We start from the raw sequence: 112,691 nt of genomic DNA, 5'->3' as shown, positions 1-112,691 counted from the left end.
GAGCCGCCGGGGGCGCGTCGCGATGGTGGGCCGCACAGAGCGCCAGCGCCGACGACCAGGCCAGCACGGCGGCCGCGACGGCATACGCGGAGTCCGAGGGGGCGAAGTCGAGGGCCCAGAGGTCGACCAGCGGCAGCAGTGTCGGAACGGCCGCCACGAGCGCTGAGGCCTGGGCGAGACGGCGGTGGTCACGCAGGAGCGCGAAGTAGGCGACCGTCCACAGCAGCGGCAGGAACCACTGGGCGACCCCGACGGCACCGGCCCACACCCCGTGACCGGTGAAGCCGTCCACGAAGTTGTCCCACTGACGCCCGCCACGGGTCGAGGCCCAGGTCAGCCCGAGCACCCGGTCGACCACGGCGGACGCCGCCTGCAACAGGACGGCGAAGAGTGCGAAGAGGCGGACGGCCGAGCCCAGCACGGCGTACCGGCGGGGTGCGGCGGGCGCGCCGAGCCTGCTGCGCACCGCCAGGGCGACGATGCTCGCCACCTCGCCGAGGGTGGGCCGGCTCTGGTCCTGGGTCTCCTGGTCGACGTCCCAGAGGTAGGTCTCGACCATCTCCTCCTCGCGCTCGCGCCGGTAGTAGGTCGGCAGCAGGCGCAGGACGGCGCGGTAGCGGGTCTCCAGCAGGGTCGTCATGCCAGCCCTCCGGCGAGTCCACGGCCCGTGGCGGGCGCGTCGGTCGCTCCGGGGACGGTCCCGGGAGCGCGTCCGGGGGTACGCCGCCCCTCGGCGATCCGCTTCTTCGCGGCGCTCGCCCCGGCGGCCAGCCGCTCCGCCTCGGCGTCCAGAGCCGCGGCCCCCTCGTCGGTGAGGCGGTAGTAGCGCCGCAGCCGGCCCTGCTGCACCTCCTCGCGGTCCAGCACGATCAGGGCGTCGGCGGTGAGCCGGTCCAGTACGCCGTAGAGGGTGCCGACGCGCATCTGCACGGCGCCCTCGGACAGTTCCTCGACCTCGCGCAGGATGCCGTAGCCGTGCCGCGGCTGATCGGCGAGAGCGGTCAGTACGAAGAACGCCGCCTGTGTCATGTTCCTCGGTGCCATGAACACGAATATATCGGCTCCCGATATATTCAGCGAGCCGAAACGCGGAATCGGGCAGGGACGGTGAACAGGGCCCGCCCCAAGCGGATGGTGGGCGGGCCCTGTTCGAGGGGTCATTTTGGCGTGCCGGGCACCGAACCGGGCATGGGTGAAACGCGGTTGCTCGGTGCGGAGCGTGTGCGCCCCGTGTGCGCGGGGCAGATCACGAGGAGCGTCCCGTTCCGGCGTCCCCGCCCGCCGGACGTGTCCGCGTGACGGACCCCGCCTGGTCCGTACGGGGCGGCGGCGACGATACTTGGCCCTGGCACGCACCACCCCCTCTCACAGATGGACTCATGTCAAGCACTTCCACGGCAGACCCCACCGCACCTCCCACCGTCTGGCTGGCCCGCGGCCGCCATCTCGGATCCGACGCGGCCGACGTCCTGCGCCGGAATCTGGAGCGACTGAAGGAGAGCGCGACCCTCGACGACTTCCAGGAGCCGTCCGAGACCGGGGACGCTCAGGAGCGCGTCTTCGAGGCCCGCTGGCGGGTCGCCGACGAGGTGACCGTCCGGGCCCGGCTCTCGCTCGCCCCCGTGTCGAGCGGCGGTCAGGAGTGGGTGCTGGCGGCCGAGGCGGAGCAGCCGTGGGATCTGCGGTGGCCCTCGCCCGCGACCATGTTCTGGCCCGACGGCGACGACGTCTTCTGGGACCGTGACGCCGCGACGGGACTGCGCCTGCGCGACCTGAGCGTGCTGCCCGAGGAGGACAAGGACGTACGACGGGTGCTCCGGCAGGCGGTGCGCGGCAGCTGGGCGGTGCATGTCGTCGTCCACGAGGCCATGACCACCGACCAGCGCGGCCGCCGCCCGCTGGCCGACATGCTGCCGCCCGGTCTGCGCCACCGGATCGTGGAGCACCGGGCGCAGCCGCACCAGCTGCGGGTCCTGAACTGGGCCGTGAAGGAGTTCGGCGTGGAGGTACCGCGCGGCGGAGCCGTGGTGCTGCCCGGGACACCGGTGCCGCCCGGCTACGACGGCCAGGACTTCTCCGTACGCAGTGTGTTCCTCGACGGCTCGGAGCCCACCGAGCTGATCGCGACGGTGACGCGCTACGCCGCGATGCCCAAGCCGCTTCCGGACGGCGGCGAGGCGGCCGTGACCGCGCTGCGGGAGCAGTGGCAGCTGCTGACGCTGGAGGAGGAACTCGAGCGCGAGCGCGCGCTGGTGACGATGTACGCCGAGGCGCTGGAGGCCATGACGAAGTCCCGGGACCTGTACCGGGAGGCCGCCGAGCGGGCGAACGAAGCGCTGGCGGTCTACCGCGAGAACGCCCCGGCGCCGCAGCCCCCGGCGGACGCGGAGGCCACGTCGCCGTTGCAGCAGCTCTCTCGGACCTTCGGCCGGTGGAAGGGCACCCGGCGGCCCGCGACCCACCCCGAGGACCCGGACCGGCAGATCAGCTGAACAGCGGGAAGCGGTCCGCGTCCGCGCCGAGGGCGAGGCGTTCGGCGTCCGTGAGCGGCGTGCGTCCGGTGGCGGCGCGGGCGTAGTGCTCGTCGCTCCATTCGATCGGGACGGGCCACCCCAGGAGGCCGTCCAGAGTGGCGCGCACCGCGGCCAGTCCGGCGGGTGACGGGCCGGGCGCGTCCGGCAGGTCGGTGACGAGGTCGAGGTGGTGGACGGTGGCCTCGACGGCGAGAGTGAGCACGAGGTCCTCGGCCGTCAGCACATGGCCCTGGGTACGGACCCGCAGATCCGGCGGGGCGTCCGCGGCGGCGTTCACGGTGGCCGCGGTGGTCTCCAGGTAAAGGTCGCGCAGCTGGTGGAAGTCGAGGAACATGCTGGCGCTCACCCGGTTCCAGCGCCGGCCCTGCGCCGCGCCGACAGGGTCGGGCGCCCAGTCCCGCCAGTAGGTCACCGCGTCCCGGTCGGGCGGCCCGGCCGCGGGCGTGTGCAGGGCGACCAGGGCCCGCTGGGCGTCACCGGCGCAGTGGAAGACCAGGTCGCGCACCGCCCACCCCGCGCAGCCGGTGGGCCGCCAGGACTCCTCGTCCCCGAGCGGGCGGACGACGTTCGCGAAGGCTCCGTAGGCGGCGCGCAGCACGTCGGCATTCATGGCGCCAGCCTAGGCGGGGGCGTCCGTCCTGCTGCCCCCGGTCGGTGCCGTACCGAGCCCCAGGGTCATACCGCCGACGAACCGGGGGCGCGGTACGGGAGTTGAGGACGTACTCGGCATCGTGGGGACAGCGGCCGCGATCGACAACGCCCTCATCCACCCCACCGGCGTGCGCCCGCGCAAGCTGCCCCTCACCCCGGACCGCTTGCTGAACGGCATCCGGGAGAGGGGCGGCTTCTGAAGTCCCCGGTTTCCCGAGGGGTGCGTCGGCTAGGGGGCCAACGGAGCGTCGGCCGGTTCGCGGACCGCCTCCGCCGTCCGCCGCTCGGTCAGGACGCGGTCCGGAGCCGGCGGCGAGGCGAGGTGCACCACGAGGGCGGTCAGCGCGGCCAGCGACGCGCACACGGCCGCCGTCCCCGCCACCCAGGCAGGCGCGAGCGGCAGTTCCAGCGCCCGGGCGAGCCCCGCCGAGCGGAACCGCCCGTCGAGCAACTGGCCGGCGGCCACCCCGGCCGGCACGACGACCGCGAGGGCCAGCACCGGAAGGAAGGGCCGGACCATCAGCAGGCCCAGCACGACGCACAGGATCGACACGCCGAGCGCGAAGCCGTACACCCGCGGGGACGCTCCGTCGCGGTGCGCGGGGAAGCACAGGGCACCGCAGACCAGCAGCGCCAGGGCGGCGACCATGCTCGGCCAGGCCGGTGCCCTTCGGGGCCGCCTCTGCGCGGGGGGACGCGACGGAGGGGCCGGGAAGGCGCCCGTCCCCGGCCCGGCCGACGTCTCCGGTTCGCTCCGCCGCTCCTCGCCGAGGTCCTCGTACGACGGCAGTGGGGACTGCGGGGACTTCTCCGTCGCCAGCCGCCCGATGAGCTCGACGAGTTCCTCCACGGGCCGGCCGGTCGCCGCCGCGCGCACCGCCTCCTGGCCGCAGTGGGGCTGGAGTTCGGACCGGTTCAGCAGGGCCACCAGTCGGGTCACGTCGGCCACGGGACGGCACTCGGCGGCGGCCCGGATCGCCTCGTCGGCGCTGTCCGCGTCCCGTGGCGGGCGGGTCAGCAGGGCGACGAGCCGGGTGACGTCCTCCACGGAACGGTCCACACCGACCGCGCGCAGGGCCGCGCCGGTGGCCCGCGCGTACTCGGGCGACTGTTCCAGCAGGGTGATGAGGTGGACGACGTCCTCCAGGGGACGGTCGGCCACGGCGGCACGCACCAGGTCGCCGACGGGATCGCCGTACGACCGGTCCATCGGTATGCCGGGTTCGTTCGGGTGAGCTGCTGTCGGGCCGGTGGTCATGCTGTGCTCCAGACAAAGAGTGCGGTCGCGGCCTCGCGCCCCCCGTCGTGCGACCGCGACATTGAGGTCTCCATTGGTAAGCGGGTGCATGACGGCGTGCCACTCGGATGCGCCACGCGTGTGAGTGGCACGGGCCCGTGAGCCATAGCGGGGCCGGATGCGGGAATCCGTCAGACAGTGCGCCGTTCGGCGCCCGGAGGAGGAGGTCGGCCCGTGGATTCGACCACAGCACTGATCGTCGTCGTCGCGGTGCTCGCGGCGCTGGCGCTGGCGGTGGCCGTGGGACTGCTGGTACGGCTGGTGAGAACCCGGCGCGGTCTGCGCCGGGCGGGCCTTCCCACCGGGCCCCGCTGGGTGTTCTGGGGCGCCCTGTTGTACTTCGTGCTGCCCACCGATCTGGTGCCCGATCCGGTGTATCTCGACGACATCGGCGTCCTGTTGCTCGCGCTGCGTACGCTGCGCGGTTCCGCCGCCGACCGGGCCGCGCTGCGGCTCGACGGGCCGGAGCGGGAGACGTCCCGCCGACGGTGATTACGCAGTGTAAGGAAACCAATCACTCGTTCGATTCGTATAAGTCTCTGGAAGCCGAAGCAACTCGGCTGACCTGACGGCGTCGTGGGGAGACGGCCGTCTGCGAGAGGCAGTACCGGCGAGGGAGAGACGATGCAACCGTTCGCGCTCAACTACGCACGTCCGGCAGCGACGTTGGAGGCGACCACTCCGTACGTCTACGACTCCGGGCTGCAGTTGAACGTGCTCATGGACGGCCGGGTCGCGGCCCGCGACCACGCGCTGATGAGGGAGCTGGGGACCACCACGAGCACGGCGGGCTCCAAGACACACTTCGACGACTGAACACGGACGGGCAACCGATGACCGTGTTGATTCTGACCTGCGAAGAGGACGTGACGGCCGACATGGTCGTCCTGCACCTCAACGCCACGGGGGTGCCGGTGGTCCGGCTCGACCCGGCCGACCTGACCGACGGCGTCGCGCTGTCCGCGGAGTACGTGCACGGCGCCTTCCGCGGTCACCTGTCGGTCGGCGGCCGTCTGGTGGGCATCTCGGGGCTGCGCTCGATCTGGGTCCGCCGCCCCGGCACCCCCGCGGCGCGGGCGGGGGCGCCGTCCGAGTGGCTGACCGAGGAGTCCGCTCAGGCGCTGTACGGCATGCTCCGGGGCAGTGACGCCCGCTGGATGAACCATCCCGACGCGGCTCGCCGGGCCCGTCACAAGCCCTGGCAGCTACGGCTCGCCCAGCGCTGCGGCCTGCCCGTCCCGGCGACCATCGTGACAACGTTTCCGCAGGCGGCCCGTGAGTTCGCCGAGCGCTATCCCGACCTGGTGGTCAAGCCGGTCTCCGGCGCGCATCCGCAGGACCCGCCGCGGGCGGTGCCGACCAGCCGGGTCGCGCCGGACACCGATTTCGCGGCCGTCGCGTTCGGCCCGACCCTGCTGCAGCGGCGGGTCGCCAAACGGGCCGACATACGCCTGACCGTCGTGGGCGAGACGATGCTGGCCGCCCGGAAGGTCTGCGGCGCCGACGACGAGGTGGACGTCCGGTTCGCCCCGCCGACCTCCTCCTGGCAGCCCACCGAGGTTCCGCCGCGGGTGGCCGCGGCCGTCCTGGCCTATCTCCGCGCGGCCGAACTGGCGTACGGAGCGTTCGACTTCGCCGAGGACGGGGACGGGACCTGGTGGTTCCTGGAGTGCAACCAGTCGGGGCAGTTCGGCTTCGTCGAGGTGGACACGGGCCAGCCGATCGCACGCAGCATCGCCGAGTGGCTGGCCCGGCCCGGTCCGGATCCCCGCTCCCGCGCCAACGGCGCGAACACCGCGGTCTCCTGAGGCCGGTTCAGTAGGGCCGCGGGGCGGCCGGCGGAAGGGCGGGCACCCATCCCTGTCCGGGCGAGGCCGGACGCTCGGGGGCGGGCGGGGGCATGAGGGACTGCAGGGGCCGCATGACGTACTCCAGCTCCCTGCGTACGCGCTCGGCCTCCCTGCGGGTCAGAGCGGGGACGTCGCCGCGCTCGGCGACGAGTCGGTCGTAGATGGGGGAATCCTGGAACACCCGTCAACGCGCCTTTCGTTTTCGCGGGCCCACGCGCATGGGCACGGCTGACGAGTCTAGGCGCCTCCACGCACCGACGTGCGAATTCCACTGTCGGGCTTGACGGCTCACGGGCGGTCATGCGCCGGTCGTGGACCCCGGGCGGACGATCATCAGGACGGTCACGGTCGCCCACAGCAGGTTGAAGATGCCGGTGAACATGGCCAGTTGGGCGGTGGCCCGACGGTCGACGCCGCCCTGTCCGGTGAGCTCCTCGACGAGTTCGCCCTGCCGGGGCAGGACGAAGGCGGCGAGGACTCCGGCGGCCGCGGCGGTCAGGGCCATGGACGTGGTAAGCCACGCGTCGCCCAGGACGCCCATCGCGGCTCCGGTGGCGATGCCGAGGACGGGGACCGCGATGCCGACGGCCGCGTAGACCCGGCAGATGCGGTGCAGCAGCCGTACCGTGCCGACGCCGGTCTGCTCCGCGTGGGCCCGGCGGGCGGCGGGCGGGAACATGCTGGCCGCGACGGTCACCGGCCCCACGGCGACGATGGCGGCGAGGACGTGCAGGGTCAGCAGGAACTTGCTCATGGGGTGGCGTTTCCTTCTCCGGTGCGGTCGGCGGTGCCCGCCCACCCTAGGAACCCGCCTCGTGATCACACAGAGGCTGAAACGACAGCTTCCAACGGGTTCCCGCCAACCCGCCCGGCGCCGGTTCCAGGCCCGATGCCCTGGTCGTGGCCCTGGCGGGAATCCGCCTATCGTGGTGTGCATGCACTCCGTGGCGATCCTGGTTCTCGACGATGTGGTGCCGTTCGACATGGCGGCGCCGATGCAGGTGTTCGACTGGACACGGCTGCCCGACGGCCGACCCGCCTACCGGGTCCGGCTGTGCGCCGAATCACCGGAGGTCCGCGCGGACGGCGGTTTCACCCTGCGGGTCGAGCACGGCCTCGAAGCCCTCACGGAGGCGGACACGATCATCGTGCCGGGGTGCTCCCCGGCGGCCGGACCGCCCTCCCTGCGCGTCCTGGCGGCGCTGCGGGAGGCCGCGGCGGCGGGCACCCGGATCGCGTCCGTGTGCGTGGGCGCGTTCGTGCTGGCGGAGGCCGGGCTCCTGGACGGGCTGCGCGCCACCACGCACTGGGTGGCCGCGGACGACCTGGCGCGCCGCTTCCCCGCCGTCGGGGTCCAGCCGGACGTGCTGTACGTCGACAACGGTCAGATCCTGACCTCCGCGGGTGCGGCCGCGGCCCTCGACATGTGTCTGCACATGATCCGCCGGGACCTGGGCTCGGCGGTCGCCGCGCATGCCGCCCGGATGTCGGTGATGCCGCTCGAACGGGAGGGCGGCCAGGCCCAGTTCATCGTGCACGACCACCCGCCGGTGCCCCGGGGTTCGACGCTGGAGCCGCTCCTGGAGTGGGTCGAGGACAACCTGTCCCAGGAGATCACCCTCGGAGCGATGGCGGCCCGTTCGGGGATGAGCGAGCGCACCTTCAGCCGCCGTTTCCGCGAGCAGACGGGCAGCACGCCGCTGCAGTGGCTGCTGCGGGCCCGGGTGCGGCGCGCCCAGTACCTGCTGGAGAACACCGGTCACCCGGTCGAACGGATCGCGCGGCAGGCGGGGTTCGGCTCCCCCACGGCCTTCAGGGAACGCTTCCGGCGGGTCGTCGGCACCACTCCGCAGGCGTACCGGGCGGCCTTCCACGCGAAGGACGCCGTCCCGGCGGCGGCGAACTCCTGACCGCCCGCCGGGTCCGGCGTGATGTCACCCGGCCAGCGGCAGGCTGCTCTCACCGTCCGGGTCCGCGCACTCGGCGGCCGGCAGCAGGGCGTCGGCCCTGGCGACCGCTTCACGGACGTCGGTGGTGCCCATCATCACGCACAGTGCGTGACTGACGTCCGCCAGCTCACGAGCCGCCGCCGGCCTCTCCCTCTCCGCCTGGGCGATCCTCAGTGACGCATAGCGGGTCAGCAGGGTTCTGACGGCCTTCGGGTCCGGAACGAGCACGAAGCGCCCCTCTCTCGAATTTTTCGCTGCGTATGCCCCATGTGCACCGGCTCAATCCCATCCGCCGCTCTCCGACATGCGATTGGCGCAATACCGTGCGACCGGACCCGCTTCCCCAAGGGCGGCAAAACCGTTGAACAAGGGGCATCCCTCGCACCATGAACGGTATACGCCCATGAACCGCTCCGCAGGTCTCCTCAGCGCCCTCTATCTCGCGACGAGCACCGGACTCGCCTGGACCGCGGTCCTCGCGCTGCGTGACGGCCCCCCGTGGGCCGTGTGCCTGTTCGCCGCCGCGAGCCTGGTCCCGGTCATCGCGGTCGTGCGCGAGAGCGTGCTGTGGGACCAGCGGCGCGCGCTGGCCGAAATGCGCAGGCGGGCCGTCGGGGCCGGCGCGGGAGCCGCCGACGACATCGTCCGCGCCGAGCTCGACACGGCGTGCTGTGAACGCTGGTGGACGAGCTGCGGCACCGACCACGACTCGACGTGCCCCCGCCGGGTGCCACGGAGCAGCGCGGCGTGACGCCCGGGAGGGCGCCCGGGGCTCAGGCGAGCTGTCCGGCGTGCAGTGCCGTGTAGGCCCCGCCGCGGCGCAGGAGTTCGTCGTGGGTGCCGGTCTCCAGAATCCGGCCCTCGCCCAGCACCACGATGCGGTCGGCGCCCCGGACGGTGGACAGCCGGTGCGCGACCACGAAGGTGGTCCGTCCGCGCAGCAGCCGGGCGAGTGCCTGCTGGACGAGTGCCTCGGAGCGGGTGTCCAGGGCCGAGGTCGCCTCGTCGAGGACCAGCACCCGCGGGTCGCGGATCAGGGCCCGGGCGATGGCCAGGCGCTGGCGCTGCCCGCCGGACAGCCGGGCGCCGCGTTCGCCGACCAGGGTGTCCAGGCCCTGCGGCAGCCGGTCGACGAACTCCAGCGCGTTCGCGTCGCGCAGCGCCGCCCGTACCGTCTGTTCGTCGGCGTCGTCCATGCCGTAGGCGACGTTGTCCCGGATCGTGCCGTCGAACAGGATGGACTCCTGGGGTACGACGGACAGGAAGCGCCGGTAGGTGCGCAGGTCGAGGGTGTTCATGTCGGCCCCGTCGAGCAGGAGCCGTCCGGAGGTGGGCCGGATGAAGCCGATGACGAGGTTGAGGACGGTGGACTTGCCGGCGCCGGACGCGCCGACGAGGGCGACGGTCTCGCCGGGGGTGACGGACAGGGTGAAGTCCCGTACGGCGGGCCGCCCGTTGTCGTACGCGTGGCCGACGCCCTGGAACTCGACGGCCCCGCGCACCGACTCGACGCGGATCCTGCCCTCGTTGTCCTCCAGTTCGGGCGCCTGGAGGACCTCGCCGACCGAACGCACCGATTCCAGGCCCTTGGTGATGACCGGAGCGAGCCCTGCCAGTGTGGTCGTGGAGTTGGTGAGTGTCGTCAGGAACGCGCTGAGCATCACGACGTCGCCGGGGGTGACGCCCCAGGTGCCGTAGTACGACACCAGTGCGGCGCCGGTGAGGACCAGCACGCCGACCACGTTGAGCACGACCCAGGCCAGGGAGCCGAAACGGCCGTTGACGAGGTCGAGGCGCATCCCGGAGGTCAGCAGCCGGCGCAGGGTGCCGTCCATGCGGCGCAGTGCCTTGCCCTCCAGGCCGTGGGCGCGGGTGACCGGAATGAGGCGGGTCATCTCCGTGACCCGGGACGAGAGGGTCTCGACCTCGTGCCGGAAGTGCTCGTTGTGGGTGCGCAGCCGGGCCCTGAGGCGGGCCACGACGAGAGCGGCGGCGGGCACGACGACGAGGAACACGGGCACGAACTCGGGTGTCCGTACGGCAATGATGACCAGTCCGCCGATCAGCACCGTGGTGGCGCCGAGGCCGGTCTCCGCGGTCTGCTGCACCATCTGCTCGACCGTCTCGACGTCCCGCACGACCTTGGCCTGGAGCACTCCGGCGCTGACCCGGGAGTGGTAGCCGATGGACAGCTGCTGCATGCGGGTGCACAGGGCGGAGCGCAGGGCGGTGCCCATGCGGCGGACGCTGCCGTACAGGAGGCGGACGTAGAGGAGGTGCAGGGGGTAGTTGATCAGCAGGATGAACAGGATGACGCCGGTGCTCGTCCAGATCCGGCTGACCGGCTGGTGCTGGACGACGGTGTCGATGATGGACGCGGTGATCAGCGGCAGCAGCCAGATCGGGCTGTGCTTGACGGTGAACACCGCGACGGCCGCGCCCAGTCGGCGGTGGTCGGCACGGAACAGGTAGGCGAGCGTGCGGATCGGGTGTTCGCCCCGGTAGCGATGGTCGAGTGGTCTTTCCAGCGACGAGGCCATCGTCGGTGGTCCTTCCGGTTGCCGAGTCGGGAGCAAGCGCTTTCTGCCCCTCGTCGACAAGGACTACACCAGCCGACGGCACGTACTCCTACTCGTCCAGAGTGCGGGCGAGTTCCGTGGTGGCGTGGGCGATCTCGGTGTCGTCGTCGGCCATCAGTCGCTCGAGGGCGCCGCTCCCGCTCCTGGCGCGGACGGCCTGACGGGCCTGGCGCTCCCACAGCACCGGGTTCTCACGGTGGTTGAGCAGCTTGGGGTAGACGGCCGCCGTGCTCTCCCACTGGCGGGCACCGGCGATGCTCCTGAGCAACTGGATGATCTCGGCCCGGCAGCTCACCTGGGGCAGCTGGGCGAGCTCCCAGAGGAAGGGGACCGTGGCGGCGGTGGCCTGTTCCACGACGAAGCCGTACTGGCAGATGCGCCTGCGCAGGTCGGCGAGCGCGGCGCCGGCGGTGTCGGGATCCCCCCAGGCCACGCTGTTGAGAAGCAGGGGGATGGCCGCGGCGCAGCCGGTGGAGTCCTGGATCTCGCCCCAGGGCACCCGGCTCAGCGCCGTCAGGGGCGTGGTCCGCGCCACCCCGGTCGCGGGCTCGGAGTGGCTGGTGCGCTCGTGGCTCGGTTGGTCCGGAGCGGTGCGCATGGCGTGAGACCTTTCCGCGTCAGTCATGTCAGGGAGGAGGAGTGGTCGACAGCTTGGCCCAGACGGTCTTGCCGGCCGGGGGCCGTGAGGTCCAGCCCCACTCCTGAGCCAGCGCGTCGACGATGTACAGGCCCCGGCCGTGCTCCCGCAGGGCGGTGACGTCGGCGGGCGTGTACGCGGGCGGCTCGTCTCCGGGGTCGGAGACGGTCACCAGCAGATGGGCGGGGTCGAAGGACAACCCCAGCCACACCTCGTCCGCACCGCCCGCCGCGAGCCGGGGCACCGCGTGGGCCACGGCGTTGGCGGCGAGTTCGGTGATCACGAGGGTGGCGTCGTCGCTGCAGTGGCCGAGGGACCAGCAGCTCAGCGTCTCGCGGGTGAAGGCGCGGGCCCGGGCGAACCCTTCCCCGCTGCAGCTGATGAGCAGCGCGGCGGAGTCCAGGGGGCCGGGCCCCGGCGGTTGCCGATGTGCGCCGACGGGCCGCGGACGCCGCACGGTCTCACCGGCCGGGCCCACATCACCCGCTTCCGGCACAGCCTGGCTCGGCGGCCGGAGCGCGTGGTTCGCAGGTGACGACACGGCATCTCCTTGATGCGACGTCAAGACGGGGCGCAACCGCAGGGGTTGACGCCGGAGCTATTATCCACGCTGAAGGCGCCCGCGTGCAATTGCACGAGAAATTGCGCGAACGACGGGTGGGGCCACTGAGGATGTGCGGGTGCGCCCCCGTCCGCCACGCACGGCCGGGCACCGCGCCCGGCACAGAACGTGAACAGCAAGGAGACTGCAGTGCCACCAGTGCAGAACGGAGTGCGGGCGAGTTCGCTCGACGCCCGCTGGGTCAAGAGCCGACACAGCAACGCCGAGGGCAACTGCGTCGAAGTGGCCTCGCTGATCGACGGCGCCGTCGCGCTGCGCAACTCCCGTGACCCCGACGGCCCCGCGCTGGTCTACACGCCGGCCGAGGTCGCCGCGTTCCTCGCCGGCGCGAAGGACGGGGAGTTCGACCACCTTCTGTGAGGTGTCGCGGGCCCGGGGGCGACGGCGTCGAACTCCCGGGCCGCCACCGGCATCTAACGGAATGGTGCGTCACGGCCACGCTGCGTGCGATAGTGTGAGTCGTCTCTGTGCCGGTTTACTGGGAGTCAGGATGTCTGCCGCGTCCCATCGCACCTCCCGCCTGGAACCGTACCTGGACCGCACCGAGCCGGCTCCCACGCTGCTGAAGATGCTGGTCGGCGTGCAGTTGACGGGCTTCCGCGAGGATGCCGGACTCGCCCAGGACCAGGCGGCGCGGGCCCTCGGGTTCAGCCCGGCAAAGCTGTCCCGCATCGAGTCGGGCAAGGGCCGCAAGCCTCCGTCGGAGAGCGACGTGCGCGCCCTCCTCGAGCTGTACGGCACCGAGGACTACGAGGCCTCGGTGCTCCTCAAGCTGCTCCAGCGCGCCGGTGACCCGGGCTGGTGGCAGCGGTACGACAAGCGGCTGATGCCCGAGTGGTTCGACCGGCTGGTCGGACTCCAGGAGGCGGCAGCGGCCATCCGTACCTTCGAGATCCAGTACGTCCCCGGCCTGCTGCAGACCCCGGACTACACGCGTGCGGTCGTGGAGCGCGGACTGCCGACCGCGGCCGCGAGCGAGGTGGCGCGACGCGTCGAACTGCGGATGCGGCGCGCGCAGTTGCTGCTGCGCGAGGACGCCCCGCAGCTGTGGGCGGTGATCGACGAGTCGGTGCTGCTGCGGGTGCTGGGCAGCCGGGAGGTCATGCGGGCGCAGCTCGCGCACCTGGTCGCGATGGCCCAGCGCCCGAATGTGACGCTGCAGATCATCCCGCTGGACGTGACGAACGCCTCCGCACCGTCCATCCCGATCACCTACCTGCGCTTCGGCGGGCTCGATCTGCCCGACGTCGTCTACCTGGAGCACATCAAGAGCGCGAACTTCCTGGAGGACCGGGACGAGACGGAGGAGTACCGCCTCGCCCTGGACCGGCTGGCGGACGACGCGCTCGAACCCCGGGACTCGCTGCGGCTGCTGGAACGCACGATGGAGCAGCGCTACACCGACTGAGAGTCCCTTTCGGGCGCAGGGTGTCGCGTGAGACCGGGCCGGGCAGGCCGACCCGGCGCGAGGTGCCGTTCGAGGAGCGACCGCGAAGGCGGCGAGGTGCGGCGCGTCGTGGCGCGGACCGTGCCCGGGTCCAAGGCGCGTCCCCCGAGTGCGGCGGTGGCTTCCTCCACCGTGCCTGGGGTGCGGCCCGTCCGCACCAGGCCGTTGCCGGCAGACACGTGCACGCCCCCGACGCGGAACCTTCGTGGTCGCGTCAGGGGCGTTTCGGGGTCGGGTCAGGCGATGCGGGCGACGCCGCCGAACTCGATCCACTCGTGGGTGAGCTGGCGGGGGGCCACCTCGGAGTCGGGGCGCCAGGTGGAGACCTCGACGAGACCGGGGTCGAGGATCTCCAGGCCCTCGAACCACTCGGCGACGTCCTTCTCCTCGCGCACCCGGCCCCAGTGGCCCTGGGTCGCCTGGTCCATGAAGTTCGTGACGAAGTCGCGGACCTCGGGGTCCTCGCTGACCAGCTGGCACATCACCATGAAGCTGCCGGGCGCGAGCCGCTCACGGACCCGGCGGGCCACGGCGGCCGGCCCGTCCGTCTCGCTGTCGGGGATGCAGTGCATGACCGAGTTGAACAGCACGGCGACGGGCTGCGAGAAGTCGATCAGCCGCCGGGTGTCCTCGTGGTCGAGGATCGCCTCGGTCTCCCGCATGTCGGCGTGGATGACGGCGGTCCGCTCGTCCTGCTCCAGCAGCGCCCGGCCGTGGACGAGGACCATCGGGTCGTTGTCGACGTAGACCACGTGCGTGGTGGGGTCGATGCGCTGGGCGACCTGGTGGACGTTGTCCTGGGTGGGCAGGCCCGATCCGTGGTCGAGGTACTGCCGGATGCCGTGCTCCGCCGACAGGGTCCGCACCACCCGCTGGAGGAAGCGCCGGTTGTTGACCGCGAGCCTGCGGGTGCTGGGGACGACCTTGTCGAGCTCCTCGCAGGCGGCCCGGTCGGCCGCGTAGTTGTCCTTGCCGCCCAGATAGTGGTCGTACATACGCGCGGCCGTGGGTACCGAGGCGTCGATCGACGTGGACAGGTTCTTGCCGGTGCTCATCATTCCCCCAGCTCGTGCCGCCAACTGGCCTGGCAGGACAGGGAGTCCATCCTAGGGACATCCCGATGGCCGAGGCCAGTGCGCACCCGGGTTCAGACGGCGTCCAGCTCCGCGAGTTCGGCCGCGTCGAGCACGAGATCGGCGGCGGCGAGCGAGTCGCGGATCGTCTCGGGACGGCTCGCCCCCGGGATCGGCACGACCACCGGCGACTTGGCGAGCATCCAGGCCAGGCAGACGCGCTGCGGGCTCACCCCGTGCTTCTCGGCGATCCGCGCGAACGGCGCGTGTGCCGAGCCCAGTTCGCCCGCCCGCGAGATGCCGCCGAGAGGGCTCCAGGGCAGGAAGGCGATGCCGAGTTCGTCGCACAGCCGCAGCTCGGGCTCGCTGGACCGGAAGGCCGGGGAGAACTGGTTCTGCACGGAGACCAGCCGGCCGTCGAGGATCTCGTGAGCGAGCCTGATCTGCTCTGGGTTCGCGTTGGAGATGCCCGCCCTGAGGATCTTGCCCTCGTCGAGGAGGTCGCGCACGGCGCCGACGGACTCGGCGTAGGGGACGCGGGGATCGGGGCGGTGGAACTGGTAGAGGCCGATGGCCTCCACACCCAGCCGGCTCAGGGACGCCTCGCAGGCCTCCTTCAGGTGCCGGGGGCTGCCGTCGAGGGTCCAACTGCCGTCCCCGGGACGCAGATGCCCGCCCTTGGTGGCGACGAGGACGTCACCGCCCCGGTCGTGGGAGGCGAGGGCCTTGGCTATCAGGGTCTCGTTGTGACCGACCTCGTCGGCGTCCCGGTGGTAGGCGTCGGCGGTGTCGATCAGGGTGACGCCGGCGTCGAGCGCGGCGTGGACGGTGGCGATGGAGCGTTCCTCGTCCGGCCGCCCCTCGATGGACATGGGCATGGCGCCCAGACCGATCGAGCTCACTTCGACATCACCGATACGGCGGGTGTGCATGGCCTAGGACCTCTTTCGCCTGTCACGCGGAGCTGGGCTCTCATCAGCCTGGCCGCCGCACACACCGAAGGTCCAATAGAAGAATGAGAACGCATTCAGTGACGGGAGTGCTGAATCCCGGACCCTGGCGTACCCCTCGTCGACCGGCGGGCGAGACGGGGTTGCGTGTCCGCGGTCCCCGTGTGGCACCCTCGCCTCGACCGGTGGACGATCCAGCCTGGTCATCATGAGGTACGGCGAGAGAGGCGGCACCATGCGCATCGGACTGCTCGGCACCGGTCCCTGGGCCAGGATGGCCCACGCCCCCGCGCTCGCCGCACATCCGGAGCTGGACTTCGCCGGGGTGTGGGGCCGTCGTACGGAGGCCGCCAAGGAGCTGGCCGACGAGCACGGCACGCGGGCGTACGACGATGTCGACGCGTTGCTCGCGGACGTGGACGCCGTCGCGATCGCCCTGCCGCCGGCCGTGCAGGCCGAGCTCGCGGCGCGGGCCGCGCGGGCCGGTTGCCATCTGCTGCTGGACAAGCCCCTCGCGACCACGGTCGAGCAGGGGCGGGCGGTGCTCGACGCCGTCCGGGAGACCGGCGTCGCCTCGGTGGTGTTCTTCACCTCGCGCTTCCTCACCGAGACCGAGGCGTGGATCGGCGAACAGGCGGGCGTGGCGGGCTGGTTCACGGCGCGGGCCGAATGGCTGGGGTCGGTGTTCACCAGCGAGAGCGCCTTCGCCGACTCGCCGTGGCGGCGGGAGAAGGGCGCCCTGTGGGACGTGGGTCCGCATGCCCTGTCGGTGCTGCTGCCGGTACTGGGCGAGGTCCGTGAGGTGGCGGCGGCCGCGCACGGCCCCGGGGACACCGTCCATCTGGTCCTCAGGCACACCGGCGGCGCGTCGAGCACTCTGACGCTGAGTCTCACGGCACCTCCAGCGGCCGCGGGAGCCGGCGTCGAACTGCGGGGCACGGGCGGAGTCGCCCTGCTCCCGGAGTCGTCGGAGGGGGTCGTGCCCGCCGTGCTCCGGGCCGCCGACGGACTGCTCGCCGCCGCCCGCACCGGGCAGGCACATCCCTGCGACGCCGCGTTCGCCCTGCGGGTCACCGAGATCCTCGTCGAGGCGGAGACCCTGCTGGACGGCGCGACCGGCGTGCCCACGGCGTAGATCCGCGCCTCGGACTCCCGGCACACCCACGGCACGGACCTGCACCACAGACCCCCGGCGTACGCATGGCACGGACCTGCGCCTCGGACCCCCGGCGTACCCACGGCACACACCCGCACCTCAGACCGCCGGCGCGTCCTCGTCGAACGGCTCGTCGCTCCACCGGAACCAGGCCCGCTCCCCCTCGATGTGCAGCAGGAACTCGGGTGCGGGACCGGCCGGAGCGACGAGCGACACCTGCCGCCGGAGCTCGTCGTATGCCTCCTCCCACTCCTGCCACCGCTCCTCGTCGTCCTCCTCCGTCAGGGCGAGCTCGCGCGCGAACAGCTCGCGCACAGCGGCGAATCCGGGTCCTGCCGTGAACCGGCCCGACAGCCAAGGGAAGTCGGCCTCGTCGATAAGGATGTCCCCGACCGGTTCGGCACCGCCGCGCACCTGCCAGACCTCGCCCTCGAACCCCACCACACCTCCCGCGCCGTGCCGACGGTCAACCCGGTGACCAGCATGGCACCCGGCACTGACAGTCGGACGCGACCGGCCGTCAGTGCCGGAGAGGGCTCAGCCGCTGTGCGCAGGCCGGTAGTTCAGGCGTTCGCGCACGACGGGGTAGCCCGCCTTGGCGAAGTTCGCGGCCATGGGGAAGTTCCCCCTGTCCGTCGCAGCGGAGACGAACTCGGCGCCCTGCTCGACCAGACAGTGGGTGCACTCGGCGAGCAGATCGTAGGCGTAGCCGTGGCCGCGCTGTTCGGGCACGACTCCGATGAACCCGACGCAGGGCCCCGACGGGTTGTGGGCCGGAATGTGGATCCCGGCGACGTCTCCCTGCGGGGTGCGGGCGATCTGCCACCACTCGCGGGGCGAGGGGCACCAGTGGAAGAAGTCGAGCTCTTCCTGGGCGGCCCGGTCGAGTCCGCCCTCCTCGATGGCTTTGAGGGCGTGCGCGTCGAGGGTGGCGGAGTGGATGCGGCGCAGCAGGTCGAAGAAGACCGCGTCGTCCGGTTCGGGCCGGAACTCGAGGCGTCCGGGCCGCTCGGGCAGCCCCTGCTCCGGTGTCCAGCGGTAGAGGAACCGCTCGACCAGGAGCTCGTACCCCGCCTCCCGTACGGCGGTGAAGCGGGCCTCGGCGGCGGCCCGCTGTGCCGGGTCCTCGCGCCAGCCCGCGGGCAGGTTCATCTCGAGCTCGACCTGCCAGGGCGCGGTGCGCAGGAGTTCGGCGCCGGCCTCCTCCTCCCCTTCGGCCACGTCGAACCAGTTGACGTTGAGGGGGGCGGTGTCGTCGGGGCCGCCCCACCAGGCGCCGCGTGCCACGACCTTGCCGTCGCGCAGGGCGACCCGCTTCCAGTCGGGGCGGTGCCGGGTGAGCCGGTGGGACTCGCGGGCGCCGAGGGGGTCGGGAAGAGCGTCGAAGAGAGGGGCTTCGCGCTCGTCGAGCGCGCGGATGACCAGATCGGTCATGGGTGGATTCCTCCGGGATGCGTACTGCGTGAGGCGCTCCCGGTCAGACGAGGCACGCCGGGACGACGGAGAGGGAGCGCTGGACGGTCGTGAACTGCATGGCACTCGCCTCCTTCCGCTGGTCTCGAGGCGTGGCAGCTCACGGTACGGGATCCCCGGGGTGGCGTCCACCGGCTTTTCGCGGCCAACTCCGCCCGCTCCGGCGCCACTTAACCGGCACTTAAGACCGGATTAAGCGCTGTCCGACGTATAGGCCGCGGCGCGCCTGGTCCGTACCATCGGGTCTCACCCCCCACATGAGAGCGCTCTCAGGAATTCGAGGAGACCCCCCACATGACCCCTCGTCACCAGCGTCGGCTCGGCCGCCGCAAGCTCCTTGTCGCCCTCGGCGGGGCGATGGCGGCCGCGCCCGCCGTCGCCGCACTGGCTCCCCACGCCCTCGCCGAGGGCAATCGCACCGCGGCGGCCGGCGCCCTGCCGCTGACCGTCGTCAACAACACCGGCGCCTTCGACGACGCGAACGTCCACGTCTACATCGTGGGCAACCAGGACGGCAGGCAGGTCCGGGTCACCCCGGACGGCACCCTCGCCCCGGTGGCCCTGTCCGACAACGGCGCCGACGGCTACACCGACTACGCGATAGGCCTGACCGGAGGCGGCGGGACCACCCTGTCCCTGCCCTACCTGTCCGGCCGGATCTACGTGTCCCTGGGCGCCAAGCTGAAGTTCAAGGTGGTCACCGACGGCAACGGCAACCCCGCCCTCCAGTACCCGGCCGGCTGGGTGACCTCGGACCCCAACTACCCGGTGCTGCACGACTGCGCCGAGTTCACCCACAACGCGGCGGGCATGTTCTGCAACACCACCATGGTGGACATGTTCAGCGTGCCGTTGAGCATCCGGCTGACCGGGGCGCGGGACCAGACGACGGGCACCCTGCGCGCCTCAGGGCGGGCCGGTGCCTTCGCCGCCGTGCACCAGGTCGAGGAGTTCGCGCCGCTGGTGGTGGGCGACACGCGTGTCATCGCCCCGGGCCACGGTCTGGACGCCGGCCTGTTCCCGGCGGACTACTTCGCGCCGTACATCGACGAGGTGTGGAGCACGTACACCGGCAGGGACCTGACCGTCACCACGAACGCGGGCACCTTCACCGGCCGGGTGCGCGGCGGGCAACTCGTGTTCACCGGTCCCGCGCAGGTCTCCTTCGCCCGCCCTTCGACACGGGACGTGCTCTTCTGCCACGGCGCCCTCGCCGCTCCCAACGACGGCACGACCGGGCCGGTCGCCGCCGTGCTCGGTGCCGGGTTCAACCGCTCGACGCTGGTGAGCACCGCCGCCCAGCCGACCACCGACCCCGCCTCCTTCTACCGGACCGCGCTCACCAACCACTACGCCAAGGCCATGCACGCGGCCACGGAGGACGGCAAGGCGTACGGCTTCGCCTTCGACGACGTGGCCGACCTCGCCTCCTACATCCAGGACACGGCGCCGACGGGCATCAGGCTCACGCTCACCCCGTTCTAGAACCGTCTCGGCGTGCGGGGCCGGGCCGGTCGTAGCAGCGTGGTGGTGTGAGCGGACTGCGCGACCGGGACCGGCGGAGCTGGCTGCGGGGTGCGCCGCCGCCGGGCTGGGTGCGGGCGATGCCCGCCGCGCTGCTGGCGGCGGTGTGCGCGGCGACCCTCGCGAGCCCCGACCCGCTCGACATCGGCTTCGTGCTGGGCGCCATCCCGCCGCTGGCCGTGCTGTCGTACGGACCGGCGGCGACGGCGGTGCTCGGTGGGCTCGTCCTGGTCGTGCTGAACGTGCCGGCGTTCCGGCTCAACGATCCGGGCAGCACGGATGTGCTGACGGTCGGCTTCGTCGCGGCGCTGAGTGTCGTCGTGTCGTTCGTCCGGAGCCGGCGCGACGCCCAGCTGATGACCGAGCGCGCGGTCGCGGAGGCCGCGCAGCGGGCCGTCGTGCCGCCGCTGCCCGAGCGGGCGGGAGACGTACAGTGCGCGGGGCTGTACCGGGCCGCGCAGCGGGGAACGCTGGTCGGGGGTGACTTCTTCGACGTGCGGGAAGGTCCCTGCGGGGTGCGGGTGGTGATGGGCGATGTGCAGGGGCACGGGCTGTCGGCCGTCGCCACCGTCGCCTCCCTGCTGGGCGCCTTCCGGGAGGCGGTGCTGGACCGGCCGGATCCCGAGTCGGTGGCCGCTCGGCTGGACCGCAGGCTGGTGGTGGACTCGGCGGCGGTGCGGCACTCCGAGCTGTTCGCGACGGCGGTGGTGATGGAGTTCGGCGTGGGCACGGGGACCGTGCGGATCGTGGCGTGCGGGCAGCCGGGCCCGGTCCTGCTGCGCGACGGGCACGCCGTGGAACTCGACGTCCCGGTGGGCACCCCGCTCGGCCTGGGCCTGTCCGACGTCGCGCCGCCGGCCGGGATCACGGTCCCGCTGCGGCCCGGCGACCGGCTCTTCCTGGCCTCGGACGGCGTCTGGGAGGCACGGAACTCCGCCGGCGCCTTCTACCCGCTGCTCGACCGGATCACCGCTTTCACGGGCGATCTGCCGGATCTCGTGGAGCGGGTCTGGACCGACCTCGTGCGCTACGCCCCGGCGCTCCAGGACGACGTCACGATGCTCGTTCTCGCGCCCGGTGCCCCGGAGTCCCGCTGACCGCCGTGTCCGCCTCCGGCTCCCCCTCGGCGTCGATGTGCGGGAGGATCCGGTCCAGCCAGCGGGGCGTCCACCAGGCGTGCCGTCCCAGCAGGGTCATCACCGCCGGGACCATGAGCAGCCGCACCACGGTCGCGTCGATCAGCACGCTCACCGCCAGGCCCAGTCCGAGCATCTTGACCACGATGTTGTCGCTCACGATGAAGGCGGCGAAGACGCTCACCATGATCAGTGCCGCGCAGGTGATGACCCGCGCGGTGATCTCCAGCGCGTGCGCGACGGAGGCCTTGGCGTCCCCGGTGCGCAGCCAGGCCTCGTGGACCCGGGAGAGCAGGAAGATCTCGTAGTCCATGCTCAGCCCGAAGATGATCGCGAACATCATCATCGGCACATAGCTCTCGATGGGCACCTTGCCGGAGACGCCGAGCGCGGGACCGCCCCAGCCCCACTGGAAGACGGCGACGACCACGCCGTAGGAGGCGGCGATGGACAGGACGTTGAGGACGGCCGCCTTCACGGCGACGAGCAGCCCGCGGAAGACCGCGAGGATGATCAGGAAGGCGAGGGCGACGACCACGCCGATGATCAGCGGCAGCCGGCTGGCGACGATGTCGCGGAAGTCGACCTGGGCGGCGGTCGTGCCGGTGACGTATCCCTTGGCGTCGGTGCCCTTGACCGCGGTCGGCAGGGTGGTGTCGACCAGGCGGTTGGTGAGGTCCGTGGTGGTGGCGCTCTGCGGGGACTGCTCGGAGTAGACGGTGGCGAGCAGGACGTCCCCGTCCTTGGTGGGGGTCAGCTGGGTGACCGCGGCCGCGCCGGACACGCCGGAGAGGGTCTTCTGCGCCTGCGAGGACAGGCCCGAGCGCTGGGACGACGGCACGGACGTCTGGTCGATGACGACGGTGAGCGGGCCGTTGGAGCCGGGCCCGAAGGCGTCGGTCATCAGGTCGTAGGCCCGCCGGTCGGTGAAGGACGTGGGATCGGCGCCGTCGCCGATGTGGCCCAGTTGGATGGAGAAGACCGGGATGGCGAGGACGACGACGGCGGTCACGCCCGCGGCCAGGTAGCGCCACGGCCGCCGCTCGACGCGCTGGGCGTAGCGGTGCCAGGTCCCCGTGGGCGTCTCGCCCTCGGCGGCGTCGGTCTCGGCGACGGGCCGGCGCACCCGGTAGCGGTCGATTCGTTTGCCGATCAGGCCGAGCAGGGCCGGGACCAGGGTGAGGGCGCCCAGGACCGCGGAGACGACCGTGACGGCGGCGGCGAGCCCGAGTTTCCCGATGAACGACACCCCGGACGCGGACAGCCCGGCCAGCGCGATGATCACCGTGCAGCCGGAGACGAGCACGGCACGTCCGCTGGTGGCGGTGGCCCGGCCGGCCGCGTGGACCGGATCCTTGCCGTCCATGAGGCTCTGCCGGTGGCGGGTGAGCTGGAAGAGCGCGTAGTCGATCCCGACGCCGAGTCCGATCATCGTGGCCAGGGTCGGTGAGACGGTCGCGAAGGTGAACGCCGAGGCCAACAGGCCGAGGCAGGCGAGCCCGCCGATCACGCTGATCAAGGCCGTCACCAGGGGGACACCGGCGGCGATCACGCTGCCGAAGCCGACGAGCAGCACGATGATCGCCACGGCGAACCCGATCAGCTCGCTCACCCGGTCGTCGGCGTCGGGCCGCGCGAGTTCGCCGAGCGGACCGCCGTACTCGACGTCGGTCCCGGCCGCGCGCAGCGGCTGTACGGACTGGTCGACGCCGTGGAGGTAGCCGTCACCCAGAGTCGAGGGCTGGACGTCGAAGCGGACCGTGATGTAGGCCGTCTTCCCGTCCGAGGACAGCGGCCCGACCTTGGAGGCGGGTGTCGACAACGGGTTCTGGGCCGACAGGACATGCGGCAGCTTCTGCAGATCGGTGACCGTCGTGGAGATCTGCGAGGAGAGCGAGGAGAGCGCCTTGTCACCGTCGTGCAGCACGATCTGGCTGCCGTAGCCCCCGGCCGCCGGGTCGTGCTTCTTCAGCACGTCGAGGCCCTCCTGGGACTGGACGCCCGGCAGGGAGAAGTTGTCGGAGTAGTCCCCGCCGAAGGACCGGTTCAGGGTCTGCAGGGCTACCAGGGCCACGAGCCAGGCCACCATGACGATCACGAAGTGCCGGGCGCACCATTCCCCCAGCCTGCGCAGGACGCCCTTGGAGCTGTTCCGGGTACTGGACATGGCGCGTCTTCCCTGCCGATCCCGAGATCAGTACTCCCATTACACGCCTGCCGGATCATCCAGGCATCCCGGGCAGACGTCCCGCCGACGGGCCCGGACGGGGTCCGCGGCGGGCGCCTCCGGATGCAGGGTCGGCCCGGGCGTTGAATGGTGATATCGGACCCGTTGACACCACCGGGACCGCACAGCGATCCGGATCCGAGGAGCAGAGATCATGACGACGTCACAGCCCGACGTGTCCGGGCCGTCCGAGGAGCGCGCCACTCCGGACGACCTGCTCCACGCCCGTACCGGCACCGAGGTGTCGCCGGAGGACCTCGTCCTCGCCTCGGGCAAGGACATCACCCCGCACAGTCTCGAGTGGGCCCGGCGCAAGCTGGAGGCGGAGGGCCCGGCAGCGCTCGACAAGCTGCTGCCCTAGCCACGACCGGGTGCGGCCCGGCTGTCCTGGGCAGTCGGGCACGCACGGGCTCACGCCGCCCTACGGCGATGAGGGCGTCGTGCGGCCCCTCAGCGGCCCGGCTCCTCGAACTCCTCGTCCAGGCACACCACTTCGACCCGCTGCACGAGGTTGTTGGCGAAGCCGCCCCGGTTCCAGGGCTGTTCCAGCGGTTGGGTGTGGCCCTGCGCGTCGGTGGCCCGTGCGCTGAGCACGAACTCCCCCGGCTCCACCTGCCAGTCGAAGCGCCAGCGCCGCCACGCCCAGCGGTGTCCCGTGTCCGGCTCGAGTTCCGCCTCGTGCCAGGACCCTCCCCCGTCCGTGCTCACCTCGGCGCTGGTCACCGGCGCCCGTCCCGACCAGGCGCGTCCCTCCAGCGTCACCGTGCCGGGCCGGACCACGCGGACCCGGGACATGAAGTCCGGGAATCCGGGCGGGACGAGCAGGGCGCGCGGCGCGATCCGGGTGACCGGCTCCCCCTCGTCCCCCGGGTGCTGCCGCAGCCGGTAGGCGACGGCCTGCTGGAACCCGGTGAACGGGGTGTCGGTGACGGTGATCTCGCGCAGCCACTTCACCTGGGCCATGCCGTACCAGCCGGGCACGACGAGCCGGAGCGGGTGGCCGTGCTGCGGGGGCAGCGGGGCGCCGTTCATCTCGTGGGCCACGAGCACCTCGGGCTCGGTGCCGGTGGCCACCGCGACCGGCAGGGCCCGCTGGTAGTCCTGTTCGACACCGCGCTCCACCCCGTGGTCGGCGCCGGTGCACACCACGTCGACGGCGCCGGCCTCCACTCCGGCCTCGGCGAGCAGCAGCCGCAGCGGTACGCCGGTCCACTCGGCGGTGCCGACGGCCTCGACCAGCCAGGGCTGGCTGACCGGGCGCGGGGTGAGCAGCGCTCGGCCGTTGCCCGCGCACTCCAGCGTGACCCGGGTGGTGACCTGCGGGAGGGACCGCAGGTCGGCCGGGGTCAGGGTGAGCGGGCGGCGGACCCGGCCCCCGACGCCGAGCTGCCAGGGGGTGCCCTCGGGGACGTACGGGATGTCGTAGTGCGTGAGGACGTAGTGCAGGCCCGGCGGGGTGAGGTCGTGGCGCATGGCCTCGAGGGGGAGGCCGTGATTGCGGGTGGCGAGCGCCAGTTCGTCCCGGCCGATGCCCTCCTCGGGGGCGGCCAGCCGGGCCGGAGTGCTGGTGTCGGCGAGTCGGTGGCCCATGGCCGTATTGTCCCGCGGTCCGCCCGGGCTGTCGCGGTCCGCGCGGCATCCGCGGCGGCCCGCGGGCAACTTCCCCGCAACCTGCGCCGATCCGGGAGCGACCGGTTCACGGCTCGCCCTTTCGGAAGGGGCCCCGCGACTGCCAGACTTCCGAGGGTGCCCGACTTCGACATGCTCGTCATCGGATCCGGACCCGGGGGCCAGAAGGCCGCCATCGCCGCGGCCAAGCTGGGCCGCCGGGTCGCCGTCGTCGACCGCCCCGACATGGTCGGCGGGGTCTCCATCCACACCGGCACCATCCCCTCCAAGACCCTGCGCGAGGCGGTGCTGTACCTGACCGGCCTCACCCAGCGCGACCTGTACGGCCAGAGCTACCGGCTCAAGGAGGACATCACCGTCGCCGACCTGACCGCGCGCACCCAGCACGTGGTCGGCCGTGAGGTCGACGTGATCCGCAGCCAGCTCTCCCGCAACCACATCTCCCTGTTCGGAGGCACCGGCCGCTTCGTCGACCCGCACACCGTGGCCCTGCGCGAGATCACCGGTCACGAACGGCTGCTGAGCGCGGAGAACATCGTCATCGCCACCGGCACCCGTCCGGCGCGGCCGGACAGCGTCGAGTTCGACGGCCGTACGATCATGGACTCCGACAACGTGCTCGCTCTCGAACGCGTCCCGCGCTCCATGGTGATCGTCGGCGCCGGGGTCATCGGGATGGAGTACGCCTCCATGTTCGCCGCGCTCGGCAGCAAGGTGACGGTCGTGGAGAAGCGGGCCGGGATGCTCGACATCTGCGACATCGAGGTCATCGAGGCGCTGAAGTACCACCTGCGGGACCTCGCCGTGACGTTCCGCTTCGGTGAGACCGTCGCCGCGGTCGAGCGCCACCCGCGCGGCACGCTGACCATCCTGGAGAGCGGCAAGAAGATCCCTGCCGACGCCGTGATGTACTCGGCCGGGCGGCAGGGCCTGACCGACGAACTCGACCTGGACAAGGCAGGTTTGAGCGCCGACAGGCGGGGCCGGATCACCGTGGACGAGCACTACCGCACGGAGGTGCCGCACATCTACGCCGTGGGTGATGTGATCGGCTTCCCGGCGCTGGCCGCCACGTCCATGGAACAGGGCAGGTCGGCCGCCTACCACGCGTTCGGCGAGCCGGTCGGGCAGATGCACCACCTGCAGCCCATCGGCATCTACACCATCCCGGAGATCAGCTTCGTCGGCCGCACCGAGGACCAACTCACCGAGGAGAGCGTGCCGTTCGAGGTCGGCATCTCCCGTTACCGGGAACTCGCCCGCGGCCAGATCATCGGGGACTCCCACGGCATGCTGAAACTGCTGGTGTCCCCGCACGACCGCACCCTGCTGGGTGTGCACTGCTTCGGCACGGGCGCCACCGAACTGATCCACATCGGGCAGACCGTGATGGGCTGCGGCGGCACGGTCGACTACCTGGTCGACGCGGTGTTCAACTACCCGACGCTGGCCGAGTCCTACAAGGTCGCGGCCCTGGACGCCACGAACAAGCTCCGCCAGATCGACCGGATCGGGGACTGACCGACGTCAGGGCCCCTCGGGGTCCTCGACCACGTGCACGGCGGCCTCCTCCGCGCCGGCCGCGCCCGCGTCGATGCCCACGTCGGTGGCGACCTCGTCCTTCGTGGTGGTGGCGTGGGCGCCCTCGTCGGGGGCGACCAGACGTCCGGCACGCTCGGTCCCGGCCTGCGGATCGACGGGCTCGCCCTCGCCGCCCTGCAGGTCGCCCACCTCGTCGCCGACGGGCGCGGCCGGCTCCGGAACCTCCTGGGCGAGGCGCTCGTCGAGGCTCTCGCCCTCGTGCTGTTCGGCGGCGGTGGTGCCGTGCCGGGTGACGCCGAGCGGCTTCTCCGGTGGCGAGTAGCCCTCGTCCAGGATGTCGTCGTAGGTCCGTTCGTCGACGGCGTCCTGAAGGTCGAGCGGGGCCGCGTCCTCCTGCTCCTCGTTGGTTCCGGTGGGCTGGTAGGCGTCGTCGGCCATCGGCTCGGCGGGTGTCGGTTCGGTCCCCATGGGCTGCCTCCCTCGCGCGTCGCGTACGGTTCGGTGCGATGTCCTGATCCGCGTTTCCCCGTATGCGCTCCCCAACCTCAAAAGGCTGCCGGAGTAAGGCATTCCACAGCCGGAAGGTTACCCCCCAGTTAATCTTGAAGGGTCAAGGAATAGGGCTATCATCACTCGCACACACGGAGTGACCGGTCGTCGACGCAGCGGCCGTACGGTCTTCCGCGCCCCCTTGGTTCCTCTCTTCACCGCCCCTGTCCGAGGCGACCCCTCTCATGGTCCGGGGCCGAGTCACCCCCCACCCCCTTTGCGCCGTACGGTCCCCTCCGCCGTGCGTCGTGCCCTACGGAAAGCAGCGCAACCATGAGCATCAGCAGGGGCAGAGGGCTGCAGGCCAACGCCCTCGGTACCTTCGACACCGTGGTGATGGCCGTCGCGGGCAGCGCGCCGGCGTACTCGATCGCCGCGACCACCGCGGTCCTGGTCGGCTCGGTGGGCCTGGCCAGTCCGGCGGCTCTGCTGTACTGCGCGATACCCATGCTGGGCATCGCGCTCGCGTTCAGTTATCTGAGCCGCATCGACGTGAACGCGGGCGCCAGTTACTCATGGGTCGGCCGTACCCTCCATCCCTTTCTGGGATTCGTCAGCGGCTGGGCGCTGGTGATCTCGGCGACCATCTTCATGGTGGCGGGATCGCTGCCCGCCGGTTCGATGACGCTGGCCCTGTTCGACCAGGACCTCGCGGACAACACCGCGCTGTCGACCGTCGTGGGCGCGGCGTGGTTCGTGCTGATGCTGCTGGTGGTGCTCGGCGGCGCCCGGCTCACCGTCCGCGCCCAGCTCGTCATGTCGGGCGTGGAGCTCGCGATACTGGCCCTGTTCGCGGTGCTCGCCCTCTTCCACACCGGCAACGCCCGCACCTTCGAGTGGTCCTGGCTGGGCTTCGGCCACTTCGACGGCATGGCCGGTTTCGCGTCGGGCGCGCTCATCGCCGCGTTCTACTACTGGGGCTGGGACGTCACCAGCAACCTCAGCGAGGAGACCCGCAACAGCCGCCGCACGACGGGGCTCGCCGGCCTCATCGGCGTCGGGATCGTCTTCCTCCTCTTCGAGGTGTTCACCATCGCGGTGAACGTCATCCTCACCTCGAAGCAGATCGAGGAGAACGACGCCAACGTGCTGGCCGTGCTCGGGGAGGAGATCTGGCCGGGCTGGGGCGGCAAGCTGCTGATCGTCGCGGTGATGCTGTCGACCATCGCCACCCTGGAAACCACGCTCATCCAGGTCACGCGCTCGCTGTTCGCGATGGGCCGGGACCGTACGATGCCGTCCGCGCTGGGCCGGGTGCACCGCCGCTGGAACACGCCGTGGGTGGCGATCGTGGTGGTCGGCGGGGTGGCCCTGCTGATGTTCATCGCCTCCAACGCCCTGGGCTCGGTGGGCGACATCCTCTCCGACGCGATCTCGGCGATCGGTCTGCAGATCGCCGTCTACTACGGCCTCAGCGGCCTGGCGGTCGTCGTCGCGTACCGCAAGATGCTGCTGAAGTCCCCGGCCGACTTCCTGCTCGGCGGGCTGTGGCCGCTGCTGGGCGCCCTGTTCATGTTCTGGATCTTCGTGGAGTCGCTGGGCGAGCTGAGCAGGGCCGCGATCACGATCGGCGTGGGCGGGCTGGCCGTGGGGCTGATCCCGATGCTCTGGTACTGGAAGCAGGGCAGTGACTACTACCGGCCCGCCCGGCTTGACGCGAGCCGTACTGTCGAGGCTGACTACGTTCCCGACGGCGGGGAGTCCGGTCCCTCGCTCGTCCACGAGGGTCTCCCCACCGACTTCTGAGGGGTTGTGCGATGGCGAGAGACCGTTTCGCCCCCGAGTTCGACCCCGACTGCGGGGACATCCCGCTGACCACCGCCCGCCAGGACATCGTCATCGGCCGCTGGCAGGGCCTGCGCGAACTGCTGCGGGCCACCGGGCCCGACTGGCTCTCGCGCGGTCACCGGGTGCGGATGCTCGCCCAGGCGTGCGCGGGCAGTTCGACCGTGGAGTCGTGGCTGGCGGCCGAGCCGCACAACGGGGACGCGCTGGTGCTGCGGGCGGCCACCGAGACGGCCAGGGCGTTCAATCTGGCCATCGCCGCGGGCCGGGGCGTGCCGATCGACCAGCGCCGGGTCGACGCGGCGGTGATGGCGTGTCTGCAGGCGGCGGAGGCGTTCGTCGACGACCCGACGCCGTGGATCTCCCTGATCTCGGTGGCCAGGCTGTACCCGGCCGGGGTGCGGCGGCAGGAACTGGGGCGCTGGTGGGACGAGTTGCACAGCCGGGACCCGTACAGCGTCGAGGGGCACCTCCAGGTGCTGCACTACTACTCGGCCCGCTGGCACGGGTCGAACGGCCTGATGTACGACTTCGCCCGCGACGCGGCCGGTGTGGCACCGCCGGGTTCCGCGCTGCCGGTGCTGGTGCAGTACGCACGCGTCGAGGAGTACCGGACCGCGAAGGACGCCGCCGAGGACCGGCGGACGTCCGTGGGCCTCGGGCAGCACTGGAAGAACGACGGCGCCGTCAGTGACGTACGGCGGACCTGGCAGCGCTGGATCGTGGGCCGCACCGACCAGTCGGTGGCCCCCGGTGAGCTGCGCGACCTCAACTACCTGGCCCACGCGGCCTGCCACGCCGGCCTCGCGGAGATCGCGGTCCCCCTCCTGCGACTGCTGGACCGGCGCGGCACCCGCACCCCGTGGTCGTACACCGGCGACCCGGAACAGCAGTTCACCAAGTGGCGCAAGGAGTTCAGGGTGCGGGCCTGAGCGGCGCAGGACCTCAGCCGCCGGACCGCTCCCCGGCCGTCCCCGCCGTGCCCGCCGTCCCCTCCGTCCCCTCCGTCCACTTCTCCTCGATCCGGCCGACCTTCCAGACCACCAGGGCGACGATCCACGTGGCGAGGAACAGGCCCACGATGACGAAGCCGAGGAGGTTGAGGTCGAGGCCGCCGATCCAGGTCCAGAAGGCGCCGTGGAGTCGCAGCCTGTCGGCCAGCAGGCCCAGGAGTTCGACGGTGCCGATGAGGAGGGCCACCGCAACGGACAGGCCGGTGATCGTGAGGTTGTAGTAGACCTTGCGGACCGGCCTGGAGAAGGCCCAGCCGTAGGCGAAGTTCATGAAGCAGCCGTCGATCGTGTCGAGGAGGGACATGCCGGCGGCGAAGAGGACGGGCAGGGTGAGGATCGCGTACCAGGGCAGTCCGGAGGCCGCGCCCGACCCGGCCAGGACCAGCAGCGCGATCTCCGTCGCCGTGTCGAAGCCCAGGCCGAAGAGCAGGCCGAGCGGGTACATCTGCCACGACTTGGTGATCGACTTCATGACCCGGCCGAGCAGGCGGTTCATGAAGCCGCGGTTGTTCAGCTGCTCCTCCAGCGCCGCCTCGTCGTAGCCTCCGGAGCGCATCCGCCGGAACACCTTCCAGATGCCCACCAGGACGACCAGGTTGACCACGGCGATCAGATAGAGGAAAGCACCCGAGACGGTCGTACCGATCAACGCGGTCACGTCATGGAGGCGGGAGTCGTCGTCGCGCACGGGTCCCGCGAGGGCCTTCACGCCGAGCGAGAGCAGCAGTGCCAGGACGAAGACGACGCTGGAGTGGCCGAGCGAGAACCAGAAGCCCACCGACAGCGGGCGCTTCCCCTCGCCCATCAGCTTGCGGGTGGTGTTGTCGATCGCCGCGATGTGGTCGGCGTCGAACGCGTGCCGCATGCCGAGCGTGTAGGCGGTCACGCCGATGCCGATGCCGAAGGACTTCTCGCCGACGCTGTAGTGGTGCGGGGCGACGATCGCGACGAGGGTGACCCAGCCGATCACGTGCAGCGCCACCACGACCGCGGCCATGCCGCCCGCCCTGACCCACTCCTGCCGCGTCATGGAGCCACGGACGCGGTGCCAGGCCGAGCCCCTCGCGGGGGCGGTGGCGGGGAGGAGGGGCGGAGCGGAGTCAGGGGCGGCCGTCATCGGGCGGTGGATCCTTCTTCAGGGGATGCGTACGGCCGCGATCAGCAGCCTTGTGCCATCCTCCGGTACCTGCAAGTCATGTGCAGTAAAGGCCGCGGCAGGTCTTCCCCACGACTGGGGAAAGTGCCCTGTCAGGCGAAGGACGACCCGGAAACGCCGGTCGTGCTCACAACGCCTTGCGGCGGACGAGGAGGGCGAGCACCAGCAGTCCGGGGAACAGGGGAAGCCACACGGTCAGCAGCCGGTAGCCGAGCACCACGGAGGCGGCCGCCGCCGCGGGCGCCCCACCGGCGGCGGTGAGCGCGAAGGCGAGCGCGGCGTCCAGGGACCCGAGACCGGCCGGAGTGGGCAGCAGGGCCGCCGCGCAGCTCGCCGCGAGATAGAGCAGGGCCACCAGGGGCGGGGCCAGCGGCAGCGCGACGGCCCGGGTGACGGCGATCAGCACGAGCGCGTGCAGCAGGGCGAAGCCCAACGAGCCGCCCCACAGGGCCACGGCCCGGTGCGGTCGCGTGTGCAGGGCCCGGATGTCGTCCCTCACCAGGACCAGGGCCCGTCGGCAGCGCGGCCACAGCACGGTGCCGAGCAGTGCGGTGACCGCGAGGACGGCGACCGCGAGGGCCACCCACCACACCGCCGACGGCCGCGGCAGCCCGAGGACACCGGGGCAGGCCGTCGCGAGCACGGCGATGAGGGCGGCCCGCACGAGCCCGCCCACCGTGGCCTTCACCGCCAGGGCGGTCGCCGCGCGCCCCGCCGACAGCCCGCAGCGCATGAGGAAGCGCAGGTTGACCGCTCCTGTGCCGAGCCCCGCGGGCAGCAGCTGGCCCGCGGCGGAGGCGGCGAACTGCGCGGCCACCAGGCGCCTCGACGGCAGGGCCCGCAGCACCGCGCCCTGCTGGGCGAGCGCCGAGCACACCCAGGTCGCGGCGGCGGCCGTGGCGGCGACGAGCAGCCAGCCCTGGTCGGCGACGGCGAGCCGCAGGGCGCCGGTCTCCAGCACGGGCCAGTTCCGCCGGGCCAGCCAGCCGACGGCGGTCAGGACGGCGAGCGTGAGGGCGAGTTGACCGTAGACGCGTCTGCGGGCGGGGGCGACGGCCATCCGCTCGGACGTCATGTCGGCCCGCGTCCGCTCACGTTCGGCGCGACGTGGATGTCCAGTCCGGCGGCGGACAGGGTGGGCCAGTCGCGGGCGTAGGCGGGCGGCGCGCCGCCGGGCCGGGTCAGGACGGCGACCGGCATGTGGCGGGACGCCCCGACGATCCCGGACTCGGTGCTGTTGGTGTTGTGGCCGAACGCCGCCGCCGACGTGCACCCGGCGTAGTAAGCGACGGGGACCGACAGGCGGCCGGTGAGCAGACACGGCGGGCGCACCCCGAGCCGGTTGAGCTCGGTGGCGGTGCGGGCCCAGTCGCGGTGGTCGCGCGTGGTGCGGTGCACCGCGCGCTCCAGCACGGCGTACTGCACCGCCAGATGGCCCGTCAGACCGATCCCGAGCAGCACCGCGGCGACCGGGCGCCACCGGCCCGCCGGGGTGGTCGCCAGATGGAACAGCGCGTCGGCGACCGGGATCGCGAGCAGGGCGTAGGCGGGCAGCAGGAAGCGGGGCGCCGCGTAGCCGATGAGGAACAGGTAGGGCAGGGCGGCCGTCGCGGCGCAGGCCAGTGGGACGAGGGTGCGGCGCGGGCGCCTGGCCCGGACGGCGACCACCAGGCCCACGGCGGCCAGCAGCGGGAGAACGGCCCACCAGGCCATGACGGCGGGGTCCGGCAGCGGTCCCGTGCACGGACGGCACAGGGCCCGGCCGCCCAGGCTGCGCAGTTGGTCGTCGACGGCGAACTGCGGGCCGAGGCCGCCCTGGATGCGGGAGCCCTCGTGCAGTCGCTCGGCCAGGCCGCCGTAACTCGTGTACGCCTCGATCACCCACTGGGCACCGCCCGCGGCCAGTCCTGCCACGAGCGCGACGGCGGGCCGAAGGCGGCGGGTGACGGCGGCGGCGACGAGCAGCGGGAGGGTGACCCACACGGCGTCGGTGGGGCGCATCCACGCCATGAGCGCGACCCCCGCCACGACTCCCCACAGCGCCCTCGGATGCTCACGGGCCCGCAGGAAGCAGCCCACCGCGCCCAGCCCGCCGACCGCGACCCAGTAGTTGGGCATGGCCTGAGGGCCGTAGAACACCGTGATCCACAGGGAGGCGAACAGGGCGCCGCCGACGGCGAGGACACGGTCCGGGAAGAGGCCGCGCCAGGCGTGCAGGGCCAGGTAGAGGCCGAGGCCCGACAGCACGGCGAGGTAGACGCGCAGGAGTTCGGTGGAGGTCGACCAGCTCGCGATCGGCGCGACCAGCAGCGAGACCCCGCGGGCGCGCGGGGCGCTGAAGAAGGCGGCCGGGGCCTGGGTTCCGACCTGGCTGACGTAGACGGTCTCGTCCCAGCCGAGGCCCATGCCGGGGCGGACCAGGAGGAGCTGGGTCAGGGTGAAGGCGGCGGCCACCGCGGCGATCAGCCGGTTTCCCCGGGCCCGCACCAGGCCGTCGGGGCCGGGCGGCGGGTTGCGTCGTCGCGCACCGACGAGCAGGGCGCTGTCCCCGTGAGCCATCGTCCTCGTCCACCCCTCACCCCGTATGCCGCGGGGACCTGATCCATTCGAAAAAACATGGACAAAGTAACCCGCGGCAGCAGGGGGTGCAGGGTGGTGTTCGGCCAAGCGGCGCCTGTCCGGATAGCGCCGTAGGGGTCAGCGGGCGCGGGGACCGCGGTGCGCCGGCTGGCTCGGGACCGGACGGTCCTCGGGGGGTGGGACCGGGCGGACGACCGGGCCGTCGCCGTTGACGGTCAGGGTGTCGTCGTGGTGGCGGATCGTCAGTGGATCACCCGACATCAGGGTGTACGTCGCCTTGTCCGGGCCGATCTCCACCCGCAGACAGCGGCCCAGGAGCCGGAGGTTGAAGGCGAGGCGGCTGAACCGCTCGGGCAGCCGGGGCGCGAAGCGCAGCGAGCCGCCGTCGCGGCGCAGCCCGCCGAACCCGGCGACGAGGGCGGTCCAGGTGCCGGCCAGGGAGGCGATGTGGAGTCCGTCGCGGGTGTTGTTCGCCAGGTCGGCCAGGTCCATCAGGGCCGCCTCGGCCGTGTAGGCGTAGGCCAGCGAGAGATGTCCGGAGCGGGCGGCGACGACCGCCTGGACGCAGGCCGACAGGGAGGAGTCCCGGACGGTCAGCGGTTCGTAGTAGGCGAAGTTGCGGGCGATCTGCTCCTCGTCGTGGAACTCCTCGAACCAACCGCTGCACATGTACATGGCCAGCACCAGGTCCGCCTGTTTGACGACCTGTTTGCGGTAGAGGTCGAAGTAGGGGAAGTGCAGCATCAGCGGGTACTGGTCGGCGCGGGTGCCGTCGAAGTCCCACTGCTGGTACCGGGTGAAGCCCGCGTGCTGTTCGTGCACGCCGAGTTCGTCGTTGTACGGGACGTGGACGGCCTCGGCGGCGTCCCGCCAGGCGGCGCTCTCCTCGTCGTCGACGCCGAACGCGGCGGCCCGCTCGGGGTGGCGGCCGCAGGCCTCGGCGGCCGCGAGGAGGTTCGCGCGGGCCATGAGGTTGGTGTACGTGTTGTCGTCGGCGACCGCGCTGTACTCGTCGGGGCCGGTGACACCGTCGATGTGGAAGACGCCGTGGTGGTCGTGGTGGCCGAGCGAACGCCACAGCCGGGCCGTTTCCACGAGGAGTTCCACGCCGGTGTCGCGTTCGAAGTCGGTGTCGCCGGTGGCCTCGGTGTAGCGCACCACGGCGTCGGCGACGGCCGCGTTGATGTGGAAGGCGGCGGTGCCCGCGGGCCAGTACGCCGAGCCCTCCGAGCCGTCGATGGTCCGCCAGGGGAACGCGGCGCCGTCCAGTCCGAGCTGCACGGCGCGCTCGCGGGCGGCGGGCAGGGTCTTCTGACGCCAGCGCAGGGCCTCGCCGACCGCGGCGGGTTCGGTGTAGGTGAGCAGCGGCAGCACGAAGGTCTCGGTGTCCCAGAAGGCGTGCCCGTCGTAGCCGGAGCCGGTCAGTCCCTTGGCGGGGATGGCGCGTTGTTCCGCGCGGGCGCCTGCCTGGAGCACGTGGAAGAGGGCGAAGCGGACGGCCTGCTGGATCTCCTCGTCGCCGTCGACCTCGACGTCGGCGCGGGCCCAGAAGTCGTCGAGGTAGCTTCGCTGTTCGTCCAGGAGTCCGTCCCAGCCGCTGTGGGCCGCGGCCGCCAGCGCCGCGTCGACCTGGTCGCTCATCGCGGGCCGGGAGCGGGCGCCGGACCAGCCGTGGGCGACCAGCTTCTCCACCCGCAGCCGCTGTCCCGGCTCCAGGACGGAGGTGACGGTCAGCCGGGCCAGGTCCACCGTGTCCTCGCTGTCGGTGGTGGTGCGCTCGGGTCCCTCGATCACATGGTCGGCGGCCACGGCGACCCGCAGTCCGCTGTGCCGGGTGCGGTGCACCAGCCGCAGCCGGGTGCCGTCGGCGAAGCCCTCCTCGTGCTCCAGGGGCGACTTGAGGACCTTCGAGGCGCGCGGGTCGCCGTTGGCCGCGGGCAGGCTCTCGTTGGTGACGAGTTCGGACTGGATCACCACACGGGTGCGGCTGTCGACGGGCTCCACCTCGTAGGCCACGGCGGCGATCGCCCGCTGGGTGAGCGAGACGAGCCGGGTCGAGCGCACCCGTATCCGCGATCCGGCCGGTGAGATCCATTCGCAGGACCGCTCCAGTACGCCCCGGCGCAGGTCGAGGGTGCGTTCGTGCGCGACGAGCCGGCCGTAGCGCAGGTCGAAGGGCTCGTCGTCGACGAGGAGCCGCACGATCTTGCCGTTGGTGACGTCGATGACGGTCTGGCCGGACTCCGGGTAGCCGTAACCGGCCTCCGCGTACGGCAGCGGGTGCAGTTCGTGGACGCCGTTGAGGTAGGAGCCGGGCAGGCCGTGGGGTTCGCCCTCGTCGAGGTTGCCGCGCCAGCCGACATGGCCGTTGGACAGCGCGAACACGGACTCGCTCTGGGCGAGGACGTCGAGGTTCAGGTCGGTCTCGCGGACGGCCCAGGGCTCGACGGTGTAGGAGCGTTGGCTGATCACGCGTGTCCTTCCAGTTCGGCGAGACCCTTCACCACGATGTCGGCGCCGTGCTCGTAGAGCGCGTCGCTCTGTCCCACCCGGTCGAGGCCGACGACGTAGCCGAAGCCTCCGGCGCGGCCCGCGTCCATGCCGGCGAGGGCGTCCTCGAAGACGGCGGACCGGGGGGCGTCCAGGCCCAGGTCGTGGGCGGCGGCGAGGAAGGTGTCGGGGTGCGGCTTCCCGGGCAGCCCGCGCTCGGCCGCGACCACGCCGTCGATGCGTACGTCGAAGAGGTCCTCGGCGTCGATCGCGCGCAGTACGTCACGGCAGTTGGCGCTGGAGGAGACGATCGCGGTGCGCAGCCCCCGGGCGCGGGCCGCGCGGATGTAGGTCAGGGTGTCGTCGTAGGCCTCGACGCCGTCGGTGCGGATCTTCTCCAGGACGAGGGCGTTCTTGCGGTTGCCCAGGCCGTGGACCGTCTCGGCGCCCGGCGGGTCGTCCGGGTTCCCGTCCGGCAGTTCGATGCCGCGGGAGGCGAGGAAGGTGCGCACCCCGTCGGCGCGCGGCAGGCCGTCGACGTACTTGTCGTAGTCGTCGCCGTCGAAGGGCCGGAAACGATCCCCCTCGCGGTCGCGCAGGAACGCGTCGAACATCTCCTTCCAGGCGGCCGCGTGCACGACGGCCGTCCTGGTGACGACCCCGTCGAGGTCGAACAGGCAGGCCTTGATCTCTTCGGGCAGACCGAGCTCCTTCATACAGGACACGGTTCCCCGCCTTTCGCTTCGTCAACAGGTGGATTCAGTCGTGCGGGAAGGAGTGGTGCTCGTGGGCGACCAGCCAGCGGCCGCGCTCCTTGCGCAGACCGAAGGTCAGCCGGAGCCGGAAGCCGGGGTGGGCGGCGAGTTCCTCCGGGGTGGCGCAGCGCACCAGGGCGTGGGCGTACGCGACGTCCCTGCCGGCGGTGATGTCCAGGGACTCGATGTCGAAGCGTGCGCCCTGGGCCTGCCAGGCGAAGAAGGGCGGCCAGTGGGCGCGGTAGGCGGCGAGGCCCCGGATGCCGTGGTGGGGCGGAGGCACGTCGAACATCACGATGTCCTGGGCGTGGTCGGCGATCACCCCGGCGAGGTCGCCGCGGTGGACCGCTTGGGCCCATCCGGTGATCAGGGTGCGGATCTGTGTCTCGTCGTCGGGGGCACGGGGGTCGTGAAAGTCGTGGGGCACGGTCGGCGCTCCTTCCGTACTCCAGGGTGCCTGGCCGACCCGGAGTCATCGTCCCGGCGCCGGATGACACACTCTGCGGTGTGCCGCTGACCTTCGACGACCTCCTCGTCCGCGCCCGCGCCCTCTGCCGTCCCGGGGGCCGGGCCGTCCTCGGTGTCGCCGGCGCCCCCGGCGCGGGCAAGACGACGCTCGCCGAGCATCTGGTGCGCGCGCTCAACGGCTCCGGCAAGCCGTGGGTGGCGCATGTCCCCATGGACGGCTTCCACCTCGCCGACGTGGAGCTGGACCGGCTCGGGCTGCGCGACCGCAAGGGGGCGCCCGAGACCTTCGACGCGGCGGGGTACGCGGCCCTGCTGCGGCGGCTGCGCGAGGAGACGGACGGCGACATCGTGTACGCGCCCGGCTTCGAGCGGGTACTGGAGCAGCCCGTCGCCGGGGTGATCCCGGTGCCGCCGACGGCCCGTCTGGTCGTGACCGAGGGGAACTACCTGCTGCTCGACACCGGCGCGTGGGCGCGGGTCCGGCCCGCCCTGGACGAGGTGTGGTTCTGCGAGCTCGACGAGGACGAGCGGGTGCGCCGACTGGTCGCCCGGCACGAGGAGTTCGGCAAGACCCACGAGCAGGCGGTCGCCTGGGTACGGCGCTCCGACCAGGCCAACGCCGAGCTGGTGGCGGCCACGCGGGACCGCGCCGACCTCGTGGTGCCCGTGTCGGCGCTGCCCCGCGTGGACGTGTGACCGCCTCCGCGGCGCCTCAGCGGACGGACAGCGTCAGTTCCGGCTCGCCGTGGGCGTCGCCCGCCGGATCGCCGAGCCGTGCCGTGAACGCCTCGGTGCGGACCGTCAGTCCGGCGCCGTCGCGCGTGAAGGTCGCCGTGAGGGGGGCGGCCGCGGGGCCGTAGCGGACGGCGAAGGCGTGCAGGTCGGCCGGTGCGTCCGGGACGGGGTCGGCTTCCAGGGCGGTCGAGGAGACCAGGTGGCCCCAGCCCTCGTCGGGGTTGCCGTAGCCGCGCGGGTCGGCGGCCAGTGCGAAGGCGGCCTGCTCCTGGGTCGTCTCCGAGCGGGCGTCGAAGTGGTCGATGCCCTCCGTCCCGGGGTGCGTCAGCCGCAGGGTGCCCACGGAGGCGACCTCGCCCTCGGCCGTCCGGCGCACCCTGTCGCCGTCGTCCTCGGCGTACGGCAGCCCGGCCAGCAGGTAGGGCGTGCCGGGAAGGCGTTCCACGGTCACCGTGGTCCACAGGTTCGTGCCGTCGGTGACGTACAGGGACTGCAGGTGGCGCAGGACGTGGTCGCGGCCGACGACCGGCTTGGTGACCAGCTTGGCGGTGAGGCCGTCGGTGCGTACGTCACGGACCCGGACCTCGCCCATGGGGCGGCACAGCAGGAAGCCGTCGACGACCGGACCGAAGCCGTGCTGGCGGTTGACGGCCGCGGGCAGGTAGTAGGTGCCGCCCGCCTCGACGACCGCCGGAGTCAGCCGGGAGTCGAAGGCCACCGAGACGGTGCCCGCGCGCAGCTGGTGGCGGGCGGTCCTCGTGGACGGCTCCCGGTGCCAGCGCGTGGTGTCCTGGATCTGCCAGACCAGCATCCAGGCGAAGTGGCCGTCCACTCCCCCGTCCGCCTTGACCGCGTGCCGGCCCCAGTTGGTGTCACCCCGGTAGCGGCCCAGGTCGGCGCCGACACGGGCGCCGAAGTAGCGCAGCCCGAGCACCGACTCGAAGGCGGAGTGCTGTTCGCTGTAGCGGGGGCCGCCGTTGTCGAAGCCGCCGTTGGTCAGGCGGGCGTCGATGTAGCGGGCCAGGGTCTCGCCGTCCTCGGCGAAGATCTCCTCGCCGCTGACCCGGTGGGCCTGGGCGAGGAAGGACAGGGAGATCGGGCCGTAGTTGTTGTCGTAGGCGCCGCCGTGCTCGGGGGGCAGGGCCGCGCCCCGGTCCACGACCCGGTGTGCGTGGATCTCGTCCCGGTACAGCCGCAGGGCCAGCGCGCGGACCGGTTCCGCCTCCGGGCCCGGCAGGTGGGCCGCCAGCATCAGGCCGCCGACGACACAGCCGATCGCCTGGTTGCCCGCCTCCTGCGGGTTGAAGAAGGTCGCCTCGGTCAGCCAGCGCCAGTATCCGCGGGCCACGTCGAGGAGTTCGGCGCGCTGCCCGTCCTCGACCAGGCCGTCCGCCGCGTCGAGGACGTTCACCGCCTGGAGCAGGGCCCACACCGTGCTCGGCCAGTCGCCGATGGGGTGGGCGCCGGCCGCCAGGGTGTAACGGGCGTACGGCAGACCGGAATCGCGCAGCCTCAGGTTCGGGTAGCCCGGGTTGTCGTCGGTGTACACCCGCTCGCGCAGATGGAAGGCGAGGCTGCGTGCGACGGCCTCCGGCAGCCGCGGGTCCTTGGTCCGTTGCCAGGCGAACGCGAGCAGGGAGGTGATGCCGAGGGAGGTGTCGCCGATGTCGTCGTCGCAGTCGGGGTGTTCGAGGTTGCCCTCGGGGGTCAGCCGGGCGAGGGCCTGCTCGGTGACGTCGGCGAGTACGGCGTCGTAGGCCTCCGGGGTGTCCGGGAGGTCGTGCAGCGGGCCGAGCTGGCGAGGGAGGTGCACGGGGATCAGCCCTTCGTGGCTGTGACGGCGGTGGCGTGCAGTGCGACGGTCAGTGTGTGCGGGCCCATCCCGCCGAGGTAGACGCGGTGTCCGGCCGTCGCGTCGGTGCCGCCCACCACGGTGTGGTCCTGACCCGGGTCGTACCGCAGCAGGTCGCTCCGGTCCGGCCCGGCGAGCGGTTCGCCCGCCTCGACCGCGGCCTCGACCCTGATCTCGTCGTCGCCGACCCGGTAGGTCATCGGATCGGTCGCAAGGCACCAGCGTCCCTCGTCGATCGGCACGGCGCCCTCCAGGTCACCGCCCGGCCGGAAGGTGAGTTCGAGCGCCCAGGGCACCCGTGGTCCGCTGATGTCGATGCGCAGGTCGGCGCCGTCGTCCCGCAGGTCCACCTCGACACGGGTGGTGTGCGAGACCTCGTCCCGGGGCCGGTCCGGGAAGGCCATCGAGGCCGAGAAGCGGCCGTCGTCCACCAGCCGGTAGGCGCCGTCGGCCCGTCGCCGGTCCGGCGGGAGCGGCTGGTAGTAGGCGGCCGTGAGGGTCTCGGTGAGCAGGTACCGGCCCTCGCCGAGGCGTCGGGTGTCGGCGGCGCGGAACGGGCCGAGGTCGAAGAAGCCCCGCGAGAGGCGGACCGCGTCGAGGACGGCGTCGCCGGCGAACAGCCGCAGGAAGGTGGGGTTGCAGGCGAGGCCCGAGCGGATGCGCCGGTGCTCGGGCACGTCGGATCCGCCGTACACCACCGTCTGCGCGGTGGCCGAGGCGCGGGCGGCGAGGCGGGCCGTGGTGAGGTACCGCTCGCGGGGCAGGGTCCTGGCGGCAGGCGTGGGCAAGGGGCAGCACAGGTCCGGGGTCAGGAGGGTCTCGGCGAGCAGGTCGGGGTCGTCGATGCCGGCGGCCGCCGCCAGCCGTGCCGCCCGGCTGAAGTCGCCGCGGCCGGTGCGGACCGCGAGCAGCCGGTAGTGCGGCAGGTAGGGCGCCAGCGGGAACGGGTGGTTCTGGTCCTGGCGGCGCGAGTGGACGGTCTCCACCGTGCCGTCCGGCCTGATGAGGTCCAGGGTGGTGGCGAGGTTGCGTTCGACGGCGGCCAGCAGGTCCGCGCGGCCGAGGACCTCGGCGAGCAGGAGCAGCGAGGGGTTGGACACGTGGGACGCGTAGACGGCGCTCCGTTCCGAGTACAGGCCCTCCGCGTCGATGTCGACGCCCTCGGAGAGCCACTGCTCGACACGGTCGAGGAGCCGGTCGTCGGGGAAGGACCGGTGCAGCCGGGCGAGCGCCGCGCACAGCTCCCAGCGGTGGTTGGGGGTGTGCACGCCACCGGTCAGGAGACTGCCCGTGGCGGCGCGGGCGATCTCGGCGAGCGCGGCGGTGACGTCGTGCAGTTCCGGTCCGGCGCCGGCGGCGAGGACGTACGCGTCGCACACGTCGTTGACGGTGAACGCGGAGTCCGGCGGCGACTGCACGTTGTCGCCGCCGGCGAAGAGGCCGGTGTCGGTCTGCACGGCCCGCAGCGCGCGCAGGTGGCTCAGCGCGGCGGCGACGGCCTGTGCGCTGCCGTGCAGTGCCGAGTCCGGGGAACGGTACGCCGCGACCAGGGTTCTCACCCGCCGCGCCAGACCACGGTGCGGCACACCGGCGGGTTCCTCGTCGGGGCCGGCCGCCAGCGGGACGGCCTGCCGGTCGGCGGCGCGGGCCGCCGACCGGACGAACTCGTGGTCGAGCGGGGTGGGCAAGGTCAGTCCTTCAGTCCGGCGTTGATGTCGGCGCCCATGACGTAGCGCTGGAAGACCAGGAAGATGGCGATCAGGGGGATCATGGAGATGACCGATGCGCCGAGCAGGACCGACCAGTTGATGTTCTGGGCGCCGACGATGCTCTGGATGCCGATCTGCACGGTGAACTTGTTCGGGTCGTTGAGCATCAGGAGCGGCCAGATGTAGTCGTTCCACCGCCACTGGAAGGACAGGATGGCGAGGGTCAGCATGATGGGCCGGGAGAGCGGCACCATGATCCGCAGGAAGATCGACAGTTCGCGGGCGCCGTCGATGCGTGCGGCTTCCACGAGTTCGTCGGGAACCGTCAGGAAGAACTGGCGGAACATGAAGCATCCGGTCGCCGTGAGCACGGCCGGCAGGATGATGCCGGCGAACGAGTTGTAGAGACCGAGGTTGCGGACCACCAGGAACTCCGGAGCGAGCATGACCTCGCCCGGCAGCATCGTGGTGGCCAGGATGCAGATGAAGAACGCCTTGAGCCATTTGTTGTCGTACTTGGCCAGCGCGTACCCGGTGCAGCAGCTGACACCCACCGTGAGGATCGTCGTGATCACGCACACGATGGCCGTGTTGATGAAGTACTGGGAGAAGTTGGCGCTGTCCCAGGCCGCCTTGAACCCCGACAGGGTGGGGTTGTGCGGGACCAGCGTCAGCGGGTAGGAGAACAGGTCGCTGGCCGGCTTGAAGGAGCTGAGGACGAACCACAGCACCGGAAACCCGTACAGGCACGCCATGATCCACAGCAGTGTCGTCGCGGACACCGCCTGCCGGAGCCCACTGGTGGCCGTCTTGCGGGGCCGCTTCCTGGAGACGCTCCGTCCGGAGCCGACGTCGGCCGGGCGCGGGATGTCTGTGGTTGTCATCGGTTCTCCACCCGCCGGTTGACGATCAGCTGGATGATCGCGACGGCCATCAGGATGAGCATGAGCACGAACGACGCGGCGCTCGCGTAGCCGATCTGGCCCCGTTTGAAGCCGGTCTCGTAGATGTACTGGACGAGCAGGTTGTTCGACGTGCCGGGTCCGCCGTTGTTGAGGGCGACGAAGACCGGGTACTCCTTCATCGAGTTGATCGTGTTGAGCAGGATGACGATGAACGAGGTGGGCGCGATGCTCGGCAGGGTGATGCTGAAGAACTGGCGCCAGGGGCCGGCGCCGTCGAGCGAGGCGGCCTCGTAGTACGACACCGGCACGTTCTTGATCGCCGCGATGAACAGCAGCATCGTGAAACCCGTCCAGGCCCAGGCCGCCGCCATCACCACCACGAGCAGCGAGAGGTCCGCGTTCGACTGCCACGGGACGGCGTCTCCGCCGAACTTCTCGATGACGTAGTTGACCAGTCCGAAGTTCTCGCCGAACATCCACCGCCACAGGACACCCACGACGATGGGCGACAGCAGCCACGGGATGAAGAAGATGACGCGGGCGACCGACCCGCCCTTGGCGTGCTTGCTCACCACCAGGTTGGCGGCGAGCAGCGAGACCACGAAGTTCAGCGGGACGAAGAGGACCGTGTACAGCAGTGTCCGGGTCAGCGCGTCGTAGAACGTGGAGTCACCGAACAGGTTGTGGTAGTTGTCCAGCCCGACCCACTGGAACACCCCCACGCCCGTGTAGTTCGTGAAGGAGTAGATGAGCCCGATAACCGCCGGCCAGACGAAGAACAGCGCGAAGAGCACGACATTGGCCGCGATGAGGACGAGCGGCGCAAGGGTGTACTTACTGCGTCTCCTGGGCGGGCTCGCGGACACGGCGGACACGTCCGAGGCGCGTTTTGTCATCTTCCTGACTCCGTGCTGGTGGAATGGATTGCGGTGGGCTCACGCCGTGGGCCCGGCATCACATGGGCGGCCAGGGCCGGGCGGCGGCTCGTGGAGAGACCGCCGTCCGGCGCCGTGGCCCACGATCAGCCGCCGACCTGCTGGTTGTAGCCGTCCACGATGTTCTGCAGGGCCTTGTCGGCCGACTGCTGGCCGTTGATCGCCTTGCCGAGCTCCGTCTTGGTCGGGTCCTCGGTGAGGCTCTTGCCCTTCAGCACCCAGTCGGTCTGCGCGCTGTTGAAGTAGCCGGAGATCGGGGCGTAGAGCGGGATCTCCTGGTTGTAGAGCTTGAACGCCGCCTGCGCCGCCTCGGACTTGAAGGGGTACGTCGGGTTCAGACCGCTCTCGACCGGCAGGAACCCGGACGCCTCGCACAGGGCCTTGTAGTGGGCCGGCTCGTACAGCCAGGACAGGAACTTCGTCGCGGCCTTGGACGCGTCGCCGTTGTTGTTGAAGCCCACCACCATGCCGCCGCTGTTGACGTCACTGGCCTGCACCGGCTGGGCGGGGGTCGGGACGCTCGCCCACTCGAACTTCTTGATGCTGTCCGCGAAGGAGGCGACCTGCCACACGCCGGACCAGTAGGCGACCACGTCACCGCTCTGGAACATGGCGGACGGGTCGGCGCCGCTGGTCCACACCGACTTCGGCATGGTCTTGTCGTCGTTCCATCCGACGAAGGTGTTCACGGCCTTCTTGGTCGCCGCGTCCACCGAGAACTTGCCGGAGGAGTCGGCGTGGACGTACTTGCCGCCCATCTCGTACACCATGGCGCGCAGTCGCGAAGGCGACTGGTCGAAGGTCAGGGAGTACTTGGCGCCGGTCTTCTCGCGGACCTTGTTGGCCGCGGCGATGAAGTCGGTCCAGGTCCAGGTCTTCGACGGCTCGGTCGGGAAGGAGACGCCCGCCTTCTCGAACAGCGACTTGTTGATGAACAGGCCGGACGCGGTGACGTCCGAGGGGATGGCCAGCACCTTCCCGGACGAGTCCTTCGCCAGGAAGTTGGCGTTGATGTTGTTGCTCTTGTTGTTGGCGATGGAGCTCAGGTCGAGCAGCTTGCTCGACCAGATCGGGTCCAGCGCCGGCACGGCCGCCACGTCGGGCAGGGAGTTCGCCTGCGCGGCGTTGTGCAGCTTCGTGGTGTAGCCGTCGTAGGGAATGTTGACGAGCTTGAGGTTGACGCCGGTTTCCTTCTTGTACTGCGCCACCATCTTCTTCCAGCCCGCGTCCTGCCCCGGAACCGTGGAGATCCAGAACGTCAGCGACTTGGAAGTGCCGCCGGAGCCGCCGTCCCCGCCACAGGCGGTGAGCGTCAGAGCACCTGCCGTGACAGCGGCAGCGAGGGAAACCAGGCGGCGCGTGCCGCCGCGGCCGAGACGGCGAGAGCGCCGCACACCCACAGTGGTCATCTTCGATCCCTTTTTTTCGTCGTAGGGGACGGAGCACGGCGCCGATCTTGGCGGCACTGGTGCAGTTTGCAGGAGGTTCGCTTTCCGAGGGCACGGCCTCGCCCGGCCGCGTCATCCTGACGGGCGAGGATCCCCGGCCTCTTGGGCCGTCACCGCACGGGCACGCCCTCGTGCGGTTGCCGTACGTCGAGTACGGGCGGGAAGCTCGCCTCAAGTCGGCGTCCCGGCCGACTTAGAAAGCGCTTGTCCGGACATTGGCAGACCGAGTCCGAAACCGTCAATCCTTCTTTCGCGCCGCCTCGGTCACGGTTTGGACTCCTCTGGCGACCGCGAGGCGGGCGGCGCCCACCACGGTGCCGAGATCGCCGACCTGGCTGCTGACCACCTCGGTGGGCCAGCTGAGCCGCTCCAGTTCGGCCCGCACACCGGGCAGGAGCTGCGGAAACGCGCCGGTGCTGCCGCCCAGCACGAGCAGCCCCGGGTCCAGTACGGCGGTCACGGCGGCGGCCAGCCGACCCACGTCCACGGCATGCCGGGCGACGACCGCGCGGGCCGTGGCACTGCCCTGTTCTGCGAGCGCGAAGAGCTGCTCGGCGCTGCGGGGGCAGGCGCCGTCGACTTCCGGCCAGGCCGCCGCGGTCCGCCGCAGCAGGGAGCGGGACCCGATGTACTCCTCCAGGGCCTCGTGGCGGGGCTCCTGGTCGTCGTCCCAGGGGTAGGGCAGCCGGGCGAGCTCTCCGGCCGCGCCGTTCGCTCCGGCCAGCACCTGGCCGCCCACGACGATGCCGAGACCGATACCGACGCCGATCCGCAGATAGCCGAAGGTGTGCCGGCCGCGGGCGGCGCCCTCGTGCAGTTCGGCGAGGGCGGCGCAGTTGACGTTGTTCTCCAGGTGGACGGGCACGCCGGCCGGCAGCGCGACGGTCACCGCGTCGAAGACGGGACCGGCCTTGGCGGTGGCGGGACGCATCTTCTGCGGCGCGGTGACGTCACCGACGGCCACCACGATGGTGCGCAGCGGAGCGTCGGGGGGCAGCGCGGAGAGCGCGTCCCGCACGACGTCGGCGGCGTCCTCCCGGGGCCCGGTGGCCTCGGCGAGCAGGGTGCCGTCCAGGGCGCAGCCGCGGACCCGGGTGAGGGCCGGGCCGAGGTCGACCGCAAGGACGGCGCCCGCGGCCGGGCCGAGGCGGTAGACGGCGGCGCTGCGGCCGGTGGCGCCGGAGGAGGTGCCCGAGTGGGCGGCGAGATGGACGCCCTCCAGTTCGGCGACGGCGGAGGAGACCGTCGGCTTGGACAGCCGCGCCAGACTCGCCAGCTGTGGCCGTGTCGCGGTGCCCGCCTGGGCCAGCACGGCGAACACGGCACTCGCGCTCTCGGTCAGACGGGGGGCTCCCACCACGTCATATTCCACAGTACCCCCAGGTCACAGGCCCCTCTCCCGGGCCGAGCGGCTCGGCGGGAGGCGGCGATGGGTTGTTCCGGCGTCGCGTGTTCGGTCCCCGGAGAAAAAGCCCGGGAAGTCGACCGCACGACGGCTATTGACACGCACTGTACTTCGTTAGTTAACTTCCTAACGAACGTCACGGTACTCGCCTGCCGTGGTCCGTCAGAGGCCCGTCCCGGGGCTTCCCTAGCTCTCCAACCACCATGCCCCCAGGCACGGTTCGCCCACCGTCGCAGCACACAGCGCAACGACGAAAGAGGTTCCGTGCAGGACACCGCACCCCTGGTTGTCGGCATCGACGTGGGCGGCACCAAGACGCAGCTCCGCGCGTTCGCGGGCGACGCCCTGGTGGCCGATCACGTCCGCTCCAGCAGTGGCTGGCGGCCGCACGACCCCGTGGCCGCGGCCGGCTGGCTGGCCGCGCTGGCCGCCGACGCGCTTCCCGCGGGGGCCCGCCCCGGCGCCCTCGCCGTCGGCGGCCACGCCTGCGAGACACCGCGCCAGTGCGCGCAGATCCGCACCGCGCTCCAACTCCACTTCGACGCGCCCGCGCTGGTCGTGGGCGACGCCGAACTGCTCGTCCCCGCGGCGGGTCTCGACAAGGGGGTCGGCCTGGTCGCCGGCACCGGTTCGGTGGCCGTGGGCCGCTTCCCCGACGGCACTTCGGTGCAGGTCGGCGGCTGGGGCGCGCTCCTGGGCGACGAGGGCGGGGCCGCCGGCCTGGTCCGCGAGGCCGTCCGTGCCGTGTGGGCGGCGCACGACCGCGGCGAGGAGCCCGACGCACTGGCGCTCGGTCTGATCTCCGGGTTCGACGTTCCCGAGGTCCCCGCGCTCGGCGCCGCCCTGGAACACGTCACCGCCGCCTCCGCCGAGTGGGGCCGGCACGCCCCGGCCGTCTTCGCCGCCGCCGAGGCCGGATCCCCGCTCGCCCGCACCGTGATCGCCGAGGCGGGCCGTGCCCTGGCCGGGCTCGTCCAACGGCTCGCCGCCCGCGGGGTCGTGGTCGACGACGTCGTGGTCGCGGGCAGTACCGTCCTCGCCCAGCCCTCGCTGTACGACGCCTTCGCGTCGGCGCTGGCCGACGGCGTGCCGACGGCACGGCCGCGCCCGCTGCGCGCACCGCCGGTGGACGGCGCGGTGGCGATGGCCCGTTCACTTCTGTGACATCCGCCGGACGCCAGGTCTCCTCCGGTCCGACATGACTCGCCCGTAGATCTACGCTCCTACGACTTTCAGAAAGCGCATTCGACTCGTCTGTCGTCCAGCGCATCATGAGTCACACCCGCCCCAGCTCCCCGGCCGTACGGCCGCAGAACTCAAGAGAGGCCCACTCATGCCGTCTTCCGCCGGGCAGCACTCCCCCGCGCCGGTCACCGAACGCGCCATGCGACGAAGGGGGTTCCTCAAGACGTCCCTGGGCGCCTCGGCCGGAGTCCTGGCCGCGCCGACGTTCGCCTCCTGGCTGGGCGCCGCGGACGCCAAGGCCGCCTCCGCTCCCCTCGCGTTCGTGGACGACTACAAGTCCAACGTCATGGCGAACCTGACGCCCGAGACCAACGCGGTGGTGCGGGCACTCGGTGGCTTCGCCCAGATATGGAAGACCGGCGCCGCCTGGAACACCGGCACCCCGCTCAGGCCCGACATCCTGCGCGCCAACATGCGCTACTGCGCCCGCGTCACGAAGTCGCGCACCGAGGCGCAGGCCAAGGAGGCCTTCCTCTACGACCGCCAGCACCAGAGCTACGCCATGATCGGCGGTCTCGGCCCGCTCGCCGGCCTCTACCGGTCCGGCGCCAAGGCGGTCACCTCGATCACCAGCGCCCCCGACACGACCCCGCCGACCACGATCAGCGACGCGGTCCCGGCCGACGCCCCCGCGGGCTCCGCGCTCGGCGCCGGATCCTACGACTCCTCGCTCGGCCTGGTGGCCAAGCTGGTCGACACCGTGCGCGGCCCGTACGCCTCGGGCAACCCCGGCAAGTACGCCTTCCAGTACCCACGTCCGTGGCGCATGAACGAGGACAGCGAGGTCGTCGACACCGGCGCCAAGGACGCGCTCGGCTACCCGGTCTACGACTCCGAGGTCGTCGTCGCCCCCCAGCTGCTGCGCCAGCGCAGCACCTCGCCGGTGGACGACGGCGGCTTCCCGAGCGGTCACACCAACGCCTTCCACCTGGCGGGCCTGGCGTTCGCGTACGCCGTTCCGGAGCGCTTCCAGGAACTGGTGACCCGCGCCTTCGAGCTGAGCCACACCCGGATCATGTCCGGCATGCACTCGACGGTCGATGTGATGGGCGGCCGCATCATGGCCACCGCGCTGGCCGCCGCCACGCTGGCCGACCCAGCGAACGCCGAGCTCAAGGCCGCGGCCCGGGCGCAGGCCCTGGCGTACTTCACCGAGCGGACCGGCAACACGGCCGACACGCTCTTCGCCTACGCCCACTCGGACGCCGGCGACGTGTACGCGGACCGGGACGCCAACGCCCGTTCCGTGACGCCCCGGTTGACCTATGTGCTGCACCGGGAGGGCGGCAACAAGCCCTTCACCGTGCCCAAGGGCGCCGAGGTGCTGCTGGAGACCCGGCAGCCGTACCTGGACGCCGCCCAGCGCCGCGAGGTGCTGCGGACCACCGCACTGCCCTCCGGGTACGTCCTCCTCGACGGCTTCGAGCAGTGGGGCCGGCTCAACCTGTTCGCCGCGGCGGACGGTTACGGCTCCTTCGACTCCGACGTCACCGTCACCCTGGACGCGGCCGCGGGCGGCTTCCACGCGGCCGACGCCTGGCGCAACGACATAGACGGCTGCGGCGCTCTGACCAAGCGGGGCAGCGGCACGCTCACCCTGACGGGGCACAACCGGTACACCGGCGGGACCCTGTTGAAGCAGGGTGCGCTGGTCGCCGGTTCCGCGCACGCGCTCGGCCACGGCGACGTGCGGGTGCAGGGCGGGAAGCTGACGGTGGGCGGCACGTCCCTCCAGGTCCACGGCACGTACAGCCAGGAGTCCGGCGCGCTGGAGCTGACGCTGCGCTCGGGCCACGAGCCGGTCCTGGAGGTGACGCGGCGCGCGGTGCTCGGCGCGGGCAGCGTCCTGTCGCTCGAGCTGGACGCGAAGAAGCCGCCGAAGGCCGGGCACACGGTCCGTGTCCTCGGCTGCCACGGACTGCGCGGCCAGTTCGACCGCGTCGAACTGAACTCCGACACCCTGCGGGCCGTACCCGTCTACACGACGGAAGGTCTGTCGGTACGACTCCTGAAGCGGTGATGTCCGCGGGGCGGGAGCTGATGCGAGAGTGGCCCTCATGAGGCGCTTTCGGATCGCTCCCGCCACGCGGCCGGTCCCACCGCGGGGCGGATGATGGCGAGCGAGCAGCAGACGGTCCTGGACCCTGCCCCCGGGTCCGGGACCCGCGACGACGAGGTGCGACGGCCGCGAAAGGTCAGGCGCCGGCTGGTGCCGCTGCTCGTCGCCGTGCTGCTCGCGCAGATGGCCGCCGCCATGGTGACCATCGCCGTGCAGCAGACCCCCACGATCGACGAACCCGTCTACGTGGCCACCGCCGCCGAGTACCTGCACGGCCAGGGCATCCGCTACAACCCCGAGCACCCGCCGCTCGGCAAGCTCGTGATCGCCGTCGGGGTGGCGATCGCCGACCCGCACGTGGACACGGCGTTCGACGGCCCCCAGATCGACCTGGGCCCCCACCTGCTGTACGAGTCGGGCAACGACCCCTGGCAGCTGATGTTCTGGGCCCGGCTCCCGGTGATCGTGCTGACACTGCTGTTCGGGCTGGTCGTGTTCACCTTCGCCCGGGAACTCGCCGGGACGGCCGCGGGCCTCGCGGCACTCGCCCTGTACTCCTTCTCCCCCGACGTCGTCGCCCACGGCTCGCTGGCCACGCTCGACGTGCCGACGGCCGGGTTCCTGCTCACCTCGGTGTGGCTGCTGTGGCGGGCCCGAGTGCGGCCACGGCTGTACGTGCCGCTCGCCGGCCTGGCGCTCGGGGCGGCGCTGGCGACCAAGATGAGCGCGCTGCCGGCCGTGCCGGTCCTGCTGGGACTCGCCGCGTTCTCGGTGTGGAGCGCGGCTCGCGACGACGGGACGCGCAAGCGGATCCTTGACGTGCTCGCGGGGGCCGCCGTGCTGACGCTGGCTGCCGTCGCCGTCGTATGGGCCTCGTACCTGGTGGTCGATCCGCGGCTGCGGTGGACGTCCCAGGACCCGGTGCCGGTGGTGCACGGGCTGCGGGGGACCCTCGTCGACCTGCTGCCGTTCCCCCAGGCCTACGCGGACGGGATGCGCCTCCAGTTCCGCTTCGAGAACCACCCGTGGGAGGGCTTCCTGTTCGGGCGGGTGTACACCGGGCACCTCTGGTACTACCTGCCGGCGGCGCTGCTGGTGAAGACCCCGCTGGGTCTGCTCGCGCTGTGGGCCGCGGGGGCCGTGGTGCTGGTGACGGTACGGCGGGTGCGGCCCGCCGCGCCGTACCTGCTCGTGCCCGCCGGAGTGCTGCTCGCCTCGGCCATGACCGGGTCCCGGGACTTCGGCACCCGGTACGTGCTCTTCCTGCCCATGTTCCTGACGGTGGCGGCCGGTTGTGTCCTGGCCGTGCGCCGACGACCGGCGATCGTCGTGACCGCGGCGCTGGTGCTGTTCGTCGCCGTCAGCTCGCTGCGGGCCTTTCCCTTCTACCTGCCGTACTCCAACGAGGCGTTCGGCGGACCGGCCCGCACCCATCTGCGGCTGCACGACTCGAACGTCGACTGGGGCCAGGACCTCGGCCGGCTCGCCGACCGGCTGCGCGAGCGCTACCCGGACGAGCGGATCTGGCTCGTCTACAAGGGCAGCGGGGTGCCGTCCGCCTACGGCATCGAGGCGTCCGATCCACGCGAGGTGCCGGTCGGCGACGTGCGCGGGCTGCTGGTCGTGTCGGACTCCTCGGTTGCCAAGGCGAAGGGACGGCTGGCCGAATTGATCGACAGCAGCCGTCCCGTCGACGAGGTCGGTCACTCGATCACGATCTATCGGCGATGATCACCGCACCGGGCCCGGGACGCGTCCGTTCCGCAGCGCATCGCGACCACTCGGCGCATCGCGTCCGTTCAGCGCATCGCGTCCTGGAACCCCTCGGCGCTCACGTGCGCCATCGCCCTGCTCGCCACCCGGTAGCGGCCGTTGGGCACCTGGGCCGACCTGCTGATGTGCACCGTGAGGGGGCCCGCCCACTCGTAGCCCTGCCGCTCACCGTGCCGGGCCAGGCTGTCGGTGAGCTCCTGGCCCACGTCGGTGCCCCGGCGCACGAGTTCGTCGTAGGCGAAGTCCGCGAGCTCGACGTCGTACGCGTTGGGGACCACCACCCGGCGCTCACTGCACACGACGACGTTGCTGTCGCACTCGCGCCGCAACGCGTCGAGGAGTTCGACGGGCTCCCGGTCGACGACCCGCGCCCACAGTGCCTCCCAGCCGTGCTCCATTGCCTGTTCCAGCGCGCTCAGCGCACCCATGTCCTGTCACCTGCCGAAAGCTCTTGTGTCGTGGGCGGAGTCATTCCCGGGCGAAGTCGTCGGGTTCCACCCGCGCTTCCTCGAACGCCTCGCGCAGGGTGCGGCCGCTGCCGCCGGGTGCGGGGGCCGCGCTCTCCTCGTGGTGCGGGTGCAGGAGCTCCTCGGTGGTGTCGGTCGTGCGCCGGTTCTTCTCGGGGACCGTCATACGGGGCCGCTCCTCAGGTGTCGTCGGATCGGACGTCGTCGAACCGGATGTCGACGAAGGTCTTGCCCAGCGGCGGGTTCCCGGTCGGCGCCGACGTACCCGTCCCGATCGGCGCCGGCGCATCCGCTCCGATCGGCGGTGGCCGGACGCTTTCGTACAAGCGCTGGTCACCGTGGGGTGTGGGCTATGTTGACTCCCCGTGGCAGACAAAGGAGGCGCCTCGGTGTCATCGCCGCAGCAGGCACGCGCACAGGCATCCGCGATCACCTCGGGCAAGACCGCACCGGAAGCGGAGGCCGCCCCGGCCTCCCAGCTCAGGACCCTCTTCGACAGGCCCCGGCTCTCCCCGGGGCAGCGGCGCATCGCGCAGTACCTGATCGAGCACATCACCGAAGCGGCGTTCCTGTCCATCACCGATCTCGCGGAGCGGGTCGGCGTGAGCCAGCCCTCGGTGACGCGGTTCGCCGCGGCCGTGGGCTTCAGCGGCTACCCCGCCCTGCGGGAGAAGCTTCAGTCCATCGCGCTCGGCACGCTCGCCGGCGGCCCGCTCGCCGACGACGAGTCGCGCGGCAACGAGCTCCAGGCCGCGGTCGACGCGGAGATCGAGAACCTGGAGAACCTGCGGCGCGACTTCGCCGACCCCGACCGGATGATCGAACTCGGCCGCAGCTTCTCCGAGTCGACCCCGCTGACCGTCCTGGGCCTGCGCATCTCGGCGTCACTGGCCGAGTACTTCGCCTACGCCGCCCGCCGTATCCATCCCGACGTGCGGCTGGTCACCCGCGGCGGCAGCGTCGCCTACGACGCCCTCCTGCAGTCGCGCGAGGCGGGCGGCACCTGGGTGCTCGCGTTCTCGATGCCGCGGCATGCCCAGGAGACCCTCACCGCCCTGCGGGTCGCCCGCAGCGCCGGACTGAAGGTCGCCCTCGTCACGGACCTGGCCCTCGGGCACGTGGCCGACGAGGCGGACGTCCTCTTCTCCACCGGCACCGGCTCCCGGCTGGTCTTCGACTCCTACGCGGCACCCGGCGTGATCGCCGCCGCCCTGCTCCAGGCCATGACCGACGCCGATCCCGAGCGCACCCAGGCGCGGCTCGAGGAGTACGAGCAGATCTCCGACCAGCACCAGTTCTTCCTCCGGGACTGAGCCCCTCCGACCCCGGTCATACGGCTGCACACCGGGAGCATCCGTAATAAATCGAGCATGAATGTTTTCATACGCCTTGCCAAGCAGACGGCATATATAAATACTGCTCACGGATCACCCCGGGACACCTCCGGGAGCATCCGCACCCCTGTCCCCGTCCCCACCCCCACACCGCCCGAGAGGGCTCCTGTTACGGACATCCCGGGCCGTCGTCACCTACCCGCGTCGGCGCTCGGGGTGTTCGGTAGGGCCTCGCCTGCACGCGAGCCCATGGCGGCCCCGGTCATCCCCTAGGCCGGGGCCGCCCAACCCGTCGGACCACCCGCACGACGCCGCACACCCGGAAGCGATCACCATGCCCCTGATGACGACCACGCGGACCACCACGCGCACCGGCCCGGACTGGCCCTGCCAGGTCAAGACGCCCGGCAGCTACGACTGGGAGCGCTCCGCGGCCAAGTGGCTGCGCGAGCTGGTGCCGGCGCGGTACGCGAGCTATCCGGCCCTGATGCGGCACACCGTGCTCCTCGCCCGGCACGCGCAGATCCAGGTCCAGCACGAGATCAGGGTCGCCCGCACCGCACTGCAGACCGCCCGGGCGGACCTGCCGTCGCTCGGGCTGCCGGAATCGGTCATCGAGCACACGATCAAGCTGTACGCGGCCGAGGTGCTCCAGCTGCAGCACATCGCCCGCAGCATCCGCGCGGTCACCCAGGCCCTGGTCGACCACCACGGGCGCTGAGCCGTCCGCGAGGCATGACCCACGCCGTCCGTGGGACCCGTGGCGAACATGAGCACCACCGAAGTACGGCGCGGCGATCCGGTCACCACGGTCCTCACGTGGGAGGTGCGCCCCGGCCGGGAGCAGGATTTCGAGCGCTGGACGCGCGGGATCACCCAGTGCGCCCGGCGGTTCCCCGGCAATGAGGGCGTCTCCTGGCTGCGCCCCGAGGACGGCCACCGCTTCCACGCGGTGCTGCGCTGGTCCGACGCTCACCGGCTCACCGCCTGGCTGGAGTCGGACGAGCGGGCCGCCTGGCACGAGCGGATCGACGACATCGCCACGGAGCTCGGCAGCGAACGGCAGTCGACCACCGGACTCGAGACCTGGTTCAGCCTGCCCGGCACCACCACGCGGCCCCCGGTCCGCTGGAAGATGGTGCTGACCACGTTCCTCGGCGCCTTCCCGTGCACACTGCTGATCCAGTGGCTGGTGACGCCCCGCACCGCCGCCTGGCCCCTGCCGGTGCGGGCCGCGGTCTTCCCGGTGGTGCTGCTTCCCCTGCTCACCTACTTGGTGATGCCCCTGCTGAGCCGGGTGCTGCGCAGGTGGCTGTACCCGCCGCCCGACCACTGACCCCGCCACCGAGGGGGCCGGCAGTCGGTCGACGCGCGGTGTCACCGGTGGGTGGGATGTGTGTCCACAAGAGCGCGATCGACCCGCGGGCATGTGCGATGCTCAACGCGTGACGAGCGAGTCCGCCGGCCCTTCCCACACCGGTACCGCGCCCGACATGGCCGCACTGGCCAGGGTCGTGGCCCGACAGCGTGCCGAAATGGACCGGTTGCGGGACCAGGCCGCCGTCTCGGCGGTCCTGGAGCGGGCCAGGGGCGCGCTCATGGCGCTGACCGGGTGCGCTCCGGACCAGGCCGGCGAGGAGCTGCTCCAGCGCGCCGAGGCCGGCAACCGCACACTGCTGGAGGAGTGCTGGATCACCCTCGGCTCCCTGGCACCCCCGGCGGCCGGCACCCCCGCGCCGGCGGGCGTCGACGTCGACCTTCCCGACGCCCTCCTGTCCGCGGTTCCCGGTCCGGCCGGCCCGCGCTCCCGCCGGGCGGACAGTGCCCCCGAGCGTGACACCGTCGAACCGGACGACGGCTTCACCGCACTCGGCCGGCTCGGCAAGGCCCTCGTCCACGTCGCCACGCCCCAGGACCTGGCCGGCTGCCTCCTGGAGGAGCTCGCGGTGGACGTCGGCGCCGATGCGCTGCTGCTCTTCCGGTCGCTGCCGGCCGGAGGGCTCGAGCTGATCGGCCACGCCGGCATCGACGCCACGCTGGCCGCGCAGTGGGCGCAGGTCCCCCCGCTGAGCGGGCTCGTGGCGATCGAGGCGCTGCGGGCGCGCGAACCCCGCTGGCTGGAGGACTTCCCGACGGACCGGGCGCGGCACGTACTCATCGGGGACCCGCCCGAGCGCTGGCTCTCCCGCGCCTGGCTGCCGGTGCCGACCGGCGACGGGGCCGAGGTCTGCCTCGGGATCCTGCGCGAGCGCGGCGGCCCGTTCTCACCGCAGGACAAGGAGCTCCTGCGGGCGGTCGTCCGGTTGTGCGCCGGCTGGCTGCGGTTCTTCGGCGACCGGCCGGAGCACACTGCCGACTCCGCGGCCGCCGCCATCCAGCCCGTGTTCGACTCCCTGCCGGGCTCGGCGCTGCTGCTGACGCCGCTGCGCGCCCCTTCGGGAAAGGTCGAGGACTACCGCATCGACGCCGCCACCAAGGGGGCCGTCGACGTCGTGGGCCGCACCGGCGGACAGCTGCTGGGCCGACGGGTCCTGGAGTGCTTCCCGAGCATGGCCGACGAGGCGGTGTGGCACAGCTGTCTGCGCACGTTGAGCACGGGCGAGCCGTTCGAGGGTGAGCCGTTCACCCACCAGGAGGTCGTGGACGGCACCGCCGAACTGCGCACGTACGCGGTGCGCGCGGCCCGTCTGGGCGGCGCCCTGGTCGTCACCTGGGTCCGGCACGACTCCTCCGACCGGCAGGAACAGCGCCTGGCGGACGTCCAGCGGCTGGGGAACCTGGGCTGGGCGAACTGGAACCTGGTCACCGGCGAGGGCAGCTGGTCCTCCCAGACCTTCCTCGTCCTGAACCGGGACCCGGCGCTCGGACCGGTCCACCTCACCGACCTTCCGCGGCTCGCGCTGCCCGAGGACGCACCGGTGCTGGCCGGGGCCGTGCGGGAACTGCTGTGCTCGGGGCTCCAGTTCGACGTCCCGTTCCGGATCCGGGCCGGGGACGAGGTCCGCCACCTGCGGATGGTCGCCGAAGTGGTGACGGACACCGGGAACGAACCCGTCGAGGTGCACGGCTTCGTCCAGGACCTCACCGCGCAGCGCAGCGCCGAACTGGCCCTCGTCGAGAGCGAGCAGGCGATCGTGACACAGCACGGGGTGCTGCGCGCCGAGCGCACGCTGGCCGCCCGGCTCCAGCACGCGCTGCTGCCCCTGCCCACCAAGCCGGCCCGCCTCGCCGGACTGCGGGTCGAAGTGGCCTATCTGCCCGCCCAGTCGGGCATCCACGTCGGCGGCGACTGGTTCAGCGCCATAGAACTGCCCGACGGCGACGCCCTGTTCGTGGTCGGTGACGTCGCCGGCCACGGCATCGACGCCGTGGCCACGATGGCCCAACTGCGTTTCACCGCCAAGGGCATGGTCATCACGGGCTCGTCGCTGACCGGGGCACTCGCCCGTCTCAACACCCTGCTGCTGCACTCGCGCGACTCGCACGGCACCGCGACCATGGTGCTGGCCCGCTACGACCCGACCGAACGCTGCCTGGTGTGGGCCCAGGCCGGCCATACCCCGCCGCTGCTGGTGCGCGGCACCGAGGTGCGCTATCTCGAGCGCCCGCTCGGCATGTTGCTGGGGGCGTGCTCCGATCCGAACTTCCAGGAGGCGCGCTGCGTCCTGGAGCCGGGCGACCGTGTCCTCTTCTACACCGACGGCCTGATCGAGAGGCCCTCGGAGGGCATCGACCACGGCCTGGACCGGCTCGCCGCGGCCGTCGCGGCCCACCGCACGGACGAGTCCGGCTCCCTGTCCCCCCTGCTGACCTCCTTGCTGGCGGGCGAGCGGCGCGACGACGTCTGCATGGTGGACATCCGGGTGCCGTACGAACCGGAGTGAGCCGGGGCGCGCGGTGCCGTTCGCCGGGCTCAGTCCGCCGGGTGGCCGGGCGGGATGGAGATCGCGTCGGACAACCGCAGCAGCCTCGCACCCCCGGTGTCCGCGCGCTCGCCCCACGCCTGCGGCTCCAGGACGAACCCGACGTGGTCACCACCGTCGACGCGCAGCACCACCGTGCCGACAAACCAGGCCGCCGCCTCCTCCAGTACGACGGCCCCGCCGGCCTCCTCGCGTCGGCGGACCCGGGCGAACTTGTCCGTCAGGTCTCCCGTCTCCCCACCGAACAGCTCGGCGAGGCCCCGCTGTTCACGGGTGAGCAGATGGACGGCGAGGCGGTCCGCGGTGCGGGCCACGCGGTAGGTGCGGTTGGCCTTCGACAGCCACACCACGTAGCGCACCGGCTCCATCGAGCACTGGGAGGCGAACCCGACGAGACAGCCCGCGCGCTCGCCGCCCGCGGCGGCGGTCACGACGCACATGTCGGGGTCGAGCCGGTCGAGGAAGGCGTCCATGCCCGCCATCCTCCTCGATCAGCCACCGCCCGTACGGGACTCCAGGTCCCGCCGTGTGTCGTCGCCGTACACACCGTCCTCGTCGCCGCGGATGCCGTACCAGAGCTGGAAGCGGGCAACGGCGGCGGTCAGGGTCGGGTCGTAGGTGCCGTCGGTGGAGCCGTTGTCGTAGACGTTCGGAATGCGCCTGAGGCGTTCCTGCAGGTCGCTCACCTCGGGGCCGCTGTCTCCCTGGCGGAGGGTGCCGGGGCCGTCCGGGTCGGTAGCGCCGGAGACCGTCGGGGTGGGCGTGGGGGCCGCGGAGGCGGTCCCGGTCGGCCGCGGGGCCGCGGCGGCGGTGCTCTCCCCGCGCCCGGCGAGCAGCAGCGCGCTGCCGAAGCCGATCACCGCGGCCGCGGTCACGGCCGCCGCGACCGCCGTGCGGCGCAGTCCCGGCACCCGTCCGCGCGCCATGTCGCGGGATCCCCTGATGCGGTCGCGCTCCTCCCTGACGGGCGGCAGTTCCTCGGTCGCCTCCTCGGCTCCGGACGGCGGGCCGGACCGCGTGAAGGACTCGAATCCGACGGGCACCCGGGGCGGCACGTCCTTCATGAGCTCCGCGAGCGCGTCGGTGCGGCGCGGACGCAGCACCCGGATGGGTTCGAGAGGTGTCCGGTCCGGCGACGCCCCTCGGTCGGACGGTGTCGGCATCCTGGTCTCCTTCCGTCCCGCGCACACGGGTCTGAGCCGTCCCCCGGGGAGTGATACGGCGCCAGGGGCCCGGGAGTTCAGCGCTTGCGCCCTGTTCCCGGGGGCTGCCGCTCAGCGGGGAGCGGAAGCGAGGAAGCGGTGCAGGGATGCCTTCATCGCCACGACGAAGGCATCCCTGCCCTCGTCGTCCAGGACGTCCAGGGAGAGGTAGGGGTTGAGGTCCTCCAGTTCGACCAGCAGGAGTTCGCCGCCCGGGGCCCGGCAGGCGTCCACGCGCTGGATGCCGTGATCGAGGGTGTTCCAGTCGATGAAGCGCCGGGCGAACTCCAGGTCGTCGGGGGTGGGCCGGTACGGCTCCAGCGCCCAGCGGCGGTCGGCGTGCGGGGCGTACAGGGCGTACTGGAAGTCGTGGTCGACGAAGTAGAAGGACACCTCGTAGGCGAAGTCGACGCAGGGCTGGACGAGGACCTGCCCGTCGATGTGGTCGCGCACCTCGTCGGCGGGGACGATCCGCAGGCCGATGGAGTCGGCGCCGAGCCGGGGCTTGACGACGTACCGGTCCGCCGCGGGCAGCCGGTCCAGGTCCTCGGCGCGGTCGGCGGTCGGAATGACGGGGAGTCCGGCGGCCGTGAGGTCGAGCAGGTACTGCTTCCCCGCCATGTCCGCCTTGCCGCACAGCGGGTTGTAGACCCGCGTGCCGGCTCGCAGCGCCCGCTCGCGGAACGCGTCGTAGGCGTCCTGGTATGCCAGGACCGGCCCGCTGTTGCGCACGACGACGGCGTCGAAGGCGTCCGCCAGCGCTCCGGCGTCACGCGGGTGGCACAGGGCGAGGTCGAAGTCCTCCCTGAGGCGTGCGCCGAGGAGGATGTCCTCGTCGCAGTAGCGGCGCCCGCGGGCCTGGTAGGCCAGGTCGGTGACGTAGAGCAGGGTGGGGCGGCGGGGCATGCGGGACTCCTCGGCGGGCGGGCGCCGATCGTATGCGGGGCGGCACCTGCCGGACAACGCGAAAGAAAGCACTCAGTTCCCTCGTCAGGCTGCACCCAGTGCCATCCGAGTGGTTCAGGTGCTACGTTCGCGACCATGAGCTCCACCAAGCCCGCCATGCGGGACGCGCTGGTCGCGGCCGCCTTCCAGCTGTTCCTGGAACGGGGTTACGAGCAGACCACCGTCGACGACATCGTCGCGCTCGCCGGAGTCGGGCGCCGCTCGTTCTTCCGGTACTTCCCGTCCAAGGAGGACGTGGTCTTCCCCGACCACGAGCGGTGCCTGACCGACATGACGGCCTTCCTGGCGGCGAGCGACCCCGGGTGCGATCCCCTGGAGCGGGTCTGCGAGGCGGTGCGGCTGGTGCTGCGCATGTACACCGAGAACCCGGACTTCTCCGTGCAGCGCTACCGGCTCACCAAGCAGGTGCCCGGTCTGCGCGCCTACGAGCTGTCCGTGGTGTGGCGCTACGAGCGCTCCTTCGCCGAGTACCTGCGCGGGCGCCTGAAGGGTCTGCACGACGGGACGCTGCGGGCCGACGTGATCGCGGCCGCCGTGGCCGCCGCGCACAACAACGCCCTGCGGTCCTGGCTGCGCTCGGACGGACAGGGCGACGCGGAGCAGGCGGTGGAGCACGCGCTCGGCTATGTGCAGGCGGCCTTCGGGGCGCCCGGAGCGCCGGCCGCCGACGAGCGGCCCGAGGACGTGGTGGTGATCGTCTCCCGGCGCGGTGCCCCGTTGTGGCGGGTGGTCCAGGAGATCGAGTCCACCCTGGACGGGGCCTGAGCCTGCCTCGGCCCTACGGGGGGGCTCATCCCGGGCGCCCGGCAAAAAGAGGGTACCCAGTACCTTTACGGCTGGCACTCAGTGCCATACGCTGACGGCGTGCACGGCGGCACAGGGAGCCGCGCACGTCCGTGCACGGTTACCCGGGCACGTGGGATTCCGGCCGAGCGCAGGGAGTTGACGAGCGTGTACCACCACTCAGGAACCTTTGCCCGTCAGGCAGGCGGCTCCGGGACGGGCGTTCTCGAGCCCGCCGCCCCGGCCACGGACGCGATTCTCTTCCAGCGCTGCACCTGGTGCGGTACGGCGATGTACCACCGGCTGCTGTGTCCGGTCTGCCAGGGCGGCGACCTGCGCACGGAGCGCAGCGAGGGCGTGGGCACGGTCCGCCACGCCACGGTGGTCCACCGCAACACCCCGGCCGCCCGCAATGTGTCGCTGATCGAACTGTCCGAGGGCTTCGTGGTCCGGGGCCGGGTGATGGGCCCGCCCGCCGCGATCCACAGCGGGGACCGGGTGCGGATGGCGACGGCGAAGGACCCGGTCCGCGGCGAGCCGGTCTTCCAACTGCTCGACGAGCCCTACCGCGCCTGGAGCTGACGCTCCCTCAACTGAGTTCGCCTGTACAGCTCTTCGGCCCCGTCCCGTCCGACGGCCTGGCCGTGGGATGCGTTGCGGCACCGCGGGCGCCGGGGCCGGGGACCACGAGTGACCCTGGTCCGGGGCGCCCGCCGGCGGCTCTCCTCGACCTCCGGTTCCAGCCGCCCCGCGCTGCCGTCGGACATGCCCCGGTAGCCCTCCCGTGGGGAGTTGGCGGTGAGGTGGCACGTCGTCGTGGCGCCCCGGGCGTGCAGGACCAGCAGGACCTTGTCGTCCTCGACGACCCCGAGTGACCCGTTGGTCCCCGCCGCTCCGCTGGCTTGATCACATCGCTCACCCACGGACGACGGCCTCGCACAGACAACCCACAGACACCTCTGCCCCGTCCTACGTGACGCGAGAGGCGCCCGGGACCGACGGGACGTCTGCGCACGGGGTTTTGAGGAGAGAACCATTGATCCGTGCCCGGCGAATAAGTGTGACCGCCGTGGCGGTGCTGGCGGCCCTGGCGGGCGCGCCCGGACTGGCACAGGCTCAACAGCCTTCCCATGCAGGCGTGTTGAGCGCTGCGGACGACAACGGACTTCCGCCGGGATGGCGGATCGACGGGAAGCACGGGGCGCGTGAGCTGGTCTGGCGCGCGCCGAAATCCGTGCCCATGGGGGACGCGCGCGTCGAGTTCCGCGCGGGCGACCGGCTGCTCGGGGTGCCGAAGCCGGCGAAGGACGGCCGGACCTTCCGCCTCGCCCTCGACGAGGCCGGGCCCACCGGACTGACGGACCTGCAAGTCACCGCCGCGGGACGCCGGTTGGACGCGGCGGCCGAGGAGCCGGGCAGGTCCGACGCACGAGGGGCGCGCCTCCCCGCGCAGGCGCCGGCGAACAATGTCGATCCCGGCAAGCCCGGCTCGTACCGCACGACCACCGGCTCGTACGACCTCGCCCCCGTGCGCCTTCCGGGATTCGCCACCCCGATCGAGATGAGTGCCCAGGTGGTGGCGCCGAAGGGTGCCACCGGCAGCCGGCCCCTCGCACTGTTCCTGCACGGCCGCCACTCCACCTGCTACAAGCCGGGCAGCGAGGACGACACGAGCGGCGACTGGCCCTGCGCGAACGGCTACAAGCCGATCCCCAGTGACAAGGGCTATCTGCGCGACCAGCAACTCCTGGCCTCCCAGGGCTATGTGACCGTGTCGATCTCGGCGAACGGCATCAACGCCCAGGACTGGCAGGCCGAGGACGCCGGCGCGCAGGCGCGTTCCTCGCTGGTGCGGCAGCATCTCGCCCGCTGGGCCGACTGGGCCGCCCGCCCCTCCACCGCCCCGGCCGCCGTGCGCCGGGCGCCGAAGGCCGACCTCTCCCGGGTCCTGCTCGTCGGCCACTCGCGCGGCGGCGAGGGCGTCAACCGGGCCGCCATGGACAGTCTGTACCCGCCGCCCGCCGCCGAGGACGGCTACCGGGGGCCGGTGCGCTGGAAGGTACGCGGGACCGTGCTCATCGGACCGACGATCTTCGGCCAGAATCCCGTCGCCGACGTGCCGTCCGTGACGCTGCTGCCGGGCTGCGACGGCGATGTCTCCGACCTCCAGGGCGAGGACTTCGTCGACGGCACCCGAGGCGTCAGCCGGGGCACCGCCCTGCACAGCGCGGTCTATGTCGTCGGCGCCAACCACAACTTCTTCAACAGCGAGTGGACCCCGGGCGAGGCCGAGGCGCCCGCCGATGACGACTTCGGGACCGACCCCGAGCAGCCGGACCCGGTGTGCTCGCCGGGCGCCGCGACCCGGCTGACCGCCGCCCAGCAGCACAAGGCGGGCTCCACCTACATCGCCGCGGCGGCCCGGCTCTTCGTCGCCGGGGACGACCGGGTGCTTCCGCTGCTCGACGGTTCCGGCAAGCGGGCTCCGTCCGCCGACCCGGCGCGAGTGCTGACCCATGCGGTCGGCGGCCGCCGCAGCGGCGGCTTCCTGCCGGACGCCGGGGCCAAGGTGACCGGTGCCCGGCTGTGCTCGGCGGTCGACCCGGACCCGTCCGTGGCCTGCCTGAACCCGGAGACCCCCGGCTCGTCCCCGCACTTCGCGTGGTGGGAGACGGAGAAGGAGACCGGCCGCAGCGCCGTGGACCTGAAGTGGTCCGCACCGGGCACGGCCGCACGCGTCACCCCCGCAAAGCCGCTCTCCCTGCACGGTTCCCAGAAGCTCGCGTTGCGGGTCTTCGTGCCGCCGAACACCACCGGCACGAAGTTCGACGTGTCCGTCACCGACTCGGCCGGCCGCCGGGTGACTCTGGGCCGGGCCGAGGTCGCGGGCCTGCCTGGCTCCGAGCGGACCGCGTCCTACTGGGCTCAGGAGGTGCGGGTCCCGCTGACGGCGGCGACCCGGGCCGGACTCGACCTCCGGCACGTCAAGTCCCTGGAGCTGACGCCCCGTTCGCGGTCCGGGCAGGCCTGGCTGATGGACGCGTGGGGCTGGGCGCCGGGCACTCCCGCGGTCAAGGCGGCCGCGCTGCCCCGCGTCGACGTGGGCCGCACGATCGTCAAGGAAGGTGACTCGGGCACCCGCACCTACCGGATCCCGGTCGGGATCTCCGGGCACGGCAGCGGCCAGGTCCGGGTGTACGTCATCGAACCGGGCAGCGGGCGGGCCCAGAGCAAACTGGTCACGGTGCGGCCCGGCAGCCACGCGATCGACGTACCGGTCGAGGTGAAGGGTGACACCGCCTACGGCGATGACATGCAGCACGACATCGCGGTCAAGGCCGTCCACAACGCCGTCATCGGCAAGCACCGGGGCGGGCTCACCGTCGAGAACGACGACCCCGAGCCGGTGATCACCCTGTCGCCGGTCGCGGACCGGGTGACCGAGGGAGAGACGCTGACCTGGCGGCTGTCCATCGACGCGCCCGTGGCGGTGGACATCTGGCAGCCGGTGCGGGTGCTTCCGGTCACCGAGGGCACCGAACTGTCCACCAAGGACGTGGACCCGCAGTGGCTCGCGGACTGGTCCGGTGATGTGCCCGACCCCGAGCGCCGGCTGTCGGACGCGAACCTGTGGGTGTGGCTGAACATCCCCCAGGGGAGCACCAGCGTGGACTTCATCACGCCGACCGTCCGGGACCAGGTGGCCGAGCCGACCGAGTCGATGCGCCTCGCGCTGACCGACGACAACGCCGATCCGCTGCCCGACCGGCCGGCGCTGACGGGCACGGTGCTCGACCGGCCGTGATCACACTGCCGTACGGCAGTGCGCGCTGACCGTTTGTGCGGGGCCCGGTCCGACCGGGCCCCGTTCGTCACAGGGTCACGCGGATCCCGACCGTCCCGTCCGACCCGCGGCGCAGCCTGCTGCCGAGGAGCGTGAGGCGGCCGAGGATGCCGTACTTCCGGGCCAGGAGCTTCCGGTAACGGGCGGTGGTCGCCGCGTCGCAGATCTCCGCCGTGGCCGGGACCTGGTCGCCGGTCGGGTTGCCCCGCAGGTCGCAGGGCCCGACGAGGACGTCCGCGCGGGCCCGGATCCGCTTCACCTTCCAGGAGTCGGCGGCCGACCACGCACCGAGCGCGTCCCCGTCGCGGACCACCCACACGGGGGTGGCGACCGGGGTGCCGTTCTTGCGATAGCTGGTGAGCAGCAGGTACTTGCCCGCGCCGAGCCGCTCCAGCGGCGTGCCGTCCATGACAGAAGTCTAGGCCGACACCTCCGCTGCGCCAGGGCGCGTTACCCGCTGCCGGTCCCCGATGCGTGGGGTTCAGGCCAACACGGCCCTGCGCGTGGCTGGTTGAGGCGCCTCGGGTGGAACCGGCGACACAGGATCACCGGCTGTCGTGAACGCGCCCGGCCCCGGCCGCGTATGCAAGGAGGGCACTCAACGACCGGAGGGCCCCGCGGTGCACACACCGCTTGTTCGGCTTCGGGAGCCATGCATGAGGCACGCACGACGACGGGTCGTCCGGCGAGTGACACGGCTGGCGGCAGTCGGCGGACTCCTCCTGGGAGGTGTGATGGTCACACGGGCCGTCGCGAGCGAGACTCCCGCCACCACCGCCGTACCGCACACCTACGCCGTCAAGGCGGGGCAGACGGGTGCGGATCTGGTGGCACGGCTCGGCTCCGCCCGTACGGCCGGCACCTGGATCGGCGCCGACGGCAAGCCGGTCGTCGCGGTCACCGACGAGCAGGCGGCCGCCGAGGTGCGCAAGGCGGGGGCCAAGGCGAAGGTCGTCGGACACAGCATGGACGAGCTGAAGTCGGCGGCGAAGACGCTGCGTTCCGCGCCCCGGGTGGCCGGGACCGCCTGGTCCATGGACTACCGGACCAACGAGGTGGTCGTGCAGGGCGACAGCACCGTCTCGGCGTCCGAGTGGGCCGCCATGACGAAGGTCGCGGACGGCATCGGCGGCTTCGTCCGCATGGAGCGCACCGAGGGCACCTTCACCCCCCGCCTGAACGGGGCGCAGCCGATCCTGTCGACCGGCGGACGCTGTTCGGCGGGCTTCAACGTGACCAACGGCCAGAGCGACTTCATCCTCACCGCCGGGCACTGCGGCCCCACCGGCTCGACCTGGTTCGCGGACACCGGGGGCACCAACCAGCTGGGCAGGACCGTGTCCCAGAGCTTCCCGGGCAACGACTACTCCCTGGTCCAGTACGCCGACGGGAAGGCGGGCGACGGGGCCGGTGTGGTGTTCATCGGCAACGGCAAGGGTGTGCAGATCACCGGCGCCGGCGATCCGGCCATCGGGCAGCGGGTGTTCCGCAGCGGCAGCACGAGCGGACTGCGCGACGGCCAGGTGACGGGGGTCAACTCGACGGTGAACTACCCGGAGGGCACGGTCACCGGGCTGATCGAGACGAATGTGTGCGCCGAGCCCGGGGACAGCGGCGGGCCGATGTTCTCCGAGGGGATCGCGCTCGGCATCACCTCCGGTGGCAGCGGCGACTGCACCCAGGGCGGTACGACGTTCTTCCAGCCGGTGACGAAGGCGCTCTCGGATCTGGGCATGCGGTTGATCGTGTCGAACCCGGCCGCCGCCGGCGGGCCCTCTCCCGCGCCGTCGGCCACCTCCGCGCAGGGCTCGATCGCTCCCGGTGCCGCTTCTCCCGGTTCCGCGGCGGCGGTGGAGGGTGCCCAGGGCACGCCCCTGCTGAGCCGGCTCACGGACACCCGGAACGTCGGGCCCGGTCTGCTGGTCGTCGGGGGGAGTCTGATCGCGCTGGTGGCGGCCCGGTACATCCGCTCGGAACAGGACCGCAAGGCGTATCAGCGGTACTACTCGACGACCTGGGGCTGAGTCCCGCTTCGACGAGCACCGCCCGAACGGCTCGAACGGGCGGCAGGCGAACCCGCCGAGGATGCCGGGCCGCAGCGGGCAGCATCACAGGCCATGGCCCGCCGGAGGCACCGGCCTCGGCGGGGGCGATGCACGGGAGCGCGACGCCGGCACCGGCCGGCGGGTCCGTCGGGGACTCCGGTCACCGAGGAGCACTCCGCACACCCACTCCGACAAAGGTGACGTGGGCGCGGCGGGACAACGGACCGCTGAGGCCGGTGCGAGGAGAGGGGCCGCCCCGTCAGGGGTGGCCGGGGGCGGGCGGTGCTGCCCCGCGGGGTTCGCCGGGGTCAGGCCGCCCGGACCGGCTGCGGAGCGGCGGCGGCCCACTCCAGGACGAGGCGCTGATACTCCTCGCGCTGCTCGCCGCTCAGTGTCCCGCCCGCCCGGCGCCACAGGGCCCGGATCTCCTCGTTGACCTCGTCGGCCGATCGATCGGTCACGGGTTCAACAGTGGTGGACATGGTGTGAAGCATACGGCTCCGGACGTGAAGGCGCCGTGAGTAATCACACCAGAAAAGGGCATAACGGACCGTGTTACTGATCACGTCCAACTGTCAAGGGGTGTGGCCCGGTTCACACTTCGGCCACACCCAGGACCAGCACCTGGATCGCCAGTACGGCGGCCCCGCGGGCCCAGTCGTGAAAGTCGGACACCCTGGTCTCCAGGTCGATCGGGGCGGCCAGGGGGTGACGGTGGGAGCGGATCGCGTCCTCGACGGCCTTGCCCGCCACGTCCATCAGCCCGACACCCTCTCCGGCGAGCATGATCTTCTGGGGCATGGCGAAGTTGGCGATCTGGGCGACCAGGACACCGAGGGCGCGCCCGGCCTCCTCGATGACCCGGGCGGGCATGGGGTCGCCGGCCGCGGCGAGGGCGAGGATCTCCTCGTAGCCGTGGTCGCGGCCGGTGGCGGCCTGCACCTGGTAGCGGATGTTGGGGATGGTGAGCAGGGAGACGGCGCTGCCGCGGTTGCCGTCGGGCGTGAGGGGCCCGTTGGGGTCGATGATCCAGTGCCGTCCGAAGCCCCGGTCCTCCTCGGCGTAGGGGACGCGCCGGCCGCCCAGGACCAGGCCGTACCCGATGCCGGCGCCGATGGTGAGGACGACGAAGCGGTCGAGGCCGCGCCCCGCCCCGAACCATGTCTCGGCCTCGACGAGGGCGGCGACGTCGTTCTCGACGACCACGGGCAACCCCGTGCGCTCCTCGACGAGTTCACCGAGGGGGACGTCGCGCCAGTGCAGGAACGGTGACTCGCCGACGACGGCACGCTCCTGGACGAAGCCGCCGACGCCGATGCCGATGCCGGCGAGCCGCGGGTACGCGCGGGCCAGTTCGGCGGTCATCTCCGCCAGGAGGTCGGCGACCCGGTCGGGGTCGTGGCTGGCGAGGGGCCGGTCGTGGCGGGCGACGATCTCGCTCCTGAGGGTGGTGACGACGCCGTAGACCATGTCCTCGGTGATCTTGAAACCGATGAAGGAGCGGGACTCGGCGACCACGTCGAGCGGTTGCGAGGGGCGCCCCTGACGCACCTCGGCCGGGGCACCCGCCTCGGGGACCTCGACCAGCAGGCCGGACTCGATGAGCGGTTTGGTCAGCCGGGTGAGGCTGCCGGCGGACAGGTCGAGACGGCGGGCGAGTTCGGTGCGCGACAGCGGGCCGTGGACGAGCACCTCGATCGCCACCGAGCGCTCACCGGCGCTCAGGGGTAGCCAGCTGGCGGCAACTGCGGTCATGAAGGTCAGACTCCCACATGATTTCTTTCGCCATAAAAGCAACGTGACCATGTTAAGGGGTCGATGGCGGCCCTGAAAAGAAGTTTGCAGCCCTCTTGACGCCTTGATTCTTCCACGGCAAAAGTAAGTGGCCGAGGACGAGCCACCGCAGACGAGGGAGTCTCCCGATGACCATCGCCTCCAGCAGCCCTCCGTCGCGTCTGCCGCTCGGCGACGCCGAGGGGGTACGGACCACACCGGGCACGGACCGGGGCACAGGCGGGTCGAAGGGGGGCGACGGGCGCCTGGCCGCGGTGTTCATCGCTCCGGCCCTGGTGGGTTTCGTGGTCTTCCTGCTCTGGCCGACGCTGCGGGGCATCTATCTGAGCTTCACCCGCTTCAATCTGCTGACGCCGGCGGAGTGGGTGGGCTTCGCCAACTACGACCGGATGTTCCACGACCCGATCTTCTGGGACTCGCTCAAGGTCACCGTCGAGTACGTGGCCATCAACATCGGCGTCCAGACGGTCTCGGCCCTCGGCATCGCCGTCCTGCTGCAGCGTCTGACGCAGTCGGCGGTGCTGCGCGGGATCGTGCTCACGCCGTATCTGATGTCGAACGTGGTCGCGGGCCTGGTCTGGCTGTGGATCCTCGACAACCAGCTCGGCATCGGCAACGAGATCATCGCCGGGCTCGGCTTCGACCGCATCCCCTTCCTCGCCGACGAGACCTGGGCGATCCCGACGATCGCCCTCATCAACGTCTGGCGGCACGTCGGCTACACCGCGCTGCTGCTGTTCGCGGGACTCATGGCCATCCCGAACGACATGTACGAGGCGGCGAAGGTGGACGGCGCGAGCGAGTGGCGGATGTTCTGGCGGATCACGATGCCGTTGCTGCGTCCGGTCCTGGCGGTCGTCCTGATCATGACGGTGATCGGCTCCTTCCAGGTGTTCGACACGGTCGCCGTGACGACGGCGGGCGGTCCGGCGAACGCGACCAACGTGCTCCAGTTCTACATCTACCAATCGGCCTTCGGGCGCTTCCAGTTCGGCTACGCGTCCGCGATGTCCGTCGCCCTCCTGGTCGTGCTGAGCGCGATCACCGTCCTGCAGTACCGGCTCACCCGGGCCGGCCAGACCGATCTCGGCTGACCCGGAAGGAGTCGACATGGCTGCCGTGACCACCACCACGACGACACGCGTACGGCCCACCGGGCGCCGTCCCCTCTCCCTGGGCCGGATCCTGGCCTGGGCGGCGATGGGTGCGATCGTGCTCGTGACCCTGCTCCCGTTCTACTGGATCCTGCGCACCGCGCTGTCCACCAACTCCGGGCTCGCCGGCCACGCCTCCGACCCGCTGCCGGTGGACCCGACCGGCACCGGATTCGCCCGCGCGCTGGGCCTGGAGTCCACGAAGGACGCGATCGCGCAGGGCGGTGCGGGCGGCGGGCTGAAGTTCTGGCGCTATCTGCTCAACTCGGTGATCGTCTCGACCCTGGTGACCGTCTGCCAGATCTTCTTCTCCGCGATGGCCGCGTACGCCTTCGCCCGGCTGCGCTGGCGGGGCCGCGACCAGGTGTTCGCACTGTTCCTGGCAGGGCTGATGGTGCCGACCATCTTCACCCTGCTGCCGAACTTCGTGCTCATCAAGGAACTCGGCCTGATCGACAACCTGCTGGGCATCGCGCTGCCGACGATGTTCATGACGCCGTTCGCGGTCTTCTTCCTCCGGCAGTTCTTCATGAACGTGCCCCGCGAGGTCGAGGAGGCGGCCCTGCTGGACGGTGCCGGGAAGGTGCGGATCTTCTTCCGGGTGCTGCTGCCGATGGCGTCCACGCCGGTGCTCACCCTGGCCGTGCTGACGTACATCACGTCCTGGAACGACTACTTCTGGCCGCTGATGGTGTCCTACAGCGACAACTCACGCGTCCTGACCGTCGCTCTGGCCATCTTCCGGGCCCAGACCCCGCAGTCGGGTGTCGACTGGTCGGGCCTCATGGCGGCGACGCTCATCGCCGCGCTGCCGATGCTGGTGCTGTTCGGGTGCTTCGCGCGCCGCATCGTGTCCACCATCAGCTTCACCGGGATCAAGTGAGGGACTTCTGATGCGACTTCGTACGCTGACCGCGGTGGCCGGCGCACTCGCCCTGTGTCTGTCGGGGTGCGCGCAGAGCGGCTCCGCCGGGTCCGCCTCGCACACGGTGACGTACTGGCTGTGGGACTCCAACCAGCAGCCCGCCTACCAGGCCTGCGCCAGGGAGTTCGAGAAGCGGAACCCCGGACTGCGCGTCAAGATCACCCAGTTGGGCTGGGACGACTACTGGACCAAGCTGACCGCGAGCTTCATCGCGGGCACCGAGCCGGACGTGTTCACCGACCACATCCAGAAGTTCGGCCAGTTCGCCGACCTGAAGGTCCTCGAACCGCTCGACGACCTGGGCATCGACGACTCCGCCTACCAGCCCGGCCTGGCGGCCAACTGGATGGGCCAGGACGGCCACCGCTACGGCGCCCCGAAGGACTGGGACACCGTCGCCCTCTTCTACAACAAGAAGATGACCGACGCGGCCGGGCTCACGGTGGCGCAGCTGAACGACCTGTCGTGGAACCCGAAGGACGGCGGCAGCTTCGAGAAGGCCATCGCTCATCTCACCGTCGACAGGAACGGCAAACGCGGCGACGAGCCCGGCTTCGACAAGAACAACGTCAAGGTCTACGGCCTGGCCACCAACGGCGGCGGGGACGGCGACGGCCAGACCCAGTGGAGCAACTTCACCGCCTCCACCGGCTGGAACTACACCGACAAGGCACGGTGGGGCACCAGGTACCAGTACGACAGCCCCGCCTTCCAGTCGGCGATCAAGTGGTACTTCGGGCTGGCGAAGAAGGGCTACATGGCGCCCTTCACCGACTACAACTCCCAGTCCAACCAGGCCAACACCCAGGTCTCGGCCGGCAAGGCGGCGACCGCCTTCGACGGAGCCTGGATGATCTCGACGTACGCCGGGTTCAAGGGCCTCGACATGCGCACCGCGGTCACTCCCGAGGGCCCCACCGGCAAGCGCGCGACCATGATGAACGGTCTCGCCGACTCCATCACCAAGAACGCCCGCAACAAGGAGGGCGCCCGCAAGTGGGTGAAGTACCTGTCGTCGAACGAGTGCCAGAGGACGGTCGGCGGTTACGGCATCGTCTTCCCCGCCACACCTGACGGCACCGCCGCCGCCGTGGCCGCCTACCGGAAGAAGGGCATCGACGTCACGGCCTTCACCGAGCCGGTCGCCGACAAGAAGGACTTCAGGACCTTCTCCTACCCCATCACCAACTACGCCGCGGACGTGTACGCGTTGATGCACCCCGCCATGCAGGACATCTTCGGCAACGGCAAGTCGGTGACGAGCCTCGACCGGACCAACGACCAGATCAACCTGATCCTCTCGCAGTGATCCCGCGACCAGTGAAGGGCACGCACTCCATGACGTTCTCCCTCGGCATCGTCGGCGCCGGCCAGTTCTCCGGCCAGTTCGCCACGCTGTTCCAGGCCCACCCCGGTGTCGGCGACGTCTACGTCACCGACCTGCTGCCCGAACGGGCCGAGCAGCTCGCCTCGGCGCAGGGCCTGGCGGGCACCTTCCCCACGTACGAGGCCATGCTGGAGTCGAAGGAGGTCGACGCGGTCGCGATCTTCACTCAGCGCTGGACGCACGGCCCTCTGGTGCTCCAGGGCCTGAACGCCGGCAAGCACGTGTACTCCGCGGTGCCCATGGCCATCACCACCGAGGAGATCTCGGCGATCATCGACGCGGTCCGGGCGACCGGGCTGACGTACATGATGGGTGAGACCAGCCAGTACAACCCGGCCACCGTGCACGCCCGCAACCAGATCGCCGAGGGCGCCTTCGGGCGGCTCTTCTACGCCGAGGGCGACTACGTCCACGACATGGATCTGGGCTTCTACGAGGCGTACCAGTACAGCGGCGGCGAGCGATGGAAGGAGACCGCCAGCTATCCCCCGCTGCTCTATCCCACCCACTCGGTGGGCGGGGTGCTGGGCGCCTGGCAGACGCACGCGGTGAGCGTGTCGGCCATCGGTGTGGTCGACGACCGCGGGGACGGCGTGTTCGACAAGGACGTCAGCCAGTTCGGCAACGACTTCTCCAACGCGACCGCGCTGTTCGAGGTGGCGGGTGGCGGTTCGTTCCGCACGAACGAGTTCCGGCGGGTGGGCTACCCCTCCCACATCCGGGAGTCACGTTTCCGGTTCTTCGGGACGGAGGCGAGCATGGAACAGCTCGCGACCGTCGCGCTGTGGCAGGACAAGAAGGGCGTCAAGGACATCAGCGAACTGCTGGAGCCCAAGCCCACCATGTCTCCTGACGACCCGTCACTCCAGCACATCGCGCCGGAGCTGCGGGCCGCCTTCACCTCCGGCTCGGCGCCGGTGCACGACCGGGCGCGGCTGCCGCGGTCGTTCGACAACCTGCACAACGGCCACGAGGGCAGCCACCACTTCCTGGTGGACGACTTCGTGACCGCGGTCAACACCCGCACCCTGCCGACGGTCAACGCCTGGGTGGCGGCCCGCTACACCCTGCCCGGCATCGTCGCGCACGACTCCGCGCGACAGGGCGGGGCCAGGCTGGAGATCCCGGACTTCGGGGACGCGCCCGACGCGTGAGCGTGCCGTCGCGCCGGGCGCCCGAGGACTCAGGTGCCCGGCTTGCGGCCGTACACGAAGACGTCGTCGCCCTTCTTCAGCAGCGACCAGTACTTCTTGGCGTCCTTGGGCGTCATGTTGGTGCAGCCGTGGGAGCCCGGCGGGTTCCACATGCTGAGGTTCACCGAGTGGAAGGCCTGGCCGCCGTCGAAGAACTGGCTGTAGGGCATCGGCACGTTGTAGATCGACGAGACGTGGTCGATGTCCCGCCAGTAGATCTTCTTCAGCCCTGTGCGGGTCTCGTAGCCGTTGCGGCCGGTGCGGACCGGGACGGGGCCGTAGACGAGGCGGTCGCCGTCCTGGATCCAGCTCAGCTGGAGGGTGAGGTTCACGCAGGCGATGCGGCCCTTGTTCGTCGGGCACTTGCCGTCCCGGTTGGGGTTGCTGCCGACGGCCTTCTGCTTGTTCATCAGGTCCATCACGCCCCAGGTGACGGATCCCGCGTAGCCGATGTTCGGTGTGATGCCGTGCTTGGTCTGGAAGGCCTTGATCGCCTTGCAGTCGGCGGTGGACTGCCGTCCGTCGACCGGACGGCCGAGGAACTTCTCCACCTTCTTCTGGTACGGCCCCGCCTGCGTGGTGCAGCTCGCCGCCTGCGCGGGCGCGGCGCCCAGCGCGATGGTCAGCGGTGCGACGAGTCCGGTGATCCCGAGTGCGACGGCACCCCGTCTGCGTATGTCCCCCATGGCCCTGTCCCCTTCATACGTTTGTACCGTCCTGCGATCTCTGCCATCTAGACAGGTGTCCGCCCTCGTTCGTTGTACTGCGACGTGCCCTGGGACCGAACGGTGACAATTGTCGAGCCGGTGAAACAGGAGCCTTCCTGCGGGCAAGGACGTGCTCCTCACGGCAAGGCCATAGAGTAATGCGCCATGCGAAGCCTCGTCCGGCTGCCGAAGGCTCACCTCCATCTGCATCTCGAGGGCGCGATGCGCCCGTCCACGCTCGCGGAACTGGCCGGCGAGCGGGGTCTGCGTCCACCGGCGGTGGGCGCCGGCTTCGCGTCGTTCGAGGACTTCGGGCCCTTGTACGGTGCCGCTGCGCAGCTGGTGCGTGAAGGGCCGCGGGAAAATCTTCTGCGGCTGGTGCGCGAGGTGGTCGAGGACGCCGCCGCGGACGGGGCGGTGTGGATCGAACCGCACGTGAACCCGCTGACCTACGAGGCTGATCCGGGGGCGGCACTCGACGTCCTGGACGCGGTGCTCGACGAGGGGTGCCGTACCGCTGACAGGCTGGGCATCGGCTTCGGCGTCATGGTGTTCGCCCGGCGCAACGCGGATCCCTCGGAGGGTGTCGCGGCCGCTCGACTCGCGGCCCGGCGCGCCGACAAGGGGGTGGTCGCCTTCGGCCTGGCCGGCGACGAAGCCCGGTATCCCCCGGAGCCGTTTGCCGAGGCATTCGCCATCGCCCGTGACGCCGGACTGATCTCCGCCCCGCACGCAGGGGAATTCGCCGGTCCGGCCGGCGTGAGCGCCGCACTCGACGCGCTCGGCGCGCAACGCATCGCACACGGTGTACGGGCAGTCGAGGACCCCTCGCTGCTCGCCCGCCTGGCTGCGGAAGGCGTGGTCCTCGACGTCTGCCCCACCTCCAACGTCGCCCTCGGAGTCGTGGAATCCCTCTCCGCCCATCCCCTTCCGAAGCTGCTGCACGCCGGCGTCCGCTGCACCCTCAACGCCGACGACCCTCTCCTGTTCGGCTCCGGCCTGCTGGACGAGTACACGGCAGCCCGCACGACTCTCGCCCTCGGCGACGACCGACTCGCCGCGATCGCCCGTACCTCGATCGAGTCCTCCGGCGCCCCTCGCACCCTCAAGGACAAGGCCGTCGCACTCGTCGCCGACTGGCTGGACACCCTCTAGTCGGCCGTCTGCCCGCCCCTGCCGGGGTGGAGAGCCGTGTGGAAGCCGGTGTTGACCGCGGTGAGGCCGCCGTCGACGACCAGCGTGGTGCCGGTGATCCACGCCGCGTCGCGGGAGGCGAGGAAGGCGACCGCGGCGGCGATGTCCTCGGGCTCGCCGACCCGGCCCAGGGGGTACAGCCGACGCAGCTCCGAGAGCTCCGCCTCGCGCCCTTCCCAGGCGGAGGTGCGGACCGTCCCGGGGATCACCAGGTTGACGCGGACCCCGCGGGCCGCCGCGTGCCCGGCGAGAGTGCGGGTCAGGGAGCCGAGGCCCGCCTTGGCGGCGCTGTAGGCATGGTTCCCGAAGTCCTGGAGCCCGTTGACCGAGCCGATGTTGACGATCGCGCCGCGCCCCGAGGCGACCAGGTGCGGGAGCGCCGCCCGCGAGCAGCGGTACGGCCCGCTCAGCGTGATGTCCAGGTCCCGTGCCCACTCCTCGTCGGAGTCGTCCTCGAAGAGCGGGGTCTCCGGGGTGCACCGCGCGGCGCAGTTGACCAGGACGTCGAGGGTCCCGAACGCCGCCACGGTGTGGGCGACGGCCGCCTCGACGGCCGTACGGTCCGCCACGTCGCACTGCCACGCCTGTGCGGTGAAGCCCTGTTCACGCAGGCGCGCCGCCGTCTCCTCGACCACGTGCCCGTCGCGGTCGGTCAGCACCACCCGCGCCCCCTCCTCGGCGAGCCGGCGGGCCGCCGCCGCGCCGATCCCGCGGGCGGCGCCCGTGACCAGGGCCGTGTGTCCCTCGAAGCGCTTGGTGTGGGTCATGGGCCGAAGATAGCCCCTCGGTGATCAACAGGGCAGATACCGTGCGTCCATGTCGGCGTTCATACAACAACTCCCCGCGCTCATCGGCGTCGTGATCGGCGCACTCGGCTCGTACGTGGCGGTCGTGCGCAGCGACCGCGCGCGCTTCCACCGTGAACAGGCGGCCCGTTGGGAGGAACGGCGGCTGGCGGTGTACTCCGACTACGCGCGGACGCTGAAGAAGACGATCACTCTCGCGTGCCGGGTGGCGTCCCACTTCGGCAACGACCCCCATCCGCATCCGCTGACCCCTCAGGAGGCCGCGCCCCTGCTGGCGGAGTCCACGCTCGCCCGGGACCCGGACGGGGAGGCCCTGCTACTGCTGGGGAGCCCGGAGGTGGTGGAGAAGGCGCGGGTGTGGGTCACGGTGGTGCTGGAGATGGAGCAGTTCCTGCGCGACGAAAGGCGCGATCCGGCGGCCTGGCGGACACTGCTGGAACGGCACCGCAACGGGCGCGACGGCTACTACGCGGCCGTACGCGACGACCTGGCGCTGCCACCGGGCCTCGCGGTGCGATGGCAGCTGCCTCCGTTGCGGCCGTCCTGACCTAGCGGTAGCCCGACGTGTCGGCCGGCTTTCCCGCGTCCTGGACCTCGACCATGTAGCGCCAGGCGTCGGGGCGGCTGCCGTCGAGGTCCGTGAAGCCGTACGTCCGGGCGAGCGAGCCGCTGTCGAGGGACTGGCCGTTCCAGCGGGACACGTCGGGGTCGGCTGCCAGTGCGGCGACGGCACGGCCCACGTAGCGGGGGGTCTCCGAGATCGCGAAGTGGGGGACGCGGTCGAGGGCGTCGCGCCAGTTGTCCTCCCGCACCCCGAAGTGGTCGAGCATCATCTCCGAGCGCAGCCAGCCCGGGGTGAGCGCGACGGCGGTCGCGCCGCGCGGGCCGACCTCGTGTCCCAGGGCGAAGGCCATGCGGACGACGGCCGTCTTGGCGAGGTCGTAGAAGAAGGACACGCGGTAGTTCTCGCGGTTGTAGGCGTCGGTTCCGTCGGTCATCTCGACCACGAGGCCGCCGGGCCTGCGCAGCAGCAGGGGCAGGGCGTGGTGGCTGGTGATCGCGTGTGTGTCGATCGCGAGCCTGAGCAGCCGCAGACCGTTGTCGAGGTCGTGCTCCCACACCGGGCTGTCCCACGCGAAGAGGTGTTCGCCGCCCCAGATGTCGTTGACGAGGATGTCGAGGCGGTCCTGCTCGCCTGCGATGCGGTCGACGAGCGCGCGGACCTGCGCGGGGTCCAGGTGGTCGGTGGGTACGGCGATGCCGTGGCCCCCGGCCGCCGTGACGAGGTCGGCGGTGTCCTCGACGGTCTCCGGGCGGTCGTACTCGGAGCGGCGGGCGCGGGTACTGCGTCCGGTGACGTAGACGGTCGCTCCCGCCGCCCCGAGCTCCACGGCGATCCCGCGCCCGGCCCCCCGTGTGGCCCCGGCGACCAGTGCGACCTTGCCTTCCAGCGGCTGTGACATGTCCGACCTCCCGTTGTTGCCCGATGTCTCTTCGAGCATGGCCGGGAAGCCGGACAGCCTCTGTCGTGATTTACGGGAAGTCACCCGGCCGCGCGCAGTTTCTCGTCCAGGGTGTCCAGATCCGGCAGGAACCAGATGTGGCCGCCCTGGTTCGTCTCGTGGACGAAGTCCCTGAGGGCCGTGCTGTCGTCGAGGTGGCGGGTGACGTCACCGACGACCGCCAGCCGGACCCGGTAGGTCACGAACTTCTGCATCACCGCGCCCGCGACACCCGACCGCAGCCGGAAGAACTCCTCGGCGACCCGGGCCACGGGTACGGCGACCACCTGGGCGTCACGGCCCATCGCGTCGCCGATCAGGTCGAGGGCCGCCCGCTCGCCGTCCAGCGGCGGTCCGTCGGGGGCGCAGTGCAGGACGTTCAGACCGTTCAGGTGCACGACGTCGTCAGTGGCCACGGTCGATCCATTCCTGCAGGTGCGGGGCCTCGGCGCCGATCGTCGTCGGGTCGCCGTGACCGGTGAGGACCTTCGTCTCGGGCGGCAGGGCGAGGAGCCGGTCCCGGATCGAGTCGATGATCGTCGGGAAGTGGGACCAGGAGCGGCCGGTGGCGCCCGGGCCGCCCTGGAACAGGGTGTCGCCGGTGAAGACGGTGCCGAGGCCGGGGTCGTAGAGGCAGACCGCGCCCGGTGCGTGGCCGGGGGTGTGCAGCACCTGGAGGTCGATGCCCTCGGCCTCGATGACCTGGCCGTCGCGCAGATGGGCGTCCGGGTCGCGGTCGGGGTGGGTCTGCTTCCACAGCGGCAGGTCGTCGGGGTGCAGCCAGATGGTGGCGCCGGTGCGGTCGGCGAGGGCCGGGGCGGCGTCGATGTGGTCGTTGTGGGCGTGGGTGCAGACGATCGCGGTCAGCCTGCGGTCCCCCACGGCCTCGAGGATGGCGTCGGCGTCGTGGGCGGCGTCGATGACGACGACCTCGTGGTCGTCACCGACGATCCAGACGTTGTTGTCGACGTCCCAGGTGCCGCCGTCGAGGCTGAACTGTCCTGAGGTGACGAGGCGTTCGATGCGGGCGGCCATCAGAGCACCACCACCGAGCGCAGGACGTCGCCGTGGTGCATGCGCTCGAACGCCTTCTCCACCTCGTCGAGTTGGATGGTCTCGGTCACGAACGCCTCCAGGTCCAGGCGGCCTTGCAGATGCAGGTCGATCAGCATGGGGAAGTCACGGGAGGGCAGGCAGTCGCCGTACCAGGACGACTTGAGCGAGCCACCGCGCCCGAAGACGTCGAGGAGCGGCAGCTCCAGCTTCATCTCGGGGGTGGGCACGCCGACGAGGACGACGGTGCCTGCGAGGTCGCGGGCGTAGAACGCCTGCTTGTACGTCTCCGGGCGGCCGACGGCCTCGATGACGACGTCGGCGCCGAAGCCGCCGGTCAGCTCACGGATCGCCTCGACCGGGTCGGCGTCCTTCGAGTTGACGGTGTGGGTCGCGCCCATCGTGCGGGCCTTCTCCAGCTTGCGGTCGTCGATGTCGACGGCGATGATCCTCGCCGCGCCCGCGAGGTTCGAGCCGGCGATCGCCGCGTCGCCGACGCCGCCGCAGCCGATCACGGCGACGGTGTCGCCCCGGCCGACGTTCCCCGTGTTGATCGCGGCACCGATGCCGGCCATCACCCCGCAGCCCAGCAGGCCCGCGACCGCGGCCGAGACCGACGGGTCGACCTTGGTGCACTGTCCGGCGGCGACCAGCGTCTTCTCGGCGAAGGCGCCGATGCCCAGGGCGGGCGAGAGCTCGGTGCCGTCGGTGAGGGTCATCCTCTGCTTCGCGTTGTGGGTGTTGAAGCAGTACCAGGGCCGCCCGCGCAGGCAGGCCCGGCAGTTGCCGCACACGGCACGCCAGTTGAGGATCACGAAGTCGCCGGGCGCGACATCGGTCACCCCCTCGCCGACCGCCTCCACCACTCCGGCGGCCTCGTGGCCGAGCAGGAACGGGAACTCGTCGTTGATGCCGCCCTGCTTGTAGTGCAGGTCGGTGTGGCAGACCCCGCAGGCCTGCACCTGTACGACGGCCTCCCCCGGTCCGGGGTCCGGCACGACGATCGTCTCCACCCGCACCGGCTCGTCCTTGCCGGGTGCGATCACCCCGCGTACCTCCTGCGCCATGGCCCTGACCCCTTCGTTCGCCCGGTGTACGTCCCTTCGACCCTACGCGTGACTGATCGGTAACGGCACCGATTCCGGCCCGCGCACCCCCCTCACGGAGCACGGCCCGGGCCCCCTGGACCGGCACCTCGGCTGCGGCTGCTGCACGCCGGGCCGAGGCCGCCCACCGGCTCGTCCGGCTGGGTCCGGCTCTCCCCGCCGTCCGGCGTCCAGGGGGGAGGGGCCGTCCTCGCGCCGTGCGCCCCATGGGCGGTCCGGGGGCCGCCGGATCCACCTGCCGGGCGCGGGCGAGGTGCTCGCGGGAATGCCGGACGGCTGTCTGCCTCCGGAGCCGGTCCGGCCGCCGGTCGTCCGCGCCCCCGGAACCGGCGGGCACCCCGGGAGAGCGCCGACGTAGCCTGGGGGCTCCGCATGCCGTAGGGCCGGAAGGAGTGCCGTGGGCACCACCGAGACCGAGACCGGCCCGCCGACCTGGCGGCTGCTCCTCGGATACGTACGGCCGCACCGGTGGACCCTGCTGGCGGGTGCCGTGCTCTCGCTCCTGACGGGTGCCACCGGTCTGCTGCTGCCGCTGGTGGCCCGTGAGTTGATCGACGACCTGTCCCACGACCGCACGATCACCGGCGCGTTGTTCGTCATGTCGGGGCTGGTGATCGCCAACGCGGCGCTCGGCGGGCTGGGTTCGTACGTGCTGCGGCGCACCGCGGAGTCGGTGGTGCTGGGGGCCCGGCGCGCGCTGTCGTCGTATCTGCTGCGGCTGCGCATCACGGCCGTGGACCGCACCGAGCCGGGTGACCTGATGGCCCGGATCACCTCGGACACCACCCTGCTGCGGGAGGTCACCACCGACTCGCTCGTGGGCCTCGGGACGGGCGGGCTCACGCTGGTCGCCACCGTGGTGATGATGGGGCTGGTCGATCCGGTGCTGCTGGGCGTCACGCTGGCCGTGATCCTGGCCGCGGGCACGGTCCTCGGTGTGATCGTGCCGCGGATCAACCGGGCGAGCCGGCAGGCCCAGGACGCCGTCGGCGTGATGGGCGCCTCGCTGGAGCGCATCCTCGGCGCGCTGCGCACGGTCAAGGCGTCCGGCGCCGAGCACCGGGAGGAGCGGACGCTGCACGCGGCGGCCGAGGAGTCGTGGCGGCAGAGCGTACGGGCGGCCAAGTGGTCGGCGGCGGCGGGCAACACGGCGGGGCTGGCGATGCAGATCGCGTTCATCACGGTGCTCGCGGTGGGCGGGGCGCGGGTCGCCACCGGCGCCATCGACGTCGGAACGCTGGTGGCGTTCCTGCTGTACGTCTTCTATCTGATGTCGCCGATCCAGCAGGTCGTCGGGGCGATCACGCAGTACCAGACGGGCGCCGCGGCTCTCGCCCGCATCCAGGAGGCGCTACGGCTGCCCGCCGAACCGGCCGCTCTGCCCGCGCCGTTGCCCACCGACGGGGCCGCGCCGGCTTCCGTCGCCTTCGCGGACGTCCGGTTCCGGTATGCCGACGACCTGCCGTACGTCCATCACGGGGTGACGTTCGAGGTGCCCGCACGAGGGATGACGGCGTTCGTCGGGCCGTCCGGGGCGGGGAAGACCACGGTGTTCTCGCTGATCGAGCGGTTCTACGATCCCGAGGCCGGGGTCGTGACCCTGGACGGGCGGGACCTCGCGGAGTGGGAGCTGCCGCAGCTGCGGTCCGCGATCGGGTACGTGGAACAGGACGCGCCCGTGCTGTCGGGGTCGCTTCGGGAGAACCTGCTGCTCGGGAACCCGGAGGCCGACGAGGACGCGGTGAACCGGGTCCTGAAGACGACCCGGCTCGACGCTCTGGTGGCCAAGCTGCCCGGTGGGCTGGAGACGCTGGTCGGGCATCGGGGGACCAAGCTGTCCGGTGGGGAGCGGCAGCGGGTGGCGATCGCCAGGGCGCTGCTGCGGCGGCCCCGGTTGCTGCTGCTGGACGAGGCGACGTCCCAGCTGGACGCGGTGAACGAGGCGGCGCTGCGGGACACGGTGGCGGATGTGGCGCGCACGACGACGGTGCTGGTCGTCGCGCACCGGCTGTCCACGGTGACGATGGCCGACCGGATCGTGGTCATGGACGCGGGACGGGTGCGGGCGGTGGGGACGCACGGGGAACTGGTCGCGGGGGATCCTCTGTACGCGGAGCTCGCGGCGACGCAGTTCCTCGCCACGCAGGGATGATGCCGTCGCTCGCGGTGGCATTGAGGCCGACCGCGCGGGCACTGTCAGCCGGCCAGTCTCCGGAGACGCTCCGTGTCCCCGGTACGCGGGCACGTCACGCATGCCTGTGCCGGGCGGATCGCGTAGAACATGCAGCAGCCCGTGCGGGTGCGGGTGGTGTGGTGGTTGCCGTTCCCGTCCGGCAGTCGCCGGAAGTCCGCTCCGCTCGGGTAAGGGGCCAGGGCGATGGGCAGCACCTCGGAGGCCGCCGTGACCGCCGCCGTCTCCTCGCCGAGCATGCGGCCCAGGTACCAGATGCCGGACACCAGGTCGTCGCCGACCATGCCCCACAGTGCCCGTGAGCGGCGGCGGGCGACAGGGGCGATCGCGGCGAGCAGCGGGCGCATGTGCTCGGCGACCGCGCTGCGCAACCTGTCCCGCAGCGCGGCCTCCTGAGGGAGTGTCAGCACTCCGGGGACCGGGGCCAGTCGGTCGCCGGTCAGGCAGGCGAGTTCGGAGCTCGGGGTGATGGCGTACGTCCCCTCGGCGAGGTCGAGACGCAGGTCCTCGGGGCGGATCCGGGGCACCCTGCGGTCGAGGTACCAGGCCCCGCCCATCAGGACGCCGACCGTCCAGGCGTAGTCGTGCAGGGCCCGGGACGCGGCGACGTCCGGGCGTACGCGCACCCCGTAGCGCTCGTGAATCCTCTCCGACTCCGCGGCGACGTACGCGTGCAGCACGTCCGCGTCCGTCGCCAGCTCCGCGGCCGTCACGCCCGCGCCCGGGGTCTCCTCGACCCGGACCGTCAGCGCCTCGCAGGCGCCGGCCAGGCGTCGGTAGACGTCGCCGAGCGCCTGCGCGACCGCGCTGTCCGGCGACGTCTTCAGGCCCGGGGGCATCGGCACTCCCTCACAGGGGATTCACAGGAGGTCAAACAGGTAAGGCTCACCTTACTCATATGATCAAGTCCGGAGTGATCGAGGTGTTCCCACGTCAAAGCCTTCGCACAGGCGGTTGAAAAGTAAAGCAAGGCTAACCTAAGCTCACAGCTCGTGACTGCGACCCAACGGGGCGTACCTGCCACAGGTGTGCCCTTTCGTGCCTTCAGGCACATACCCCTGTTCCTCGCCGGCCTCGGCGCCCTGGCACTCTGCGCCGTGTTGAGCCTCGCGCTCGGCGCGCGCTCGGTACCCCTGTCCACCGTGACCGACGCGCTCCTCGGCGACGCTCACGGACGGGACGCGCTGGTGGTCACCGGACTGCGGCTGCCGCGGACGGTGATCGGCCTGGCGGTCGGCGCGGCGCTGGGCGTCGCCGGGGCCGTTGCGCAGGCAATCACCCGCAACCCGCTCGCCTCGCCGACCACCCTCGGCATCAACGCGGGCGCCGGTTTCGCGGTGGTCGTCGCGATCTTCGCGCTGAAACTCGACAGCCCCGTCGAGTACATGTGGTTCGCGTTCACCGGCGCGGCGGGCGCCGCCCTCTTCGCCCAGACGCTGGCCCGCAGAGCCGGGGACATCGACCCCGTACGACTCGCACTGGGCGGGACCGTGCTCCAACTCGTGCTGCTCTCCTGGACGTCGGCCGTGATGCTGCTGAACCAGCGCACCCTCGACGAGGCCCGCTTCTGGCTCGCCGGGTCGCTGGCCGGACGGGATCTCGACGTCCTGTGGCCGGTCCTGCCGACCCTCCTGCTGGGACTGCTCGTCTCCCTGGCCCTCTCCCCCGCCCTCAACGCCCTTGCCCTGGGCGACGATTCGGCCCAGTCGCTCGGTGTTCCGGTGGCCCGGATCCGGCTGGCGGGCGGAATCGCGGTCGTCCTGCTCGCCGGGTCCGCGGTCGCCGTGGCCGGACCGGTCGCCTTCATCGGGCTCGCCGCGCCCCATCTCGTACGACCGTTGCTCGGCGGCGACCACCGGCTGCTGATCCCCGGCTGTCTGATCGCGGGTCCGCTGCTCCTGCTCTCGGCAGATGTGCTCGGCAGGCTGGTGATCCGCCCCTCGGAGCTGGAGGTCGGCATCGTCACCGCCTTCCTGGGCGCGCCCCTGCTGGCGCTGCTGGCCCGGAAGGCGGCCCGATGAGCAACAGGTCCACGGTGTACGCGGGGGTCGGGCTCGTGACCCTGTGCGTGCTGCTCACCCTCTCGCTGACCACGGGCGAGATGAGCATCCCCGCGACCACCGCGCTGCGGGCTCTGGTCGGGCTCGGGGACGCGGGAGACGTCCTGGTGGTGCAGCAGTTCCGGGCCCCCCGCTGCGCGGCGGCGATCGTCGCCGGAGCGGGGCTGGGCGCGGCCGGCTGTGTGCTCCAGCGGCTCTTCCGCAATCCGCTGGCCTCCCCCGACGTCATGGGGGTGACGGGCGGCGCCTCCCTGGGTGCGGTCGCGCTGATCGCGGCCGGTGCCTCGCAGACCCTGATCCCGGTCGGCGCGCTGGGCGGCGGCCTTCTCTCCGCGCTGCTGCTCGGCGTGTTCGCCTGGCGCTCCGGGCTCGCCGTGACCCGGCTGGTGCTGACCGGGCTCGCCGTCCAGGCGGCTCTCGCGGCCGCCGTGAACCTGATGATCGTGCGCTTCCCGGCCGAACTCGCCGGCTCCGCCCTGCAGTGGACCACCGGCTCGGTCTACGGCCGCACCTGGACGCAGGTGTGGGGCGCGGGCGGCGCCATGGTGCTCGCGCTCGCCGTCGCCCTCGTCCTGCACCGCAGGCTCGCGGTGCTCGACCTCGGGGACGACTCGGCGGGCGCCCTCGGCCTCAACACCTCGACTGCCAGGCTCCAACTGCTCCTGATCGCGGTCATCTTGGCGTCGCTGGCCGCCGCCCTCGCCGGCCCGGTGACCTTCGTCGCGCTCGCCGTCCCGCACATCGTGCGGTTCGTGACCGGACCGCCGACCGCCGTGTCCCTGGCGCTCGCCTCCCTCACCGGGGCCGTGCTGCTGCTCGCCTCCGATCTGGTGGTGCAGCACCTGCTGCCGGTGGAGGGACTGCCGGTCGGCGCGGTCACCGCCACCCTCGGCGCGCCCTGGCTGCTGGTGCTGATGTTCCGCCAGAGCTCGCCCGTCCGCAGGAGTCACGCATGACCACGACACAGAAGCCGGAGCCGAGGGTGTCCACCTCCAACCAGCTGTCCACCCGCTCCCTCGACCTGCGCTACGGCGACCGGCTCGTCGTCGACGGGCTCGACCTGACCCTGCCCGGCGGGGCGGTCACCGCGATCGTCGGCCCCAACGCCTGCGGGAAGTCGACCCTGTTGCGCGGACTGAGCCGGCTCCTCGCCCCGGCCGCCGGCAGCGTCACGCTCGACGGTGCCGACATCCACCGGATGTCCGCCCGCGCGCTGGCTCTGAGGATGGGGCTGCTGCCGCAGCAGCCGGTCACACCCGAGGCGATCACCGTCGAGGCCCTCGTACGGCTGGGCCGCTATCCGCACCAGCGGTTGCTGAGCCCGTGGTCGGCGGCCGACCAGAAAGCAGTCGACGAGGCGCTGGAACGGACCGGCACCACCGCACTGCGCGACCAGCCGGTCGACCGGCTCTCCGGCGGTCAGCGCCAACGCGCCTGGATCGCCCTGGCGTTGGCACAGGACACCGAGCTGCTCCTGCTCGACGAACCCACCACCTTCCTGGACCTGCGGCACCAGCTCGACGTCCTCGACCTGGTGGCCGCCCTGCACGCCGACGCGGGCCGCACCGTGGTGATGGTGCTGCACGACCTCGGACAGGCCGCCCGGTACGCGGACCACATGGTGGTCCTCAAGGACGGCCGGCTCGCCGCCGCCGGCGCCCCGGCCGACGTCCTGGACGCGGACCTCGTCAGGTCCGTGTTCGACGTGGAGTGCCGGGTCGTCCCCGACCCGGAGACCGGCACCCCGCTGGTCGTCCCGAGAAGCAGCGCGGTGCGGCGCCCGGCCGCCGCCGACTGACCGCCCAACCCTCGAACCCCCGAACCCACGACCACTCGAACCACGGATCCCACATCCCGGATCCCTGCCGGCCAGATGCCTGTCAGATCTCTACCAGAAGGACCGACCCCCCATGCTCAAGCGCTCTCCCCTGCCCGGAATCGGCCGGCTCCTCGCCGTGCTGCTCTCCGTCCTCCTCGGCACGGCCGTCCTGGCCGCCTGCGGCAGCGAGGACTCCGCCGACGACTCCGCCCCGGCGAAGGCCGCCGCCTCCTCCGGTTTCCCCCGCACCCTCAAGACCGTCATGGGCGACGTGAAGATCCCGTCCCAGCCGAAGCGGGTCGTCGTGCTCGACACCGGGGAGCTGGACGACGTCACCCTGCTCGGCATCGACCCCGTCGGCGCGGTCGCCCCGCACTTCAAGACCGAGGGCGGCTTCCCGACGTATCTGAAGGGCGAACTCGGCGGCACCGCGGACGTCGGCCCGCTGCTCGAACCCAACCTGGAGAAGATCGCCTCCCTCAAGCCGGACCTGATCCTGTCGTCCAAGGTCCGCCACGAGGCCGTCTACGACAAGCTCAGCGCGATCGCCCCGACCGTCTTCACCGAGACCACCGGCGGTGTCTGGAAGCAGAACCTGAAGGTCCACGCCGAGGCCCTGGGCCTCGAGAAGGAGGCCGCGGCCAAGGTCGAGGAGTACGAGACGCAGGCCAAGGCGCTGGGTGAGGCCATCAGGAAGAAGGACGGCGGCACCATGCCGACCGCGTCCGTGGTCCGCTTCATCGCCGGCCCGACCCGGCTCTACCAGTCCAACTCCTACAGCGGTGTCGTCCTGAACGACATCGGCCTCCAGCGGCCGAAGTCCCAGGTGTCGAACGACCCCGAGGTCACGATGAAGGACGTCAGCCCCGAGCAGATCGACCAGGCCGACGCCGATCTGGTCTTCGTCACCACCGCCGACACCCCGGACAAGACCCAGCAGAAGCAGGTCACCTCCAACCCGGTGTGGAAGTCCCTCCCGGCCGTCAAGGACGGCAAGGTCTTCGAGGTCCCGGACGAGACCTGGATGTCCGGCATCGGGGTCCAGGCCGCCGAGCAGATGCTCGCTGACGTGGCGAAGGCCACCGGTGTGGCCCTGCCCAAGAAGTAGCTCCCGCTGATCGGGGCGGGCCGCGACCACGAGTGCGGCGGCCCGCCCCCGACCCCCCACCCACTAGCGGAAGTCGTCTGCCACCCATGCGTCTGTATCTGCTCGCCCTGAACCCGACCGACTCGGTCACCGAGGGCTTCCTGCCCGCCGCCGCCCGACTGGGCCTGGACGTCACCGTCCTCACCGACCAGCCCGAGGCCCACCGCCGCACCTTCCCGGACATCGAGGTCCTGGAGTGCGACGTCCGGGACTTCCGGGCCGTGATCACCCGGATCTCCACCCACCACCGTCCCGACGCCGTCTTCAGCAACAGCGACCACCTCCAGACCCAGGCCGCTCTGGCCGCCGCCTACTTCGAGCTGCCCGGCAAGGACTGGCGGGCCGCGCTGCGCGCCAAGGACAAGGCGGAGATGCGCAGACGTCTCGCCGCCTCGGGCGTGGACGCCGTCTGGTCCACCGAGATCACCGAGCCCTTGGCGCTCGACGCCCCCTACCCCTGTGTCCTCAAGCCCCGCGAGGGTGTGGCCAGCGAGGACGTCGTGCTCGTCCAGGGGCCGGAGGACCTCGTCACCCGCGCCAAGGAGATCCTCGAACGGCGCCCCGGCACGGCCCTGGTCGTCGAGGAGTACCTCCCGGGCGAGCTCCACACCCTGGAGACGCTGGGCGACGGCCATGTGCGCCACGTCCTGGGCGGTTTCCGCACCGAGCTGTCGCCACCGCCGTACTTCATCGAGGAGCGCATGGTCTTCCTCCCCGTGCGTCCCGAGCCGGTCCAGGCGCAGGTGCTCGCCCAACTCGACGCCCTGGGCGTGGGGTTCGGCGCCTGTCACACCGAGTTCGTGGTGCACGCGGGACGGGCCCGGATCATCGAGGTCAACTACCGGGCCATCGGCGACCAGTGCGACCTGCTGCTCGCCCGGCTGCTGGACATCCCGCTCTTCGAGCACATCCTGCGCACCCACCTCGGCGAGCCGCTCCCGGCCGACCTCGGCGTCCGCCGCGACGGCGCCGCCCGGCTGGAGTACCCGTGCGCCGACCGCGCCGGCACCCTCACCGAGGCGCCCGGCCCCACCGAACTCACCGTCGACGGCGTGCATCTGACGTACCGTCCGCTGCGGGAGACGGGCGAACGGCACGACCTGTACGGCACCAACCGCGACTACCTCGGCGTCCTGCGGGCCACCGGCACCGACCAGGCCACGGTGGACCGGGTCTCGGCCAGGTTCCTCGCCGAGCGGCGCTGGGAGATCCAGCCGTGACCCCGCCGACCGCACCGACCACCGGCACGGCCGACGCGCCCACCCGGGTGCGGACCCACACCGGCGGGCCCGGGACGCCCGCACCGACAGCCACCGGCACCGAACCCCTGACGCCCGCGCCGACGGACACCTGCGAGGCCGAACTCCTCGTCCGAGTCCTGAGCGCCCTCCTGCGCGAGGACGTGGTCGGGCTGCGCACCCGCGGCACCCTCGTACACCGTGCGGACGGCCCCTGGGTGCGGCTCGCGGATGCCGAGGGCGCGGCGCTGCTGCTGCCCGTCGCCGAGGACGGCTTCCAGTGCGAGTACGCGGCCCGGCTGCCGCTCCTGGTGCGCGAGCGGGACGGGACCGAGCTCAGCTCCTGCGACAGCGTGCTCGGCGCCCTGCGGATGCTCGCCGACCCGCAGGACAGGAGCGGTTTCGACGCGTTCGCCGAGGAGTGCCGGCAGACGCTGGAGACGATGCGGCTGCACGCCGACACGCAGTCGGAGATCGGCGGGCTGCTCACCGCGCGGTACGGGCCCGACCCGGCTCACTGGACAGGCCTCGCCGGTGCTCCCGCCTACGACACGCTCGCCGCCCGCATCGACCACCCCGTCTACCCGACGGCACGCGGCCGCTCCGGACTCACCCGAGAACAACTGCGCGCCTACGCGCCGGAGTTCCATCCGCGTTTCGCGCTGCGCTGGCTGGCCGTACCCCGGGCGGCGCTCACCCTGACCGGCCCGCTCCCGGAGTTCTGGCCGACCCCGGCCGGGCTGGGGCTGCCCGAGGTGCAGGGCACCCATGTCGCCCTGCCCGTCCACCCGTTGACCGTCGGCGCCCCGCTGGAGGAGGCGCTGCGCTCCACCGGCCTCACGGACAGCGCGGTGCTCTCCGAACGGTCGTACCTGGACGTCGTGCCGACACTGTCGATGCGGACCGTGGCCACCCTCGCGGATCCCGACGTGCACCTCAAACTGCCGCTGGACACCGCCACGCTGGGCCTGCGCAACAGGCGTTCCATCAAGCCGGGCACTCTGGTCGACGGTGCGGCCGGACAGCGGCTGCTGGAGACGGTGGCGGCCCGTGAGCCCCGCTTCCGGGCCATGATCCTGCACGCCGACGAGACGACGTACGCCCACGCGGACCACGACCTCCTCGCCGTCCTGTGCCGTCGCTACCCCTCCGGTCTCGACGGAGCGGTCGTCGTGCCGCCGGCCGCGCTGCTCGCCCCGGCTCCCGGCGGACGGCTGGTCCTGGACCACCTGGCCGACCGGTTCTTCGACGGCGACCCGCTCGCCCTCCTGGACGCCTTCCTGACACTGCTCCTCGACTGGCAGACCACCCTGTTCGGCCTGGGCATCGCCCTGGAGTCGCACCAGCAGAACATCTCGCTGGTGCTGCGCCCCAGGAGCCTGCGCCTGCTGTTCAAGGACAACGACGGACCGCGCATCAACACCGAGCGCCTCGCGGCCCGGCTGCCCGGTCCCTGGGGCTTCGACGACGCCCGCACCTACACCGCACAGGACGGCCCGGTCGTCGACCTGTTCACCACCGTCACCGTCCATCTGTGCGCGGGGGCCTTCGCGTTCGGGCTCCCTGAGCGCCGCCCGGAGCTGCTCCGGCTCGTCCGCGACCGGCTGACGGAGGCCGTGGACCGGCTCGGCGGGGACGCGGGCGAGGTGCTGCGGACCAGGATCCTCGAGGCTCCGCGGCTGCCGGTGAAGGCGATGGTCTCGGCCGGGACGCTGCTGTCCAAGCAGCGCTCGGGCGCCGCCGACATCAACAAGCACTACACGACCGGCCCCAACTACCTGCTGGCGCAGAGGAGTACGGCATGAGCGGCGCCGCACTGCGGATCCCCCGCCCGGTGTCCGGCCGCGGCCGGGTGCACGCCGTGGCGGGCTGCTACTTCGTCGCGTCCTTCGCGGCGCTCGGCCTGCCGCCGTACCTCACCGAGATCCTGCCGGAGCTGGGCGACCGCCACGCCCGCTGGGCGGGTGTCCTGTACGTCGTCCCGACGGTGTTCGGCGCCCTGTTCGCGCCGCTGTGGGGTCGGCTCGCCGACCGCTTCGGCCGCAAACGGCTGCTGCTGCGGGCCCAGTTGGGGCTGACGCTGTCCTTCCTGCTCGCGGGCTGGGCGGACTCGCTGGCGACCTTCACGCTGGCGCTGGTTCTCCAGGGCATCCTGGGCGGCACCTTCGCGGCGTCCAACGGCTACCTGGGCGCCGCCCTCGAAGGTCCCGCCCTGTCGCGGGCGCTCACGCTCATGCAGGGCAGCGCCCGGGCGGCGCTGGTGGTCGCGCCGATCGTGGTGGGCTCGCTGTCCGGCTGGCTGTCACCGCACCGCCAGTACGCGCTGCTGGCCGTACTCCCGCTCACGGCCGCCCTGTTGCTGGCGGCACTGCCCGAACCGGCGCCCGCGCAGACGCCCGTGAGCAGGTCCGAGCCGGTGGCCGAGACCGGGTCCACGGTGTCCCTGAGGACCCTGTACACCCTGGAGTTCGCGTTCGTGTTCTCCACCGTCGTCTCCTTCCCCTACCTCATCGCCTTCGTGGACGAGCGGCTGCCCGGCACCTCCCCGCTGCTGTCCGGGACGCTGTTCGCCATGCCCCACCTGGTCTATCTGGTGTCGGCGCTCGCCGTGCACGGCGCCTTCCGCGACCGGCCGCGCACCGGTATCGCCCTCGGCTTCACCTGTATCGCGCTCGGTCTCGCCGGGCACGGGGCGGCCGGTTCGCTCGCCGCGCTGATCGGCGTGCGGCTGCTGCTCGGCGTGGGCCTCACCCTCGGCCTGGTGTGCCTGCAGGTACTGGCCGCCGAGTGCGTCAAGGGCCGGGCGCCGGGCGGGCTGTTCGGTTCGCTGGAGTTCTTCTCCAAGGCCGGCGCGGTCGCCGCCGGCGTGGCCGCCGCCGTGGGCAGCGCCCGCTTCGGCCCGGCCGCCCCCGTGCTGACGGGCAGCGCCGCCGCCACCGTCACCGCCCTCGCCACCCTGCTTCCCCCGCTGAACCACCGCATCCGCTGGAGCCGTTGATGCCCTCGCTGACTCGTCCCGGGACTCCGTCCGCGGGAACCCCCTTCTCACCCCACCCGTCCACGGACCCCCTGCCCACCCCCGACGACGCGGTGGCCCACACGCTCCTGAACTGTCTGCTGCGCGAGGTGTCCGGCCCCGAACACCAGTCGGTCGTCGACGGCGGCCGGCTGCTGCTGCGGCTGCCCCGCCGCGGAGTCCTGCTGCGCGTGGCCCTGCGCCGCACCTCGCTCCTCGGCGCCCACCGCTTCACCGGGCCGGTCAGCGAACAGCGGGAGGACGGCTGGTCGGAGGTCGGCTGGCGGCGGCTGGCCGAGTACACGCGCGACGAACTGTCCCTGCGCACCGGGGTGCGCAACGAGGAGTTCCTGGAGCAGATCGCCTCCAGCCACGAGGCGATCGCCACCGCCCTGGCCACCAGGGGCGAGGGCGCCCGGGACGCCTACCTCGCCTCCGAGCAGTCCCTGCTCCTCGGCCACCGCTTCCACCCCACGCCCAAGGCCCGCACCGGAGACCCGCGATCCTGGGCGGCCTACGCCCCGGAGGCCGGGGCGTCCTTCCCGCTGCGCCACCTCGCGGTCCGCGCCGACCTGATCGCCGAGGAGAGCGCCTCTCCCTGGGCGGGCGCCGCACTGGACGGGCAACGCGCGGACGTACCGGACGGCCATCGGCTGCTGCCCGTGCACCCCTGGCAGTACGAGGCAATCCGCGAGCACCCGGTGCTGCGTGCGGCGCTCGACCGCGGTGACGTGATCGACCTCGGCCCGGGCGGGCGGCCCTTCGCGGCCACCGCGTCGGTGCGCACCCTGTACGACGGCGAGACCTTCCTGAAGTTCAGCCTGAATGTGCGGATCACCAACTGCCTGCGCAAGAACAGCAGTTACGAACTGGCCGGCGCCGTCGCCCTGACGCGTGTCCTGGCTCCGGCGCTCACCGATCTCGCCGAGCGCTTCCCCGGCAGCGCGGTGCTCCGCGAGCCCGCCTACCGCACCCTCGCCCTGCCGGGCCCGGACGGCCTCCCCGACCGCGACCTGTTCGAGGGCTTCGGTGTCATCGTCCGCGAAGGACTGCACCGGCGGCTCGCGCCGGGCACCACTCCCCTGCTGGCCGCCGCGGTCGCCGACGAGTACCCGACCGGCCCCGCTCACATCTCCCGCCTCCTCGCCGGCGCGGACCCCCTGGCCTGGTGGTCGGCCTACCTCGACCTGCTCCTGCCGCCCGTCCTGGCCGCCTTCTTCGACCACGGACTGGTCCTCGAGCCGCATCTGCAGAACGTTGTGATCTGCGTGGACTCCGACGGCATGCCCGCCCAGGTCCTCTTCCGCGACCTGGAGGGCACCAAGCTGCTCCCCGAGCACCACGCGGACACCCTCGCCGCGCTGCCGCCCGAGGTCGCGGGCCCGATGACGTACGACGGCACCCGCGGCTGGGACCGGGTCGTGTACTGCCTGCTGGTCAACCACGTCGCCGAACTGCTCGCCGCCCTCGCCGACCTGCACCCGCACCGGGAGGCGGAGCTGTGGGCCCGGGTGCGGGACACCCTTCAGGCGTACGCCGACCGGCACGGCTGCCCGCCGAGGCTCGCCGCCCTGCTCGCCGGGGTGCCGCTGCCCGCCAAGGCCAACCTGCTCACCCGCTGGGAACGCAGGGCCGACCGTGAGGCCGGTTACGTCCGGCTGCCGTCCCCGCTGGCCGAGGACATCCTGCGCGACCCGTCGGGAAGTGAGCGATGACCGGCCTCACCGACCACGTCCGCTCCCTCGAATCCGCGGAACTCCCCTCATACGTCTACGACTTGGCGGCCCTTCGCACCCACGCGGCCGCCGTGCGGCAGGCGCTGCCCGAGCGGGTCGAGATGTACTACGCCGCCAAGGCCAACCCGGAACAGGAGATCCTCGCCGCGCTCGCACCGTACGTCGACGGCTTCGAGGTCTCCTCGGGCGGTGAACTCGCCCATGTCGCCGAGGCGGTACGGGATCGGCCGCTCGCCTTCGGCGGTCCGGGCAAGACCCCGGACGAGATCACGGCCGCCCTGGAACGGGGAGTCGAACGCTTCCACGTCGAGAGCGCCCACGAGCTGCGCATGCTGGCCGAGACGGCGCGGCGCGTCGTTCCTGGGCGCCGGGTGGCGGTGCTGCCACGCGTCAACCTCCCCGTGTCCGACGGGTCGTTGGCGGGGAGCTCGCTGGCGATGGGCGGTCGCCCGACCCCCTTCGGCATGGATCCCGACCAAGCGCGCGAGATCGTCGCGGCCCTCACGGACGGCACCTACGCGCACCTCGAACTCCGGGGCGTGCACGCGCACCTGGCCAGCGGGCTGGAGGCCGCGGAGCAACTCGGGGTGGCTCGGGCCGTCGTCTCCTGGGCCACCGGGCTGGGCGTGCCGCTCGCCGAGGTGAACGTCGGCGGCGGCATGAACGTCGACTACGCCGACCCGGAACGCCGCTTCGACTGGGCAGGGTACGGCGAGGGCCTGGCCCGGCTCACCGAGGCGCACCCGGGGCTGACGGTGCGGATCGAGCCGGGCCGGGCCCTGACGGCGTACTGCGGCTGGTACGTGACCGAGGTGCTGGACGTCAAGCAGAGCCACGGCGAGGAGTTCGCCGTGGTCCGGGGCGGCACCCACCATCTGCGGACCCCGGCGACCAAGGGCCACGACCAGCCCTTCTCGGTGCTGGCCGTGGACGACTGGCCGCATCCCTGGCCACGGCCCGCCACCACCGGCGGGCGCGGCGGGACAGGCATCCGTCCGGGCGGTGCCGGGGGGAGGATCACACTGGCGGGACAGCTGTGCACCCCGAAGGACGTGCTGGCGCGCCGGGTGCCCACGCCCGGGCTGCGGGCGGGCGACCGGGTGCTGTTCTCGCTGGCCGGCGCCTACGCATGGAACATCTCGCACCACGACTTCCTGATGCACCCGCGGCCCGGGTTCCACTTCCTGGACGCGTGAGCGGACATGCGTCGAGGGCCGCCCGGTGATCCGGGCGGCCCTCGGTTCCGTGCGCGGGACTCAGCCGCCGAGACCCGGCAGCAGCCCGGTGACGGGGGCGACAAGGTCGGTGACCTGGTGCAGCTCGTTCAGCTTGTTCAGGTCGTTCGCCTGGTTGAGGGCCGCGAGCTGCCGGGAGACCCGCGGGATCTCGTCCTTGTGCTCCGCGGGGATGTCGCTCACCGCGAGCGAGTCGATCACGGCGATCGGGTTGAGCTGCCCGGCGTCCGGGGCGGCCGCGTCGGCCGCGTTCGCGAGGGGGGCGGTGAGACCGGTGACGCCGACGGCGAGACCGACGGCGGCGACGATACGTCGAGTTGAGATCATGTTTTCAGCAACGCGGGCGGGCCCCTCGCGGACACGGGCGGCCGGTCGTCCTCACTCGTCAGGCGGAGCGCCCGGCCTGCGCTTGCCGTGGCCGCCGAGGCGGAGGAGTCTCTAAGGAACAGGCCCCACGCGGCCCGCTCCCCGTCGGGTCGCGGCCCTCGAAGGAGGTCAGCATGGGCACCGCGGCAAGCTCCGGCTTCACCACCGATACCCTCCGCAGCGGCGTCGAAGGCAACGCTGCGGCTCTTCTGTCGCTCTACGCGGACGACGCCGAGATACGCGTCGTGGACCGCAACACCCAACCCAGCCATCCGAAGGTGCTGCACGGCAGGGACGAGATCAGCGCGATGCTCGACGACGTCTACAGCCGCGACATGACGCACAAGCTCGAGCAGTGCGTCGTCGACGGCGACCACGCGGCCTTCAGCGAGTCCTGCCGGTACTCCGACGGGGTGCGCGTCCTGTCCGAGTCGATGCTGACGCTCCGGGACGGCAAGATCGTCGAACAGACCATCATCCAGGCCTGGGACGAGTAGCGGGAAAGGTGCCGGAGGTCCGGATCACGACCCGGCCGGCCTGGGCCCTGCCGGCGCGGTCGGCGCCCGGCCGGCCGGCTCCGCTTCGGCGGCCACGACCATTTTCCGGAGCAGGCCGGCGAGGGCTTCCCGCTCCGCCGGGGTGAGTGCCGACAGCAGCGCGAGCTCGGTGGCCTCCTCCGAGGCCATCTGCTGCTCGAACGCGGTGTGCCCGGTCTCGGTGAGCCGCACCCGCACCCGTCGCCGGTCGTCGCACTCGTGCGTCCGGACGATCAGCCCGGCCTCCTCCAGCGACGCCAGCCGGGCCGACAGGGCTCCCCGGGTCAGTCCGAGATGGTCGGCGAGCAGCGAGGGGCTCCCGGTGTACGGCGGCCCGAGCCTGCGCAGGGTCAGCAGCACCTTGTACTGCCAGTTCCGCAGTCCGTCGGAGTCGAGCCGGTCGCGGCGGGCCTGTGACGCGTACCGGGCCAGGAGAGCCAGCCGGGCGAAGATCGCCTCCTTGACGGGGTCCATCCAGTCGATTTCCTTGGCCCACACCTCGACGTGCCGGTCGACCGAGTCCCGCATTACCCGCCCCCTGCAATGGTTTTCTTGTGGATGGTTTTTCGTCTGACTACCTTGCCCTGCCATGACGACCACCACGAGCACAACCGTCGATCTCGACGAACTCCTCGCCGCCGCAAGGGCGTTGTCGCTGGCGGGACGGTGGGACCGGGCCCTGCGCCTGCTGGACGCGACGACCTGCGACAGCTCCGTGGACCGCGCCCGGCTGGCCCTCGCGGCGGCCGAGGTCGCCCTGCAGAGCGACTGGTTCGGCGGCACGGACCTCACCGGCGCCCGCGCCGAGCACGCCGAGAAGCTGTCGTCCGGCGCAGACCACGACCTGGCCTTCGTCCGGCTGCGGCACGACTACTTCCGGCTGCTGCGCAGCGAGGGCGCCTTCCGGCCCGGTCCCGACGGCAAGGATCCCGAGGCGCTCGCCGGGCTCCGGTGCCGCGCGCACGACCTGCACGAGGACGCCCCCGACGAGGTGCGGCGCGGCTGGGCCGCCATGTACCTGGGGCTGATCGCCGACAACCTCTTCGCCGAGCGCACGGTCGCCCCCGCCCACTACGAGGCCGCCCTGCGCGCCGGTGAGCGGGGCGGCGACGATCTGCTGGTCCGGGAGGCGCTGCGGCATCTCGGCGACCACGACCACGACGCCGGGGACCACGACCGTGCCCTGGAGCGCTGGGAGCGGGCCACCGCCCTGGGCGCCCGTGCCGGGATGGTCCCCGGGGTGCTCACCCAGCAGCTGCTGCTGGCGGTACTGGCCCGCGACTCGGGCGACGCGGCCGGGGCGGCCGTACTGGCGCGGGAGATCGCCCGCTGGGCCGACGCGATCGGCGCCGACCCCGTGCGCGCCCAGGCGACCGGTTTCCTGGCGGGGGCCGATCCGACGGCTCCGCCGCAGGACAGCGGGTCCTGACCGTCGTGGCGCGTCGGTTAATGTGACATCCGGACCGTGACTGGCGCTGAGGTGGAGCACCACCGGGGAGCGGTCCGCACACTCGATGCCGTGCGCCTGGGCGATTCCTTCGATCGGCTCAGGAGTGGATCATGTCCCAGGCACGGATCATGGACGGCACCGCGCTCGCCCGGCGCATCGTCGAGGACACCGCCACGCGCGCGGCCGAGCTCACCGGACGCACCGGACAGGCGCCCTGTCTCGCGACGGTCCTGGTCGGCGCGGACCCCGCCTCCGTCACCTACGTCCGGATGAAGCGCAACCGCTGCCGCAAGGCCGGTATCGAGTCGCGGCACGTGGAGCTGCCCGCGGCCACCACCACCGATGAACTGGTGCGCACCCTGCGGGAGTTGTCGGCCGACCCCGCCGTGCACGGCATTCTGCTCCAGCACCCGATGGGCCCGCACATCGACGAACGGGCCGCGTTCGAGGCGATCGCACCGGAGAAGGACGTCGACGGGGTCACCTTCGCCTCCTTCGCGACGATGAGTTTCGGCCTGCCGGGCTTCGTGTCGTGCACACCGGGCGGGATCATGCGGCTGCTCGACGCGTACGACGTCGACCCGGCCGGCATGCGGGCCGTGGTCGTGGGCCGCAGCGCGATCCTCGGCAAGCCGGCCGGCATGCTGCTGCTCGCCAGGGACGCCACGGTGACCTACTGCCACTCCCGTACGGCGGACCTGTCGGCGGCCGTACGGGAGGCGGACATCGTCGTCGCCGCGGTGGGGCGGCCTCGGCTGATCCGGGGCCAGGACATCAAGCCCGGCGCTGTCGTGATCGACGCCGGGTACAACGAGGGGAACATCGGTGACGTGGACTTCGACTCCGCGGCGGAGCGGGCGTCGCTGATCACGCCGGTGCCGGGCGGGGTCGGTCCGATGACCATCGCCACGCTGCTGGAGCAGACCGTTCAAGCGGCGGAGGCGGCCGCCCGGCAGCGCTAGCTCGGTTCAGCTCAGCGTCCACTTCTGGTTGGACTGGCCGTTGCAGTCCCAGATGACGACCTTGGTGCCGTTGGTGGTGCGCGAGGTGTACGTCCACTGCTGGTTCAGGCCGCCGTTGCAGTCCCAGAGTTCGGCCTGGGTGCCGTTGGTGATGGTGTTGTCGTAGAGGTCGAGGCAGCGGCCGGAGCCCGTTCCGACGGCCAGGGTGCTGTTCGCGCCCGGCAGCGGGCGGACCGTGATGTCGGCCAGAGCGGGCGCGTTCGTGAAGGTCAACGTGTTCGCGGAGCCCTTCGACAGACCGAGCTGGACCGAGATCGTGCCCTGAGAGGGGCCCGTCGGCGGGAAGGAGACCGTCGTCGCGCCCTGGCCGTTGACCTTGAGGGTCGCGCTGCGGGCGGTGGAGGTGTTGTTGGTGTAGGCGACGTCGACGGTCTTGATACCAGTGCTCCCGGCGGCCACGCCGGAGAAGCTCGACGTGCCGGTGCAGGTGCTGCTCGCTGCCTCGGTCCTGCCGGTGACGGTGAGCAGCGCCGAGCCGCCCGCCGGGACGCTCGTGGTGTGACCCGTGCCGTAGGAGCCGATGTCGGCGCGGGTCCAGAGGTCGCGGACGGTCGCGTTGGCGTTGGTCAGACCGAGGTCCGACCAGCGGACGGTGATGTTCTGCGCGGCGGAGGTCCGGTTGAGGAGGACGACGGCACGGTTGGCGGCGCCGGACAGGACCTTGCCGTAGACCTGGAGTCGCCGATCATTCGAACGTCGTGCGCGCCGAAGCCAGAGCCGCAAGAGGGTGAAGTCAACGGCCGTGACAGGGGTGAACTGGCCGATCCGTACGGGTTGTTCGCACCGGGCACGGGGCCTCGCCGCCATACTGTCCGTCGTGCGGGTAGCGATCATGACTGCGGGATCCCGGGGTGACGTGGCCCCCTTCACCGGGCTGGGGCACGCTCTGGCGCGGGCCGGGCACGAGGTCACCCTGGTCACCCACGGGCGCTTCGAGCCGCTCGCGGCACGGGCCGGTCTCGGCTTCCACGCCCTGCCGGTCGACCCCCGGGCCGAACTGGAGTCCTCGCGCGGACGGGCCCTGCACCGCAGCACCACCGGAGTGGGCAAACTGGCGCGGGTGGTCGCGATGGCGCGGGCACTGGCCGTGGAGATGGCCGACGACCTGGTGGCCGCCGCCCGGTCGAGCGACGCGCTCCTCCTGTCCGGCTCGGTGGCCCCACTGGGCCACGCGGTCGCCGAGGGCCTGAGGCTGCCCAGCCTGGGCCTCAACCTCCAACCCCTCGCGGCCACCCGGGAGTTCGCACCGCCCATGCTGGGCACCGGCTCCTGGGGCGCGCTGGGCAACCGGGTGGCCGGGCTGGGCCTGAACCTGGCCGTCGAGCAGGTCTTCTCCGCGGCCCTGCCACCGGTGCGCGCCCGGCTGGGCCTGCCGCCGGTGGGCACGGCCACAGCCCTGCGGACCCGGGAACGCCAGGGCTGGCCGGTCCTGCACGGCTTCAGCCCGCGCGTGGTCGCCCGGCCCCGTGACTGGCGGCGCGGACTCGACGTGGCGGGCTACTGGTGGCCGTACGACGGCGACGCGCCGCTCCCCGACGAGCTGCGGACGTTCCTCACGGCGGGACCGCCCCCGGTCTTCGTGGGCCTGGGCAGCGCGACCGTGCCCGATCCCGCGCGGGTCAGCGCCGAGATCGTACGGGCGCTGCGCCGGGCCGGGCTGCGTGGGGTGATCCAGCGCGGCTGGGCGGACCTGACGGCGACGGGCGACGACATGCTGACCGTCGACGAGGTGCCGCACTCCGCGCTCTTCCCGCACATGGCGGCGGTGGTCCACCACGCGGGCGCGGGCACGACGGCGGCGGGCCTGCGCGCCGGCGTCCCCGCGGTCCCGGTCCCGGTCCAGTTCGACGAGAGCTTCTGGGCGGCCCGGCTGGTGGCGCTGGGCGTGGCACCGCGGTCGCTGCCCCTGCGGCGTCTGAGCGCCGACGCACTGGGGGCGGCGCTGGTCCGGGTCGCACGGGACGCCCGGTACGGGGAGCGGGCACGGGCGCTGGGGGCGCGCATCCGCGCGGAGGACGGCGTGACACCGGTACTGGACGCGGTGAACAGGCTGTGAAACCGGAAAAACACCCTCAGGGGCGCGAGGAACCGCGCGAACGGCCATGACACGGCCGCACACGACCACCGGACCCGCTCACCCCCGGGCGTAATCCCATCCGGGCGGCTGAAGGATCCCCACCAGCTGCCGCACCAGCTCCTCCACGACCTCGTCGAGCGTCGCGTCCACCCACCCCGCGTTCCAGTCGTGCAGCAGACCGTTGACGCTGCCGATGAAGGCCGTCGCCGCGAGCCGGAAGTCGCGGGGCGCGGCCTCGCCCCGGGCCACCGCCCGCTCCGCCTCGGCGCACACCAGGTCCACCCAGTGCGCCCGACGGGCCAGCCGCTGCTCCTCCAGTCGCCCGCTGACGCCGATGATCTCCACGAAGGTGATCCGCACCCGCCGGGGATCGCCTGTGACGTTCGCCGCGTACGCCCGGAAGATCGCGGCCGCGCGCTCGACGAGGGGCAGCCGGTCCGCCTCGGCCACCGCGGCCACCACGGCGGCCGTCGCCCAGTCGTTGACCTCCAGGTGCAGCGCGGCCAGGACGTCCTCGAGGGTGCAGAACTCCTCGTAGAACTGGCGGGTGGACAGGCCCGCGGCCTCGCTGAGGGCCGCGACGGTCGTGGCGCGGTAGCCGGGAGTGTCCCCGAAGAGCTGGAGTGCCGCGTCCAGGAAGCGGCGGCGGCGCTCGGCCTGCCGCTCCGCGGCTGTCTTGCCGCCGTAGCGACCGGTCGGGGCCCTGAGCCTGCCCGTCACCGCACCTCCCACCCGGGCCGGAGCGTCCGGCCTCCCGTATGAGCACCAATTTTGTCGTGTACGCAGTCTTGTGGAGAAGGGCACCCCTTCCTTACTTTGCAGTAAGTTCACTCTGAAAGCACGCATCTTCAGTTTTGCCGCTTTGGCATGCCCCCGTCACGAGCCGCCCCAGAGGGAGATCCGTCATGCCTGTTCCCGGAACCAGACACCTGTGGGCCATGGCCGCCGCAGTCGTCCTGACCGTCACCGCCCCCGCGACCACCGCCTCCGCCGCGGACAGCGCCGCCCTGCGCGAGGTGCTGTTCGTGGGCAACAACTGGGACGGCACCGCCGACGTCATCAAGTCCTCCGGCGACCTGGCGAAGATCGGCCGGATCAACGTCATCCCCGACAAGGACGCGCGGATGGCGGAGATCAACGCCGATCCGATCAAGTGGATCTACTTCATGGCGATCCGCAACAGCGTCGGCGAGGGCCACGACCAGTTCGTCGACGACATGTACTCCACACCGGACGGCAAGTCGGTGGTCGTCTCCCGGCCCAGCTTCGCCGACGTGGTGTCGATCGACCTGGCCACCGGGAAGATCAACTGGCGCTTCAAGGTCTCGGGCTACCGGGCGGACCACATGGCGGTCTCCCCCGACGGCACCCGGGTCGCGGTGTCGGCGTCCACGGCGAACACGGTCCACGTGCTGAACATCAACACCGGCCAGCAGCTCGGTTCGTTCGCCACCGGCGACAAGCCGCACGAGAACATCTTCACCAAGGACGGCAAGTACATCTGGAACATGGCGATCGGTGACGTGAACACCGACTCCGACGCGCCGTGGCTGGACTGGACGAAGGGCGACCGGCACATCACGGTCGTGGACGCGACCACCTACAAGCAGGTCAAGACCATCGACATGCGGGACAAGCTGAACGCGATCGGCCTCACGGACTACTCCGACGCCGTCCGTCCCGCCGTGTTCTCGCCGGACGAGTCCAAGCTGTACTTCCAGGTGTCGTTCTTCAACGGCTTCTTCGAGTACGACCTCGCCACCGACAAGATCACCCGCACGAAGACCCTCCCGAAGAACCCGGCGACCAGCGACGACCGCACCACTATGGTCAACGACTCGCGCCACCACGGCCTCTCGATGAGCCCGGACGGCAGCAAGCTGTGCGTCGCGGGCACGATGGACGACTACGCGACCGTCGTGAACCGCGCCACCCTCCAGGAAGGCCCGCTCGTCACCGCCTCGAAGCCCTACTGGGCCACCGTCAGCGGCGACGGCAAGAGCTGTGTGGTCTCCGAGAGCGGTGCCGACCAGGTCACCACGATCGACTTCGCGACCGGGCAGAAGACGGCGTCCGTCCCGGTGGGCGACCACCCGCAGCGGGTGCGGCTGGGGCACGTGGCCGCGAACTGGACCAGCCCCTCCTCGTAGCCCATGGGATCCGGCACGACCGAGCCGGGTACCGCCTCCTCGCAGAGGCGGTACCCGGCTTCCTGCGTCGGCACCGGGCAAGCCCGTCCTGTCGTGCTCAGCCGATCTTCTGGGCCACCCAGGCCGCCAGCTCGGCCTTCGCCGCGCTCAGCACGGACGCCGAGGGCGAGGTCGCCCCGTTGGTCACCAGCGCGTAGTGCAGGACGCCGGAGTCCGCGTCGGTGAGCAGCAGTCGGCGGCTGCCCGTGCCGCCCGGTTCGACCGCCGCGCCGACCGGGGTGGACGAGGTGTAGGACGGCGGGCCGTACACCGTGCCCAGGTCGGAGACGACGGTGGTGGTCGCGGTCGGGAAGGAGGCGGGCAGATGGAGTTCGGTGGGTGTCGAGCCGCTGTTCGAACGCCACACCAGCACCGCGTACTGGCCGGACCCGACCAGCGACGACACCTTCGGCAGGCTGCTCGGCACGGGGTTCCAGGTCAGGGTCGTGGAGCCGTCGCGCGAGCGGTCCTCGTAGGTGAAGGCGACCGTGCTGCCGGAGGTGGCGCTCGGGTAGATCCGGTCGAGGAGCCGGGCGTCCTGGCGGAGCACCGCCGTGCCCGAGTCGTCGAGCCGTACGGCCGACAGGTCCTCGTCGTTCCAGGCGTCGCCCGAGGTCATGACCTTGTCGGGGTTGTCGTTCATCAGCTCGTGGTGGCGGCCGTTGTAGATGTCCCACTGCCACTGGGTGCCGGACAGGACAGGCCCCGAAGCAGCGGGCGTGGTCCACCAGTTGGCGCCCTTCACCCGGGAGTCCAGAGCCTGGTACATGGCCTTGAGGACGGTCGGCGCCTTGCCCGCGGTCGAGCCGTTCAGCGGATGCCCGAACTCGCTGACCAAGGACGTCGTGCCGGCCGCCGCCGCGCGGTCGCGGACCGTGCCGAAGTCGCCGACGTACTGGCCGTCGGAGGCGTTGCCCCACATCAGGATGCCGGAGATGGCCTTCTGGTCGTAGAAGTGGGTGTTGAAGACGTACCGGGAGCCGAGCGTGCCCGCGTCGAGCAGTCCGCCCTCCTCCTTGCTGACGTTGCCGTTCCAGAACAGGTTCGGCTCGACCAGGGCGGGCTTGTCCGTCCAGCCGGCAGCGTCCATCCGGGCCCGGAACTTCACGTAGAAGGGCCACAGCACGTCGCGCTCCCACGTGCGGCTGTTCTGGCCGGAGTCGTAGCTGCCGGCGTAGGGCTCGTTGTAGGGGTCGAATCCGACCACGCCGGCGAACTGCTCGTCGGTCAGGTTGGCCCTGATGTACGCCATGGTCTTCTGGGCGGTGGCCAGGAAGTAGTCCTGGAGGCCGTGGTTGTTGTGCCAGAAGTCGTACTGGCCGGCCTTCACCGCGCCGTTCTGGGTGATGTTCTGGCCCCACATGAAGCAGATGCCGCAGGACTCGGCGGAGTAGTTGCCGAGCGCCACCGCCCACGCGGGAGCGCCGTCGCCGGTGTACCAGCTGCCCGAGTTGAACAGCCAGCGGGAGTACAGGTCCTGGTGGAAGTCGGGGTAGACCCGGATGCCCGCGTCGAGGAACGCGCGCATCTGCGCGGTGGCGTTCGCCAGGTACGTGGTGTCGACCTGGCCCTTCACCGGTTCCGCGTACGCCCACGAGAGCAGGAAGCGCACGGAGTTGCCGCCGCCGAGGGCTCTCAGGGCGGTCGCCGACTTCCTGGCGTCGGCGACGGAGGCGAAGGGCAGGCCCTTGTTCTCGGCGAGCTTGGTCTCGCCGGAGACGTTGTAGCCGCGCAGCACGACCTCGCGGCCGTTGCCGTCGACGAAGCGGCCGTTCGCCACGGTGAGGGCGGTGCCGTCGAAGGACAGGGAGTCGGCGATGGCGGCGGCGGAAGCGGACGGGGTACCCGCAACCGTCAGGAATCCACAGAGGACAACCAGAACAACGAGCAGACGCGCACGCATATTCGGCATGTACCTTACAGTCCGACTCATCCGGCACACCGTCAACACTTATGACTGATGAGTAAGTTTCAGCTTTTCAGGGTAGGGCCCGGTCGAAACGGGACATTGCCGTGGGTGATGCGCGCGTAGTGGTCGAAGGAGCTCTCCGACTCGCCCTCACCCCTGGTGAGACCGGGCAGCCGTTGCTCCAGCTCGTGGAGCCGGGCCGCCGGTACCGTCCCCTCCACCGTGCCGGTCCCCCCACGGGTCTCGGTGGTCTCCGGTACGGCACCTAGCGCGGCCAGCGCCGGCAGCAGCGCCCCGAGGGTGTCGGCGGGGGCCTCCACACGGAACCGGTGCACGGGCTCGTACACCCAGGTGCCCGCCCGGCGCAGGGCATCGATCAGCACCGGCGGGGTCACGCCGCGGAAGTCGGCGCCCGTGCTGGACATGCTCTTGTTGAAGCGCTGATGGGCGTGGCTCTGGCGGGGCGAGTAGCCGCTGTGGGTCATGGTGACCGTGCAGTCGGTGACCCGCCAGCCGTACAGGCCCTGGCCGAGGGTCTCGTGCACGGTGTCCTCGACGGCCTTGAAGAAGGCGTACGGCATGGCGCCCAGCTCCACCTCCCGCCGGAACTCGACGCCCGATCCGGTGGGCGCCGGGTCGACCCGCAGCCCGACGGTGGCGAGGAACGGGTTGCCGTCCTTCTTGTTGAACCGCACGGCCGCACCCGTGCCGGACGGCCGCTCGATGCACAGCGGCGAACTCTCCCGGAAGGTGACGTCGAGGCCGAACTCCTCGGCGAGCGTGGCCTGGATGACCTCCTTCTGCACCTCGCCGTAGAGGGAGACGGAGGTCTCCCGGCGCTCCTCGTCGTGACGCAGGCCGATCAGCGGGTCCTGCTCGGCGAGCCGGGTCAGGGCCAGGTGCAGCGCGGTGCTGTCGGTGTCCGGGCCCGGGACGAGGACCGTTTCGAGGGAGGGCGGGGCGAAGAAGTGGCCGTGATCCTTGCGGGGTTCACCGAGCGCGTCACCGACACGGACGCCGGCCAGGCCGCGGAGCTTGGCGATCCGGCCCGCCCGGACCGCCTCCCGGGGGGTGTCGGTGCCGTCCTCGAAGACGCTGATCGCGGTGACACGGCCCTCGGTGCGCGCCTCGCCGAAGGGCACCCGGTCGCGGATGCCGAGCGTGCCGGAGAACAGGCGCGCGTACGCGACCTTCTCCCCGGCGGGTCCCCGCTCGACCTTGAACACCGTGCCGGAGACGGGCCCTTCGGGGTCCGCGTCGGCGGCGGGAAGCAACTCCTTGATGCCGGTGATCAGTTCGGGCACTCCCGCGCCCGTGGCGGCCGAGCCGAAGAACACCGGGTGCACCAGGGCCTGCCGGGTCTGCGCGACCAGCGCCCCGCACAGCTGTTCCGTACCGACCCCGCCCTCGGCCCAGGCCGACAGCAGCTCGTCGTCGTGGTCCGCGAGGACGTCCCAGGGGCCGATCCCCGGGACGAAGCGGGCTTCGCGGGTGCCGGGTGCGGTCACCGTGCCCATCGGCACGATCTCCGCGGTGAGCCGCTCGGCGACGGCCCTCAGGAGCTCGTCGTACCGGGCCCCGCGCCGGTCGATCTTGTTGACGAACAGGAGGGTGGGGATGCGCAGGCGCCGCAGGGTCCGCATCAGGATGCGGGTCTGCGCCTGGACGCCCTCGACGGCCGAGACGACCAGTACGACGCCGTCGAGCACGCCGAGGACCCGCTCCACCTCGGCGATGAAGTCCGGGTGGCCGGGGGTGTCGATGAGGTTGACGTTGACGTCGTCGACCGCGAAGGAGACGACGGCGGACTTGATGGTGATACCGCGCCGCCGCTCGAGGGCGAGGGTGTCGGTCCGGGTGCTGCCGGCGTCGACGCTGCCGAGCTCGTCGACGACTCCGACCGAGTGCAGCAGCCGCTCGGTCAGACTGGTCTTACCGGCGTCGACATGGGCGAGGATTCCGAGGTTGAGCAACCGCACGAAGCGTCATGTCCTTTGGAGAGAGGGAGATTCCTTCCGGGATGGACATGGACGCAGTGCGCATCGGGGCTCCTGGATCGTGCGAGGGCGGGGGCACCCGAAGTGCAACAGGTGCGGGTCCCCGGCGGCAACGGATTAACGCTCAACCAGTCGCGTCCCGGCTCTCGCCCCCTCCCCGGAGCGGTCCTAGAGTGACGCACATCACGTCCGTGGTCCTGGGAGGGCACATGACCCGTATCTCGGTGAAGGTGGACGGCACGGTGTACCAGGACGAGGTGGAGCCTCGTCTCCTGCTGATCCACTACCTGCGTGACCGGCTGGGTCTGACCGGCACCCCGATCGGCTGCGACACCTCCAACTGCGGGGCCTGCACGGTCGATCTCGACGGTGCGAGCGTCAAGAGCTGCTCGGTCCTCGCCGTCCAGGCGGACGGGAGCGAAGTGACCACGGTGCAGGGGCTCGCCCGGGACGGCGAGTGGACCGCCCTGCAGCACGCCTTCCACGAGCGGCACGCGCTCCAGTGCGGCTACTGCACCCCCGGCATGCTCATGGCCGCGCGCGACCTGCTGCGCGACAACGCCCGTCCGACCCCGGACGAGGTGCGCCACGCCCTGGAGGGCAACCTCTGCCGCTGCACGGGCTACCAGAACATCGTGCGGGCCGTCCTGGACGCCGCCGAAACGGCCGAGCAGGGGGTGGCGACATGAGCGAGGTCGGCACGGCACGGCTGCGCAAGGAGGACGCCCGCCTGCTCACCGGACAGACCCGCTGGACCGACAACATCGACGCCACCGGGATGCTTCACCTGGCCGTCCTGCGCAGTCCCATGGCACACGCGCGCGTGGACCGGGTCGACGTCTCCCCCGCGCTCGAACGCCCGGGCGTGGTCGCCGCGTTCAGCGGTGCCGATCTCGCGGAGGGCATGGGTTCCCTCCCCTGCGCCTGGCCGGTGACCGAGGACATCGTCCTTCCCGACCACCCGCCGATCGCGACCTCCGAGGTGCGCTTCGCGGGCGACCCGGTGGCCGTCGTCGTGGCCCGCGACCGGTACGCCGCCGCCGACGCGCTGGAGGCCGTGGAGGTCGAGTACACACCCCTGCCGCCGGTCCTCGACCTGGAGGAGGCGCTGGCCGAGGGAGCCCCCCTCGTCCACTCCGACAAGGGCACCAACCGCTGCTACGACTGGCCCCTGCGCACCGGCGAGGACTTCGCCGAAGTACGCCGGCGCGCCGAGGTGACCCTCAAGCGCCGCTACCACCAGCAGCGGCTGATCCCCAACGCCATGGAGCCGCGCGCGGTCGTCGTCACCCCGACCGCCGCGTCCGACGAGTACACGGTCCACTCCTCGACCCAGATCCCGCACATCCTCAGGGTCATGCTCGCCGTGGTCACCGGTGTCCCCGAGCACAAGCTGCGGGTGGTCGCCCCGGACGTGGGCGGCGGCTTCGGCTCCAAGCTCCAGGTGTACGGCGAGGAGGCGATCACCCTCGCGGTCGCACGCCGTCTCGGACGGCCCGTGAAGTGGACCGAGTCCCGCTCCGAGGGCTACCTCGCCACGCACCACGGCCGGGGCATGATCCAGGACATCGAGATCGCCGCGAACCGCGACGGCACCCTGCTCGGCCTCAAGGCGGACCTGCTGGTCGACATGGGCGCCTATCTGATGCTGGTCACACCGGGCATCCCGATCCTGGGCGCGTTCATGTACCCGGGCATCTACAAGATGGGTTCCTACGAACTCAACGTCACCGGCGTCTTCACGACCAGGACGCCGACGGACGCCTACCGCGGCGCGGGACGGCCGGAGGCGACGTACGCCATCGAACGGATCATGGACGAGCTGGCGGACGAACTCGGCCTGGATCCGGTGGAGTTGCGGCGCCGCAACTGGATCCGGCACGAGGAGTTCCCCTACACGACGATCGCGGGCCTGACCTACGACAGCGGCAACTACGAGGCCGCGACGGACAAGGCGCTCGCGCTGTTCGACTACGACAAGCTGCGCGCGGAGCAGGCGGACCGCAACCAGCGGGGCGACACCGTACGCCTCGGGATCGGGGTGTCCACGTACACCGAGATGTGCGGGCTCGCCCCGAGCCGGGTGCTGCGGGATCTCAGGTACGCGGCCGGCGGCTGGGAGGCGGCGAGCGTGCGCATGCTGCCGACCGGCAAGGTCGAGGTGGTCACGGGAACCAGTCCGCACGGGCAGGGGCATGCGACCAGCTGGAGCCAGATCGCCGCCGACGTGCTCGGGGTGCCCTTCGACGACGTCCAGGTGGTGCACGGCGACACCAGGGCGGCCCCGCAGGGCATGGACACCTACGGCTCGCGGTCGCTGGTGGTCGGCGGCACGGCCGTGCATCACGCGGCCACCAAGGTGGTGGACAAGGCCCGGAAGGTCGCCGCGCATCTGCTCGAGGCGAACGAGGGGGACCTGGAGTTCACGGACGGCGTCTTCTCCGTGAAGGGCTCGCCCGACGCGCGGAGGACGATCCAGGAGATCGCCTTCGAGACGTTCACCTCGCACGACCTGCCCGACGGCGTGGAGCCCACCATCAACGCCGGACACCTGACCGACCCGGACAACTTCTCCTATCCGCACGGCACCCACCTGTGCGCGGTGGAGGTCGACACCGAGACCGGGCAGACCCGGATCAGGTCGTACGTCGCCGTCGACGACGTCGGCCGGGTGATCAACCCGCTGATCGTCGAGGGCCAGGTGCACGGCGGGCTCGCGCAGGGCATCGCGCAGGCCCTGTACGAGGAGGCGGTCTACGACGAGGAGGGCAACCTGGTCTCCGGCACGATGGCCGACTATCTGGTGCCCGCGGCGCCGGACCTGCCCGAGTTCGTCACGGACCGGACGGAGACTCCCGCGACGACGAATCCGCTGGGCGTCAAGGGAGTCGGCGAGGCCGGCACCATCGCCTCCACGCCGGCCGTCGTGGGAGCGATCGTGGACGCGCTGCGGCCACTGGGCGTGCGCGACCTGCGGATGCCCTGCACGCCCGAGCGGGTCTGGCAGGCCCTGAAGGAGGCCTCGGCATGATTCCTCCCAGCTTCGACTACGCCCGTCCGAGCAGTGTCGAGGAAACGGTGCGCGTGCTCTCCGAGGGCGGCGAGGACGCCAAGGTGCTGGCCGGCGGACAGAGCCTGCTGCCGCTGCTGAGGCTGCGGCTGGCCTTTCCCGAACTCGTCGTGGACGTCGGGCGCGTACCCGGCCTGAGGGGAGTGCGCGAGGAGGGCGAGACCCTCGTCGTCGGCGCGCTGACCACCCACCACGACGTGGTCCGCGACCCGCTGGTCCGCCGGCACGCAGGTCTTCTGGCCGCCGCCACGGCCGGGGTCGGGGATCCCGCGGTACGGCACCGGGGCACGGTCGGCGGCTCGCTCGCGCACGCCGACCCGGCCGGTGACCTGCCCGCCGTCATGCTCGCGCTGGACGCGGAGCTCATCGCCGCGGGACCGGGCGGCAGGCGCGCGATCCCCGCGCGGGAGTTCTTCGTCGACTATCTCCAGACCGCGCTGGAGCCCGACGAGCTCCTGGTGGAGATCCGGCTGCCGAAGACCGACGGCTGGGGCTTCCACTACGAGAAGTTCCACCGGGTGGCGCAGTCCTGGGCGGTCGTCGGCGTGGCCGCGCTGGTGCGGCGGGACGACGGGCACATCGCCGAGGCCCGGATCGGTCTGACCAACATGGGCTCCACGCCCCTGCGCGCCACGGCGGCCGAGGAGGCGCTGTCCGGCAGCGGGGACGCATCCGCGGTGGCGCGGGCCGCCCGGGCCGCGGCGGAGGGGACCCGGCCCTCCCGGGACCTGTCGGGATCGCCCGAGTACCGGGCGCACCTGGCGCGGGTGCTGACCAGGCGGGCGGTGCTGGCCGCCGCGGGAATGGGGTGAGCCGCATCCCGGAGTTCAAGGAACCGGGCGACGTCGCGGCCCGCCTGGAGCAGACGGGCTATCTCGTCGACGACGGGCTGGCGATCGCCTGCTTCCTGGCGCTGCGGCTGCACCGGCCGCTGTTCTGCGAGGGCGACGCGGGCGTCGGCAAGACCGCGCTCGCCGCCGCCCTCGCCGAGGCGCTCGGCGCCCCGCTGATCCGGCTCCAGTGCCACGAGGGCATCGACGCCTCGCAGGCCCTGTACGACTGGGACTTCCCCCGTCAGCTGCTGCGTCTGCGGGCCGCCGAGGCGGCCGGGGCCGTGGACGCCGACCGGCTGGAGGGCGAGCTGTACGACCGCCGGTTCCTGGTCGCCCGGCCCTTGCTGCGGGCCCTGGAGACCTGGCCGTCGGTGCTGCTGATCGACGAGATCGACCGGGCCGACGACGAGTTCGAGGCCTTCCTGCTGGAGCTGCTGTCGGAGTTCTCGGTGACGATCCCGGAGCTCGGCACTGTGCGGGCGGAGATCCCTCCGGTGGTCGTCCTCACCTCCAACCGGACCCGTGAGGTGCACGACGCCCTGAAGCGCCGCTGCCTCTACCACTGGTTCGACCACCCCGGCTTCGCCCGCGAACTCGCCATCGTGCGACGGCGGTTGCCCGGTGTGTCGGCACGGCTCGCGGAACAGGTGACGGCTCTGGTGCAGGTCCTGCGCTCCGAGGACCTGCTCAAGCCGCCGGGCGTGGCCGAGACGATCGACTGGGCCGAGGCGCTGGACGCGCTGGGGGCGAGCGAGGTGGACCCGGAACTGGCGGTGGCGACGTTGGGGTCGGTGCTGAAGTACCGGGAGGACGCGGAGCGGGCGCGCGGGTCGCTGGTGGCGGCGCTGCGGGAGGGGTGATCACGGTGGCCGGGGCGGAACGGGCCGACGCCGTCCTCCTCGCCTTCGCCCGCGCCCTTCGCGGGGCGGGCGTCGACGCGAGTGCCGAGCGGGTGCACACCTTCCTGCGGGCGGTGGCCGAGCTGGGACCGGCACGGACGTACTGGGCGGGGCGGCTGACCCTGTGCGGCAGCCGGGACGACCTGGAGCGCTACGACCGGGTGTTCGCGGCCCGCTTCGGCGGCGAACCGGGCGAGCGCCGCATGCCCGCTCCCGGGCTGCGGATCTCCGTACGCGAGACGCGGGCCGGGCCGCGAACCCGCGCGCACGACGAACCCGGGGCGCCGTCCGGGGCCGCCCTCGCCAGTTCCGCCGAAGTCCTGCGCCACCGTGACATCGCCGATCTGGACACCGCCGAACGCGCGGCCCTGCGCCGTCTGCTGGCCGTGTTCGCGCTGCACGGCCAGGTACGGCGCACGGCCCGACGCCGGCCGGCGCGACGCGGGACCGTCGATCCGCGCCGGACGGTGCGGGAGCTGCTGCGGCAGGGCGGGGAGCCTGCCCGGCCGCGATATCGCGAGCGGTCCGTGCGGCCCCGCCGGGTCGTGCTGCTCGTGGACGTCAGCGGCTCGATGGCGCCGTACGCGGACGCGCTGCTGCGCTTCGCCCACGCGGCCGCCCGCGGCACCCGTGGCCCCCGCACCGACGTGTTCACGATCGCCACCCGGCTGACCCGTGTCACGCGTGAGCTCTCGCACCGCGATCCGGATCGGGCGATGGCCGCGCTCGCCGCCGCCGTACCCGACTGGCGCGGGGGTACCCGGCTCGGTGAGCTGCTGCGGGAGTTCCTGAACCGCTGGGGACAGCGGGGCACGGCGCGCGGGGCGGTCGTGGTGGTGCTGTCGGACGGCTGGGAGCGTGGCGATCCGGAGCTGCTCGCGGCCCAGATGCGACGCTTGCACCGGCTGGCGCACCGGGTGATCTGGGCCAATCCGCGCAAGGCGCGTCCCGGTTACGCGCCCCTGGCCGCCGGGATGGCGGCCGCGCTGCCGAGCGTGGACGCGTTCGTCGAGGGGCACAGCCTGGCCGCGCTGGAGCGTCTGGCGGCGGTGGTGAAAGGAGCCGACGATGCGTGACATCCTCCCGGTGCTGAACGGCTGGTACACGGCTGGGGTGCCGTTCGGCCTGGCCACGGTCGTCTCGACGAGCCGCAGCGCGCCGCGCGAGCCGGGTGCGGCCATGGCCGTGGGCCCGGATGACGAGGTCGTCGGCAGTGTGTCCGGCGGGTGCGTCGAGGGGTCCGTCTTCGAACTCGCCCAGGAAGTCGTGGCGAGCGGCGAGGCCCGCCTCGCGACCTTCGGGTACAGCGACGAGGACGCGTTCGCGGTGGGACTCACCTGCGGCGGGGAGATCACCCTTCTCGTACGGCCCGTGACGGCCGCCCTCGACCCCGCGTTCGGCGAGCTCGCGCGGTCGGTCGCGGCCGGGCACCCGGTGACCGTGGCGACGGTCACCGACGGCCCCGCTCCCCGGGGCGCCACGCTCGCGGTGTGGCCCGACCGGGTCGCCGGCACCCTCGGCACGACGGGTCTCGACGTGGCGGTCACTGCCGACGCGCGCGGCGAACTCGCGCTCGGCGCCACGGGGTTGCGGCACTACGGACCGCGCGGCGAGCGACGCGAGGACGCGGTCGCCGTCTTCCTGCACTCCTTCGCCCCGCCACCCCGGATGCTGGTGTTCGGCGCGATCGACTACGCGGCCGCGGTCGCCCGGATCGGCGCATTCCTCGGCTACCGGGTCACCGTCTGCGACGCCCGCCCGGTCTTCGCCACGCCGAAGCGCTTCCCGGAGGGCGTGGAGGTCGTCGTGGACTGGCCGCACCGCTACCTCGGCGGCACCGAGACCGACGAGCGCACGGTGATCTGCGTCCTGACCCACGACCCCAAGTTCGACGTGCCCCTGCTGGAGGAGGCACTGCGCCGGCCGGCGGCGTACATCGGGGCGATGGGCAGCCGCCGTACGCACGACGACCGGATGAAGCGGCTCGCCGAATCGGGGCTCACCGAGGCCGAGCTGTCCCGGCTGCGCTCGCCCGTCGGCCTCGACCTCGGGGCCCGTACGCCGGAGGAGGTCGCCGTGTCGGTGGCCGCCGAGATCGTCGCGCTGCGCTGGGGCGGCAGCGGTGCCCCGCTGACGGCGACGGCGGGGGCGATCCATCCGTCCTCATGAAGCCTGCCTGGAGGAAGCCATGGAACTGCACCACGAGTTCACCGTGCCCGTCCCGGTCGACGAGGCCTGGCGGGTGCTCCTCGACATCGAGCGGGTGGCGCCCTGCATGCCCGGGGCGAGCGTCGAGGACTACGACGGCAAGACCGTGACCGGCTCGGTGAAGGTCAAGGTCGGACCGATCACGGTGACGTACAGGGGGAGCGCCGTCTTCGAGGAGCAGGACGAGACCGCGCACCGGATGGTGCTGAGCGCGAGCGGCCGGGAGATCCGCGGCCAGGGGACCGCGCGGGCCACGGTGACCGGCACGCTCACCGGGATGGACGGTGGTACGGCCGTGTCGGTGCGGACGGACCTGGCCGTGACCGGCCGGCCCGCGCAGTTCGGGCGGGGTGTGCTGGCCGAGGTGGGCGACCGGCTGATCGGGCAGTTCGCCGGGTGCCTGGCGGAGCGGCTGGGCGAGAGCGAGGAGTCCCCGGAGACGGACCGGCCGGCCAGGGAGCCCGCGGAGCCCGACGCCGAGCCGCTCGACCTGTTGCGCGCGATCGGCGTGCCGGTCGCCGGGCGGGCCGCGGCCGCGCTGGTGGCGGCCGCCCTCGTGGTGGTGGCGCTCACGCGGATACGGCGACGGCGGAACCGAAAGAGGTGAGGCGCGCAAACCGTGCGGCACGAGAGGTGTGGGGCGCGCTCGAAGGGGTACGCGTCGGCCACGGGAGAGGGCGACCGAGCCCTCACCCCGCCTCCGATCGGGAAGGAGGTCCGTGACAGCGCATATTCGCAGCGTCCGGGCCGCTTCCCCTGAACGCGGAGCGGCCCGGACCCTCATGAGTGCCGGTGGGTGCCGAGCCCTCAGGGCGAGGCAGGGCGTGGGGGCAGGCGGTGCAGTTCGACGTCCGTGAGGCGGCCGTCGGCGACGGTCGCCGTCATGTAGGTGCAGTGGGGCATGCGGCGGCGATCGGTCGGTGAGCCGGGGTTCAGCAACCGCAGCCCGCCGGGGGCGGTGGTGTCCCAGGGGATGTGGCTGTGGCCGAAGACCAGCACGTCGGTGTCGGGGTAGCGGGCGGCGCAGCGGGCCTCGCGGCCCTGGGCGGCGCCGGTCTCGTGGACGACGGCGAAGCGCACGCCGCCGAGTTCGGCGTACGCCACCTCGGGCAGCCTGGCGCGCAGCTCGGGCCCGTCGTTGTTGCCGTGGACGGCGACGAGCCGTGCGCT

Annotated in this window: 105 protein-coding genes, 1 pseudogene and 1 riboswitch (2 of these 107 only partly in view); of the genes and pseudogenes, 55 read left to right on the top strand and 51 right to left on the bottom strand. The window is 71.9% G+C overall.

The features are described from left to right. Window positions 1-640 carry the 5' portion of a hypothetical protein gene (locus IOD14_RS17940; RefSeq protein WP_123993467.1) on the bottom strand. It extends 365 nt beyond the left edge of the window, so 640 of the gene's 1,005 nt are visible here — the first part of the coding sequence; the start codon lies at window positions 638-640; its stop codon lies off the left edge, out of view. Further along, window positions 637-1,029 (bottom strand): PadR family transcriptional regulator, encoded by a 393-nt coding sequence (locus IOD14_RS17935; RefSeq protein WP_123994835.1) that lies wholly within the window; start codon window positions 1,027-1,029, stop codon window positions 637-639. The genes IOD14_RS17940 and IOD14_RS17935 overlap by 4 nt, the downstream gene beginning before the upstream one ends. Window positions 1,030-1,379: 350 nt before the next feature. Here IOD14_RS17935 and IOD14_RS17930 point away from each other — a divergent pair, with 350 nt between their 5' ends. Next, a complete protein-coding gene (locus IOD14_RS17930; RefSeq protein ID WP_212670759.1) occupies window positions 1,380-2,492 on the top strand; it encodes a hypothetical protein in 1,113 nt (370 codons plus the stop codon). On the opposite strand, the gene IOD14_RS17925 is transcribed toward IOD14_RS17930, so the two are convergent. Continuing rightward, window positions 2,485-3,144, bottom strand: coding sequence for a maleylpyruvate isomerase N-terminal domain-containing protein (locus IOD14_RS17925; RefSeq protein WP_212670758.1), 660 nt, complete (start codon window positions 3,142-3,144; stop codon window positions 2,485-2,487). The genes IOD14_RS17930 and IOD14_RS17925 overlap by 8 nt on opposite strands. Before the next feature lie 270 nt (window positions 3,145-3,414). Then, window positions 3,415-4,443 carry a hypothetical protein gene (locus tag IOD14_RS17920; RefSeq protein ID WP_249125940.1) on the bottom strand — a complete coding sequence of 343 codons (1,029 nt, stop codon included), beginning with the start codon at window positions 4,441-4,443 and terminating at the stop codon, window positions 3,415-3,417. Between the two features lie 213 nt (window positions 4,444-4,656). Here IOD14_RS17920 and IOD14_RS17915 point away from each other — a divergent pair, with 213 nt between their 5' ends. The 3 genes from IOD14_RS17915 to tgmB all read left to right on the top strand — a co-directional run bounded on the left by IOD14_RS17915 (window position 4,657) and on the right by tgmB (window position 6,290). Beyond that, on the top strand, window positions 4,657-4,974 hold the full coding sequence (locus IOD14_RS17915; protein WP_123993470.1) for a YkvA family protein: 318 nt from the start codon (window positions 4,657-4,659) through the stop codon (window positions 4,972-4,974). Window positions 4,975-5,106: 132 nt separating this feature from the next. Beyond that, on the top strand, window positions 5,107-5,298 hold the full coding sequence (tgmA, locus tag IOD14_RS17910; protein ID WP_031037338.1) for a putative ATP-grasp-modified RiPP: 192 nt from the start codon (window positions 5,107-5,109) through the stop codon (window positions 5,296-5,298). A 17-nt stretch (window positions 5,299-5,315) separates the two neighbouring features. Then, the gene (gene tgmB / locus IOD14_RS17905; protein WP_123993471.1) at window positions 5,316-6,290 is read left to right on the top strand and encodes an ATP-grasp ribosomal peptide maturase; all 975 of its coding nucleotides are present in this window, start codon (window positions 5,316-5,318) and stop codon (window positions 6,288-6,290) included. Between the two features lie 7 nt (window positions 6,291-6,297). On the opposite strand, the gene IOD14_RS17900 is transcribed toward tgmB, so the two are convergent. Continuing rightward, window positions 6,298-6,513, bottom strand: a complete 216-nt coding sequence (locus IOD14_RS17900) for a hypothetical protein (RefSeq protein WP_123993472.1) — start codon at window positions 6,511-6,513, stop codon at window positions 6,298-6,300. Between the two features lie 117 nt (window positions 6,514-6,630). After that, the gene (locus IOD14_RS17895; protein ID WP_123993473.1) at window positions 6,631-7,086 is read right to left on the bottom strand and encodes a hypothetical protein; all 456 of its coding nucleotides are present in this window, start codon (window positions 7,084-7,086) and stop codon (window positions 6,631-6,633) included. A 181-nt stretch (window positions 7,087-7,267) separates the two neighbouring features. Here IOD14_RS17895 and IOD14_RS17890 point away from each other — a divergent pair, with 181 nt between their 5' ends. Then, on the top strand, window positions 7,268-8,242 hold the full coding sequence (locus IOD14_RS17890; RefSeq protein ID WP_212670756.1) for a helix-turn-helix domain-containing protein: 975 nt from the start codon (window positions 7,268-7,270) through the stop codon (window positions 8,240-8,242). Window positions 8,243-8,266: 24 nt separating this feature from the next. Here the strand turns inward: IOD14_RS17890 and IOD14_RS17885 are convergent, their stop codons facing one another. Then, a complete protein-coding gene (locus tag IOD14_RS17885; RefSeq protein ID WP_123993475.1) occupies window positions 8,267-8,509 on the bottom strand; it encodes a DUF5133 domain-containing protein in 243 nt (80 codons plus the stop codon). Window positions 8,510-8,684: 175 nt separating this feature from the next. Here IOD14_RS17885 and IOD14_RS17880 point away from each other — a divergent pair, with 175 nt between their 5' ends. Next, entirely contained in the window at window positions 8,685-9,032 is a 348-nt protein-coding gene (locus IOD14_RS17880) for a hypothetical protein (protein WP_123993476.1), read from the top strand. A gap of 22 nt (window positions 9,033-9,054) precedes the next feature. On the opposite strand, the gene IOD14_RS17875 is transcribed toward IOD14_RS17880, so the two are convergent. From IOD14_RS17875 to IOD14_RS17865, 3 genes are all read right to left on the bottom strand, one after another. Further along, window positions 9,055-10,821 (bottom strand): ABC transporter ATP-binding protein, encoded by a 1,767-nt coding sequence (locus tag IOD14_RS17875; protein ID WP_212670754.1) that lies wholly within the window; start codon window positions 10,819-10,821, stop codon window positions 9,055-9,057. Window positions 10,822-10,909: 88 nt separating this feature from the next. Beyond that, complete coding sequence (locus IOD14_RS17870; protein WP_123993478.1) at window positions 10,910-11,458, bottom strand: hypothetical protein; 549 nt, start codon at window positions 11,456-11,458, stop codon at window positions 10,910-10,912. A gap of 28 nt (window positions 11,459-11,486) precedes the next feature. Continuing rightward, window positions 11,487-12,038: an ATP-binding protein gene (locus IOD14_RS17865; protein WP_249125939.1), complete on the bottom strand. Its 552-nt coding sequence runs from the start codon at window positions 12,036-12,038 to the stop codon at window positions 11,487-11,489. Window positions 12,039-12,248: 210 nt separating this feature from the next. Here IOD14_RS17865 and IOD14_RS17860 point away from each other — a divergent pair, with 210 nt between their 5' ends. Then, window positions 12,249-12,479 carry a DUF397 domain-containing protein gene (locus IOD14_RS17860; RefSeq protein ID WP_123993480.1) on the top strand — a complete coding sequence of 77 codons (231 nt, stop codon included), beginning with the start codon at window positions 12,249-12,251 and terminating at the stop codon, window positions 12,477-12,479. Window positions 12,480-12,609: 130 nt separating this feature from the next. Then, window positions 12,610-13,527, top strand: coding sequence for a helix-turn-helix transcriptional regulator (locus IOD14_RS17855; protein ID WP_123993481.1), 918 nt, complete (start codon window positions 12,610-12,612; stop codon window positions 13,525-13,527). Between the two features lie 275 nt (window positions 13,528-13,802). Here IOD14_RS17855 and IOD14_RS17850 read toward each other — a convergent pair whose 3' ends face one another. Further along, window positions 13,803-14,621 (bottom strand): SAM-dependent methyltransferase, encoded by an 819-nt coding sequence (locus IOD14_RS17850; protein WP_212673296.1) that lies wholly within the window; start codon window positions 14,619-14,621, stop codon window positions 13,803-13,805. A gap of 92 nt (window positions 14,622-14,713) precedes the next feature. Then, the gene (locus IOD14_RS17845; protein WP_123993482.1) at window positions 14,714-15,571 is read right to left on the bottom strand and encodes an aldo/keto reductase; all 858 of its coding nucleotides are present in this window, start codon (window positions 15,569-15,571) and stop codon (window positions 14,714-14,716) included. A gap of 253 nt (window positions 15,572-15,824) precedes the next feature. On the opposite strand from IOD14_RS17845, the gene IOD14_RS17840 reads away from it, so the two are divergent. After that, on the top strand, window positions 15,825-16,724 hold the full coding sequence (locus IOD14_RS17840; protein WP_212673295.1) for a Gfo/Idh/MocA family oxidoreductase: 900 nt from the start codon (window positions 15,825-15,827) through the stop codon (window positions 16,722-16,724). A 120-nt stretch (window positions 16,725-16,844) separates the two neighbouring features. Here the strand turns inward: IOD14_RS17840 and IOD14_RS17835 are convergent, their stop codons facing one another. Together IOD14_RS17835 and IOD14_RS17830 are read right to left on the bottom strand one after the other, a co-directional pair. After that, window positions 16,845-17,186: a hypothetical protein gene (locus tag IOD14_RS17835; RefSeq protein WP_212670752.1), complete on the bottom strand. Its 342-nt coding sequence runs from the start codon at window positions 17,184-17,186 to the stop codon at window positions 16,845-16,847. 96 nt (window positions 17,187-17,282) lie between these two features. After that, window positions 17,283-18,179: a GNAT family N-acetyltransferase gene (locus IOD14_RS17830; protein WP_123993484.1), complete on the bottom strand. Its 897-nt coding sequence runs from the start codon at window positions 18,177-18,179 to the stop codon at window positions 17,283-17,285. Window positions 18,180-18,512: 333 nt separating this feature from the next. Between IOD14_RS17830 and IOD14_RS17825 the strand changes: the two genes are divergently transcribed. Beyond that, a complete protein-coding gene (locus IOD14_RS17825; RefSeq protein ID WP_212670751.1) occupies window positions 18,513-19,703 on the top strand; it encodes a beta-1,3-glucanase family protein in 1,191 nt (396 codons plus the stop codon). A gap of 56 nt (window positions 19,704-19,759) precedes the next feature. Beyond that, complete coding sequence (locus IOD14_RS17820; RefSeq protein ID WP_249126273.1) at window positions 19,760-20,839, top strand: PP2C family protein-serine/threonine phosphatase; 1,080 nt, start codon at window positions 19,760-19,762, stop codon at window positions 20,837-20,839. On the opposite strand, the gene IOD14_RS17815 is transcribed toward IOD14_RS17820, so the two are convergent. Continuing rightward, window positions 20,796-23,045, bottom strand: a complete 2,250-nt coding sequence (locus tag IOD14_RS17815; RefSeq protein ID WP_212670750.1) for an MMPL family transporter — start codon at window positions 23,043-23,045, stop codon at window positions 20,796-20,798. The two genes, IOD14_RS17820 and IOD14_RS17815, sit on opposite strands and share 44 nt — an antisense overlap. Window positions 23,046-23,259: 214 nt before the next feature. Here IOD14_RS17815 and IOD14_RS17810 point away from each other — a divergent pair, with 214 nt between their 5' ends. Next, a complete protein-coding gene (locus IOD14_RS17810) occupies window positions 23,260-23,466 on the top strand; it encodes a hypothetical protein (protein WP_123993487.1) in 207 nt (68 codons plus the stop codon). 89 nt (window positions 23,467-23,555) lie between these two features. Here the strand turns inward: IOD14_RS17810 and IOD14_RS17805 are convergent, their stop codons facing one another. Beyond that, complete coding sequence (locus IOD14_RS17805) at window positions 23,556-24,695, bottom strand: sulfite oxidase (protein WP_123993488.1); 1,140 nt, start codon at window positions 24,693-24,695, stop codon at window positions 23,556-23,558. A gap of 156 nt (window positions 24,696-24,851) precedes the next feature. Here IOD14_RS17805 and sthA point away from each other — a divergent pair, with 156 nt between their 5' ends. Then, the gene (sthA, locus tag IOD14_RS17800; RefSeq protein WP_123993489.1) at window positions 24,852-26,255 is read left to right on the top strand and encodes a Si-specific NAD(P)(+) transhydrogenase; all 1,404 of its coding nucleotides are present in this window, start codon (window positions 24,852-24,854) and stop codon (window positions 26,253-26,255) included. Window positions 26,256-26,261: 6 nt separating this feature from the next. Here the strand turns inward: sthA and IOD14_RS17795 are convergent, their stop codons facing one another. After that, window positions 26,262-26,744 carry a DUF5709 domain-containing protein gene (locus IOD14_RS17795; RefSeq protein WP_212670749.1) on the bottom strand — a complete coding sequence of 161 codons (483 nt, stop codon included), beginning with the start codon at window positions 26,742-26,744 and terminating at the stop codon, window positions 26,262-26,264. Between the two features lie 354 nt (window positions 26,745-27,098). Between IOD14_RS17795 and IOD14_RS17790 the strand changes: the two genes are divergently transcribed. Then, window positions 27,099-28,571, top strand: coding sequence for an APC family permease (locus IOD14_RS17790; protein WP_123993491.1), 1,473 nt, complete (start codon window positions 27,099-27,101; stop codon window positions 28,569-28,571). Between the two features lie 11 nt (window positions 28,572-28,582). Beyond that, window positions 28,583-29,542: a hypothetical protein gene (locus IOD14_RS17785; protein WP_123993492.1), complete on the top strand. Its 960-nt coding sequence runs from the start codon at window positions 28,583-28,585 to the stop codon at window positions 29,540-29,542. Window positions 29,543-29,555: 13 nt separating this feature from the next. Here the strand turns inward: IOD14_RS17785 and IOD14_RS17780 are convergent, their stop codons facing one another. From IOD14_RS17780 to IOD14_RS17755, 6 genes are all read right to left on the bottom strand, one after another. Next, entirely contained in the window at window positions 29,556-30,740 is a 1,185-nt protein-coding gene (locus tag IOD14_RS17780) for a HoxN/HupN/NixA family nickel/cobalt transporter (RefSeq protein WP_212670748.1), read from the bottom strand. Window positions 30,741-30,906: 166 nt separating this feature from the next. Further along, the gene (locus tag IOD14_RS17775) at window positions 30,907-31,854 is read right to left on the bottom strand and encodes a lysylphosphatidylglycerol synthase domain-containing protein (protein ID WP_212670747.1); all 948 of its coding nucleotides are present in this window, start codon (window positions 31,852-31,854) and stop codon (window positions 30,907-30,909) included. Then, window positions 31,851-33,338: a hypothetical protein gene (locus IOD14_RS17770; protein WP_212670746.1), complete on the bottom strand. Its 1,488-nt coding sequence runs from the start codon at window positions 33,336-33,338 to the stop codon at window positions 31,851-31,853. Before IOD14_RS17770 ends, IOD14_RS17775 begins: the two co-directional genes overlap by 4 nt. A gap of 138 nt (window positions 33,339-33,476) precedes the next feature. After that, window positions 33,477-35,831, bottom strand: coding sequence for a glycoside hydrolase family 65 protein (locus IOD14_RS17765; RefSeq protein ID WP_212670745.1), 2,355 nt, complete (start codon window positions 35,829-35,831; stop codon window positions 33,477-33,479). After that, a complete protein-coding gene (locus tag IOD14_RS17760) occupies window positions 35,828-36,565 on the bottom strand; it encodes a beta-phosphoglucomutase family hydrolase (RefSeq protein WP_212670744.1) in 738 nt (245 codons plus the stop codon). The genes IOD14_RS17765 and IOD14_RS17760 overlap by 4 nt, the downstream gene beginning before the upstream one ends. A gap of 43 nt (window positions 36,566-36,608) precedes the next feature. Next, window positions 36,609-37,031 carry an SgcJ/EcaC family oxidoreductase gene (locus IOD14_RS17755; RefSeq protein ID WP_123993497.1) on the bottom strand — a complete coding sequence of 141 codons (423 nt, stop codon included), beginning with the start codon at window positions 37,029-37,031 and terminating at the stop codon, window positions 36,609-36,611. 80 nt (window positions 37,032-37,111) lie between these two features. Here IOD14_RS17755 and IOD14_RS17750 point away from each other — a divergent pair, with 80 nt between their 5' ends. After that, window positions 37,112-37,768 carry a nucleoside/nucleotide kinase family protein gene (locus IOD14_RS17750; protein WP_123993498.1) on the top strand — a complete coding sequence of 219 codons (657 nt, stop codon included), beginning with the start codon at window positions 37,112-37,114 and terminating at the stop codon, window positions 37,766-37,768. 16 nt (window positions 37,769-37,784) lie between these two features. Here the strand turns inward: IOD14_RS17750 and IOD14_RS17745 are convergent, their stop codons facing one another. The 6 genes from IOD14_RS17745 to IOD14_RS17720 form a co-directional block, all read right to left on the bottom strand. After that, on the bottom strand, window positions 37,785-39,620 hold the full coding sequence (locus IOD14_RS17745) for a hypothetical protein (RefSeq protein ID WP_123993499.1): 1,836 nt from the start codon (window positions 39,618-39,620) through the stop codon (window positions 37,785-37,787). 5 nt (window positions 39,621-39,625) lie between these two features. Beyond that, window positions 39,626-41,347, bottom strand: coding sequence for a hypothetical protein (locus tag IOD14_RS17740; RefSeq protein ID WP_212670743.1), 1,722 nt, complete (start codon window positions 41,345-41,347; stop codon window positions 39,626-39,628). 2 nt (window positions 41,348-41,349) lie between these two features. Then, window positions 41,350-42,252: a carbohydrate ABC transporter permease gene (locus IOD14_RS17735; protein ID WP_123993501.1), complete on the bottom strand. Its 903-nt coding sequence runs from the start codon at window positions 42,250-42,252 to the stop codon at window positions 41,350-41,352. Then, on the bottom strand, window positions 42,249-43,169 hold the full coding sequence (locus tag IOD14_RS17730) for a sugar ABC transporter permease (protein ID WP_123993502.1): 921 nt from the start codon (window positions 43,167-43,169) through the stop codon (window positions 42,249-42,251). The genes IOD14_RS17735 and IOD14_RS17730 overlap by 4 nt, the downstream gene beginning before the upstream one ends. A gap of 125 nt (window positions 43,170-43,294) precedes the next feature. Then, window positions 43,295-44,617: an extracellular solute-binding protein gene (locus IOD14_RS17725; protein WP_123993503.1), complete on the bottom strand. Its 1,323-nt coding sequence runs from the start codon at window positions 44,615-44,617 to the stop codon at window positions 43,295-43,297. Between the two features lie 277 nt (window positions 44,618-44,894). Continuing rightward, the gene (locus IOD14_RS17720) at window positions 44,895-46,016 is read right to left on the bottom strand and encodes an ROK family protein (protein WP_249125938.1); all 1,122 of its coding nucleotides are present in this window, start codon (window positions 46,014-46,016) and stop codon (window positions 44,895-44,897) included. Between the two features lie 309 nt (window positions 46,017-46,325). Here IOD14_RS17720 and IOD14_RS17715 point away from each other — a divergent pair, with 309 nt between their 5' ends. The 3 genes from IOD14_RS17715 (at window position 46,326) to IOD14_RS17705 (ending at window position 51,096) form a co-directional block, all read left to right on the top strand. Further along, on the top strand, window positions 46,326-47,225 hold the full coding sequence (locus tag IOD14_RS17715) for a BadF/BadG/BcrA/BcrD ATPase family protein (protein WP_123993505.1): 900 nt from the start codon (window positions 46,326-46,328) through the stop codon (window positions 47,223-47,225). Between the two features lie 169 nt (window positions 47,226-47,394). Further along, window positions 47,395-49,326, top strand: coding sequence for a phosphatase PAP2 family protein (locus tag IOD14_RS17710; protein ID WP_212670742.1), 1,932 nt, complete (start codon window positions 47,395-47,397; stop codon window positions 49,324-49,326). A gap of 90 nt (window positions 49,327-49,416) precedes the next feature. Beyond that, window positions 49,417-51,096, top strand: a complete 1,680-nt coding sequence (locus IOD14_RS17705; protein ID WP_212670741.1) for a phospholipid carrier-dependent glycosyltransferase — start codon at window positions 49,417-49,419, stop codon at window positions 51,094-51,096. A gap of 68 nt (window positions 51,097-51,164) precedes the next feature. Here the strand turns inward: IOD14_RS17705 and IOD14_RS17700 are convergent, their stop codons facing one another. After that, window positions 51,165-51,566, bottom strand: coding sequence for a DUF3662 domain-containing protein (locus tag IOD14_RS17700; RefSeq protein WP_123993508.1), 402 nt, complete (start codon window positions 51,564-51,566; stop codon window positions 51,165-51,167). Window positions 51,567-51,606: 40 nt separating this feature from the next. Further along, on the bottom strand, window positions 51,607-51,771 hold the full coding sequence (locus IOD14_RS17695) for a hypothetical protein (RefSeq protein ID WP_174269364.1): 165 nt from the start codon (window positions 51,769-51,771) through the stop codon (window positions 51,607-51,609). A 223-nt stretch (window positions 51,772-51,994) separates the two neighbouring features. On the opposite strand from IOD14_RS17695, the gene IOD14_RS17690 reads away from it, so the two are divergent. The 4 genes from IOD14_RS17690 to IOD14_RS17675 all read left to right on the top strand — a co-directional run bounded on the left by IOD14_RS17690 (window position 51,995) and on the right by IOD14_RS17675 (window position 56,823). Beyond that, entirely contained in the window at window positions 51,995-52,918 is a 924-nt protein-coding gene (locus IOD14_RS17690; RefSeq protein WP_212670740.1) for a MurR/RpiR family transcriptional regulator, read from the top strand. 364 nt (window positions 52,919-53,282) lie between these two features. After that, window positions 53,283-53,660, top strand: a complete 378-nt coding sequence (locus tag IOD14_RS17685) for a hypothetical protein (RefSeq protein ID WP_123993510.1) — start codon at window positions 53,283-53,285, stop codon at window positions 53,658-53,660. Between the two features lie 48 nt (window positions 53,661-53,708). Continuing rightward, entirely contained in the window at window positions 53,709-54,275 is a 567-nt protein-coding gene (locus IOD14_RS17680) for an antibiotic biosynthesis monooxygenase (RefSeq protein ID WP_212670739.1), read from the top strand. Window positions 54,276-54,432: 157 nt separating this feature from the next. Next, on the top strand, window positions 54,433-56,823 hold the full coding sequence (locus tag IOD14_RS17675) for a SpoIIE family protein phosphatase (RefSeq protein WP_212673293.1): 2,391 nt from the start codon (window positions 54,433-54,435) through the stop codon (window positions 56,821-56,823). Between the two features lie 29 nt (window positions 56,824-56,852). Here the strand turns inward: IOD14_RS17675 and IOD14_RS17670 are convergent, their stop codons facing one another. The 3 genes from IOD14_RS17670 to IOD14_RS17660 all read right to left on the bottom strand — a co-directional run bounded on the left by IOD14_RS17670 (window position 56,853) and on the right by IOD14_RS17660 (window position 58,970). Then, the gene (locus IOD14_RS17670) at window positions 56,853-57,344 is read right to left on the bottom strand and encodes a flavin reductase family protein (protein ID WP_212670738.1); all 492 of its coding nucleotides are present in this window, start codon (window positions 57,342-57,344) and stop codon (window positions 56,853-56,855) included. Between the two features lie 9 nt (window positions 57,345-57,353). Further along, on the bottom strand, window positions 57,354-58,025 hold the full coding sequence (locus IOD14_RS17665; RefSeq protein WP_212670737.1) for a peptidoglycan-binding domain-containing protein: 672 nt from the start codon (window positions 58,023-58,025) through the stop codon (window positions 57,354-57,356). A 111-nt stretch (window positions 58,026-58,136) separates the two neighbouring features. Continuing rightward, window positions 58,137-58,970 carry a hypothetical protein gene (locus IOD14_RS17660; protein WP_212670736.1) on the bottom strand — a complete coding sequence of 278 codons (834 nt, stop codon included), beginning with the start codon at window positions 58,968-58,970 and terminating at the stop codon, window positions 58,137-58,139. Between the two features lie 135 nt (window positions 58,971-59,105). On the opposite strand from IOD14_RS17660, the gene IOD14_RS17655 reads away from it, so the two are divergent. From IOD14_RS17655 to IOD14_RS17645, 3 genes are all read left to right on the top strand, one after another. Further along, the gene (locus IOD14_RS17655) at window positions 59,106-59,795 is read left to right on the top strand and encodes a TetR family transcriptional regulator (RefSeq protein ID WP_249125937.1); all 690 of its coding nucleotides are present in this window, start codon (window positions 59,106-59,108) and stop codon (window positions 59,793-59,795) included. 186 nt (window positions 59,796-59,981) lie between these two features. Then, window positions 59,982-60,395, top strand: a complete 414-nt coding sequence (locus IOD14_RS17650; RefSeq protein ID WP_123993515.1) for a zinc ribbon domain-containing protein — start codon at window positions 59,982-59,984, stop codon at window positions 60,393-60,395. Between the two features lie 478 nt (window positions 60,396-60,873). Next, window positions 60,874-63,618 (top strand): hypothetical protein, encoded by a 2,745-nt coding sequence (locus IOD14_RS17645; RefSeq protein WP_212670735.1) that lies wholly within the window; start codon window positions 60,874-60,876, stop codon window positions 63,616-63,618. A 67-nt stretch (window positions 63,619-63,685) separates the two neighbouring features. Here the strand turns inward: IOD14_RS17645 and IOD14_RS17640 are convergent, their stop codons facing one another. Beyond that, window positions 63,686-64,066: a PPOX class F420-dependent oxidoreductase gene (locus IOD14_RS17640; protein ID WP_123993517.1), complete on the bottom strand. Its 381-nt coding sequence runs from the start codon at window positions 64,064-64,066 to the stop codon at window positions 63,686-63,688. A gap of 247 nt (window positions 64,067-64,313) precedes the next feature. Between IOD14_RS17640 and IOD14_RS17635 the strand changes: the two genes are divergently transcribed. Next, entirely contained in the window at window positions 64,314-65,681 is a 1,368-nt protein-coding gene (locus IOD14_RS17635) for a S1 family peptidase (protein ID WP_212670734.1), read from the top strand. Between the two features lie 329 nt (window positions 65,682-66,010). Here the strand turns inward: IOD14_RS17635 and IOD14_RS17630 are convergent, their stop codons facing one another. Then, window positions 66,011-66,196 (bottom strand): hypothetical protein, encoded by a 186-nt coding sequence (locus IOD14_RS17630; protein WP_007386663.1) that lies wholly within the window; start codon window positions 66,194-66,196, stop codon window positions 66,011-66,013. A gap of 100 nt (window positions 66,197-66,296) precedes the next feature. Beyond that, the gene (locus tag IOD14_RS17625) at window positions 66,297-67,457 is read right to left on the bottom strand and encodes an ROK family transcriptional regulator (protein ID WP_212670733.1); all 1,161 of its coding nucleotides are present in this window, start codon (window positions 67,455-67,457) and stop codon (window positions 66,297-66,299) included. Window positions 67,458-67,624: 167 nt separating this feature from the next. Here IOD14_RS17625 and IOD14_RS17620 point away from each other — a divergent pair, with 167 nt between their 5' ends. Genes IOD14_RS17620 through IOD14_RS17605 form a run of 4 tightly spaced genes read left to right on the top strand, consistent with a single transcriptional unit; the run spans window position 67,625 to window position 72,116 of the window. Next, entirely contained in the window at window positions 67,625-68,590 is a 966-nt protein-coding gene (locus tag IOD14_RS17620; RefSeq protein ID WP_212670732.1) for a sugar ABC transporter permease, read from the top strand. A gap of 16 nt (window positions 68,591-68,606) precedes the next feature. Then, complete coding sequence (locus IOD14_RS17615; protein ID WP_212670731.1) at window positions 68,607-69,533, top strand: carbohydrate ABC transporter permease; 927 nt, start codon at window positions 68,607-68,609, stop codon at window positions 69,531-69,533. 10 nt (window positions 69,534-69,543) lie between these two features. Then, complete coding sequence (locus IOD14_RS17610; protein WP_212670730.1) at window positions 69,544-70,884, top strand: sugar ABC transporter substrate-binding protein; 1,341 nt, start codon at window positions 69,544-69,546, stop codon at window positions 70,882-70,884. Between the two features lie 29 nt (window positions 70,885-70,913). Then, entirely contained in the window at window positions 70,914-72,116 is a 1,203-nt protein-coding gene (locus tag IOD14_RS17605) for a Gfo/Idh/MocA family oxidoreductase (protein ID WP_123994842.1), read from the top strand. 29 nt (window positions 72,117-72,145) lie between these two features. Here the strand turns inward: IOD14_RS17605 and IOD14_RS17600 are convergent, their stop codons facing one another. Continuing rightward, window positions 72,146-72,841 (bottom strand): L,D-transpeptidase family protein, encoded by a 696-nt coding sequence (locus IOD14_RS17600; protein WP_123993523.1) that lies wholly within the window; start codon window positions 72,839-72,841, stop codon window positions 72,146-72,148. Between the two features lie 186 nt (window positions 72,842-73,027). Here IOD14_RS17600 and add point away from each other — a divergent pair, with 186 nt between their 5' ends. Next, window positions 73,028-74,017, top strand: a complete 990-nt coding sequence (gene add / locus IOD14_RS17595) for an adenosine deaminase (RefSeq protein WP_123993524.1) — start codon at window positions 73,028-73,030, stop codon at window positions 74,015-74,017. Here add and IOD14_RS17590 read toward each other — a convergent pair. Further along, the gene (locus IOD14_RS17590) at window positions 74,014-74,823 is read right to left on the bottom strand and encodes an SDR family NAD(P)-dependent oxidoreductase (RefSeq protein ID WP_212670729.1); all 810 of its coding nucleotides are present in this window, start codon (window positions 74,821-74,823) and stop codon (window positions 74,014-74,016) included. The genes add and IOD14_RS17590 overlap by 4 nt on opposite strands. A 49-nt stretch (window positions 74,824-74,872) precedes the next feature. Here IOD14_RS17590 and IOD14_RS17585 point away from each other — a divergent pair, with 49 nt between their 5' ends. Beyond that, window positions 74,873-75,409, top strand: coding sequence for a hypothetical protein (locus IOD14_RS17585; protein WP_212670728.1), 537 nt, complete (start codon window positions 74,873-74,875; stop codon window positions 75,407-75,409). 1 nt (window position 75,410) lies between these two features. On the opposite strand, the gene IOD14_RS17580 is transcribed toward IOD14_RS17585, so the two are convergent. The 4 genes from IOD14_RS17580 to IOD14_RS17565 form a co-directional block, all read right to left on the bottom strand. After that, window positions 75,411-76,325, bottom strand: coding sequence for an SDR family oxidoreductase (locus IOD14_RS17580; protein WP_123993527.1), 915 nt, complete (start codon window positions 76,323-76,325; stop codon window positions 75,411-75,413). A gap of 80 nt (window positions 76,326-76,405) precedes the next feature. Further along, window positions 76,406-76,780: a DUF4180 domain-containing protein gene (locus IOD14_RS17575; RefSeq protein ID WP_123993528.1), complete on the bottom strand. Its 375-nt coding sequence runs from the start codon at window positions 76,778-76,780 to the stop codon at window positions 76,406-76,408. Beyond that, complete coding sequence (locus IOD14_RS17570; RefSeq protein WP_212670727.1) at window positions 76,770-77,399, bottom strand: MBL fold metallo-hydrolase; 630 nt, start codon at window positions 77,397-77,399, stop codon at window positions 76,770-76,772. Before IOD14_RS17570 ends, IOD14_RS17575 begins: the two co-directional genes overlap by 11 nt. Continuing rightward, a complete protein-coding gene (locus IOD14_RS17565; RefSeq protein ID WP_212670726.1) occupies window positions 77,399-78,484 on the bottom strand; it encodes an S-(hydroxymethyl)mycothiol dehydrogenase in 1,086 nt (361 codons plus the stop codon). The genes IOD14_RS17570 and IOD14_RS17565 overlap by 1 nt, the downstream gene beginning before the upstream one ends. Window positions 78,485-78,920: 436 nt before the next feature. On the opposite strand from IOD14_RS17565, the gene IOD14_RS17560 reads away from it, so the two are divergent. Next, complete coding sequence (locus tag IOD14_RS17560) at window positions 78,921-80,675, top strand: ABC transporter ATP-binding protein (RefSeq protein WP_123993531.1); 1,755 nt, start codon at window positions 78,921-78,923, stop codon at window positions 80,673-80,675. Window positions 80,676-80,719: 44 nt separating this feature from the next. Here IOD14_RS17560 and IOD14_RS17555 read toward each other — a convergent pair whose 3' ends face one another. Then, window positions 80,720-81,553 (bottom strand): (2Fe-2S)-binding protein, encoded by an 834-nt coding sequence (locus IOD14_RS17555; RefSeq protein ID WP_212670725.1) that lies wholly within the window; start codon window positions 81,551-81,553, stop codon window positions 80,720-80,722. Between the two features lie 189 nt (window positions 81,554-81,742). Between IOD14_RS17555 and IOD14_RS17550 the strand changes: the two genes are divergently transcribed. The 9 genes from IOD14_RS17550 (at window position 81,743) to IOD14_RS17510 (ending at window position 92,926) form a co-directional block, all read left to right on the top strand. Then, window positions 81,743-82,735: an iron chelate uptake ABC transporter family permease subunit gene (locus tag IOD14_RS17550; RefSeq protein WP_123994843.1), complete on the top strand. Its 993-nt coding sequence runs from the start codon at window positions 81,743-81,745 to the stop codon at window positions 82,733-82,735. Further along, window positions 82,732-83,730, top strand: a complete 999-nt coding sequence (locus tag IOD14_RS17545) for an iron ABC transporter permease (RefSeq protein ID WP_212670724.1) — start codon at window positions 82,732-82,734, stop codon at window positions 83,728-83,730. The genes IOD14_RS17550 and IOD14_RS17545 overlap by 4 nt, the downstream gene beginning before the upstream one ends. Beyond that, window positions 83,727-84,572, top strand: coding sequence for an ABC transporter ATP-binding protein (locus tag IOD14_RS17540; RefSeq protein WP_123993534.1), 846 nt, complete (start codon window positions 83,727-83,729; stop codon window positions 84,570-84,572). The genes IOD14_RS17545 and IOD14_RS17540 overlap by 4 nt, the downstream gene beginning before the upstream one ends. A gap of 112 nt (window positions 84,573-84,684) precedes the next feature. After that, on the top strand, window positions 84,685-85,701 hold the full coding sequence (locus tag IOD14_RS17535; RefSeq protein ID WP_123993535.1) for an iron-siderophore ABC transporter substrate-binding protein: 1,017 nt from the start codon (window positions 84,685-84,687) through the stop codon (window positions 85,699-85,701). A gap of 86 nt (window positions 85,702-85,787) precedes the next feature. Further along, window positions 85,788-86,960 (top strand): ATP-grasp domain-containing protein, encoded by a 1,173-nt coding sequence (locus IOD14_RS17530; protein ID WP_123993536.1) that lies wholly within the window; start codon window positions 85,788-85,790, stop codon window positions 86,958-86,960. 107 nt (window positions 86,961-87,067) lie between these two features. After that, window positions 87,068-88,783, top strand: a complete 1,716-nt coding sequence (locus IOD14_RS17525; RefSeq protein ID WP_212673292.1) for an IucA/IucC family siderophore biosynthesis protein — start codon at window positions 87,068-87,070, stop codon at window positions 88,781-88,783. Further along, window positions 88,780-89,976: an MFS transporter gene (locus IOD14_RS17520; protein ID WP_212670723.1), complete on the top strand. Its 1,197-nt coding sequence runs from the start codon at window positions 88,780-88,782 to the stop codon at window positions 89,974-89,976. The genes IOD14_RS17525 and IOD14_RS17520 overlap by 4 nt, the downstream gene beginning before the upstream one ends. After that, the gene (locus IOD14_RS17515; protein WP_212670722.1) at window positions 89,976-91,709 is read left to right on the top strand and encodes an IucA/IucC family protein; all 1,734 of its coding nucleotides are present in this window, start codon (window positions 89,976-89,978) and stop codon (window positions 91,707-91,709) included. The genes IOD14_RS17520 and IOD14_RS17515 overlap by 1 nt, the downstream gene beginning before the upstream one ends. After that, window positions 91,706-92,926 (top strand): type III PLP-dependent enzyme, encoded by a 1,221-nt coding sequence (locus IOD14_RS17510; protein ID WP_212670721.1) that lies wholly within the window; start codon window positions 91,706-91,708, stop codon window positions 92,924-92,926. Before IOD14_RS17515 ends, IOD14_RS17510 begins: the two co-directional genes overlap by 4 nt. Window positions 92,927-92,986: 60 nt before the next feature. Here IOD14_RS17510 and IOD14_RS17505 read toward each other — a convergent pair whose 3' ends face one another. Beyond that, window positions 92,987-93,292: a hypothetical protein gene (locus tag IOD14_RS17505; RefSeq protein ID WP_123993540.1), complete on the bottom strand. Its 306-nt coding sequence runs from the start codon at window positions 93,290-93,292 to the stop codon at window positions 92,987-92,989. Between the two features lie 173 nt (window positions 93,293-93,465). Between IOD14_RS17505 and IOD14_RS17500 the strand changes: the two genes are divergently transcribed. Then, complete coding sequence (locus tag IOD14_RS17500) at window positions 93,466-93,828, top strand: nuclear transport factor 2 family protein (protein WP_123993541.1); 363 nt, start codon at window positions 93,466-93,468, stop codon at window positions 93,826-93,828. A 24-nt stretch (window positions 93,829-93,852) separates the two neighbouring features. Here the strand turns inward: IOD14_RS17500 and IOD14_RS17495 are convergent, their stop codons facing one another. Then, entirely contained in the window at window positions 93,853-94,395 is a 543-nt protein-coding gene (locus IOD14_RS17495) for a MarR family winged helix-turn-helix transcriptional regulator (RefSeq protein WP_212670720.1), read from the bottom strand. Window positions 94,396-94,456: 61 nt separating this feature from the next. Between IOD14_RS17495 and IOD14_RS17490 the strand changes: the two genes are divergently transcribed. Next, window positions 94,457-95,296 carry a hypothetical protein gene (locus tag IOD14_RS17490; protein WP_212670719.1) on the top strand — a complete coding sequence of 280 codons (840 nt, stop codon included), beginning with the start codon at window positions 94,457-94,459 and terminating at the stop codon, window positions 95,294-95,296. A gap of 26 nt (window positions 95,297-95,322) precedes the next feature. Continuing rightward, window positions 95,323-95,405: riboswitch (ZMP/ZTP riboswitch) on the top strand. A gap of 22 nt (window positions 95,406-95,427) precedes the next feature. After that, entirely contained in the window at window positions 95,428-96,279 is an 852-nt protein-coding gene (locus IOD14_RS17485; RefSeq protein ID WP_212670718.1) for a bifunctional 5,10-methylenetetrahydrofolate dehydrogenase/5,10-methenyltetrahydrofolate cyclohydrolase, read from the top strand. A gap of 9 nt (window positions 96,280-96,288) precedes the next feature. On the opposite strand, the pseudogene IOD14_RS17480 reads toward IOD14_RS17485, so the two are convergent. Then, window positions 96,289-97,017, bottom strand: a pseudogene (locus IOD14_RS17480) (ricin-type beta-trefoil lectin domain protein); the annotation flags it as partial. Window positions 97,018-97,171: 154 nt separating this feature from the next. Here IOD14_RS17480 and IOD14_RS17475 point away from each other — a divergent pair. Next, complete coding sequence (locus tag IOD14_RS17475) at window positions 97,172-98,395, top strand: glycosyltransferase (RefSeq protein WP_212670717.1); 1,224 nt, start codon at window positions 97,172-97,174, stop codon at window positions 98,393-98,395. A gap of 78 nt (window positions 98,396-98,473) precedes the next feature. Here IOD14_RS17475 and IOD14_RS17470 read toward each other — a convergent pair whose 3' ends face one another. Continuing rightward, on the bottom strand, window positions 98,474-99,136 hold the full coding sequence (locus tag IOD14_RS17470) for a TetR/AcrR family transcriptional regulator (protein ID WP_123993546.1): 663 nt from the start codon (window positions 99,134-99,136) through the stop codon (window positions 98,474-98,476). Window positions 99,137-99,321: 185 nt separating this feature from the next. Between IOD14_RS17470 and IOD14_RS17465 the strand changes: the two genes are divergently transcribed. After that, window positions 99,322-100,566, top strand: a complete 1,245-nt coding sequence (locus tag IOD14_RS17465; RefSeq protein ID WP_212670716.1) for a YncE family protein — start codon at window positions 99,322-99,324, stop codon at window positions 100,564-100,566. A gap of 97 nt (window positions 100,567-100,663) precedes the next feature. On the opposite strand, the gene IOD14_RS17460 is transcribed toward IOD14_RS17465, so the two are convergent. Next, entirely contained in the window at window positions 100,664-102,517 is a 1,854-nt protein-coding gene (locus tag IOD14_RS17460; RefSeq protein ID WP_123993548.1) for a cellulase family glycosylhydrolase, read from the bottom strand. A gap of 59 nt (window positions 102,518-102,576) precedes the next feature. Next, complete coding sequence (locus tag IOD14_RS17455) at window positions 102,577-104,493, bottom strand: GTP-binding protein (RefSeq protein ID WP_212670715.1); 1,917 nt, start codon at window positions 104,491-104,493, stop codon at window positions 102,577-102,579. Between the two features lie 227 nt (window positions 104,494-104,720). On the opposite strand from IOD14_RS17455, the gene IOD14_RS17450 reads away from it, so the two are divergent. Genes IOD14_RS17450 through IOD14_RS17420 form a run of 7 tightly spaced genes read left to right on the top strand, consistent with a single transcriptional unit; the run spans window position 104,721 to window position 112,128 of the window. Continuing rightward, window positions 104,721-105,200: a (2Fe-2S)-binding protein gene (locus tag IOD14_RS17450; RefSeq protein ID WP_123993550.1), complete on the top strand. Its 480-nt coding sequence runs from the start codon at window positions 104,721-104,723 to the stop codon at window positions 105,198-105,200. After that, window positions 105,197-107,542: a xanthine dehydrogenase family protein molybdopterin-binding subunit gene (locus IOD14_RS17445; RefSeq protein ID WP_212670714.1), complete on the top strand. Its 2,346-nt coding sequence runs from the start codon at window positions 105,197-105,199 to the stop codon at window positions 107,540-107,542. Before IOD14_RS17450 ends, IOD14_RS17445 begins: the two co-directional genes overlap by 4 nt. After that, window positions 107,539-108,393: a xanthine dehydrogenase family protein subunit M gene (locus IOD14_RS17440; RefSeq protein WP_123993552.1), complete on the top strand. Its 855-nt coding sequence runs from the start codon at window positions 107,539-107,541 to the stop codon at window positions 108,391-108,393. Before IOD14_RS17445 ends, IOD14_RS17440 begins: the two co-directional genes overlap by 4 nt. Next, the gene (locus IOD14_RS17435; protein ID WP_249125936.1) at window positions 108,390-109,274 is read left to right on the top strand and encodes a MoxR family ATPase; all 885 of its coding nucleotides are present in this window, start codon (window positions 108,390-108,392) and stop codon (window positions 109,272-109,274) included. The genes IOD14_RS17440 and IOD14_RS17435 overlap by 4 nt, the downstream gene beginning before the upstream one ends. A 5-nt stretch (window positions 109,275-109,279) precedes the next feature. Then, window positions 109,280-110,389: a VWA domain-containing protein gene (locus IOD14_RS17430; RefSeq protein ID WP_123993553.1), complete on the top strand. Its 1,110-nt coding sequence runs from the start codon at window positions 109,280-109,282 to the stop codon at window positions 110,387-110,389. After that, window positions 110,382-111,482, top strand: coding sequence for an XdhC/CoxI family protein (locus IOD14_RS17425; protein ID WP_212670713.1), 1,101 nt, complete (start codon window positions 110,382-110,384; stop codon window positions 111,480-111,482). The genes IOD14_RS17430 and IOD14_RS17425 overlap by 8 nt, the downstream gene beginning before the upstream one ends. Window positions 111,483-111,501: 19 nt before the next feature. Then, window positions 111,502-112,128, top strand: coding sequence for an SRPBCC family protein (locus IOD14_RS17420; protein WP_212670712.1), 627 nt, complete (start codon window positions 111,502-111,504; stop codon window positions 112,126-112,128). A gap of 200 nt (window positions 112,129-112,328) precedes the next feature. Here the strand turns inward: IOD14_RS17420 and IOD14_RS17415 are convergent, their stop codons facing one another. Then, a protein-coding gene (locus IOD14_RS17415; RefSeq protein ID WP_212670711.1) for a metallophosphoesterase crosses the window boundary here: on the bottom strand, window positions 112,329-112,691 show its 3' portion. 150 nt of this gene lie beyond the right edge of the window; the window shows 363 of its 513 coding nt (coding positions 151-513); its start codon lies beyond the right edge, outside the window; it ends in the stop codon at window positions 112,329-112,331.

Origin of the sequence: Streptomyces sp. A2-16 (genome assembly GCF_018128905.1) — a bacterium.
Classification (GTDB): domain Bacteria; phylum Actinomycetota; class Actinomycetes; order Streptomycetales; family Streptomycetaceae; genus Streptomyces.
This window is presented reverse-complemented; position numbering and strand designations above follow the sequence as displayed.

Bases quoted from the DNA above. Each gene is read 5' to 3' on its own strand.
- IOD14_RS17845 (WP_123993482.1), bottom strand. From the start codon at position 15,571: ATGCACACCCGCCGTATCGGTGATGTCGAAGTGAGCTCGATCGGTCTG.
- IOD14_RS17825 (WP_212670751.1), top strand. From the start codon at position 18,513: ATGACCCCTCGTCACCAGCGTCGGCTCGGCCGCCGCAAGCTCCTTGTC.
- IOD14_RS17775 (WP_212670747.1), bottom strand. From the start codon at position 31,854: ATGACGTCCGAGCGGATGGCCGTCGCCCCCGCCCGCAGACGCGTCTAC.
- IOD14_RS17705 (WP_212670741.1), top strand. From the start codon at position 49,417: ATGATGGCGAGCGAGCAGCAGACGGTCCTGGACCCTGCCCCCGGGTCC.
- IOD14_RS17770 (WP_212670746.1), bottom strand. From the start codon at position 33,338: ATGGCTCACGGGGACAGCGCCCTGCTCGTCGGTGCGCGACGACGCAAC.
- IOD14_RS17640 (WP_123993517.1), bottom strand. From the start codon at position 64,066: ATGGACGGCACGCCGCTGGAGCGGCTCGGCGCGGGCAAGTACCTGCTG.
- IOD14_RS17590 (WP_212670729.1), bottom strand. From the start codon at position 74,823: ATGACCCACACCAAGCGCTTCGAGGGACACACGGCCCTGGTCACGGGC.
- IOD14_RS17665 (WP_212670737.1), bottom strand. From the start codon at position 58,025: ATGCCGACACCGTCCGACCGAGGGGCGTCGCCGGACCGGACACCTCTC.
- IOD14_RS17485 (WP_212670718.1), top strand. From the start codon at position 95,428: ATGTCCCAGGCACGGATCATGGACGGCACCGCGCTCGCCCGGCGCATC.
- IOD14_RS17565 (WP_212670726.1), bottom strand. From the start codon at position 78,484: ATGGCGCAGGAGGTACGCGGGGTGATCGCACCCGGCAAGGACGAGCCG.
- IOD14_RS17440 (WP_123993552.1), top strand. From the start codon at position 107,539: ATGATTCCTCCCAGCTTCGACTACGCCCGTCCGAGCAGTGTCGAGGAA.
- IOD14_RS17450 (WP_123993550.1), top strand. From the start codon at position 104,721: ATGACCCGTATCTCGGTGAAGGTGGACGGCACGGTGTACCAGGACGAG.
- IOD14_RS17495 (WP_212670720.1), bottom strand. From the start codon at position 94,395: ATGCGGGACTCGGTCGACCGGCACGTCGAGGTGTGGGCCAAGGAAATC.
- IOD14_RS17870 (WP_123993478.1), bottom strand. From the start codon at position 11,458: ATGCGCACCGCTCCGGACCAACCGAGCCACGAGCGCACCAGCCACTCC.
- IOD14_RS17655 (WP_249125937.1), top strand. From the start codon at position 59,106: ATGAGCTCCACCAAGCCCGCCATGCGGGACGCGCTGGTCGCGGCCGCC.
- IOD14_RS17585 (WP_212670728.1), top strand. From the start codon at position 74,873: ATGTCGGCGTTCATACAACAACTCCCCGCGCTCATCGGCGTCGTGATC.
- IOD14_RS17855 (WP_123993481.1), top strand. From the start codon at position 12,610: ATGTCTGCCGCGTCCCATCGCACCTCCCGCCTGGAACCGTACCTGGAC.
- IOD14_RS17425 (WP_212670713.1), top strand. From the start codon at position 110,382: ATGCGTGACATCCTCCCGGTGCTGAACGGCTGGTACACGGCTGGGGTG.
- IOD14_RS17710 (WP_212670742.1), top strand. From the start codon at position 47,395: ATGCCGTCTTCCGCCGGGCAGCACTCCCCCGCGCCGGTCACCGAACGC.
- IOD14_RS17670 (WP_212670738.1), bottom strand. From the start codon at position 57,344: ATGGCGGGCATGGACGCCTTCCTCGACCGGCTCGACCCCGACATGTGC.
- IOD14_RS17930 (WP_212670759.1), top strand. From the start codon at position 1,380: ATGTCAAGCACTTCCACGGCAGACCCCACCGCACCTCCCACCGTCTGG.
- IOD14_RS17850 (WP_212673296.1), bottom strand. From the start codon at position 14,621: ATGAGCACCGGCAAGAACCTGTCCACGTCGATCGACGCCTCGGTACCC.
- IOD14_RS17935 (WP_123994835.1), bottom strand. From the start codon at position 1,029: ATGACACAGGCGGCGTTCTTCGTACTGACCGCTCTCGCCGATCAGCCG.
- IOD14_RS17630 (WP_007386663.1), bottom strand. From the start codon at position 66,196: ATGCTTCACACCATGTCCACCACTGTTGAACCCGTGACCGATCGATCG.
- IOD14_RS17880 (WP_123993476.1), top strand. From the start codon at position 8,685: ATGAACCGCTCCGCAGGTCTCCTCAGCGCCCTCTATCTCGCGACGAGC.
- IOD14_RS17735 (WP_123993501.1), bottom strand. From the start codon at position 42,252: ATGACAACCACAGACATCCCGCGCCCGGCCGACGTCGGCTCCGGACGG.
- IOD14_RS17615 (WP_212670731.1), top strand. From the start codon at position 68,607: ATGGCTGCCGTGACCACCACCACGACGACACGCGTACGGCCCACCGGG.
- IOD14_RS17810 (WP_123993487.1), top strand. From the start codon at position 23,260: ATGACGACGTCACAGCCCGACGTGTCCGGGCCGTCCGAGGAGCGCGCC.
- IOD14_RS17510 (WP_212670721.1), top strand. From the start codon at position 91,706: ATGACCGGCCTCACCGACCACGTCCGCTCCCTCGAATCCGCGGAACTC.
- IOD14_RS17555 (WP_212670725.1), bottom strand. From the start codon at position 81,553: ATGCCCCCGGGCCTGAAGACGTCGCCGGACAGCGCGGTCGCGCAGGCG.
- IOD14_RS17780 (WP_212670748.1), bottom strand. From the start codon at position 30,740: ATGACGGCCGCCCCTGACTCCGCTCCGCCCCTCCTCCCCGCCACCGCC.
- IOD14_RS17920 (WP_249125940.1), bottom strand. From the start codon at position 4,443: ATGACCACCGGCCCGACAGCAGCTCACCCGAACGAACCCGGCATACCG.
- IOD14_RS17700 (WP_123993508.1), bottom strand. From the start codon at position 51,566: ATGGGTGCGCTGAGCGCGCTGGAACAGGCAATGGAGCACGGCTGGGAG.
- IOD14_RS17890 (WP_212670756.1), top strand. From the start codon at position 7,268: ATGCACTCCGTGGCGATCCTGGTTCTCGACGATGTGGTGCCGTTCGAC.
- IOD14_RS17605 (WP_123994842.1), top strand. From the start codon at position 70,914: ATGACGTTCTCCCTCGGCATCGTCGGCGCCGGCCAGTTCTCCGGCCAG.
- IOD14_RS17475 (WP_212670717.1), top strand. From the start codon at position 97,172: ATGACTGCGGGATCCCGGGGTGACGTGGCCCCCTTCACCGGGCTGGGG.
- IOD14_RS17660 (WP_212670736.1), bottom strand. From the start codon at position 58,970: ATGCCCCGCCGCCCCACCCTGCTCTACGTCACCGACCTGGCCTACCAG.
- IOD14_RS17695 (WP_174269364.1), bottom strand. From the start codon at position 51,771: ATGACGGTCCCCGAGAAGAACCGGCGCACGACCGACACCACCGAGGAG.
- tgmA (WP_031037338.1), top strand. From the start codon at position 5,107: ATGCAACCGTTCGCGCTCAACTACGCACGTCCGGCAGCGACGTTGGAG.
- IOD14_RS17805 (WP_123993488.1), bottom strand. From the start codon at position 24,695: ATGGGCCACCGACTCGCCGACACCAGCACTCCGGCCCGGCTGGCCGCC.
- IOD14_RS17505 (WP_123993540.1), bottom strand. From the start codon at position 93,292: ATGATCTCAACTCGACGTATCGTCGCCGCCGTCGGTCTCGCCGTCGGC.
- IOD14_RS17520 (WP_212670723.1), top strand. From the start codon at position 88,780: ATGAGCGGCGCCGCACTGCGGATCCCCCGCCCGGTGTCCGGCCGCGGC.
- IOD14_RS17535 (WP_123993535.1), top strand. From the start codon at position 84,685: ATGCTCAAGCGCTCTCCCCTGCCCGGAATCGGCCGGCTCCTCGCCGTG.
- IOD14_RS17830 (WP_123993484.1), bottom strand. From the start codon at position 18,179: ATGACCGATCTGGTCATCCGCGCGCTCGACGAGCGCGAAGCCCCTCTC.
- IOD14_RS17460 (WP_123993548.1), bottom strand. From the start codon at position 102,517: ATGCCGAATATGCGTGCGCGTCTGCTCGTTGTTCTGGTTGTCCTCTGT.
- IOD14_RS17445 (WP_212670714.1), top strand. From the start codon at position 105,197: ATGAGCGAGGTCGGCACGGCACGGCTGCGCAAGGAGGACGCCCGCCTG.
- IOD14_RS17815 (WP_212670750.1), bottom strand. From the start codon at position 23,045: ATGTCCAGTACCCGGAACAGCTCCAAGGGCGTCCTGCGCAGGCTGGGG.
- IOD14_RS17610 (WP_212670730.1), top strand. From the start codon at position 69,544: ATGCGACTTCGTACGCTGACCGCGGTGGCCGGCGCACTCGCCCTGTGT.
- IOD14_RS17545 (WP_212670724.1), top strand. From the start codon at position 82,732: ATGAGCAACAGGTCCACGGTGTACGCGGGGGTCGGGCTCGTGACCCTG.
- IOD14_RS17580 (WP_123993527.1), bottom strand. From the start codon at position 76,325: ATGTCACAGCCGCTGGAAGGCAAGGTCGCACTGGTCGCCGGGGCCACA.
- IOD14_RS17790 (WP_123993491.1), top strand. From the start codon at position 27,099: ATGAGCATCAGCAGGGGCAGAGGGCTGCAGGCCAACGCCCTCGGTACC.
- IOD14_RS17570 (WP_212670727.1), bottom strand. From the start codon at position 77,399: ATGGCCGCCCGCATCGAACGCCTCGTCACCTCAGGACAGTTCAGCCTC.
- tgmB (WP_123993471.1), top strand. From the start codon at position 5,316: ATGACCGTGTTGATTCTGACCTGCGAAGAGGACGTGACGGCCGACATG.
- IOD14_RS17875 (WP_212670754.1), bottom strand. From the start codon at position 10,821: ATGGCCTCGTCGCTGGAAAGACCACTCGACCATCGCTACCGGGGCGAA.
- add (WP_123993524.1), top strand. From the start codon at position 73,028: ATGCGAAGCCTCGTCCGGCTGCCGAAGGCTCACCTCCATCTGCATCTC.
- IOD14_RS17685 (WP_123993510.1), top strand. From the start codon at position 53,283: ATGACGACCACGCGGACCACCACGCGCACCGGCCCGGACTGGCCCTGC.
- IOD14_RS17500 (WP_123993541.1), top strand. From the start codon at position 93,466: ATGGGCACCGCGGCAAGCTCCGGCTTCACCACCGATACCCTCCGCAGC.
- IOD14_RS17675 (WP_212673293.1), top strand. From the start codon at position 54,433: ATGGCCGCACTGGCCAGGGTCGTGGCCCGACAGCGTGCCGAAATGGAC.
- IOD14_RS17625 (WP_212670733.1), bottom strand. From the start codon at position 67,457: ATGACCGCAGTTGCCGCCAGCTGGCTACCCCTGAGCGCCGGTGAGCGC.
- IOD14_RS17530 (WP_123993536.1), top strand. From the start codon at position 85,788: ATGCGTCTGTATCTGCTCGCCCTGAACCCGACCGACTCGGTCACCGAG.
- IOD14_RS17680 (WP_212670739.1), top strand. From the start codon at position 53,709: ATGAGCACCACCGAAGTACGGCGCGGCGATCCGGTCACCACGGTCCTC.
- IOD14_RS17420 (WP_212670712.1), top strand. From the start codon at position 111,502: ATGGAACTGCACCACGAGTTCACCGTGCCCGTCCCGGTCGACGAGGCC.
- IOD14_RS17620 (WP_212670732.1), top strand. From the start codon at position 67,625: ATGACCATCGCCTCCAGCAGCCCTCCGTCGCGTCTGCCGCTCGGCGAC.
- IOD14_RS17925 (WP_212670758.1), bottom strand. From the start codon at position 3,144: ATGAATGCCGACGTGCTGCGCGCCGCCTACGGAGCCTTCGCGAACGTC.
- IOD14_RS17515 (WP_212670722.1), top strand. From the start codon at position 89,976: ATGCCCTCGCTGACTCGTCCCGGGACTCCGTCCGCGGGAACCCCCTTC.
- IOD14_RS17895 (WP_123993473.1), bottom strand. From the start codon at position 7,086: ATGAGCAAGTTCCTGCTGACCCTGCACGTCCTCGCCGCCATCGTCGCC.
- IOD14_RS17540 (WP_123993534.1), top strand. From the start codon at position 83,727: ATGACCACGACACAGAAGCCGGAGCCGAGGGTGTCCACCTCCAACCAG.
- IOD14_RS17795 (WP_212670749.1), bottom strand. From the start codon at position 26,744: ATGGGGACCGAACCGACACCCGCCGAGCCGATGGCCGACGACGCCTAC.
- IOD14_RS17600 (WP_123993523.1), bottom strand. From the start codon at position 72,841: ATGGGGGACATACGCAGACGGGGTGCCGTCGCACTCGGGATCACCGGA.
- IOD14_RS17840 (WP_212673295.1), top strand. From the start codon at position 15,825: ATGCGCATCGGACTGCTCGGCACCGGTCCCTGGGCCAGGATGGCCCAC.
- IOD14_RS17465 (WP_212670716.1), top strand. From the start codon at position 99,322: ATGCCTGTTCCCGGAACCAGACACCTGTGGGCCATGGCCGCCGCAGTC.
- IOD14_RS17490 (WP_212670719.1), top strand. From the start codon at position 94,457: ATGACGACCACCACGAGCACAACCGTCGATCTCGACGAACTCCTCGCC.
- IOD14_RS17785 (WP_123993492.1), top strand. From the start codon at position 28,583: ATGGCGAGAGACCGTTTCGCCCCCGAGTTCGACCCCGACTGCGGGGAC.
- IOD14_RS17760 (WP_212670744.1), bottom strand. From the start codon at position 36,565: ATGAAGGAGCTCGGTCTGCCCGAAGAGATCAAGGCCTGCCTGTTCGAC.
- IOD14_RS17725 (WP_123993503.1), bottom strand. From the start codon at position 44,617: ATGACCACTGTGGGTGTGCGGCGCTCTCGCCGTCTCGGCCGCGGCGGC.
- IOD14_RS17635 (WP_212670734.1), top strand. From the start codon at position 64,314: ATGAGGCACGCACGACGACGGGTCGTCCGGCGAGTGACACGGCTGGCG.
- IOD14_RS17730 (WP_123993502.1), bottom strand. From the start codon at position 43,169: ATGACAAAACGCGCCTCGGACGTGTCCGCCGTGTCCGCGAGCCCGCCC.